The 115,343-nt window shown below is 38.9% G+C and carries 113 protein-coding genes, 2 tRNA genes and 2 pseudogenes (1 of these 117 cut by a window edge); 73 read left to right on the top strand and 44 right to left on the bottom strand.

Annotated elements, in window-relative coordinates; translation table 11 throughout:
• Nucleotides 1-347: 347 nt before the first annotated feature.
• From DBR40_RS05040 to DBR40_RS05025, 4 genes are all read right to left on the bottom strand, one after another.
• The gene (locus DBR40_RS05040; RefSeq protein ID WP_124558667.1) at nt 348-956 is read right to left on the bottom strand and encodes a hypothetical protein; all 609 of its coding nucleotides are present in this window, start codon (nt 954-956) and stop codon (nt 348-350) included.
• Between the two features lie 76 nt (nt 957-1,032).
• On the bottom strand, nt 1,033-1,977 hold the full coding sequence (locus DBR40_RS05035; RefSeq protein ID WP_124558666.1) for a sterol desaturase family protein: 945 nt from the start codon (nt 1,975-1,977) through the stop codon (nt 1,033-1,035).
• A gap of 1 nt (nt 1,978) precedes the next feature.
• Nucleotides 1,979-3,034 carry a 3-dehydroquinate synthase gene (gene aroB / locus DBR40_RS05030; RefSeq protein WP_124558665.1) on the bottom strand — a complete coding sequence of 352 codons (1,056 nt, stop codon included), beginning with the start codon at nt 3,032-3,034 and terminating at the stop codon, nt 1,979-1,981.
• Nucleotides 3,034-3,240 carry an RNA-binding S4 domain-containing protein gene (locus DBR40_RS05025; protein WP_124558664.1) on the bottom strand — a complete coding sequence of 69 codons (207 nt, stop codon included), beginning with the start codon at nt 3,238-3,240 and terminating at the stop codon, nt 3,034-3,036. The genes aroB and DBR40_RS05025 overlap by 1 nt, the downstream gene beginning before the upstream one ends.
• A 94-nt stretch (nt 3,241-3,334) precedes the next feature.
• Here DBR40_RS05025 and DBR40_RS05020 point away from each other — a divergent pair, with 94 nt between their 5' ends.
• Nucleotides 3,335-4,519 carry a proline dehydrogenase family protein gene (locus tag DBR40_RS05020; RefSeq protein WP_124558663.1) on the top strand — a complete coding sequence of 395 codons (1,185 nt, stop codon included), beginning with the start codon at nt 3,335-3,337 and terminating at the stop codon, nt 4,517-4,519.
• 199 nt (nt 4,520-4,718) lie between these two features.
• On the opposite strand, the gene DBR40_RS05015 is transcribed toward DBR40_RS05020, so the two are convergent.
• From DBR40_RS05015 to DBR40_RS05000, 4 genes are all read right to left on the bottom strand, one after another.
• A complete protein-coding gene (locus tag DBR40_RS05015) occupies nt 4,719-5,039 on the bottom strand; it encodes a DUF962 domain-containing protein (protein ID WP_124558662.1) in 321 nt (106 codons plus the stop codon).
• 8 nt (nt 5,040-5,047) lie between these two features.
• Nucleotides 5,048-5,683, bottom strand: a complete 636-nt coding sequence (locus DBR40_RS05010; protein WP_124558661.1) for an HAD family hydrolase — start codon at nt 5,681-5,683, stop codon at nt 5,048-5,050.
• Nucleotides 5,684-5,798: 115 nt separating this feature from the next.
• Entirely contained in the window at nt 5,799-8,501 is a 2,703-nt protein-coding gene (locus tag DBR40_RS05005; RefSeq protein WP_124558660.1) for a PQQ-dependent sugar dehydrogenase, read from the bottom strand.
• Between the two features lie 170 nt (nt 8,502-8,671).
• On the bottom strand, nt 8,672-8,866 hold the full coding sequence (locus DBR40_RS05000; protein WP_124558659.1) for a hypothetical protein: 195 nt from the start codon (nt 8,864-8,866) through the stop codon (nt 8,672-8,674).
• Between the two features lie 207 nt (nt 8,867-9,073).
• On the opposite strand from DBR40_RS05000, the gene DBR40_RS04995 reads away from it, so the two are divergent.
• From DBR40_RS04995 to DBR40_RS04980, 4 genes are all read left to right on the top strand, one after another.
• Nucleotides 9,074-9,325, top strand: a complete 252-nt coding sequence (locus tag DBR40_RS04995; RefSeq protein ID WP_124558658.1) for a cold shock domain-containing protein — start codon at nt 9,074-9,076, stop codon at nt 9,323-9,325.
• Between the two features lie 107 nt (nt 9,326-9,432).
• The gene (locus tag DBR40_RS04990; protein WP_124558657.1) at nt 9,433-9,618 is read left to right on the top strand and encodes a cold-shock protein; all 186 of its coding nucleotides are present in this window, start codon (nt 9,433-9,435) and stop codon (nt 9,616-9,618) included.
• A 215-nt stretch (nt 9,619-9,833) separates the two neighbouring features.
• The gene (locus DBR40_RS04985) at nt 9,834-10,049 is read left to right on the top strand and encodes a hypothetical protein (RefSeq protein WP_124558656.1); all 216 of its coding nucleotides are present in this window, start codon (nt 9,834-9,836) and stop codon (nt 10,047-10,049) included.
• A 118-nt stretch (nt 10,050-10,167) separates the two neighbouring features.
• On the top strand, nt 10,168-10,953 hold the full coding sequence (locus DBR40_RS04980; RefSeq protein WP_124558655.1) for a helix-turn-helix domain-containing protein: 786 nt from the start codon (nt 10,168-10,170) through the stop codon (nt 10,951-10,953).
• Between the two features lie 209 nt (nt 10,954-11,162).
• Here DBR40_RS04980 and DBR40_RS04975 read toward each other — a convergent pair whose 3' ends face one another.
• Together DBR40_RS04975 and DBR40_RS04970 are read right to left on the bottom strand one after the other, a co-directional pair.
• Nucleotides 11,163-12,431: an Hsp70 family protein gene (locus tag DBR40_RS04975; protein WP_124558654.1), complete on the bottom strand. Its 1,269-nt coding sequence runs from the start codon at nt 12,429-12,431 to the stop codon at nt 11,163-11,165.
• A gap of 75 nt (nt 12,432-12,506) precedes the next feature.
• Nucleotides 12,507-14,603, bottom strand: a complete 2,097-nt coding sequence (locus DBR40_RS04970) for an HRDC domain-containing protein (protein ID WP_124558653.1) — start codon at nt 14,601-14,603, stop codon at nt 12,507-12,509.
• Nucleotides 14,604-14,858: 255 nt separating this feature from the next.
• Here DBR40_RS04970 and DBR40_RS26630 point away from each other — a divergent pair.
• The 4 genes from DBR40_RS26630 (at nt 14,859) to DBR40_RS26625 (ending at nt 16,829) form a co-directional block, all read left to right on the top strand.
• A tRNA-Met gene (locus tag DBR40_RS26630) sits at nt 14,859-14,939 on the top strand.
• A 114-nt stretch (nt 14,940-15,053) separates the two neighbouring features.
• A tRNA-Ile gene (locus DBR40_RS04965) sits at nt 15,054-15,127 on the top strand.
• Between the two features lie 180 nt (nt 15,128-15,307).
• Nucleotides 15,308-16,609: a site-specific integrase gene (locus DBR40_RS04960; protein WP_124558652.1), complete on the top strand. Its 1,302-nt coding sequence runs from the start codon at nt 15,308-15,310 to the stop codon at nt 16,607-16,609.
• Between the two features lie 73 nt (nt 16,610-16,682).
• Nucleotides 16,683-16,829, top strand: a complete 147-nt coding sequence (locus DBR40_RS26625) for a hypothetical protein (RefSeq protein WP_158673986.1) — start codon at nt 16,683-16,685, stop codon at nt 16,827-16,829.
• Nucleotides 16,830-16,836: 7 nt separating this feature from the next.
• Here the strand turns inward: DBR40_RS26625 and DBR40_RS04955 are convergent, their stop codons facing one another.
• From DBR40_RS04955 to DBR40_RS04940, 4 genes are all read right to left on the bottom strand, one after another.
• The gene (locus tag DBR40_RS04955) at nt 16,837-17,190 is read right to left on the bottom strand and encodes a hypothetical protein (protein ID WP_124558651.1); all 354 of its coding nucleotides are present in this window, start codon (nt 17,188-17,190) and stop codon (nt 16,837-16,839) included.
• Between the two features lie 47 nt (nt 17,191-17,237).
• Nucleotides 17,238-17,495 carry a hypothetical protein gene (locus DBR40_RS04950; RefSeq protein WP_124558650.1) on the bottom strand — a complete coding sequence of 86 codons (258 nt, stop codon included), beginning with the start codon at nt 17,493-17,495 and terminating at the stop codon, nt 17,238-17,240.
• Between the two features lie 118 nt (nt 17,496-17,613).
• Nucleotides 17,614-17,838, bottom strand: a complete 225-nt coding sequence (locus tag DBR40_RS04945; RefSeq protein WP_124558649.1) for a hypothetical protein — start codon at nt 17,836-17,838, stop codon at nt 17,614-17,616.
• Between the two features lie 691 nt (nt 17,839-18,529).
• Nucleotides 18,530-18,880 carry a hypothetical protein gene (locus DBR40_RS04940; RefSeq protein WP_124558648.1) on the bottom strand — a complete coding sequence of 117 codons (351 nt, stop codon included), beginning with the start codon at nt 18,878-18,880 and terminating at the stop codon, nt 18,530-18,532.
• Nucleotides 18,881-19,325: 445 nt separating this feature from the next.
• Here DBR40_RS04940 and DBR40_RS04935 point away from each other — a divergent pair, with 445 nt between their 5' ends.
• The 5 genes from DBR40_RS04935 (at nt 19,326) to DBR40_RS04915 (ending at nt 27,514) form a co-directional block, all read left to right on the top strand.
• Complete coding sequence (locus DBR40_RS04935; protein ID WP_124558647.1) at nt 19,326-19,889, top strand: sigma-70 family RNA polymerase sigma factor; 564 nt, start codon at nt 19,326-19,328, stop codon at nt 19,887-19,889.
• Nucleotides 19,890-19,969: 80 nt separating this feature from the next.
• On the top strand, nt 19,970-21,073 hold the full coding sequence (locus DBR40_RS04930; protein ID WP_124558646.1) for a FecR family protein: 1,104 nt from the start codon (nt 19,970-19,972) through the stop codon (nt 21,071-21,073).
• 167 nt (nt 21,074-21,240) lie between these two features.
• Nucleotides 21,241-24,597, top strand: a complete 3,357-nt coding sequence (locus tag DBR40_RS04925; protein ID WP_124558645.1) for a SusC/RagA family TonB-linked outer membrane protein — start codon at nt 21,241-21,243, stop codon at nt 24,595-24,597.
• Between the two features lie 11 nt (nt 24,598-24,608).
• Nucleotides 24,609-25,979 carry a RagB/SusD family nutrient uptake outer membrane protein gene (locus DBR40_RS04920; RefSeq protein ID WP_124558644.1) on the top strand — a complete coding sequence of 457 codons (1,371 nt, stop codon included), beginning with the start codon at nt 24,609-24,611 and terminating at the stop codon, nt 25,977-25,979.
• 11 nt (nt 25,980-25,990) lie between these two features.
• On the top strand, nt 25,991-27,514 hold the full coding sequence (locus DBR40_RS04915; RefSeq protein ID WP_124558643.1) for a TlpA family protein disulfide reductase: 1,524 nt from the start codon (nt 25,991-25,993) through the stop codon (nt 27,512-27,514).
• Between the two features lie 50 nt (nt 27,515-27,564).
• Here the strand turns inward: DBR40_RS04915 and DBR40_RS04910 are convergent, their stop codons facing one another.
• The 7 genes from DBR40_RS04910 to DBR40_RS04880 form a co-directional block, all read right to left on the bottom strand.
• On the bottom strand, nt 27,565-28,632 hold the full coding sequence (locus tag DBR40_RS04910; protein WP_124558642.1) for a hypothetical protein: 1,068 nt from the start codon (nt 28,630-28,632) through the stop codon (nt 27,565-27,567).
• Between the two features lie 60 nt (nt 28,633-28,692).
• On the bottom strand, nt 28,693-28,923 hold the full coding sequence (locus tag DBR40_RS04905; protein ID WP_124558641.1) for a hypothetical protein: 231 nt from the start codon (nt 28,921-28,923) through the stop codon (nt 28,693-28,695).
• A gap of 93 nt (nt 28,924-29,016) precedes the next feature.
• A complete protein-coding gene (locus tag DBR40_RS04900) occupies nt 29,017-29,475 on the bottom strand; it encodes a MauE/DoxX family redox-associated membrane protein (RefSeq protein ID WP_124558640.1) in 459 nt (152 codons plus the stop codon).
• A gap of 121 nt (nt 29,476-29,596) precedes the next feature.
• Entirely contained in the window at nt 29,597-30,229 is a 633-nt protein-coding gene (locus DBR40_RS04895; RefSeq protein WP_124558639.1) for a hypothetical protein, read from the bottom strand.
• A gap of 5 nt (nt 30,230-30,234) precedes the next feature.
• Complete coding sequence (locus tag DBR40_RS04890) at nt 30,235-31,167, bottom strand: response regulator transcription factor (RefSeq protein ID WP_124558638.1); 933 nt, start codon at nt 31,165-31,167, stop codon at nt 30,235-30,237.
• A gap of 23 nt (nt 31,168-31,190) precedes the next feature.
• Nucleotides 31,191-31,772, bottom strand: a complete 582-nt coding sequence (locus DBR40_RS04885; RefSeq protein ID WP_124558637.1) for a GNAT family N-acetyltransferase — start codon at nt 31,770-31,772, stop codon at nt 31,191-31,193.
• Nucleotides 31,773-31,941: 169 nt separating this feature from the next.
• The gene (locus DBR40_RS04880; protein WP_124558636.1) at nt 31,942-32,835 is read right to left on the bottom strand and encodes a LytR/AlgR family response regulator transcription factor; all 894 of its coding nucleotides are present in this window, start codon (nt 32,833-32,835) and stop codon (nt 31,942-31,944) included.
• 226 nt (nt 32,836-33,061) lie between these two features.
• Between DBR40_RS04880 and DBR40_RS04875 the strand changes: the two genes are divergently transcribed.
• From DBR40_RS04875 to DBR40_RS04710, 33 genes are all read left to right on the top strand, one after another.
• Nucleotides 33,062-33,454 carry a hypothetical protein gene (locus tag DBR40_RS04875; RefSeq protein WP_124558635.1) on the top strand — a complete coding sequence of 131 codons (393 nt, stop codon included), beginning with the start codon at nt 33,062-33,064 and terminating at the stop codon, nt 33,452-33,454.
• A 338-nt stretch (nt 33,455-33,792) separates the two neighbouring features.
• On the top strand, nt 33,793-34,962 hold the full coding sequence (locus tag DBR40_RS04870; protein WP_124558634.1) for a hypothetical protein: 1,170 nt from the start codon (nt 33,793-33,795) through the stop codon (nt 34,960-34,962).
• A 137-nt stretch (nt 34,963-35,099) separates the two neighbouring features.
• Entirely contained in the window at nt 35,100-35,405 is a 306-nt protein-coding gene (locus DBR40_RS04865) for a hypothetical protein (RefSeq protein WP_124558633.1), read from the top strand.
• 310 nt (nt 35,406-35,715) lie between these two features.
• Nucleotides 35,716-35,991, top strand: coding sequence for a hypothetical protein (locus tag DBR40_RS04860; RefSeq protein ID WP_124558632.1), 276 nt, complete (start codon nt 35,716-35,718; stop codon nt 35,989-35,991).
• Nucleotides 35,992-36,278: 287 nt separating this feature from the next.
• Nucleotides 36,279-36,869, top strand: coding sequence for a hypothetical protein (locus DBR40_RS04855; RefSeq protein WP_124558631.1), 591 nt, complete (start codon nt 36,279-36,281; stop codon nt 36,867-36,869).
• Nucleotides 36,866-37,849, top strand: coding sequence for a toprim domain-containing protein (locus DBR40_RS04850; RefSeq protein WP_110829269.1), 984 nt, complete (start codon nt 36,866-36,868; stop codon nt 37,847-37,849). The genes DBR40_RS04855 and DBR40_RS04850 overlap by 4 nt, the downstream gene beginning before the upstream one ends.
• A gap of 732 nt (nt 37,850-38,581) precedes the next feature.
• A complete protein-coding gene (locus DBR40_RS04845) occupies nt 38,582-39,622 on the top strand; it encodes a DNA cytosine methyltransferase (protein ID WP_073233028.1) in 1,041 nt (346 codons plus the stop codon).
• A 9-nt stretch (nt 39,623-39,631) separates the two neighbouring features.
• Nucleotides 39,632-40,033 carry a plasmid mobilization relaxosome protein MobC gene (locus DBR40_RS04840; protein ID WP_073233027.1) on the top strand — a complete coding sequence of 134 codons (402 nt, stop codon included), beginning with the start codon at nt 39,632-39,634 and terminating at the stop codon, nt 40,031-40,033.
• A gap of 2 nt (nt 40,034-40,035) precedes the next feature.
• The gene (locus tag DBR40_RS04835) at nt 40,036-41,400 is read left to right on the top strand and encodes a relaxase/mobilization nuclease domain-containing protein (protein WP_124558630.1); all 1,365 of its coding nucleotides are present in this window, start codon (nt 40,036-40,038) and stop codon (nt 41,398-41,400) included.
• A 69-nt stretch (nt 41,401-41,469) separates the two neighbouring features.
• Nucleotides 41,470-42,105 (top strand): ParA family protein, encoded by a 636-nt coding sequence (locus DBR40_RS04830; protein WP_073233025.1) that lies wholly within the window; start codon nt 41,470-41,472, stop codon nt 42,103-42,105.
• A complete protein-coding gene (locus tag DBR40_RS04825; protein ID WP_073233024.1) occupies nt 42,102-42,467 on the top strand; it encodes a hypothetical protein in 366 nt (121 codons plus the stop codon). The genes DBR40_RS04830 and DBR40_RS04825 overlap by 4 nt, the downstream gene beginning before the upstream one ends.
• Nucleotides 42,464-42,769: a hypothetical protein gene (locus tag DBR40_RS04820; protein ID WP_073233023.1), complete on the top strand. Its 306-nt coding sequence runs from the start codon at nt 42,464-42,466 to the stop codon at nt 42,767-42,769. Before DBR40_RS04825 ends, DBR40_RS04820 begins: the two co-directional genes overlap by 4 nt.
• A 7-nt stretch (nt 42,770-42,776) precedes the next feature.
• Nucleotides 42,777-43,097 carry a DUF4134 family protein gene (locus DBR40_RS04815; protein ID WP_073233022.1) on the top strand — a complete coding sequence of 107 codons (321 nt, stop codon included), beginning with the start codon at nt 42,777-42,779 and terminating at the stop codon, nt 43,095-43,097.
• A gap of 43 nt (nt 43,098-43,140) precedes the next feature.
• Nucleotides 43,141-43,452, top strand: a complete 312-nt coding sequence (locus DBR40_RS04810) for a DUF4134 domain-containing protein (RefSeq protein WP_084529129.1) — start codon at nt 43,141-43,143, stop codon at nt 43,450-43,452.
• A 279-nt stretch (nt 43,453-43,731) separates the two neighbouring features.
• A complete protein-coding gene (locus DBR40_RS26985) occupies nt 43,732-46,473 on the top strand; it encodes a TraG family conjugative transposon ATPase (RefSeq protein WP_073233020.1) in 2,742 nt (913 codons plus the stop codon).
• Nucleotides 46,470-47,132, top strand: a complete 663-nt coding sequence (locus DBR40_RS04790; RefSeq protein WP_068402265.1) for a hypothetical protein — start codon at nt 46,470-46,472, stop codon at nt 47,130-47,132. Before DBR40_RS26985 ends, DBR40_RS04790 begins: the two co-directional genes overlap by 4 nt.
• 5 nt (nt 47,133-47,137) lie before the next feature.
• On the top strand, nt 47,138-47,788 hold the full coding sequence (locus tag DBR40_RS04785) for a hypothetical protein (protein ID WP_124558629.1): 651 nt from the start codon (nt 47,138-47,140) through the stop codon (nt 47,786-47,788).
• Complete coding sequence (locus tag DBR40_RS04780) at nt 47,785-48,456, top strand: hypothetical protein (protein WP_073233019.1); 672 nt, start codon at nt 47,785-47,787, stop codon at nt 48,454-48,456. The genes DBR40_RS04785 and DBR40_RS04780 overlap by 4 nt, the downstream gene beginning before the upstream one ends.
• Before the next feature lie 3 nt (nt 48,457-48,459).
• A complete protein-coding gene (locus DBR40_RS04775; protein WP_073233018.1) occupies nt 48,460-49,239 on the top strand; it encodes a hypothetical protein in 780 nt (259 codons plus the stop codon).
• Between the two features lies 1 nt (nt 49,240).
• On the top strand, nt 49,241-50,380 hold the full coding sequence (locus tag DBR40_RS04770) for a plasmid transfer protein (protein ID WP_233603806.1): 1,140 nt from the start codon (nt 49,241-49,243) through the stop codon (nt 50,378-50,380).
• Entirely contained in the window at nt 50,380-51,000 is a 621-nt protein-coding gene (traK, locus tag DBR40_RS04765) for a conjugative transposon protein TraK (protein WP_199748275.1), read from the top strand. Before DBR40_RS04770 ends, traK begins: the two co-directional genes overlap by 1 nt.
• Nucleotides 50,978-51,403 carry a hypothetical protein gene (locus DBR40_RS04760; RefSeq protein ID WP_124558628.1) on the top strand — a complete coding sequence of 142 codons (426 nt, stop codon included), beginning with the start codon at nt 50,978-50,980 and terminating at the stop codon, nt 51,401-51,403. The genes traK and DBR40_RS04760 overlap by 23 nt, the downstream gene beginning before the upstream one ends.
• A gap of 2 nt (nt 51,404-51,405) precedes the next feature.
• Nucleotides 51,406-52,626: a conjugative transposon protein TraM gene (gene traM / locus DBR40_RS04755; RefSeq protein ID WP_073233017.1), complete on the top strand. Its 1,221-nt coding sequence runs from the start codon at nt 51,406-51,408 to the stop codon at nt 52,624-52,626.
• Between the two features lie 12 nt (nt 52,627-52,638).
• Nucleotides 52,639-53,469, top strand: a complete 831-nt coding sequence (traN, locus tag DBR40_RS04750; RefSeq protein WP_073233016.1) for a conjugative transposon protein TraN — start codon at nt 52,639-52,641, stop codon at nt 53,467-53,469.
• 63 nt (nt 53,470-53,532) lie between these two features.
• Complete coding sequence (locus DBR40_RS04745) at nt 53,533-55,572, top strand: TraM recognition domain-containing protein (protein ID WP_073233015.1); 2,040 nt, start codon at nt 53,533-53,535, stop codon at nt 55,570-55,572.
• 28 nt (nt 55,573-55,600) lie between these two features.
• Nucleotides 55,601-56,026: a hypothetical protein gene (locus DBR40_RS04740; protein WP_073233014.1), complete on the top strand. Its 426-nt coding sequence runs from the start codon at nt 55,601-55,603 to the stop codon at nt 56,024-56,026.
• 11 nt (nt 56,027-56,037) lie between these two features.
• Entirely contained in the window at nt 56,038-56,457 is a 420-nt protein-coding gene (locus DBR40_RS04735; protein WP_073233013.1) for a hypothetical protein, read from the top strand.
• Nucleotides 56,454-56,960 carry a M23 family metallopeptidase gene (locus tag DBR40_RS04730; protein WP_073233012.1) on the top strand — a complete coding sequence of 169 codons (507 nt, stop codon included), beginning with the start codon at nt 56,454-56,456 and terminating at the stop codon, nt 56,958-56,960. Before DBR40_RS04735 ends, DBR40_RS04730 begins: the two co-directional genes overlap by 4 nt.
• Nucleotides 56,961-56,966: 6 nt before the next feature.
• Complete coding sequence (locus DBR40_RS26620) at nt 56,967-57,128, top strand: hypothetical protein (RefSeq protein ID WP_158673985.1); 162 nt, start codon at nt 56,967-56,969, stop codon at nt 57,126-57,128.
• Nucleotides 57,118-58,344, top strand: coding sequence for an ArdC family protein (locus DBR40_RS04725; protein ID WP_073233011.1), 1,227 nt, complete (start codon nt 57,118-57,120; stop codon nt 58,342-58,344). Before DBR40_RS26620 ends, DBR40_RS04725 begins: the two co-directional genes overlap by 11 nt.
• 28 nt (nt 58,345-58,372) lie before the next feature.
• On the top strand, nt 58,373-59,179 hold the full coding sequence (locus DBR40_RS04720) for a DUF4099 domain-containing protein (RefSeq protein WP_073233010.1): 807 nt from the start codon (nt 58,373-58,375) through the stop codon (nt 59,177-59,179).
• Nucleotides 59,179-59,814, top strand: coding sequence for a hypothetical protein (locus tag DBR40_RS04715; RefSeq protein WP_068402239.1), 636 nt, complete (start codon nt 59,179-59,181; stop codon nt 59,812-59,814). The genes DBR40_RS04720 and DBR40_RS04715 overlap by 1 nt, the downstream gene beginning before the upstream one ends.
• A gap of 147 nt (nt 59,815-59,961) precedes the next feature.
• The gene (locus DBR40_RS04710; protein WP_068402237.1) at nt 59,962-60,621 is read left to right on the top strand and encodes a hypothetical protein; all 660 of its coding nucleotides are present in this window, start codon (nt 59,962-59,964) and stop codon (nt 60,619-60,621) included.
• Nucleotides 60,622-61,598: 977 nt separating this feature from the next.
• Here DBR40_RS04710 and DBR40_RS04705 read toward each other — a convergent pair.
• From DBR40_RS04705 to DBR40_RS27240, 10 genes are all read right to left on the bottom strand, one after another.
• Complete coding sequence (locus DBR40_RS04705) at nt 61,599-62,393, bottom strand: phosphatase PAP2 family protein (RefSeq protein WP_068402233.1); 795 nt, start codon at nt 62,391-62,393, stop codon at nt 61,599-61,601.
• A gap of 242 nt (nt 62,394-62,635) precedes the next feature.
• Nucleotides 62,636-63,118, bottom strand: a complete 483-nt coding sequence (locus DBR40_RS04700) for an MgtC/SapB family protein (protein WP_198163530.1) — start codon at nt 63,116-63,118, stop codon at nt 62,636-62,638.
• 3 nt (nt 63,119-63,121) lie between these two features.
• A complete protein-coding gene (locus DBR40_RS26840; protein WP_170123288.1) occupies nt 63,122-63,298 on the bottom strand; it encodes a hypothetical protein in 177 nt (58 codons plus the stop codon).
• 31 nt (nt 63,299-63,329) lie between these two features.
• On the bottom strand, nt 63,330-64,028 hold the full coding sequence (locus DBR40_RS04695) for a DUF1345 domain-containing protein (protein WP_073233008.1): 699 nt from the start codon (nt 64,026-64,028) through the stop codon (nt 63,330-63,332).
• On the bottom strand, nt 64,022-64,681 hold the full coding sequence (locus DBR40_RS04690; RefSeq protein ID WP_124558626.1) for a hypothetical protein: 660 nt from the start codon (nt 64,679-64,681) through the stop codon (nt 64,022-64,024). The genes DBR40_RS04695 and DBR40_RS04690 overlap by 7 nt, the downstream gene beginning before the upstream one ends.
• A gap of 136 nt (nt 64,682-64,817) precedes the next feature.
• Nucleotides 64,818-66,920 carry a heavy metal translocating P-type ATPase gene (locus DBR40_RS04685; RefSeq protein WP_084359278.1) on the bottom strand — a complete coding sequence of 701 codons (2,103 nt, stop codon included), beginning with the start codon at nt 66,918-66,920 and terminating at the stop codon, nt 64,818-64,820.
• A 46-nt stretch (nt 66,921-66,966) separates the two neighbouring features.
• Entirely contained in the window at nt 66,967-68,640 is a 1,674-nt protein-coding gene (locus tag DBR40_RS04680; RefSeq protein WP_233603805.1) for an LTA synthase family protein, read from the bottom strand.
• 379 nt (nt 68,641-69,019) lie between these two features.
• Nucleotides 69,020-70,297 carry an efflux RND transporter periplasmic adaptor subunit gene (locus DBR40_RS04675; RefSeq protein ID WP_073233007.1) on the bottom strand — a complete coding sequence of 426 codons (1,278 nt, stop codon included), beginning with the start codon at nt 70,295-70,297 and terminating at the stop codon, nt 69,020-69,022.
• Nucleotides 70,298-70,307: 10 nt separating this feature from the next.
• The gene (locus DBR40_RS04670) at nt 70,308-74,681 is read right to left on the bottom strand and encodes a CusA/CzcA family heavy metal efflux RND transporter (RefSeq protein WP_068402223.1); all 4,374 of its coding nucleotides are present in this window, start codon (nt 74,679-74,681) and stop codon (nt 70,308-70,310) included.
• Nucleotides 74,682-74,774: 93 nt separating this feature from the next.
• Entirely contained in the window at nt 74,775-75,092 is a 318-nt protein-coding gene (locus tag DBR40_RS27240; protein ID WP_368388870.1) for a DUF6660 family protein, read from the bottom strand.
• 271 nt (nt 75,093-75,363) lie between these two features.
• Between DBR40_RS27240 and DBR40_RS27190 the strand changes: the two genes are divergently transcribed.
• On the top strand, nt 75,364-75,579 hold the full coding sequence (locus DBR40_RS27190; RefSeq protein WP_073233006.1) for a GDCCVxC domain-containing (seleno)protein: 216 nt from the start codon (nt 75,364-75,366) through the stop codon (nt 75,577-75,579).
• Nucleotides 75,580-75,803: 224 nt separating this feature from the next.
• Here DBR40_RS27190 and DBR40_RS04660 read toward each other — a convergent pair whose 3' ends face one another.
• The 3 genes from DBR40_RS04660 to DBR40_RS04650 are packed head-to-tail and all read right to left on the bottom strand — an operon-like array spanning nt 75,804 to nt 78,675.
• A complete protein-coding gene (locus DBR40_RS04660) occupies nt 75,804-77,033 on the bottom strand; it encodes a hypothetical protein (RefSeq protein ID WP_068402219.1) in 1,230 nt (409 codons plus the stop codon).
• Complete coding sequence (locus DBR40_RS04655; RefSeq protein ID WP_068402217.1) at nt 77,030-77,473, bottom strand: ubiquinol-cytochrome c reductase iron-sulfur subunit; 444 nt, start codon at nt 77,471-77,473, stop codon at nt 77,030-77,032. The genes DBR40_RS04660 and DBR40_RS04655 overlap by 4 nt, the downstream gene beginning before the upstream one ends.
• A 2-nt stretch (nt 77,474-77,475) precedes the next feature.
• Nucleotides 77,476-78,675, bottom strand: coding sequence for a di-heme oxidoredictase family protein (locus tag DBR40_RS04650; protein WP_068402215.1), 1,200 nt, complete (start codon nt 78,673-78,675; stop codon nt 77,476-77,478).
• A gap of 121 nt (nt 78,676-78,796) precedes the next feature.
• On the opposite strand from DBR40_RS04650, the gene DBR40_RS04645 reads away from it, so the two are divergent.
• The 16 genes and pseudogenes from DBR40_RS04645 to DBR40_RS27180 form a co-directional block, all read left to right on the top strand.
• Entirely contained in the window at nt 78,797-79,462 is a 666-nt protein-coding gene (locus DBR40_RS04645) for a metal-dependent transcriptional regulator (RefSeq protein WP_068402213.1), read from the top strand.
• A gap of 395 nt (nt 79,463-79,857) precedes the next feature.
• Nucleotides 79,858-80,220: a hypothetical protein gene (locus tag DBR40_RS04640; RefSeq protein WP_068402211.1), complete on the top strand. Its 363-nt coding sequence runs from the start codon at nt 79,858-79,860 to the stop codon at nt 80,218-80,220.
• A gap of 85 nt (nt 80,221-80,305) precedes the next feature.
• Complete coding sequence (locus tag DBR40_RS04635; protein WP_068402209.1) at nt 80,306-84,691, top strand: CusA/CzcA family heavy metal efflux RND transporter; 4,386 nt, start codon at nt 80,306-80,308, stop codon at nt 84,689-84,691.
• A 17-nt stretch (nt 84,692-84,708) separates the two neighbouring features.
• Nucleotides 84,709-85,872, top strand: a complete 1,164-nt coding sequence (locus DBR40_RS04630; protein ID WP_068402207.1) for an efflux RND transporter periplasmic adaptor subunit — start codon at nt 84,709-84,711, stop codon at nt 85,870-85,872.
• Nucleotides 85,873-87,105 carry an MFS transporter gene (locus tag DBR40_RS04625; protein ID WP_068402205.1) on the top strand — a complete coding sequence of 411 codons (1,233 nt, stop codon included), beginning with the start codon at nt 85,873-85,875 and terminating at the stop codon, nt 87,103-87,105.
• 33 nt (nt 87,106-87,138) lie between these two features.
• A complete protein-coding gene (locus tag DBR40_RS04620) occupies nt 87,139-87,348 on the top strand; it encodes a hypothetical protein (protein WP_068402203.1) in 210 nt (69 codons plus the stop codon).
• A 54-nt stretch (nt 87,349-87,402) separates the two neighbouring features.
• A complete protein-coding gene (locus DBR40_RS04615) occupies nt 87,403-88,101 on the top strand; it encodes a HupE/UreJ family protein (protein ID WP_255607461.1) in 699 nt (232 codons plus the stop codon).
• Nucleotides 88,102-88,113: 12 nt separating this feature from the next.
• Nucleotides 88,114-88,743 (top strand): hypothetical protein, encoded by a 630-nt coding sequence (locus tag DBR40_RS04610; RefSeq protein ID WP_124558625.1) that lies wholly within the window; start codon nt 88,114-88,116, stop codon nt 88,741-88,743.
• A 200-nt stretch (nt 88,744-88,943) separates the two neighbouring features.
• Entirely contained in the window at nt 88,944-89,381 is a 438-nt protein-coding gene (locus tag DBR40_RS04605; protein ID WP_068402200.1) for a hypothetical protein, read from the top strand.
• A 111-nt stretch (nt 89,382-89,492) separates the two neighbouring features.
• Nucleotides 89,493-89,981 (top strand): DUF3347 domain-containing protein, encoded by a 489-nt coding sequence (locus DBR40_RS04600; RefSeq protein WP_068402198.1) that lies wholly within the window; start codon nt 89,493-89,495, stop codon nt 89,979-89,981.
• 157 nt (nt 89,982-90,138) lie between these two features.
• On the top strand, nt 90,139-90,711 hold the full coding sequence (locus tag DBR40_RS04595) for a DUF3347 domain-containing protein (RefSeq protein WP_068402196.1): 573 nt from the start codon (nt 90,139-90,141) through the stop codon (nt 90,709-90,711).
• 5 nt (nt 90,712-90,716) lie between these two features.
• Complete coding sequence (locus DBR40_RS04590) at nt 90,717-91,184, top strand: heme-binding domain-containing protein (RefSeq protein ID WP_068402194.1); 468 nt, start codon at nt 90,717-90,719, stop codon at nt 91,182-91,184.
• Nucleotides 91,185-91,206: 22 nt separating this feature from the next.
• On the top strand, nt 91,207-94,002 hold the full coding sequence (locus DBR40_RS04585) for a multicopper oxidase domain-containing protein (RefSeq protein WP_084359276.1): 2,796 nt from the start codon (nt 91,207-91,209) through the stop codon (nt 94,000-94,002).
• 20 nt (nt 94,003-94,022) lie between these two features.
• Nucleotides 94,023-96,575 (top strand): heavy metal translocating P-type ATPase, encoded by a 2,553-nt coding sequence (locus tag DBR40_RS04580; RefSeq protein WP_073233005.1) that lies wholly within the window; start codon nt 94,023-94,025, stop codon nt 96,573-96,575.
• A gap of 85 nt (nt 96,576-96,660) precedes the next feature.
• Nucleotides 96,661-96,846 (top strand): annotated as a pseudogene (locus DBR40_RS27185) (DUF3945 domain-containing protein); the annotation flags it as partial.
• Nucleotides 96,847-97,198, top strand: a pseudogene (locus DBR40_RS27180) (conjugal transfer protein TraD); the annotation flags it as partial.
• Nucleotides 97,199-97,222: 24 nt separating this feature from the next.
• Here DBR40_RS27180 and merA read toward each other — a convergent pair.
• The 7 genes from merA to DBR40_RS04535 all read right to left on the bottom strand — a co-directional run bounded on the left by merA (nt 97,223) and on the right by DBR40_RS04535 (nt 102,785).
• The gene (gene merA, locus DBR40_RS04570; protein ID WP_068402187.1) at nt 97,223-98,878 is read right to left on the bottom strand and encodes a mercury(II) reductase; all 1,656 of its coding nucleotides are present in this window, start codon (nt 98,876-98,878) and stop codon (nt 97,223-97,225) included.
• A gap of 58 nt (nt 98,879-98,936) precedes the next feature.
• On the bottom strand, nt 98,937-99,233 hold the full coding sequence (locus DBR40_RS04565; RefSeq protein WP_232324601.1) for a cation transporter: 297 nt from the start codon (nt 99,231-99,233) through the stop codon (nt 98,937-98,939).
• Nucleotides 99,234-99,280: 47 nt separating this feature from the next.
• Nucleotides 99,281-99,886 (bottom strand): mercuric transport protein MerTP, encoded by a 606-nt coding sequence (merTP, locus tag DBR40_RS04560; RefSeq protein WP_068402185.1) that lies wholly within the window; start codon nt 99,884-99,886, stop codon nt 99,281-99,283.
• Nucleotides 99,883-100,260 (bottom strand): ArsR/SmtB family transcription factor, encoded by a 378-nt coding sequence (locus tag DBR40_RS04555; protein ID WP_068402182.1) that lies wholly within the window; start codon nt 100,258-100,260, stop codon nt 99,883-99,885. The genes merTP and DBR40_RS04555 overlap by 4 nt, the downstream gene beginning before the upstream one ends.
• Nucleotides 100,261-100,791: 531 nt before the next feature.
• Nucleotides 100,792-101,958, bottom strand: coding sequence for a DUF4185 domain-containing protein (locus DBR40_RS04545; RefSeq protein WP_124558624.1), 1,167 nt, complete (start codon nt 101,956-101,958; stop codon nt 100,792-100,794).
• Between the two features lie 78 nt (nt 101,959-102,036).
• Nucleotides 102,037-102,246: a helix-turn-helix domain-containing protein gene (locus tag DBR40_RS04540; protein WP_124558623.1), complete on the bottom strand. Its 210-nt coding sequence runs from the start codon at nt 102,244-102,246 to the stop codon at nt 102,037-102,039.
• Nucleotides 102,247-102,248: 2 nt separating this feature from the next.
• Entirely contained in the window at nt 102,249-102,785 is a 537-nt protein-coding gene (locus tag DBR40_RS04535) for a DUF2975 domain-containing protein (protein WP_124558622.1), read from the bottom strand.
• 221 nt (nt 102,786-103,006) lie between these two features.
• On the opposite strand from DBR40_RS04535, the gene DBR40_RS04530 reads away from it, so the two are divergent.
• Both DBR40_RS04530 and DBR40_RS04525 read left to right on the top strand, forming a co-directional pair.
• Nucleotides 103,007-103,720: a helix-turn-helix transcriptional regulator gene (locus DBR40_RS04530; RefSeq protein ID WP_124558621.1), complete on the top strand. Its 714-nt coding sequence runs from the start codon at nt 103,007-103,009 to the stop codon at nt 103,718-103,720.
• A gap of 51 nt (nt 103,721-103,771) precedes the next feature.
• Nucleotides 103,772-104,230 carry a GyrI-like domain-containing protein gene (locus DBR40_RS04525; RefSeq protein ID WP_124558620.1) on the top strand — a complete coding sequence of 153 codons (459 nt, stop codon included), beginning with the start codon at nt 103,772-103,774 and terminating at the stop codon, nt 104,228-104,230.
• A 198-nt stretch (nt 104,231-104,428) separates the two neighbouring features.
• On the opposite strand, the gene DBR40_RS04520 is transcribed toward DBR40_RS04525, so the two are convergent.
• Nucleotides 104,429-104,728 (bottom strand): hypothetical protein, encoded by a 300-nt coding sequence (locus tag DBR40_RS04520; protein ID WP_124558619.1) that lies wholly within the window; start codon nt 104,726-104,728, stop codon nt 104,429-104,431.
• Between the two features lie 396 nt (nt 104,729-105,124).
• Between DBR40_RS04520 and DBR40_RS04515 the strand changes: the two genes are divergently transcribed.
• The gene (locus tag DBR40_RS04515) at nt 105,125-105,559 is read left to right on the top strand and encodes a VOC family protein (RefSeq protein WP_124558618.1); all 435 of its coding nucleotides are present in this window, start codon (nt 105,125-105,127) and stop codon (nt 105,557-105,559) included.
• Nucleotides 105,560-105,799: 240 nt separating this feature from the next.
• Here DBR40_RS04515 and DBR40_RS04510 read toward each other — a convergent pair whose 3' ends face one another.
• A complete protein-coding gene (locus DBR40_RS04510) occupies nt 105,800-106,432 on the bottom strand; it encodes a TetR/AcrR family transcriptional regulator (RefSeq protein WP_124558617.1) in 633 nt (210 codons plus the stop codon).
• 183 nt (nt 106,433-106,615) lie between these two features.
• The gene (locus DBR40_RS04505; protein ID WP_124558616.1) at nt 106,616-107,509 is read right to left on the bottom strand and encodes a winged helix-turn-helix domain-containing protein; all 894 of its coding nucleotides are present in this window, start codon (nt 107,507-107,509) and stop codon (nt 106,616-106,618) included.
• A gap of 312 nt (nt 107,510-107,821) precedes the next feature.
• Here DBR40_RS04505 and DBR40_RS04500 point away from each other — a divergent pair, with 312 nt between their 5' ends.
• From DBR40_RS04500 to DBR40_RS04475, 6 genes are all read left to right on the top strand, one after another.
• Entirely contained in the window at nt 107,822-108,721 is a 900-nt protein-coding gene (locus tag DBR40_RS04500) for a pentapeptide repeat-containing protein (RefSeq protein ID WP_124558615.1), read from the top strand.
• Between the two features lie 135 nt (nt 108,722-108,856).
• On the top strand, nt 108,857-109,411 hold the full coding sequence (locus DBR40_RS04495) for a dihydrofolate reductase family protein (protein ID WP_124558614.1): 555 nt from the start codon (nt 108,857-108,859) through the stop codon (nt 109,409-109,411).
• 489 nt (nt 109,412-109,900) lie between these two features.
• On the top strand, nt 109,901-110,320 hold the full coding sequence (locus DBR40_RS04490; protein WP_124558613.1) for a hypothetical protein: 420 nt from the start codon (nt 109,901-109,903) through the stop codon (nt 110,318-110,320).
• Between the two features lie 540 nt (nt 110,321-110,860).
• Nucleotides 110,861-113,221, top strand: coding sequence for a glycosyl hydrolase family 95 catalytic domain-containing protein (locus DBR40_RS04485; protein WP_124558612.1), 2,361 nt, complete (start codon nt 110,861-110,863; stop codon nt 113,219-113,221).
• A 109-nt stretch (nt 113,222-113,330) separates the two neighbouring features.
• Nucleotides 113,331-114,614 (top strand): MFS transporter, encoded by a 1,284-nt coding sequence (locus DBR40_RS04480; protein WP_124558611.1) that lies wholly within the window; start codon nt 113,331-113,333, stop codon nt 114,612-114,614.
• Nucleotides 114,615-114,963: 349 nt separating this feature from the next.
• Nucleotides 114,964-115,343, top strand: the beginning of a protein-coding gene (locus DBR40_RS04475) for a GDSL-type esterase/lipase family protein (RefSeq protein WP_124558610.1). It continues 1,081 nt past the right edge of the window; only the first 380 of its 1,461 coding nucleotides appear in the window; its start codon is at nt 114,964-114,966; the stop codon falls past the right edge of the window.

The raw sequence follows: 115,343 nt of genomic DNA, 5'->3' as shown, positions 1-115,343 counted from the left end.
AAAAGTCCCGGCTGTTTGCCGGGACTTTTTTATACATTTTAATATTTTTTATATATCTTTTTGCATATTAGCCCCGGCTCTCACTAAAATAGTAAAAGTAACCAAAGTAATATGTGTTAAAATTCTTCATTTCTTTTTTTTCGTTGAGCCAAATGTAGTAACAAAATTTAATTTGTCAATAGGAAATTGAAAATATTTTTAATAAAATTTAATTTTTTTGATTTTAGACCGTTTTGGTACATGGTATAAATTCGTTAGATAAGCTGGTTTGGCTAATAAACAATAGAAGCTATAGAATGGCATGAGGAAAGGAGATACATTAAATCCGGCCTGCTATCCGGTAAAACTTATTCATTTAGTTTTTTTGCAACTTCAACGAGGTAACTATTCGCGTATTCTCCAAAGTAGCTGATGTAGTCTCCACTTTTTGATATAACCACAAAGCTGCCGCAAGGGTAGTGGTGCTTAAAAAAATGCTTTTCAACAATCTGTTCAGGGTCTTTAATCCAGTTTATCGCTTTTCCGAATTTATCTAAGCCTGTATCCGTTTTATATACATAGAGTGGCACTGTTTTAACTTGATTCTGTAAATCTTTTTTTAACGTATTATTTGCGGCAATTACGAACTGCGGGTTGCCTGTAGAATTGCAGGTGTCCTGACAAGGGTAGTAAATAATTACAATTGGTTTTGCAGGATCGATTTTTCTGTTCGAAGCAGTTTCTAAAAAGGATAACAGCTGAGTTCTATCATTTATTTTCCCCTTTTCCTCTCTGTTAATCAGTTTATGGTGGTTGATGGAATCGCCCGGGATATCAAGCACAGTATTGGTCGAACGTTTTTCATCAAAAGTAGCTTTACTAATTTCTTTATGGTTTACATCGAAATACTTTGGCTCCTGAGCAAATAGGCAAAGAGAAAAGAAAGTTGCTAAGAGTAAGAATGCATATTTTTTCATGAGCGTAGATTTATGCTAATATGCTAAAAAATAACAAACCCTGCAGATTAAAAAAAATGCAGGGTTTGAGTAGTAATTATATTGCAGAACTTAATTCGGGTTGTTCTGACTTTAATTTTTTAGATTTTTCAAATTCTTCTGTATCGCGCAGCTCCTGTTGCATAATTTTCGCAATTTTGGTGCTTCCATCATGACTCCATCCGGGCGGATTGAAAATGTATTTCACTTTATCCACAAAGGTTGGTGCCTTTTTAACATCAGCAGTTAAGGCGATAAACTCATGGAAAATGATGTTTACAGGTCCTGTATCAGTAGGTTGGGTAGTTAAGCCATATTTCACCTCATCTTCTGGTAATTCTGCCTGAAAGGTTCCAAACCATCTGTCCCAAAGGATTAAAACCATACCCATATTTTTATCGAGGTAACGCACATTGCTGGCGTGGTGTACCCGGTGATGCGATGGTGTTACGAAAATATACTCGTACCATTTTGGGAATTTGATATTGTATTGGGTATGAACCAGGTTGCCGTAAATTTGGGTAACCAGGTAGGCAAAAAGAATATCGACCGCTGTAAAGCCCATAAAGGCCAGTGGCAGATAAAAGAATACCCGGTACAAAGGTTCGAAAACTGTAGAACGGAAACCTGTGGTTAAGTTAAAATGCTCTGATGAATGGTGGGTAACGTGCATGGCCCAGAAAAAGCGCACATAATGGCCAACTGTATGCAGAAACCAATAAAGGAAATCCTGTGCCAGGATTAACACCAGCCAGTAAACCCAAACATTACTAATTTGGAACAAACGGAACTGATAGCAATATTGCAATAAGAAAAAGGTACCCGTTTTAGTAGCTAAATTAATTACAATAGCTGCTGTCATCAGGTAAATATTGGTCCAGGTATCGCGTTTGGTATATAATTTTCTGTCGTGCAGGTAACTGAAATACATTTCAACCAGGGTTAAAACGATTACGAAACCAAAAAGCCCGATGACAGAAATATCACTTCCGGTAAATTTCATGCTATAAACTGTTATAATAATCTAAACTGCTTAAAATATCGGCTTTGGTAGCACGGCAGTTAAACGCGCATTTGCCTGTTGTTTCCAGTAAAGAGAACAAAATATTGCCATCTTCGTTCTTTTTATCACTTTTCATTAGATCTAAAAGCGTATCGTAGCTTTCTTTTTTGATGTGGTATTTAGGGTATAACGATAAGATATATCTGCTAATATCTTCTAGCTCTTCTGTGGTAAGGGTACTGTTATTAATCGAAAGTGCAGCTTCGCACACAAAACCAATGGCAATAGCCTCACCGTGAGTTAACGGATTTTCGTCGTTAGCGAGTGAGTACCCCTCAATGGCATGACCAATGGTATGGCCAAAATTTAAAATCTTACGCAGATTTTTTTCATGAGGATCGATGGTTACCACCTCGTTCTTAATTTCTACCGAGCGGTAAATGTCTTCTGCAGCAGGTGTTAAATAATTGCTTCCTTTTAATTTTTCGTAATAAGGTTTATCGTAAATTAAACCATGTTTAATCATTTCTGCAAAACCCGATAAAAGTTCGCGTTGTGGCAGCGTTTTTAAAAAGCCGGTTTCGATAAAAACCATTTGTGGCAGGGTAAAGGTACCTACCATGTTTTTTACATTGTCGATATCGATGCCGGTTTTACCACCTACAGAGGCATCAACCTGCGAAAGTAGGGTAGTGGGAATATTAACAAAATCGATTCCGCGTTTGTATGTAGAGGCAATAAAACCACCCATATCGGTAATTACACCACCACCAAGGTTAATCATTAAACTTTTGCGGTCGGCTTCAAAATCCAATAGGGTTTTCCAGATACCGATACAGAAATCGATGTTTTTATTTTCTTCGCCTGCCGAAGTTTCAATCAGGTCAAATTCAGAAAAATCCAAAAGCGATTGAAAAAGCGGTAAGCATATTTCACTGGTATGTTCATCAGCAAGTACAAAAACTTTGCTGTATTTATTGCTTTCTAAAAGTACTTTTAAAGCAGCTAAATTACTTTCGAAATAAACGGAGTGGCCTGCGCTGGTTAGTGGTTCCATTAAATAACTTCTATTTTATTTTCTCCAAAAGTAATAATATCGCCAACTCTAACCTTATAACGTTTGCGGTAATCTACCTCTCCGTTACATTTTACTAAACCATCTGTAACAACGGCCTGGGCATCGCCGCCGCTTCCAACCAATCCGGTAGCCTTTAACAACTGAATTAATGGAATAAATTCGCCTTCTAATTTGAATTGTATCATTTTCTGCAAAAATACGATTATTTAAACCTTTTTAGTTTTAACAATCAATGCTTTTTATAATTTTGCACCAATCTGACTTAATTATAGATAAAAAATGGATTCATCCCCCAATAAGCAACCAAATTTCGATAATACGGAAGTTGCGTTCCGTCAAAAAAGCAATACAGAATTAAAAAAAGCATACTGGCTTTTTAAAATCATCGCCAATAATTTTCTAACCAAAGTTGGTCCGGCCATTACCAATTTCTTTTTGAATATCGGACTACCCATTCAAGGTGCGATTAAAGCAACCATTTTTCAGCAGTTTTGTGGTGGCGAAACCATTGCCGAGTGCGATAAAGCAATAGATCAGTTACATAAGGGTGGTGTTGGTACTATTTTAGATTACTCTGTTGAAGGTGAAGAAGAAGAGCTGGTATTTGATGAAACATGTGCCGAAATTATCCGTACCATTGTTCGTGCCGATGGTGATGTTAAAATTCCAATTACGGTATTTAAGATTACCGGGATTGGTCGTTTTGCCCTGTTACAAAAGTTAGATGCAAAAGAAACCCCTACAGCAACTGAAGAGGCTGAGTATGAAAAGGTAAAAGTACGCTGCGAAAAAATATGCAAAACCGCTTTCGAGAAAGGTGTGCCAATTATGATTGATGCAGAAGAAACCTGGATTCAGGATACCATTGATGCACTGGCATTGGACATGATGCGTAAATTTAATCGCGAACGCATTATTGTGTATAACACTTATCAGATGTACCGCCACGATAAACTGGCTGATATGAAAGCCGACCATTTAATTGCGAAAGCCGATGGTTTTATTTTAGGTGTTAAAATGGTGCGCGGTGCCTATATGGAAAAAGAACGCAAACGCGCTGCCGAGATGGGTTATGCTTCGCCGATACAGCCAGATAAAGCCGCGTCTGACCATGATTATAACGAATCGTTACGCTATTGTGTAGATCATATTGAGGAGATTGCCATTGTTGCAGGAACACATAACGAAGATAGCAGCCGTTTGTTAACCTATTTACTGGAAGAAAAAAATATCGCCCATAACCACCCGCACGTGTACTTTGCACAATTGCTTGGCATGAGCGATAATTTAAGTTTTAACCTTGCCGATTCGGATTACAATGTAGCTAAATATGTACCTTACGGGCCAATTAAAGCCGTAATGCCTTATTTGTTCAGAAGGGCTCAGGAAAACACATCTGTTGCCGGCCAAACCAGTAGAGAGCTTGGCTTGATTGAAAGAGAATTAAAAAGAAGAAGACTGTAGTTCAGTTTTCGGTTGACAATTTACAGCAAGCAGTTGGTAGTTTTCAGTTTTGGGTGGTTTTACACACTTCCAGATGAAAATTGCCAACTGTTTTTTTTGAACTGGAAATTGCCAACAATTAGCAGTTTTTAGGTAATAATTTACGGTTAGCAGTTGATGGTTTTCAGTTTTGTGCAGTTTTAGACATTGCCAACTGAAACTATTTCTTTACCACAAAAGATTGTTGTCCGGTTAACAGATCATAAAAAAGAATAAAATCACTGGCCAGGCTATACCCCGGATATTGAAAGGTAGCCGGTTTATTCTTCTCGAAAAAGAAATGACCAACCCAGGCAAAACTATAGCCCACTAAAGGCATTAACAGGAAGAAACGCCAGTTGTGAAAGAGAAAGCCTGCTAAGAAAGCCAATACCACTAAGCTGGTACCTATAAAATGCAGCACACGCGAAGTAGTGTTGGTATGCTCCGATAAGTAAAAAGGGTAGAACTCTTTAAGCGATGTAAACTTTTTTTCTGCCATAACCTAATTTACAAAATTCCGTTTGTTTTTAGAAACGAGGCTAATTGCGCTGGTTTTTCGGTCATTAACAAAGTATTTAAACCTACTTTTTTAGCGCCTTCAATATGTTGCGGACTATCATCTATAAACAAGGTTTCGGCTGGGTTTAAGTTGTTCTCTTTTAATACCTGTTCGAAAATATTGGTGTTTGGCTTGCGCAGTTTCATGTGCTGCGAAAAATATGCCTTTTCGAAATAATCGTCGTAATTGTTGATTTTAAAAGCAGCCTGCAGGTAGTTGATAATCCAATCGTAGTGGATTTCGTTATTGTTGCTTAGCAAAAACGTACGGTATTTTGATTTAACCTCTAACAGTAAATCGTGGTTTTGTTGTATGGTACCAATCAATAAGCTGTTCCACGCATCATCAATCTGCTGGTCGGTAAGTTGAGGTTGGTTGGCGGCCGCCCTGATACCTGCTCTGAATTCGGCCGGAGAAATGGCTCCGGTTTCAAAATCATCAAATAAACTGTTGTGGGCCTTATGTGCAAAAAAGGTTTCTACATCGGTAATGCCCAGTTTTTGGAAAGATGCCTGTGCGATTCTAAAATCTATATCGAATATTACGTTGCCGTAATCAAAAATGATGTTTTTAATATTTTGCATGTGCTACCAAATTTGCTGCAAAGATATTATTGCTGTGTTAAAGAAGTGTACACACGACTATCTTTTTACAATAAAAAAGCCCGAAACCTTTTTGATGTTGTTCCGGGCTTGCTGTTTATTTTGGCTCGACTATTACAGATTGAATAACGAGCTTATTATTTTTATCTTCAGATTTTACACCCTTAAATATAAAATAAAGGGAGTGAAGCTTTCCATCGGTGAGCAGATTTACAGGTACAGCTTTGGTAAATGTAGATTTCCCGACTACGGCCCCATCTTTACTATCAAGTCTGATTTCAATTTCACCTTCGGTGCCAGGTGCTAAGTTTGCAAATGAAAAACCAAAACTTGCAATACCGGTTAAATCGATGTCTTTTAAAGCTAACCAGCCATTATCGCGGGTTAAGACAAGTTTTTCGCCACCATAAATATCCTTCTTTTCAAAGCCTTTAACTTCTTTAATGTCCTCGGCATCAATTACACTGCTTCTCAGGTTAATTAAGTTGGTAGTGGTTAAAGGCTTTAATCCTTTTGCACCTGCATCAGTATAACTTGCTTTAAGTGTCATTACCGATTTCTTTTTATCAACGGTAGCAGGAGGAACAATCTTACCAGAAGTGGGTAGTGAAGCTGAAATCGTTTCCTTGTTGCCCAAAGTCATAATCCACTCGGTAATCTTTTTAACCTCAGCCTCTTTCATGGCACTGTGTGCCGGCATAGGCACCTCGCCCCAAACACCGTGACTGCCACCAATTACTTTCGAAGCCAGATAATCAACGGCCTTACTATCATTTTTATATTTTGCGGCAACTCTTTCAAAGGCAGGGCCAATTGAAACTGCCGATTCTTTATGGCAGGTGCTGCAATCTGACTTTAACATCAATGCTTTTCCAACTACTGTTTGTGCGGCTTGTTGGTGACCCAGTTGCGCACCAGCCATATCAGTTCCCTGGGTGTAGGTGTTTGAGATGTAAATACGGCTATTATTAACTTTTGCACCTTTATCGTTTACCAGCACTTTATAATCTATCACTTTGTTTGGGAAGTAAAAACTTTTGTTTCCGGCTAAAAGTATATCAACAGCCGGATGCTCGTTGCCTGCAAAAACCGGGATAACCTGGCTTTTGGCAGCAGCTTTACTTTTATCCATAACGGTTACGCTTACCGGGTATTCGCCAGCTTTGGTAAAAGTATATTGCAATGTTGGTGTAGTTGTAGTTTTAGTAATTCCTTTACCCAGGTTCCACACGTAGCTAAGCGCATCACCATCCGGATCTTTAGCCTTAACAGTAGCTGTTAATTTATAAGGTAATAAACCACTTGTTTTTGCTATATCTAAACTTTCTACACTTGGCGGACGGTTTCCTTTCATGTAATCTATACGGGTAATGGCTGCATCGGGGTTTTTAGAGAACCAGCCTTTTCCGTATTCCAGGATATACAGTTTCCCATCCGGACCCAGTTCCATATCAATTGGTGCAGCTAACGAAACTTTAGACAAGAAAGGCTCCATACTGATGTAATTGCCGGCAGCATCCATGGTTACTGCTTTTACCCAACCACGTACCCATTCGTAAATAATCAATTTTCCGTTGTAATAAGCAGGATAAGGCGAATTGGGCTTAGTATAATAAACCGGACCGGCCATAGCTGTACGCCCACCGGCACCAACCTGCGGAAATTCGCTAGATAAGCCATAAGGATACCAGATAAATGCTGGTTGGGTAGGTGGAAGCTGGGTTAAGCCTGTATTGTTTGGCGAATTGTTAATCGGCGTCGCAGGATTGAAAGCATCGCCGTTTGCACCATTGGTAAAATCGTAAGCTTTGTATGCATAGTTATTTCCAATAAATAAAGGCCAGCCAAAATTACCGGCTTTACGGGCCTGGTTAACTTCATCGTAGCCTCTCGGGCCTCTTAATGCATCGTCATCACTGGCATCCGGACCAACTTCACCCCAGTATAAAAAGTTGGTTTTCTGATCAACAGAAATGCGGTACGGATTCCGGTTGCCCATTACATAAATTTCGGGGCGACTTTTAGGATCGTTTTTAGGGAAAAGGTTGCCATCGGGAATGCTATAAGTAGCATCTTCATTAACTTTTATCCTTAAAATTTTGCCCCTTAAATCATTCGTATTTCCCGATGATCTTCTGGCATCATATTGTTCAAATCCTTTCCGGTTATCGAGTGGTGCATAGCCTTTATTTACAAATTTTTGGTTTGGTGCATCAAAAGGAGTGGAGTTATCTCCTGTAGAAACATACAATAATCCGTCTGATCCAAAGGCAATTGAACCACCAGTGTGGCAGCAAATGTCGCGTTGCGAATAAAACTCAAGAACAATTTTTTCCGATTCTTTAACAATCTGGTCGTTAACCAGTTTAAATCGAGATAATCTGTTTACCGATTTATCGAACGGGCTGTAAAAAAGGTAAACGTATTTGTTTACGGCAAATTTCGGATCGGCAGCCATACCCAGCAAGCCTTCTTCGGCGTTAACTCCGGGTGCATTGGTTTTAAAATAAACATCGAGTTTGCCAGCCTCTTTAAGCTTTTTGGTTTGGTTCTTATAAATCAGTATTTCGCCCCTTCGCTGAGTAACCAAAATATCCAGGTTGGGCAGAACAGCCATTTCTGTTGGTTCGGTAAATTCTCCCTGTGCAAGGGTAACTTTTACAAAGCGATCCTGATCAGGAGTATCGGTTTTATCAAAAGATAAAAAGGATGTTTTTTTGCTTTGATAGGTGTTTTTGTTAATTGTTGTTGCCGAAATGAGGGCAGCAGCAGATAGCAATAGTGTAAAAATAGTTTTCATTTATTTGGTTAATGGTGTGTTGCGTAAATATAGTATATTATTTTATGCAATCGATACATTGTATCAAAATTAATGCTTATTGCCTAATTTTGGACTAAAAAAGCCTATCGCTTGTGCACCACAAACCATAAATAAAAAACAAAATGTTGTATGTTAAGCCCGGAAATTACCTAAAACACACCCTGCTTAATAACCAGGATCGTGCCGTCGTTTTTGAGTTTATAATAATACTGTTTTTCGCGACGACGGTTTAAAATTTCGATATGGGCCACTTCTCCCTGCTTGCCAGTATCATCCTGAATATTGTCGCCTTCTTTTACGTTATCTAGTTCTTTTTCCGAACTGTTTTTTGTTAGCTTTTTCATGTTTTGATATATTGATGTATAGTACTAACAGGTTGCTCACTATATAGTTTAAATTTGGTTAACAACCGTAGGTTGTGCGTATATCAAATTTAACATTTTGATATTATTGGCAAGCTTTGCATATCAACTAGTCTGTTAGGGTTATCTATTTATTTTAACAGGATATCTACTGCGGTATCTGTACAGTATTGGTAACCTTATATTTATATGGCTAAACAATTAAAACTATTTTGTATGACCGGAGTTATTACTGCTTATAATAAACAAAGGAGATTTGGGCTAATTTCTCAGCTCCTGGTTGCGGAAAGTATTTATTTCGATATTGCAGATTGTAAAGCGAAAGGTTTGTATGTTGGTAGCTCGGTAGAATTTGATACCCAGATTACGAAAAGGGGCATAGTGGCCAAAAATATCATGGCTATAGCTAAATATAAGCCCAGAGTTAAAACATGTTTGTGAGAAGCTGCATATCAACCGCTGAAAAAGACTGGTTTTAATTAAAAAATGGTTCAACGGCTTATAGTTGAGATAGTTTTTGTATGTTTATGTTCAAAAATCTAAATTGAATGCAAGGAACAGTAAAATTTTTTAACGAATCTAAAGGTTTTGGATTTGTAATTACCGAAAGCGGAGAAGAGGTCTTTGTTCACGTTACAGGGCTGATTGATAAAGTAAAACAAAACGATAAAGTAACGTTTGAAATAGCACAGGGCAAAAAAGGCGCCAATGCCATTAATGTGAAACTGGCGTAATTTACTTCTTTAAAGCGTGGCGTTTTGTCGGGTTTGATATCCTGAATTCATCCTTAGTAGACGGGTAAGTGTTTAAAATGAGTCATTTTACCTGCTCAAAATAGTTGTCTTTCTTATTTATTTACCCAAATTACGATGCCGGCGCTAGTGTTGCAGTGCTGAAATTATTTTGGCATAGTTTTATAGGCTATGCTGTAAAATGAGCTCAGGCTAAGATGATAAAACAAATGGGGATAATAGGATGTTATAGTGAAGCAGAGGGTTTTGGTAAGATTAAAACTGAATTCGGAGTAGAAGTTTTGTTTTACCATACAGGGGTGTTAAATGGAGCTGACCCAAAGGCTGGGTTAGCTGTTTCTTTTGAAATGCACGAGGCATTATTAGTTGCCATAAACATACAGGTAATTGACCAGTTCGGTACTGCTTTATAAATCAGTAGATTGATTGTTTTTTGCATTATTTGTCATACATGCTGATAAATTTTATCTTTAGCGCGTAACCAGATGATGTAATTCTGGTCTTACTAATGTTTATCCCCTTTTAGTTTATATGATACAGCTGGAGCCAATTAGCGGAATTTTTAAGAGAGAGCGTGCGCTTTTGGCGGCATTTCCTATGCGAATGCTGATTGTTAAAGAGGGGACTGGCTTTTTATGTATGAATTCTGGCGATTACATGCTGGTAAACAGAAGAATATTCTTTATTCCTGAAGAAGGTTTGGTTAGGTTGGAAGGTGAAATTAAATCGGGTTATTGGCTTAGTTTTAGTAGTTTGCTGTATGCTGAGTTTTTGCTGCAGCATTTAGATCCGATGGCTAAAAATTTATTCCTTAACTTATCTTTTAGGGATTTGGAAGTTTCCGAATCTGCCAAAACCTATAGTTTGCTCGATCAGTTGAAGAGAGAGATTAATGCCCGAAAAGACCTGTCGTTTCTGGCACAATACTTATCATTATTTTTAGGTTATACAGCGGGCTTAGATGGTTATCTGGCAGCTTTAACGCTCGATGAATTGCAACAGGTACTGCGTTTTAGGGCAATTTTGGAACAGTACTATAAGCAGGAACGGTCAATTCAGTTTTATGCCGAAGGAATGGGAATGAGCGCAGGCAAGCTAAACCGCTTTTTAGACCATGTTTTGGGAAAAAGCCTGGCGGTTTTAATTAAAGACCGCATTATGCGCGAAGCCGAAGCCTTATTGACCCATAGCGACTATACTGTAGATGAAATAGCTACAATGCTTGGTTTTGAACAAACGGCTAATTTTAACAGCAGTTTTAAACGTTATAAAGGAATATCGGTATTTCAGTTTAGCAAGATGGCGCTGTTGAATTGAAAATTGGTGCGTCTGGCAAAGAAATGGACATCTTTCAATTTCATCTCTTCAAGAAAACAGATTTTCCCGACCTCAAACATTATTTGCTTTAGCGCCTAACGCGTAAGGGCTTGTACGCTGCATCTATATATCAGTCGCACCAATTTTGCAAGGCCTAAATTATACAATCTTGCCCTAAGAATGAAAAATATAAGCAAATTGTTGCAGTATTAATCCTCAAATAAATAACCGCTGTAGGCTAATCCCTTAGCTACACTTTTAAAATTGTCGCCCGAGTTTAGGGGGATGTGCGGGAATTTGTTTTTAAACAACTGTTGTACTGCTGCAACCATCGAGGTACCGCCAGTTAAAAACAAACAATCAATATCCTGCGGTTTAACCTTATAGGTCTCCATAAACTGATTGAGGTAATTTTCAATTTTATGTATGTCTTTTTCGATGATTCCGTTATACTGTTCAATAGAAATATCTTCGTCAATTTCGATTTCCATATTGGAATAAGCGAAGTTAGATAAAGACCGGTCAGATAACTCGATCTTCGTTCTTTCGATCGATCTGAACAGCGAATAACCCAGGTTATTTTCGATCAGGGTTATCAGATTTTTGAATTTAGGGTCGTTGCCGGAGTAGTAGTAATATTCTTCAATCTCTTTCTGGATTTTTAATCCATTAAAGAAATTCATCTTATCCCAGGTGCAAATGTTTGCAAAAAGTGATTTGGGTACGTTGAGCACCTTACCCGGCGTGGCTTCGTATGTGGTGTTTTTTCCAAAATACGGTGTGCCTTTTTCCCACATAAAGGCCGAATCAAGGCTATCTCCACCAATATAAATGCCACCAGAAGCAATCATATCGTTTTTACGGTCTTTGCTACCCACCTTGGCAGGGTCGAGCACCAGATAAGTGAAATCTGTTGTTCCTCCACCTAAATCGGCTACCAATACACGTTCTTTTTGAGTGATGGTTTTTTCGTAAGCAAAGGCTGCGCCAATGGGTTCGAACTGAAAGCGTACCTGGGTAAAACCTGCACTTTCGGCTGCCTTTTTTAGCCTTGTTTGTGCTAGTGTATCTTTCATGGTATTATCGTCGTCGAAGAATACCGGTCGGCCAATAATGGCCCTGTGGCAATCTTCGCCAATAATCTTATCGGCTTTATCTTTTAAATCTTTAAGGATTAAGGTAACCAGATCTGATGCTGTATAGCGTTTGTTGTGGATGCGGGTTTCGGTAAAAGTAGTGCGCGATAGGATTTGTTTAATCGATTTGATAAACCGCCCTTTCATGCCATCATTCAGGTAAGCATCAATAGCTTTCTCACCCACAATATGGCTTTCGCCATCTACCATGCTTTTGGTTTCGGTAAAATAAATTAACGAAGGGATTGAGATGGTATCTACAATTTCTCTTTTTTCTTCATCATAAATAGAAAGGGCCGAATTGGTTGTTCCGAAATCTATTCCGTATAAAAACTTACTCATGGGCTTGATATAAAGTATGGCGACTAAAATGGGGCTGCGAAAGTATTAAAAAAACACTTAGCAGGATAAATTTTTTTAAAATAATTCGCTGGTGCCCAAATGAGCGTTAACAATGCGGGTTATTTGTTGACCAAGTTCTTTGGCATTGCCAATACCAACACTCTTTAATGCAGCCAGCTGGTCGGTTGTGCGTGGCATCCGTTCGGCAATAGAAAGGAGCGCCAGATCAGAAAGTACAGCATGATCGGCAGTTCCCCTTTGTGTTGCAATGGTTTTTCTCCATTCAACCAGGTTTTTGTACACCTGCGGGTTGCTGATTTCTTTTGGTTTGATGCTCGTTTTTACCTGCTTCTTTTCACCTGGCTGTTTATTGCTGCTGGAGTGCAGGGTATCAACGTAGTTTTGAATCGAAAAGGGATTCCACGAAATATTAAATAAGGCCAGTTTAATATTTAAAGCTTCTTTGCAATCTTTTAGCAGGGTTAATAGTTTATCCGAATGGCTATCGTTGTAGAAATTGATGGCTACAATCCTATCCATTAGCGCAATAACCTGCTTCAGTTTTGGAATAAAATAATCAGATGCTTTTTGCAGCCGCTCCATAAAAGTGCTTTCGGCTGCTGGATGCCTCGAAGTAGAAACTTTGGCATATTCTTTTGCGATAAAGCTACGGGCAACTTTAAAAATTTCGTTTTGTAGCAGTTGGTTACCTTGTTCGTATAAAGCTAAAAAAGCGTTTTTCTCGTCTTTATCAATCAGTTTGGAGCGGCCGAGTTTTTCCCAGTCTTTGGCCACCAGCGAAAAATCCAATAGCTCGTGTATTAGTCCCCAGGCGTATTGCTGGCTACAGCGTTCCAATAATTCAGTAGAGGGTTTTTCCTGGTGACTTGTTTTTGTAAAACTGATTACTTTGGCATCGGTAATGATATTTTCTGCAGCCACCGGCGATTTCAAAATCAGGCCTTCCAGACTTCGGCAACGGCTTAGTGCAACATAGGCCTGTCCATGCGTAAATGCAGTGCTTACATCTAATATGGCCTTATCAAAAGTTAATCCCTGACTTTTATGCACGGTAATGGCCCATGCCAGTTTAAAAGGGTATTGAGCGAAAGATCCGGTACTGTTTTCGTTTATTTTGTTGTCTTCTTCGCTGAGGTTGTATTTAACATTCTGCCAGATTTCTTTTTCAACCTCAATTTCCCGGCCACCATCTGTAAAGGCTACTTTAATATTATCCTGGCTAATGGCTGTTACTTTGGCTGCTTTCCCGTTGTAATATTGCTTTTTGCCCGACGAATCATTTTTGATAAAAATAACCTGTGCACCAAGCTTCAGCTGCAATTTTTCATCAGTAGGGTAGGCATCCTTCGGGAAATCGCCACTTACTTCGGCATCAAAATCAAATATTTCACCATCCAGTTTTTCTAAACAGCCTTTGTTTATTTCGTTTACCAGCTGGTTGTGTGTGGTAAGGGTAATATAATCGTCTTTCCATTCCTGGTTTAACGATGGATCGTAACGTTCGTTGAGTTTGGCCAATAAAAGCGCACTGAGGTCGTTTTCGCGCATGCCGTTTAAAATATCAAGAAACACCGGGTCGCTTTGGCGGTATACCTTTTCCAGGGTAAACGTAATCATCGGAGTGGATTTGAAAATCAGGCTATCGAAGAAATAAGGACTTTGATAATAGCTGCCTAATATATGCCAGGCATCATGAAAGATGGGCGAAAGTTGGTACAAATCACCGATCATGAGTAGCTGTACGCCACCAAAAGCACGGTTCGACCCTTTTACTCTTTTTAAAGTACGATCAATAAAATCGATAATATCTACACGCACCATACTGATCTCATCGATAATTAAAAGATCGAGGCAGCGCAGCAGTCTGGTTTTCTCTTCAGAATATTTAAATGGAGCTTCTGTATTTTCGTCAACAACCGGAATCAAAGGCCCAAAAGGAATCTGAAAAAACGAGTGCAGTGTAACCCCACCCGCATTTATGGCCGCAACAGCGGTAGGAGCCACCACGGCATAATTTTTTTTGGTGTTTTCCCTGATTTTGCGCAACAGGGTGGTTTTTCCAGTACCGGCCTTGCCCGTTAAAAACATAGGCTGGTTGGTTGTGGCTAAAAAATCTAAAAGGAGTTGGTTGTCCGGATCGGGCGTATTCATATCTATTACAAAAATAACCTATTCGCTATGCATTTGGTAAGAGATAGAAGGCTGTTTATCCACAAAATGGAAAGTTTTTGTTTGTTGTGCGAACAAATATGCCCGGCAGAAAGCAGAAGGCCAGTTTGTTTTTTTAAATTAAGCAATTGAAAATGAGTTTGTACGCAAAATATTTTAATTTTAAATGAAAAACATTTTCGAAAATTGAATGCAAATTTGTAACATTGCACTCGCAAAAAAGCTAAGGCTTTTTTCCGGGCCTATAGCTCAGCTGGTTAGAGTAGAAGACTCATAATCTACGGGCTAAAGAATTGAAAATGAGCTTTTTAAGCTTGACATTTTGAAAAGGTTTTAGAGAATTTTCAAAAATTTTTTAAGAAAAAAAAAGATGTTTAGGTCTTAAAAATTTTGTTTAGATTTGCCTCACGCAGGTAGCGAAATAATGCGTACGGGCCTATAGCTCAGTTGGTTAGAGTAGGAGACTCATAATCTCTTGGTCGCTGGTTCGAGCCCAGCTGGGCCCACTATAAAACCGTTCTACAAAGAAATTTGAGGACGGTTTTTTATTTTTTCTAGTGCTGGTTACTGCCAGCAGCTATGCCTTCAGGAATCCCCCTGAAAGCAGGTTTTACATAATTTTTTGTTTAACTCCGCGTAAAAACGTTACGAAATAGTTACGGTTTACGTGCTAACCTAAAAGAATTATGGCAACCGTTAGCGCCAAGGTGTTTGAACACCACAAAAAAACAGATGGAACCTACAATGTGAAAATTTGCGTCCATCACAAAAGTCAAAGAAAGTATTTCGATACTGTTCACTATGTAGTCAAGAAACAGTTAACTGCAAAACTAAAAATCAAGGACAGTTTTGTAAATGATCTAGTCGATGAACAACTCAAAGGCTATCGAAGAATTATTAGTGAACTTGGCGAAAAGCTCAACTACTTCAATGTAGAATCCTTAAGCGAATATTTACGCGAAAAAGATGCTGATGTAGATTTTATCAAATTTTGCTCAGAACACATTGCCCAAAGCGACAAGGACGGAAAAAAGGGTACTGCTCATAACCATCGCGTAATACGTAACAGCTTAATTGACTATTTTAAAAGAGAAGCTGTTTCCATAACGGAAATCAATTCAAATATGCTTGTTTCCTATGAGCGTTATTTGCGAAGTGAGCGAACAATGATTCGTCAAAGTGGGCAGAAGAATATCACCAAAGAAACTACAAGTAAAGGTTTGTCAGATAGTGGCCTCTTTAACCACATGCGTGATTTGCGAACTCTGTTTAATGCTGCCCGAAATATGTATAATAATGAAGACCTTGGCATTTATCGGATCAAGCATTATCCTTTTAAAAAATATAAAATAGGTTCTGCACCTCTAACTAAAAAGAGAAATAACACTTTGGAACAAATTAGAACCATACGAGACTGCGTGACTAAAAAAGGTAGTCGGGCAGAAATGGCAAAGGAGCTGTATATGCTTTCTTTCTATTTATGTGGAATGAATGCGGTTGATTTTTATAATCTGACAAAAGGGAATATCAGGAATGGTAGAATAGATTATAACCGTTCAAAAACGGAAGGTCAAAGAAAAGATGATGCTTTTATTAGTATCAAAATTATCGATGAAGCTACACCATTATTAGAAAAGTACATAGAAAAACTTTCTATCCGTTACATCAATTCTAATGGATTGAACAAAGCTTTGGCTATGGGCATGAAAGATTTAAGGAAAATAACAGGGTTCAAAGAGTTTACCCTTTATTGGGCTAGACATAGTTTTGCTACCATTGCCCGAAACTCTTGTAGAATGAGCAAAGACGATGTAGCACAGGCATTAAATCACGTTGATAGCGAACATTCTACGACTGATATTTATATTGAAAAAGATTGGCGCATAGTTGACGAAGTACAAATTAAGGTTGTAAGCCTATTAAGACGGTTAGACACCAAGATGCTTAAAACGCAAAAGAGAAGTACATCGGTGAGAAACGCAGCCTAATATTCTGTACCTGCATAGTTCATCTAGTAAACTATGCAGGTTTTAATTGATAAAAATATTAAATTTGAATATCATGAAAAACTTAATTCTATTTTTCCTGACTTGTATTATAGGTACTGGTGCATTGTTGGCTGGTACAACTATGAAAAACCCGCTCCCTGCATTTATTGTAGGATTTGGAGTTTGGATACTTTTTATATATCGAATGGCTCGAAAATAATCTTTCCTTACAATTTTATCAGTTGGGCGATCAATGATAGATCGGAAGCATCTACCGATAATTTAACACCAGATGGGTATTCTAAGGTAATTTCTTTGCTCCTGATTTTCTCATTTATAGGTACACCTAGAGATATTAATACTTCCTTTTCTAAAGGTTCATTTGCTAATAGGGAATTTGAACCTGACTTTTGAGGAGTTTCGTTATTCAGAAACATATTCTGTTTATAACGATTTAGCTGCCTTTCATTGTTGGCTTCCAAAATTCCACTTTCTGTTATTGATAATTCAGAAAGAGAACCGGATTTTCCTTTGAATAAGCGCCAGAAGTTTGAAAAAGGGCGTGGATGAAAGTCAATCAACCAGGCAAGAAGTTCAATATTTTTATCACGGGTATTAATTCTTTTCTTTAGAAAAGTGCAAAGTGGCCTAAATTTGTCAGTATCCCACTTTCTAAATGGGACATCTGAAAGCTGTTTTTAAATGGTAAATCTAAAAACTCCTTTAACATTCTAATATCAGTGTTATCACAGCCTGCACTTAATAGCAAACAAGCCTCTTTACGAATATTTGCTGGTGTTAAATGAATTAAATTTGGTGAAAGCACACCTGCATCCCTTTTTTGCTCATAAGCTTGTAGGATTTCTGATTTGTATTTTTCTATCATTTTAAGTGAATTTTAAGTCCCAAATTAGATATCCTGCAAGATGTTGAGATATTGACCCTATCGAATTAATCCGTATCCTAAATTTTATATTCAATTTAAATTTTAGGATGCAATTTAATCAATCGAGGGTCATGTTCCGATTTAGCAGCTGGAATTCAAGCAAACGAAAATCTTCTTCCATTTCTTTTATCTGTTCTTTTAACCATTGATTTAAAACAAAGGTTAAGGAGGACACCAAAAATACTCCTAAGAAAAAAACTATTGCAACATCGACAATCGTAAGATGCGTGTTTTGTGGTATACCCTGCGATAGATAAAGCCCAGGGTAATAAAATTCGTCCATAATCATATAATTATTAAAGGGAGGCATACAGAATATGACAGCCCCCCCCCTTAACTTCCCCTCATTTATACAATTACTAAGGATACTTCTTTCCCAAACTTAACTACCTGTTTTTCATTTAACCGGGAGATTATTAGATTAATATGGCTTGGATAGCTATCAATTTCTATAACCTCACCTAGATTTATCAGAACTTGGCCTTTAATAACATTGGATATAGGAATTATTTTTAATTTAGATAGATCGATTGAGTTTGACATAAGCAGATATTTGATCCACTAGGTGGAGAGTTAAATAAAATTAGATATACCAATAAGTGTTTAGTTTAAATAGCCGCATTTTTATTACGATAAGGTGCACTAGAGCACTTTAAAAAGGCGGAGGTTTACCAAGGCTGGTTTCACCCCCGCACATTAACGCTCTCTTTCCAAAGGTAATAAATTTTGGGTGCCGAACTAAATTGTTTAGGGTGTAAAATACACCTGGCCTTTGAGGGAGAATATTGTCAGGATAATATGGAATAATACAAACTTAGGGGTAAAAATATTGCCAGCCCCAAAACCCCAATGCTAAAATACGTTGGGGTCTTTATTTAAATAAATACCTAAAATGATCACTAAATAAAAATATACGAAAATAATGAAGTGAAATTTAAGGTGTCAATTTAGCATTTCCTATAAGTTCAATAATCTTAAAGTTTCTTTACGCTTTTTTGCTTTGAAGCCTTAATTTTAGCATTGTATGCTTCAAGCTTTTTATTCAACTCTGCACCAACTTCTTTTTGTATTACATTATTGATTACTTCTGGATCGATTTTTAATACATTTGCTAGTAGCATGATATGTAAAACTGAAAATCTCCAAGGTTCCCTTAACTTTTCGTGAAAGGTTTTATAACTCATGCTAAAAAGTTGGGCAACTTTTGTAGGGTTATGATTTATCAATTTATACATTTTGTCAATTGTCCCATCTAGGAAAAGAGACCTGATAGCTGCAAATGCAGGATCTAATTTTTCAGTACTGGTATCTTTCCAATCAGCCATTTTTACAAAATTTTTATTTTTAAAAATGAGCTTTATAGTACTATACAAATTAAAATAAGAACAAAATGAGTGTTAATAAGTACAAAAAGAAAATATTTATTAGTATTTTTATACTTTATTACTTATATTAGTGGTACTTTAAAGTGTTTTTTAGATACTTTAAAGTACAAAGAAAGTAAGAAAAAGTAAGAGTTATTAACAAAATCTCTTGTAACGAAACCGCCAGTTTTGACCACAAGACGATGAAGTGAATAGCCCATTTCTAAATATTTGTATCTTTGCGATCCTTATAAATAGAGTGGGCTTCACTTAAGTCTTTTGCGGTCAACTTGTGTCTTCTTCGGAAGATCAAGCGGCTCCTGGCGGTGCCTGTTGCAAAAGCTGTGGGGTCCACTCTATTTTTTGCTCCGTCGATTAATAACTCATTATAGTATAATAATGGGCGATGTCTGGTTATCAAACCTTTACCGATAGTCAATTAGTAACTCTTTTAAGAGATGGGGATCATTTGGCCTATACCCAGATTTACGAACGGTATTATTATTTGATGTTTTCCTTTTCATTTAAAAAGTTAAGGGATAAAGATTTGGCAAAGGATTTTGTGCAAGATTTGTTTACCAAACTCTGGTTTAAGAGGGAAACTATTTTAGAGAACGGCAATCTATCTCAATTTTTATATATATCACTTAAAACGAGTATGCTTAATTTTTTTGCCCATGAAAAGGTTGAAGCAAAATATATAGAAGTCCTTAAAGGGTTAGCATCCGAGCCCAAAACTGATTATGCCGATAACAAGATAAGGGAAAGACAGCTAGCTGAATACATTGAAATGCAAATCCAAAATCTTCCAAAAAAAATGAAGGAGATTTTTATGCTAAGTCGAAAGGAACATTTTACAAACAAAGAAATTGCGAGTAAACTTGATACAACTGAAAGCAATGTTTCCCATCAGATAAGTAATGCTGTAAAAATACTAAAGGCTAAGCTGAATATTCTGCTACTATTTTAGCAATGCTGAATAAAAAATAATTAAATCTTCAAGATTTCATACCCTTTGCTGTACTAGCTTCCAATCAACCCATCAGTATAATGAATACGGAAGAAGCTAAACAACTGCTCATTAGGTATAATGCAGGTGAGTGCACCGAGGCGGAAAAGTCTCTTGTAGAAAGTTCATTTTTAGATTTTAATGAACATGAAATTGATATTTCTGATGGAATGATTGCAGAGATAGGTAAACAAATCTATAAGGAATTACCTATATCCAGAAAGCAAGCAATTAAAATAAATCTTTGGAAAGGAATTGGTGCAGTTGCTGCCGTTACCCTGCTTACCGTATGTACTTGGGGAATTTTTGACAAGATCAATATAGAAGCCAAACAACAAATTATTTCGGATATTTCACCAGGTCGCAACCAAGCAAGTATCACGCTGGACAATGGTAAAACGATCAATTTAAACGGTTCCAAAACAGCCGTAATAGTTAGTTCTAAGGGATTAACCTATTCAGACGGCACAGCTATTAGTAATTTAGAACAGCGATCGGGCATTCAAACCTTTTCTACTCCCAAGGGTGGTCAGTATCAGATTATATTGCAGGACAGTACAAAAGTTTGGTTGAATGCCTCATCCTCATTAAAATACCCCATTTCTTTCGAGAATGCAAAACAACGAGGCGTAGAACTCAATGGGGAGGCATATTTCGAGGTTTCTCCTAATAAGTCTAAGCCTTTTGTTGTTAAAAGTTCTTTACAAACCACCGAGGTGTTAGGAACACATTTCAACATAAATGATTATAAGGATGACGGCAGTACTGTTACTACCTTATTGGAAGGGTCTGTAAGAATAACTAATCTATCGTCAAAGAAAATAATTCTAAAACCAAATCAACAATCCATAACCAATGATAAGGCGATCAAAGTACAAGAAGCTGATATAGAAACTGCTTTGGCTTGGAAAAATGGAAGATTGGAATTTAAAAATGCGGATATAAAATCCATATTAAAACAGGCTTCCCGATGGTACAATATAGAAGTTGAATACAGGGGTGTTATATCAAATAAAACATTTAACGGAGGAATATCAAGAAGCTCCAACCTATCTGTTCTCTTAAAGATTTTAGCATATAGTGGTATCCACTTCACCATCGAAAGACAAGAAAATTCGACCTACAAACTGATTGTTACACCTTAAAATGAAGTGCCAATGAGATAAACAAAAATTTAGTATTAGTTAATAATCCCCATAAAAAAGCCGGATGCGCTTCGAACACATCCGGTATAATTTGGGGAATTAACCAAACTGCAAAAAGCAGTATCCGTGAAGATAATTTGTTCAACTAACCCAAACCTTACAAAAGTATGATTTTTTTTAAACATCACTCTCCCCTTTTTAGGTGGAAGTGGCTCATAATGGCTGGATGTAAGCCAATTGTAAAGCTCAAACTCCCCAAGACCTTCAATATTGCAATGATGCTGTTGTTGATAACCTGTTTCAAGGTTACTGCAACGGCCAATGCGCAAATGGTAAATCTTTCATTAAAAGATGTTTCGCTACAAACTGCTTTTAGTGAAATCAAGAAACAAACTGGATTTAGCTTTTGGTACGATAAAGAGGAACTCGACAAAGCCAGTAAAATTTCAGTGTCAATTAAAAATGCGAGCATTCAGCAGGTTTTAGAGGAGTGCTTAAAAGGTTCGCCTTTTACCTACGAAATCTTTGACAAAACAATTGTTATAAAGCGCAAGGCTAAACCTAGTAATATTCAAGAAAACAACAAAGCTTTGGACTTTACAGTCAAAGGAAAAGTAATTGACGAGCAAGGATCACCAATGTCTGGTGTTACAGTAAGATTAAAAAACACCAATAAAACAACACAAACAAACAGTTATGGCGAGTTTTCCATAGAGGTATCAAATGGTACTGTCATATTACAGTTTAATTATCTAGGATATACAGCAGTTGAAAGAGCTGTTGATAGTGAAAAATTCTTAGATGTTACTTTACTACAAGAAACCAATACGCTTAAAGGCGTAGAAGTAAATGCAGGTTATTATAAAGTAAATGACCGTGAAAGAACTGGCTCAATTTCCAAGATTACTTCTGAAACTATTGAAAAACAGTCTATTAATAATCCATTAATGGCCTTGCAAGGACGTGTTACAGGAATGGAAATAACACAATTAACAGGAGTGCCAGGTGGAGGGTTTAAGGTCCAAATACGTGGTCGTAGCAGTATTAACAATTTGCAGGTTGGAAATGAGCCTTTATATGTAATCGATGGGGTTGTATATCCATCTACAAGTATATCTTCAGGAACTTCATCTTTACTTACCGTTGGGGCAAGTCCGTTAAGTTCAATAAACCCTTATGATATAGAAAGTATTGAAGTGTTAAAGGATGCCGATGCCACATCAATTTATGGCACTAGGGGAGCTAACGGAGTGGTATTAATAACAACCAAAAAAGGAGCTTCCGGAGCTATGAAAATTAGTGTGAATGCTTCGCAAGGGATTAGTAAAGTACCTCACAGATTAGATTTATTGGACACAGAGCAATATCTTCAAATGCGCACCGAAGCGTTCAAAAATGATGGCTTAACTCCTGCAGCAAACCAATATGATATAAATGGTGCATGGGGTTCAGATAGATATACAGATTGGCAAGAAGAATTAATTGGAGGTACAGCAAACAACACAAATGTCTCATTAAATATTAGCGGAGGTGGTGAACAAAGCAGATATATTCTTGGTGCTAATTATTATAAAGAAGGAACCGTATTCCCTGGAGATTTTGGATTTAAAAGAATTAGTCTACACTCAAATCTTAATATAGGTTCAAAAGAAGATAGATTTCAGGCAAATTTTAATGTAAATTATAGCAATACAGATAGTCAGTTAATAAGAACGGACCCAACAAGTCTTATATTTTTATCACCAAATACACCTAATCCATTTGATGAATATGGTAATCTGACTTGGCTAAATAGAACCAATTATATAAATCCAATGTCTTATTTCTATCAACCTAATGATGCTAAGACAAACAATTTAATCGGAAATGTAAGCTTAAATTACAAAATAATAAAGAACCTAGTTTTGAAAACATCACTAGGGTATAATACAATTAGAAGAGAGGAATTTGCAAGCACGCCTTTATCAACTTTCTCACCTGCACTTAATCTAACTTCTACTAGTAGGGCTTCTTATTTTACCAATAATTATAACAATACATGGTTGGTAGAACCCCAACTTGACTATAATTTGCAAATCGGAAAAGGGAAATTGCAAGCCTTAATTGGAATGAGTTTTCAGGAGAATGTTCTCCAATTACAAACGATTAAAGCTTCGGGTTATAATAGTGATGAACTTTTGGGAAACCTTGCTTCTGCCTCATTACTCGAAAAAAGTCAAATTAGCAATATTCTCTATCGGTATAACTCTTTGTATACAAGAGTTAATTACAGTTTAAATGATAAGTATTTTATCAACCTAACGGCTCGTAGGGATGGCTCCAGTAGATTTGGAAATGGAAAGCAATTTGCAAATTTTGGCGCTTTGGGAACCGCATGGATTTTTTCAAATGAAAATTTCTTCAAAGAGCATCTTCCCTTTTTAAATTTTGGTAAACTTAGAGCTAGTTATGGTATCACTGGTAATGACCAAATACCAGATTATGGCTATTTAGAATTGTGGTCAAATAACTATGCTGGTACATATCAAGGGCAGGCAACAATTTATCCTACAAGGATTTCAAATCCTTATTATGCTTGGGAGGTAAATAAAAAATCTGAACTAGGTCTGCAACTAGCTCTCTTTCAGAATAGGCTTAATCTAGAAATATCGTTTTATAGAAATACTTCATCAAACCAGTTAGTGGGTTTGCCACTACCTCTTAGTACAGGTTTTCAAACAATACAAGCTAACTTGCCAGCAAAGGTTAGGAATAGTGGGCTAGAATTTTTATTGGGATACAAATTGTTAAATAAACATGGGTTTAAGTGGGAAACTACGGTTAATTTGACAATACCCAAAAACAAACTTATCGCCTATCCAGATTTAAGTACTTCCGTATATGCAGATAGCTATATTGTTGGTCAGCCATTATCAATCCTAAAAACTTATAATGTTTCTGTCGATAGCCAAACAGGTCTTTATAGTAGGGAAGATTATGATGGCAACGGCGTTTTAAATACCTATGACCGCTATTTGCATAAATTTACTGGACAATATTTTTATGGAGGTTTACAAAATTCTTTAAACCTTGATCAATTTTCTTTAGACTTCTTAATATCATTTAATAAACAAAATGGTAGAAACTATTTGGCTTATACTGGAAGCCCAGGATTTTGGAGCTCATCTACAGCTGCTCCAAATCAACCTATTGAGGTACTCAATAGATGGCAAAATATAGGGGATCAGTCATCAAGACAAAAATTTAGCACTTCCACAAATGCAAGAACTCAATATCTAAATGCTATGGGTGATGGTGGATTGTCAATTGTGGATGCGTCTTATATAAGGTTAAAAAACGTATCACTTTCTTATAGATTACCCGTGAAACTGGTGAAAGGACTAAAAATAAATGATGCACAGATATATCTACAAGCACAAAATCTTTTTACACTAACAAATTATGTTGGTTTAGATCCAGAAAGTCAAGGATTGGTGTTACCGCCTTTAAGAACCATTATGATGGGGTTAAATCTCAAATTTTAATTAGAATAGCTATGAAACAGAAAATATTAATTCTTTTATTTTGTCTAAACTGCATCAATATATCGTGTAAAAAGTTCCTTGATATTGGCGTGCCAAAAGATAGTTTGGTACAGGCCACGGTATTTGATAGCAATGAAATTGCCACTTCCGCTTTAACAGGAATATATAGTAGTATGGCAAACAATAGTTATGCCTCTGGAAACTCTTCAAGTATAACCGCTCTTTGTGGGCGTTCTGCCGATGAGCTAATAAATTTTAACAGCGCATATTCTCAATTCTATGAAAATAACCTTACATCATCCAATAGTGCAATAACAGCTTTATATGGAACGCCTTATAACATGATCTACGCCGCAAATGCAGTTATTGAAGGATTATCAAAATCAGTAAATGTAACACCCTCAGTAAAAGGACAATTAGAAGGTGAGGCACTTTTTATTAGGGCTTTCAACTATTTCTATTTAGTCAATCTATTTGGAAGAGTTCCGTTAAATCTTAGTACTGATTATAAAGTTAATCAAAATGCTATTCGTTCGCCAATCGAAATTATTTACCAACAAATAATTAATGATTTGATTGCTTCCGAGAAGCTTTTAGGTGATGCTTATATAACTACAGAAAGGATTAGGCCAAATAAATCTGTTGTACAGTCCTTACTATCAAGAGTGTACCTTTATTTAAATGATTGGGAAAATGCCGAAAAATATGCTTCCCTAGTTATATCAAAAACAAATTCATACAACTTAGCCACTTTAGACGCTGTATTTCTCAAAAATAGTTCTGAAACTATTTGGCAATTAATGCCGCCAGCCAACAACTATAATACTTTTGAGGGAGGAATGTTCATATTAACATCCACCCCACAAAATGTATCATTAAATAAAGACTTTGTAGAAAATGCCTTTGAAACTAACGATAAAAGAAAAAATTCTTGGATAAAAACGTTTACAGATAATACAGGTATATATTATTATCCCTTTAAATATAAAGTTAAACAATCCACTACCGTTACCGAGTATTCAATGGTAGTTAGGTTAGCAGAGCTATATTTAATACGATCTGAAGCTAGGGCACATTTAAATAAATTAAGTGCCGCCATAAGCGATTTAGATGAAATCAGAAATAGGGCTGGTCTGCCACTAATAAAAGACATCAGTCCGAATATCTCCCAAGCTGATTTAATTTTAAAAATACAAAGTGAAAGGCGAATTGAACTTTTCGCGGAATGGGGCCACCGTTGGTTTGATCTCAAAAGAACAAAAACCGCAGATGTAGTTTTATCAACGATAAAACCAGCATGGGAATCTACATCAGTTCTTTATCCAATCCCTGACGAGGAAATTAATCGAAATAGAAATATTACTCAAAATGAAGGGTATTAATAAATGTTAGTATGAAAAATTTAATAGCTATTTTTTTAACTATAACATTGTATTGCGGAAAAGTTAATGGTCAATTCAATGAACCAAAAAGTCCAACTTTTTCAGGCACTTTTCAATGTATAAAAGAAACTGTTCCGGATAGTATTTTAATAGTTTCTTACCCACAGACGGTTATGAAAAATAAAACCAGTCGAACTATTAAACTAGATAATGATGGAAACTTTAATTTCAAATTGTCTGAAATAAAAAAAACTTCATACATAAGGATGATTGCTTATAACGCAGGTCGTCAAACCATAATAGGGTCATATTTTGTGGAACCTGATGATAATGTCACTATAAAAATAGTCGATCATCCTAAGAGAGAATGGCTAGGAGGATTACCTATAGCAATAAATTTTATTGGCAATGGTTCTGAAAAATATAATATGATTGAGAAACTGCAAGATCAATATCAAGAGTATAGAAAGCAATTAAAAACTATAAAATTTGATTTGGTCAGTGATACACCAAGTTTATCTTATATCCTTAAAAATGTAACAGACCTTTCAATCAGCTTTGCCCAAAAAAAAGAAAGATTGATAAATGAAAACAAAACAATTAATCCAGACATACGAATTTTATTAAATAATGAATATGGTATGTATTATAATAGCTGGCTAACTATAATGGAAGGATATATTAATGAATTTAAGCATTCTCCTAATCTACTTACGATTGTAAGAGCATATTTTAACAAGTATCAAAAAACGTTATTTGTTAAACCTAGTGAAGTTAGTGTAATATCGCCTATTTATATCCAAACCCTTGTATTGGGTTTAAAGTCAAGCATTAAAATAAATGATACAAATGGAAAAATTGATCTAAAGAAGTATTACTATTTAGTGAAAAACAGCTATTCAGGATTGATACAGGAAAGGTTACTTACAGAGTTTTTTACAACCCCACAGTCGCTAATTGATATTTCAAATTTTGACCAAAATACTTATGATACTTTGGTAGTGGATGCAAGCAAGTTTATTACTAACCCACTGTACAGTAATTTAATATCAGAAAAAATTAAGTTAAAAAAAGGGGGCAAATTATTTGATGCCGAATTTATAGATCTAAATGGAAATCCTTTCAATACGGCAAGTCTAAAAGGAAAAATTATTTTGATTGATATTTGGGGCGAAGGTTGTACCGCATGTGCAATATTTCATCAAAAGTTCGAAAAAGAAATTTATCCCGAATTTAAGGATAATAAGGATTTTGTTGTCCTAAGTATTAGTGTAGATACAAAAAAGGATAAATGGCTCAACGGAATAAAAAGTGGAAAAATGAGCTCAAATCACTATATTAATATTAGTACTGGTGATTTAAGCATAAGACATCCTTTTTTAAAATATTACGGCATCTATGCTATACCTTTTATTTTATTGGTTGATAAAGAGCATAGAAATATTGCTAATCTTAGTAGCGTTGGCTTAACTCTAAAGTCCAATGAAATAATAGATATGATAAATAATGCCCTTGGTAATTCCAAAGCTAAATAGGTCATTCACTTACATAATTACCTTTATTTGAATTTCTTAAATAAAGGTAATTATGAATTTTGAATAGTGTCCGTTAAAATAAAGGTTATAAGGTAATTTTCATAGATAGCGACAAGAGTATTTCCAATCACCTCAATTTGTTTGGGCTTTAATCCTTTAAATTTAGGGATATAAAAGCTATGGACATACTGTTTTGAGCTTATAGAATATACATCAATTGGTTGATTTTGGTAAAAATCTTTAGCAGTTTCATTATCAGCTTTTATGTTTGATAGTATATAAATAAGACCATCATTTACACAAAATCCTCTGTTCACAATATTAGGAGGTTTTATTTGTTTTGTTTGTATTGCCTGCCGTCCATTTTCCAACTTTAAATCTTCAACACCTAAATTTATTTTAGCTGTACGAATTGTATCTATTGTTTTTATAATTTTGATTTTATGTAAATTAGTATCAAGAATTAAAAATTCTCCCCGGTACGCATACAAATAATAAAGATTTGCTCTTTTAAAATCATATTGAAGCCATCCATCCGTACAAAATATTCCATCAACCTGTTTTGGTAAGACATATTTATTGATAGTAGTGCTTCCTTGATCGGAAAGTGCTACCTTTTCGAGCACTCTGTTGTTTTGACCATTAATACTTTCCCTTGTTCTTATTACTAAAGACTTTTTTGAAATAACATGGGCTTGGTCGAAGTCTAGTCCTGTGGAATAAAATTTAGTTTGATTATCAAATATTAAGATAATATCTCCTCTTGGATTTTTTATATACGTATTTGTTGGTTGCGTTCTTACTTGTGTGTGCTTTATGTTAGTATCAAATGCTTTTGGAACTTCGATTTTAATTTTATTTAACTTTTTCAGGTCAAAATCTGCGCTGAATACAAAAAAAGGATTGTTAAAGTTTCTAAGCTTTATATCATTATTTGGTATACCAGTTAAAGAATAGAGATTATTATCTAATTCAAGTGAACTTTTAAGGTCAACTCTAACATCTGCAAAGTGCCTTTTGAACCCATTTTCATTTGAATATCTACTTATCAATGGAGGTGTAATAATAATAGCTGACGTTATTAGTATTACTGCAAAGATGATAGCCAATTTTTTCATTGTGTCGATTTTAAATGAGCTATTCTTTAAAAGAATAGCTCATTGATTTGCAATGCCGATCTAAGGATTGTATTGCGTAACCAGTTGAGTTTTATCAACCCTAGTTGCTGGTGTTTGATTTGTTGGAGAAGTATAAATGTCACCAGAAATTGATGAACATTCTAATTGAGCTTCTTCAATACAATTAAAAACTGGCGTTCCACCTGTTCCATAATATGTATCAGCTTTTACTGTATATGCACCACCAACGGCAACTACAGCTAATACGGCAACGAAAAATAACTTTTTCATGTTTTTATAGTTTTATTTAAGTACCTACTCTATTTCAGGTTTTCGGTTTCTCCTGATTCAAATTGGCCAATAGGAATATTTTTATAACGGAATTTACTCCGTCTTTTTCTCATGGATTTTTGTTTGGATTAAAATTGCAGTAACACTAAGAATCATAAAAAATATATTAAATATCAGGTGTTGATCCCAACTCATTTTCTCTAAAACTCCACCGCAACTGCATGGAATGCTATCGGTAAAATATAAAATCGCTATAATGTATGCTGTAAACATTGACATCAGACCTAAAGTAGCATACAAGCCAAGCATTGTTGTTCTTGGGATCACTAGCATGATGGCAATAATGATTTCTGTTGATGGAACTAGCCAAACTAAAATAAAAGCGAAGTCTGTTATAATGGGTGATTTAGACATTTGTAACTCCGATTTTTCATAATCTAATAGTTTACTGGAGGCCGCATATAAGAAAAGTAAAAAAAAAGCATAACATATAATATCTACTATAACCTTTTTATTGAATAGCCGTTTGGTTAAAGCCAGTTGATTTTCCATTGATATCGTTACCTAGTTCTTTAATTTGTTTCTTATTTATGATCATGCTAAAGCAATCATTAACAACATCAAATCTCAGTTGAATATTTCTTTAAAAAATATCCCGTGGGACTTTTTTAAATCAATTATTTTTTGTATCAAAATTAGAAACATCAATATTCCTATGGTTGCGATTGTAAAGAGATTTTTCCGCACAATATCTGGATGGGGTCATCTGTAAAAATGAAGCGCAGATGTGATTGGGCAACATGTTCATTGGGTAGTGTAATGCAAACTGCTCTATCTTTTGTCCATCTTTGAGAGTCATTATCCAAACGCGCCACGTTTCTAATTCCTGTTCGTTCAACATTACATATTGCACGAGATCAACGGTTTCAGGAAACATTTTTATAGAACTAAAATCTTCCTTTTTAATGTAGAGCAGTTCCTCGCCCTGAATAACGACAAATTTTAATTTAGCAGGTTTATTCTGAAAAAAGCTAGCTAGGTCTGTAAATATATTATCTGGCATATAAATTCTTACGACGTTTAAATTGCCACTTTCATTATAGGAATAGCCCGCGATAAAACAGTTTATACTAAACCAGGCCCGAATTGCGTAGTCAGGTGGATCTAAAAAGACTGCTTTTGGATTTTCTTGTTGAATGAATAATAATTCTTTTAGAGCAACTCTAAAGGATACGGAAAAAGGTACCCATTTATAAAGTACATCAAGCAGTCTATTTATATATCTCGTTCGTCTATCATCTTCCATAAGCGTTAAATCAAATAAATAAACCCTAACCTCTGTTGAAGTGCTGTTTTTCTATTTACTTCTGTTTTTACAAAAATGTGTTGGATATGGTTGTTTACAGTACTTTCCGAAATGAATAGTGCATCGGCAATTTCTCTGTAGCTAAATCCCCTGCACAGTAAAAGGGCAATTTCCCTTTCTCTTCGGCTAAGGTTAAATAGTGCACAATAATGCTCGAATAGTTCGGCCCTGCCATTTTGCTTTGCCTTTTTTGTTGCAACTTCCAAACGGGTAGCCTTGATGTTTCTGGCAATAAATAAAATACTGATTATAACAAAGCCCAGATTTGTCACCAAAACTTCCACCCACTGGGTTATATTGAAATATGAAAAAGCCGTCATGCAAATCCAGGGGCTTATCGCTGCATATACAGAAGTCATTTCCAGCCAATTATAAGGATGTGGTGAGCATTGCCTTTCCTTTATTTTAAGCCTGATGGCATTAAGCAGATCATAAAAAACTAATAATGAATAGATCGCAGGAACTACAAGGCCATAGCTTGTTGCATATCTCAAATCTCCTTTTAATGGATAAAGAATGACAAAATAAACAACAAAGGGTGCGAGTAAAAACAAGATCACTCCATATATCGCGTGAAATTTCAGGGTATTTAAATTGAAAGCCTTATAAAAGTAGAAAGGGAAATAAGATGCCATTAAAAAACCGCTTCCGTAGGCAATAATATTTTGTAACTGGATAGGGAGGTTAATTTTAGGATCTGGAAAAAGTCCACCGGTTATATTATAATTGAGAAGTAACAATAATAAAACTAAATACCAGAACCTGCGTCTATCCTGCGGATGTGACAGCCAATAAATGAGTTGATAAAAACACATTCCAAATTCTAGAATGCAGAAAACAAAAGTAAGAATGTGTAATTCTGAATTGAACAGTACCATATCTTCGTTTTTTTAAACACTGTTTATTCATTTTTAAGCATATTGTTTTTTAATAGGAAAAACTTATAGCCAAAATCCATTTTTCCATAAATAGTAAAGCCAAACCGTTTGTACCAGGGCAGATTTTCTAGGGTAGATGTCTCCAGATAAACGGGCCTGCCCATTTGTTTTGCGTCAGCAAGCACTATTTGAAGCATGGAGCTACCTTTACCGATACCTTGTTGGTAAGGATGCACGCCGATAAACCACAAATAATAAAATGGTGTGGAAGGATGATATTTTTTTATGTCCTTTTCCCGCTTTAATATTTTGTTAATATTTTTCAGGCCAATTACCTGAAAGGCAAGCTTAATATCCCAAATCAAAGATTTAATAGACGACTTCCTTTTGTCAGGCAAAAGAACCAGAGCGCAGGCACTTTCATCCTCTGACAGAAAAATCTTACCATATTTACTACATACCTTATATGCGTATTCCATTAACAAGCGAATACGAGTATAGTGCAGAGCATTATCACAGCATATATAATTTACACTTTTGTTGCTTTCAAATGCCAATAAGAGAATTTCGACAATCTTTCTTTTATGTTCAGTTTTAGATACCATAGGAACCGAGCTAGGGACTACAAGGAAACCATTGACTTTGCATTGCACGACATGATATGTACAATTATTAAAGGGAAGTTGGTCATTTTATTGCAGAACTAAACCTAAAACATTCGTTATGAATGCTGATTGGTAGTTTTAAGATGGTGAACTGTAGATTGATCTATAATCAGGAAAGTTTAAACATTTCAAAACGTTGTTTAAATCCATCAAACCTGTCTCTGCTTACCAATAATGAAACATCAATATCCAAATGGTCTTTTAGGATTATGTTGGCCTGTTTATTTTTAACCTTTTCATACCCTTCTATAGCAGCAAAAGAAATCATTACCGAACGGTTGATCTGGTAAAATGAGGAACTGTCTAATAATCTTGCCAATTCACTTAACTTTAAATCCATATTGAATTTACGCCCATCCAAAAGATATAAATATCCAATATTCTCTTCCCGTTCGAAACATACCACTTCATTAAGCTCTACCTGGATAATTCTCTTTCCTAACTTGGCTTCTATCTTTTGAGCATAAAAACGTTCCTGCTCTTTCTGATCATTTAGAAAAGTAATGTAGTTTTTCAATCCATCGTTCATTTTTATACTATTCCGATAATTTACAGCAAAAAACCACGCTATATATAATGAGTTCATAAAAAGAACCATCCATCTAACAATTGGAAATTCTATTTCCATGTAGCCACTTTTACCAAAGTCGTTGTTAAATGCATCAAAATAGGATTTAACAACAGCGACATCAAGCAAAAGCACCATAACTACACCAAAAACAAACTGCATCACTACCCGCAGCCACCATTTGGTTGTCCACGGGACGTATATGTCTAATTTCTTTGTAGCATAATGTATCCATAACATTAGCAAAAATGTAAAAGGCCAGCTAAAGGCCATCGCCACCTGATAATTAAACTGATGGACAAGGATCAGAACAGGCTTCTTTTGGCTTTCGGTTACAATAAGATGGGCGATAATCAGCGAAATGAGTAGGATAATCGACCAATGGAGATATTTTACTTTACTGTTGTTGTTAATAGCGAGAAATTTAGTATACATATTTAGGTCAATAGGGAAATAAATCACAAAATTAAGCACTTTTTTTATATCGCTTTTTCACACACAAAATTGTGACATCTACCATTCGCTAATCAAAAACTACCATTCACCCTTTAGGCTAACAACCCACAGTTCTATTGCTGCTGTTTATAATAGTTTTGAGCCATCAATCAGGCCCTGCCTATTTCCCTACGCGCATTTATACAACTACTAAATATATAATAACATGAGTAAATTCCCTTTAACCACCGCTGGGGTGCAAGACCTAATGAATGAACTGTATGCTCTGCCCCAATCTGAATTGCAACTAGAAGCTGATGCCGTTGGTGCTGATTTTCGATTATGGGTCAAGAGCCATTTTGAGCTAAGCGAAACCCAAATAGTATATCTGGATGGGATTGATGAAAGATGGGTTAATGACGCTGCCGAAGCAACAAAACATTTTCTTGAAAATCGACTACCCATCGGGTTTTTCAAAGAACAGGCTAAAAAAGCAGATGATGGAGACCGGGGTAAGCTTTTAGACCTTGATAAAAGGAGTATAAGTAGTTTTTCCGAAGAAGAAGGTTATTTGTTGAGTGAAAAATTGACATATACCATAAGTTATCCAATCCTATAGCTATGAATTGATCCTAAATCACATAAAATATATTAGCTCCTAAGAGCATTTAATTTAGCGGAGGTATTCGAAGGAATATGCTCCGCTTTTCTTTTTAGATGGTCTAAAATTCTTCAACCTGATGTGCATAATTAAAGCTTATCCAATACAATGATATTTTCAAAACACACAATCGGCGGAGCCAATATCCTTAACTATTGAAGTAGGGAGAAACCACTATTTACAAATTTTGGTTGTTTTGCCCTATTTTATTCAGGTTGGAGAGTTTACAATTTTGACTTGCAAGACAAGGCCATGTCATTTTGCTACTGAAATTATACATCTTAAAAATCCCTATCATGAACGTATCTTTTAAAATCTTTCATTGGGCTGATGAAATTATTCATCCCAAAGCATTAATAAACGACCAGATCACTAATGATGAACTTTTAAAATTAGAGAATGGCTTTTTAAACCAGTTAAAAAAGGATTCAGAGCTTATTTTCACTGAAGCCAACTTTTCGAAAAAGCGTATTTTATTCCAGGTTAGACAATTGATCAACCTTAGCAATACAATTTATGGCTATTTGTTTCGGTTGTCGCCCGCTTGGAAGAGAAAAATTCATTCCTCTCAATTAAGACAAATCTATTTACGTCTTTTGGATGCTCTGGAAAAAGTAATTCTAAATGTTCAACAAATCATGCCTGAAACATACTTTGAAATTCCTGTCACGTATTATGGAATGTCGCTGTTAAAAATGCAAATTAAGAAGGCCGTAGGTAATTTTTCAATCGTTCTGCAGCAGTTGCAAATTGACAAAAAATTGTATGATCTACTAATGCGGGACTTTTATATATTTCTAAACAAAAAAGAAATTACAAGGTACGAGATTGATTATATCATAAACCTTATAAAGGAAGTCGAGTACACAAATGTTTTCGATACTCTAGAACTGATAAAGATTTTGTTTTTGCATGGCTTTAATCCCAGGGACTTTTTTTATTACTATACAAGCGACCTAAATAACAGGCTTAAGTCTGTTCCAGATCTTCACGACCAGCTACAAGTAATAATATCCGAGCAAGATCGATTTTATGGGCTGCCTGAAAGTAAATTAAAGATGTTCTCGTCCTTATCTTCGATCGAGGGCCAATTCAAAGCATTTCTTTCCCAAAAGAAACGTAGCTTAAAAGAAGTCATTAATTTACGAAGGGTTATTATTGAAGATGAACAAGGTGCAAAAACAAAAGGCAGACTAAAGGTATTTTTATCGGTACCGCAGCTTAGCTTGTTTATTCGTGTTCTTATTGAAAAAGGTCTATTGCCGAAAGAAAACATTGGAGAATTATTCAATTTCTTTGCAACGCATTTTTCAACCCCGCAAACATCTTTTATATCGGCAGAAAGTTTACGTAAAAAATCTACAGACGTAGAATTTTCAACCGCACAAAAGCTAAAAGGCCACCTTATTGGAATGCTTAATTGGCTGAACGAAAATTACAACCTTTCAAATTACAAAAACTCGTAATTTTTTTACTTTTTAAATAGAACATTTAGGCAGGGGGTGACCATTATTTGGTCATCCCCTGTCACTGTTTTAGCCCCTCTCTAATTTTTTGCTTTGTTCCGGAAATGATAGTTAAACCAACATTTTAAGGAACTCTTATGAAGCTGAAAGACCTGTTTTATCTGTTGAAAAATGCTGCCGAACAAGGAGTTAACAATGCCCTGTTAGAGAGTGGACAGCTACAGGAACAGCTTAGCAAGGCAGAAGCCTATAGGCTTTTTGGTCGTGGCAATGTAGACCGTTGGATCAGTGAAGGTCTGATAAGTCCAATCCTAAGCAAAGAAAGAGGTTCCAGAAAATCCCTTGACCGGAATAAGTTAGAAGCAATTGCAGCTGCTAGCAACCGGATTACCTATTTGCCTGTGGCAGATAGGCAAGCTACTTCATTTCCCAAAGGTCTTTGACGTATAGGGATGAAGCATTAACCCGCCTAAGAGCCGGGAAATTTTGCGAAAGTGAGGTTAGGTATCTATTCTATTTTTCAGGCTAATACTGCCTGTTGCTGGAATGGATCAAGCACCAATAGCTGAAAGCGCATTGGCAGGCCGAGGAAACTATCGTGTATAGTTCCCAAGTGGCCCGTATCGTAGGATACGACGCTAGTAGTCCCGAATTAATAAACCGGCAAAGCGGATTATAGCGGGTTCGATACCCGTTGCCGGTTCTCCAGGGAAAATTCTATTCCCTATCCCATTTCTATTAAGCTAAATCTTTATGAATATTTTATTAACCGATCACCAGCTTGGAATATTATTGCGCGATGCTGCCGAAATGGGTGCCAAACTAGCGCTGTCCAGAACCGGAAAGATAAAGCCCTATCTGAACAAGTCAGAGGCATTTAGACGCTACGGCCGAAAGAACATTGAAAGATGGATCGATCAGGGTTTAATTACCCCACGTAAAGATGGCAACCAATCTGCTGCCTGGCGCATTGATCGTATCGAAGTAGAAGCAATCCGAAAATCGCTTGATGCAATGCTATATATCTGAACAATTTTCCATTAAACTTAAATAAGACCATGAAAACTACATTTTTAAATGCGGGTTCCATTAGGGAACAGGTACCCCTATGTGCATTGTTAAATCACTTGGGGCACAAACCAGCCAAAATCAACGGCGATGAACATCTTTATTTTAACGTATTAAAAAGCGCAGAAAGCAAATCAATCTTTCTTGTAAATGACCAGTTAAATATCTGGTATGATCGTTTGACAAAGAAAAGTGGCAATGTAATAGATTTCGGCATTGCCTATTGGCCTGACCTTAATCCGGACCAGGTGACAGAAAAAATCAGCAAAATTCTTCAAATATCAAAACAACCCGCTGAAATTCAGACAGCAAATAACGGTAAGAGAAAAAGGCTTCCCGTGAAAATTCCTTTCTATCATATTGAGGAAATAAAACCTGTAGGGTGTAATATCGAAATTACGACTTACCTGCAATCGCAAGGATTATGGGAAATTTCAATAGGCCATTTAAAGGAAGTCTACTATTATGTGGTAGATGAAAAACGCAGGCGTAAAGAATTTTTCGCAGCCGGGTGGCAGAATGAAAACGGCGGTTGGGAAGTTAGGGGCAAAAATTTTTCGGGATGTCTAGGGCATAAAGGGATGACTTTTATTCCTGGTAGCGAAAACATCCTGATCTTGTTTGAAGATTACCTTGGCTATCTAAGCTGGAAGTATGCCAATAAACTGCCTGGCCCCAGCATATTGATTTTAAATTACCCTGAATTTTTAGAAGCCGCAAAAAAGAGGATTGCCAAATTTCATGAAGTCGCTGTTTTCTTTGGAAAACAACATCTGAATGCAGAGCTCTTATCTGCAATTGAGGGGGTAAATCCACGTAAAATTATTGTTTTGCAATGACAGGGTTTTTAGATATGTCAACATTGGAAAATATTTCCATTGTCGATTTTTTATCCCGTTTGGGCCATCAGCCTGTAAGGAAGATTGGCAGGGAACACTTTTATCATAGTATGCTCCGGGAAACCAAAAAAGATACCCCATCTTTTACTGTTTGGGATGCTGGCGGTAAGTGGATTGATCGCGGCGGTCCTGGGCAAACAAATATTAAAGGTGGTGGTATTGTGCAGTTAGGCTTGGCTTATTGGCCCCAATTAACCTTTGTTGAAGTCCTGCACAAGATTAAAGAAGTCAGTAACTTGGATACCTCATTGATCCCTGAATATATACCACCTATAAAGTACGCCCATGAAAAGGAAGAAGAAGGCTATAAATTTGAATTGGTAAATACCAGGCCAATAGGCTCAAACTATGTACTGACACAATATCTTAAATCAAGGGGTATCCTCGACGTAGCAAAAGGTTATCTAAGCGAGGTTTATTACCGACATAAAAGCGGAGCGGGAGATCGGCGGACATTTTACGCCATTGGCTGGCAAAATGAACATGGCAATTGGGAATTTTCCAATGCAAAGGGTTTCAAAAGCAGTGTTGGTGCCAAAGGGATTTCTGTAATTAATGGAAACCCGGATCACATGGTACTGTTTGAGGGAAGGTTTGATTTTTTGAGTTGGCTAAAAGAAAAACAGCCTCATATTATGCCTACAGTCATCATTTTAAACACGATAGTTTTTTTGGATAAAATCATTGATCGTATTAGTAATATTCCAGTGGTTGACGTTTATTTTGACCATGATGGACCGGGAAGAAGGTGTACTGCTCAATTATTGAAGGAGATACCCCATGCGGTTGACCGCTCTTATGAATATCAAGGCTATAAAGATTATAACGAAAAAATAAAAAAGGAAATGGAGCCGCCCGATTATGCCCAGAAGTCCGCAGATCAGGAAACAAGGAATTTTGGAACAAGCCCAAAACGTTAGCATTACTCTATCTATCAGACTATTTGCATAGGCAGATATTTAAATATTCAGCCTAATGTATCGTCATCTAACTATTTATTTAATAATCTAAATATATAACTATATGGATATTTACACATCCTTTAAAGCATTGCTTTGCATGCCTATCTATCCATATATATGGATAGATGGGAATACAGCCAAACAACTATACTCATATCTGCCAATATGGATTTATTGCTATCCCTTTATTCCCATACCTGTTTATCCGTTAATATGGATAACTGTTTATATTATTAATAGCTATCTAATAATATAAACAGTTATCTAAACAGATGTTGGGTCTTAGTTTAAAACCTATTCTCATATATGGCTAACGAAATATTAGTCTCAGATACACCAAAAAGTGCCTTTCGGGTATAAACGGTATAATGGCATCTTTTTGTTTTGTTTTGGGCAAGTTGTGTTTTTGTCCGTACAGCCCGCCTTCGGCTGGTCTGTGGACAAAAACGAACTTGCCTTAAGCTGCCTAACCCCGTTGGGGAAAGGCAGTTAAGGAAGAAAAAAGGTCGCAACTCCCTTTTTTTCCGGCAAAGCGTTCATATCACCGTTCTAAGGCAATCGCCCAAATCCAATTTCTAACCCTTAAAATTTAGCCTATGCTAATACGCAATTCTATCATGACGAAGGTCGTAATGCCTTCGCCGTGCCCGTGTCTTACAATGCTTAGCCACGAATTTAAGAAAGCCGCCTATGTTTAGACACGGCAGCCTATTCAGCGGTATCGGCGGGTTTGACATCGCAGCTACCTGGCTAGGATGGCAGAATGTTTTTTCCTGCGAAAGGAATCCTTTTTGCCAAACCATTCTTAAACATTATTGGCCAAACACCCTTCATTATGACGACATCTTTCAATTCAGCGCAGCTCAGTTTAGAGGACACGTTGACATCATCTCCGGGGGATTTCCCTGCCAGCCATTCAGTCAGGCCGGAAAGCGAAAGGGCAAAGCGGATGACCGCTATCTCTTCCCAGAGGCTTGCCGAATTATTAAAGAATCACGACCTCAGTGGATTGTTCTTGAAAACGTTGCTGGCCTCTTCAGCATTCTCGAACCAGACAGTCTTTCTGAAATGGAAATTAAAGCGGTTGAGCTTTTTTGTCAGGACAGTAACCAACAAGCGGACAGTACCATTATCAGACTCCAGCGAAGAGTTATCGGAAGCATTATTTCAGAAATCAGTGCAGCAGGATATGTATTACCGCAGCTTAAAGATGGCACACCAGTCGTTTGTTGTATTCCGGCTGCTGCCCTTAACGCCCCGCACCAGAGAGACAGGGTCTGGTTTGTTGCCCACACCAACAGCGACAGAGATCAGCAATATGGGAGTTACACTAGCGCAAATAAAAGAAGGCAGACAATTGGCGAACCGCAAAAACGCGAAGGGAAACGGAGGTCAAGTATCTTTGACAGATTTTCTGGTCTACTACACACTTCAAACCCAAACGAAACGGTACAAACAGAAACCGGGGAATTTGCCAGCCTCCATATTGGAACGTCTGATCCGAATTTTACCCACCACAGCACAGATTGGCAATACCAAATTCCCAGCTGGGAGACATGGCCAGTTGAACCCCCGTTTTGTGGCGGCGATGATGGGCTTCCCAGCGAATTGGACGGAATTACCTTTTCAGCATGGAGAGCCGAAAGTGTAAAAGCTTACGGTAATGCAATTGTACCACAAGTCGCACTAGAAATATTCCGCGTTATCCAGTCCATTGAGCAAAAGCCTTAATTATTAACTATGGGGAACAGCAAGAAGCTTACTGACAAGGGGTTTGTACTTAAAACCCGCCGTTTTGAGTTAAGATTAAGCGAGCAGGAATTGCAGCAACTCATAGAGTTAGAAAAATCACTAGGTATCAGTCGTGCCGATATAGTTCGCATCCGGGTACTACAAAAAGCAACCAAAATGCTTGTGAACAGTAAAGAACTGATGAAACAACTAAATGACATCGGAACAGAACTTGGCCGATCAGGTAATAATATAAACCAATTAGCCAGGCACGCCAATATACTTCACAAACAGGGCATGCTAAGTCAAAGTATTTCTACTGAATTTAATAGTCTTTTAGGCAAATACATCGCCGTACTGCAGGAGCTCGAAAAAAGTATTCGCCAAGTCATCCGCTTAATGAAAGGTTAATCATGATCGTAAAAATCCTTCGCCCGTCCGCCACGTTTAAAGGTGTAAGTTACAACACAACCAAAATAGAAAACGATAAAGGCGAACTGATGAAGGTGGAAAATTTCGGTGCCTTGCAAGCCCTGGAACATCTTAGACCAAAGGATTATATCAATTACCTCGAAGCCCGTTCGAAAACAAGCGCAAGGATTAAATATCCGCAGTTCCACGCGGTCATTTCCTGTAAAGGAAAATCACATAGCAAGGAACAACTCACTGAAATCGCTACTGCCTGGTTAAAAGGGATGGGTTATGAAAACCAGCCTTACTTATTGGTCTTCCATAAAGACACGGACAATAATCATATTCACATTGTCTCTACCCGCATAGATGAAAATGGCAAAAAGATAAATGACAGCTACGAAAAAATCCGCGCTTACCAGGTTTTAAATCAAGTAATGGGACTCGATGAAAAAGAGACTGTAAACAAAGACCTGGAAAAGGCAATGAGTTACAATTTTTCAACTCGTCCCCAGTTTATGATGCTATTGGAATGCCAAGGTTATTCCCTGAAATTGACAGGAGGGCAATATCAGCTTTTTAAGTATGGCAAGCTACAGGGAAGCATTGATGTTTCCGAAGTTGATGCTAAGATTAGTCTTTACAATCAAAACATCGACCGCTTAGCACAGCTAAGAGCGATAACGGAAAAATACCGATTAAATCATAGTCCAGTTGCTGTTCCATTAATAACGCCACTGCCCGGAGGTAGTGTAGCCAAACCTACAGGATATACTTCAGAGCTCGCAGAAGTACTTTCTTCAAAGTTTGGTTTACAGATCCTTTATCACGGAAAGCCGGGATTGCCTCCTTACGGTTACACTGTAATAGACCATGCAAGAACGACCGTTTACAAAGGCGGCGAACTGATGCCAATTGCCGAATTTATTAAGCCATCAAGCGATCTTCAACAAGACAATGAGTCACCTGTCGAAAATGAAACTGTCAAACAGGATAATTCTGATTCCAATGTCATCACAGATCAGTCAGCAGAGGATTCAAATTATACCGATATAACTTTAACTTTTGAAAGTGAAACGGTCAAACTGGGAGATTCCGATTTTTATGTTGCACCAGATCAGTCAGCCGGGGATTTTATTAATAATGATATAATCCCAACCCTACAAAGCGAAAGGGTAAAACAAGATGATACCGATTCTTCAATTCCCCCAGACAAGTCTTCAGAGGTTTCAGGATTTACAGAAGAACCAACTCCTACAACCTCGTTCCCAGAAATCAATTTGGATATTGCCGATGACATCGACGATGAAGCTATACTTGGTCGTAACAGGCAGCGTAAGCGCAAAGCCAGAACCAATACCCGATAACTTAAAGCGACCTGGTTCTTTAACCTTTCTCAAATAACACCTCCTAAAAGAACTTAAAAAACTATTATTATGCTAATACTATTAGGCAATCAAAAAGGTGGTGCCGGCAAAAGTACGCTTACGCTACTTTTGGCCAATTACCTTACTCAAATCAAAAAGCGTAACGTCACTGTCTTGGATATGGATTATCAACAGTCGTTGGCCACAAAAGCTCAAAAGGCAAGAATTTTGGAAAATGAGCCACTTTATGAAATTGTTCCAGCTGATCTTAAACATTTTCCATCCCTACACAATGCACTGAGCAACCGATCTGGCGAAATCATATTGATCGACCTCCCCGGAAAAATGGATGATGACGGACTGCTGCCTTTGTTTGCTGCATGTGACCTTATCCTTTGTCCTTTCGCCTATGATGAATTTTCTGTGGATTCGACCTTACTGTTTGCAATGGTGCTACGGAAGATCAATGATAAGGCCCCATTCATATTTATTCCTAACCGTGTTAAAAATACAGTGAAATATGAAACAAAGACTGAAATTGAAAATGTACTGCGGCGTTTTGGGGTGGTTGCTCCAAGCCTTGCTGACCGCGTGGATTTTCAGCGGATCAGCACTTTCCAAACACCACTAATTTTATACCCAGTCGTATTGCCGTTGCTTGATCTGATCTATAACCAGTACCTAGATTGGGAGGACCATACATGAGCCAGATTAAATCATTGGCCGATGAGCTAAGAGAAACCATTAAAAAAGATGGACATCCCGATAAGGAAATAGAGGACGGCAAGTCTGCGGTTAAGCAAACACCTATAAACAAATTAACTAAAAAGCCCCCAGACGCAAAGCTCGATACCCTGTTTGAAAGTATCCTGGCTTTTGAACTAACAGGAAGGGAAAAACTGCTGATCCGCCTGGATGACCGCACTGTATTCCTGTTGAAGCAATTGAAAATTGCCAAAGCAATTGATATGAACAAACTAATCGCATTCAGCTTGCAACATTTTCTTCTTACCCACCCTGAACTTATAGAATACGTCAAAGAAAACATTAAAACCATCAAATTATGAATTGGACACAATTTCTACTCAGCATTGCCGCTGTCTATTCCCTTTATTACCTGTTTAACATCCTCTTTGACATGATAAGGTCACGAGGCCAACCGATCACAGACACGAGCCAGGACGAACTCGTATTCTCCGAAGAAACCCAGCCCAAACAGGTCGGCTCTGATGAACCATCACCCGAACCCAAAAGCAGGCAGGTTATATCTTCTGGTCCGCTTATTAGCACTGGCGGAGTAAGACTTCAACAACTTTTCGCCCTGGCCCAGTCCGAGGTCATCGAGTACACCAAAGCCATACCTTATTAAGGCAACGATGAAATTCAAGTATCCACTTTTAAAGACAACTCCGGTTGTCTTTTTTTTTGCCCTGCCTTTTTTGGCTACGGCACAATCACCGCCAGGTATCAGTGAATTCTACGAGGTCAGTGGAGAAATGCATCGTTGGTATTTCAGCCTTTCTGACTTAGTACTTGTCCTCGGTGCCATCAGTGGCATACTGGGCGGTCTTCGGGTATATGCCAATTGGCAATCCGGCAAACATCATATAGACGCCCAAGTGATGGGTTGGTTCTTTTCCTGCCTCTTCTTTTCTATCATCGGGGCAGCCCTCAAAGCCCTGTTCGGGGTGCATTAAACAGCCTTTTCAATTTTTCATTCACCATTTAATTTCTCAATTCATGACAGTAAACAACAAAAAACTGTTTGCAATCACTGCATTTTCAATGCTTGCGGCTCAATCTTCGTTTGCCCAAGGCGGAGGTTCCATCGGTATAAACGCCGCCACTTCTTCCCTGACAAGTTACGTAGATCCAGTATCTACGCTGATTTTGGCTATCGGTGCGGTAGTCGGATTGATCGGTGGGGTTCGCGTGTACATCAAATGGAACGCGGGGGACCAGGACATAAACAAGGAACTTATGTCCTGGGGCGGTTCCTGTTTATTCCTGGTACTCGTATCGGTGGTAATCAAAGCATTTTTCGGCGTATAATGATCGCTAAGTATGCAATCTATAAGGGGCTTCAAAAGCCCCTTATTTACCGGGGGTTCAAAGGAAAATTCATTTATTGGGGATTAGGTTCCTTAGTTGGAGGTCTGATAATCGGAGGCCTTACTGGAGCCCTCACCAGTATGTACTTAGGTGGTTTTTTGACCATTGCCCTGATCTCAGCTGGGCTCACCTATACCTTTTTTCGACAGAAAGACGGCCTCCACTCCAAAACCCGAAACACAGGGATTTTTATCCATCCAGTCCACTTAAAACTAAACTATGCAGCGAGAAAGAAAAACAGGATTTAAAATTCCTTTTGCTGGGATCGATACCTATAATGGCTTACAGCTATTGTACGGCGAGAATGGTGATTTCTCCATGATCCTGCACATTAGTAACCCGGTGCCGCAATACGGCGCCGACCCTGATGCTTACAATGCTTATCAAAGTGTATTGCTAAACATCATTAAGATTCTAGGCGAAGGACACATAATACAAAAGCAGGATGTTTTCATCCGCAGGAAATATAAGGGTGTAAATCAGAGCGAATTTTTACAACAGAAGTATCACGCACATTTTGAAGGACGAGAATATACAGACATTAAATCCTACCTGATTATTACCAAGCAGGTTAAACGCGGTGCTTTCTATACTTATGATAAAAAAGTATTGTCAGATTTCTTTCAGAACGTGATTAAAATTTCAGATTTGCTAGCCAATGCCGGATTCAACCCAAGCTTTTTGAATGAGGTTGAAATCAACCGATACATAAGTAAGGTGCTTAGCATGGAGTTTGCCTCGCCCCATACCACTCTTAATAATATGCGTTGTGGGGATGAACAATTGAATTTGGGTAATCTGGCCATCCGTTGTATCAGCATGGTCAATACCGATTCGGTGGATCTACCGGAAAAGTTAGGCCCCTACACCGAAAAGCAGGATAACAAAGGAATGCGGGATTTTCCGGTAGATAACCTTTCTTTTTTACATCAGGTTCCTGGATATCGTGTTATCATTTATAACCAATTGTTAGAGATACCACCACAACAGCTAACACTCAATAAACTAGAGCTGAAACGTAAACGCCATTCAGGCGTTCCCGATCCGGCCAACCTCATCTGCGTTGAGGATATAGATATGTTGCTGGTTGATGTAGCAAGAGAAAATCAAATGCTCGTCAATGCCCATTATTCCATGATCGTATGTGCAGAGGAAGAACAAATCAGGAAGGCTGTTAATTATATTGATGCAGCACTTTTTCAGCAGGGAATTATCCCATCACGAAACGCCTATAATCAGTTAGAACTTTTCCGCTGCGCATTGCCTGGCAATGGTGTAGAACTAAAAAAATACGACTGGTTTTTGACAACCGCCGATGCTGCCCTCTGCTTCTTTTTTAAGGAATCTCTGTTAAAAGATGAACCCTCGGACTTCCTGGTTCGCTTTACCGACCGCCAAGGTATTCCCGTGGGGATAGACCCCGCAGACCTGCCCATGCGCACCAACCGGATCAATAACCGAAATAAATTTGTGCTCGGCCCATCAGGCAGCGGGAAGAGTTTTTTTATGAACGCCTTGATTGAGCAGTATATGCTCTATAACATGGATGTGGTGATCGTGGATACCGGGCATTCCTATTCCGGGATGTGCGATTATTTCCGGGGCAAGTACATTACCTGGTCGGACAGCAAGCCGATTACGATGAACCCCTTTGCCATTGCTGAAAGTGAATACAATATAGAAAAAAAGGATTTTCTGATTACCCTGGTCAGCCTGTTGTGGAAGGGTGCCGAAGGGACCATAAGCTCGGTTGAGCGTGATGTCATTTCCAATGTAATCTCCGCCTACTATAGCCGATATTTCAATCCGGGGTATCCCGGCCTATCCCATAAACAGCTTTTCAGCATACGCAAACGTGTCTTTGAAAGCATGAAGGAGAACCCTCTTTTTGATATGGACTTCGATGTGATCGATGATAATCTGCTTAACCTGGAAATCAGTGATTTAGATGAAGTCCTGCTGGCAGAAGATCCTGATACGACTCCGTTTAAGGCTGCTTTCAATCAAAAATATTTTTCCGCAGTAAACGAGGAAAAGAAACTGGGCAGTATCAGGCATGAACGGACGGGAATTACCGCTCTTGATTTTAATAGTTTTTATGAGTTCGCACTCGGGAAAATACCGGAGATCAAAATCGAGGAAAGGATTGCGTTCGACCTGGACGAGTTCAGGTACGTGTTAAAGAAATTTTACCGTGGCGGAGAGTTTGAAAGTATCCTCAACGAGCCTGCCGACGCATCCCTTTTTTCCGAGCGGTTCATTGTCTTTGAAATTGATGCCATTAAGGAGAACCGTATTCTGTTTCCCATAGTGACACTGATCATTATGGATGTGTTCATCCAGAAGATGAGACATCGTAAGGATCAGCGAAAGGCCCTCATAATTGAAGAGGCGTGGAAGGCAATCGCCTCACCTTTAATGGCAGGGTACATTTTGTACCTCTATAAGACTGTCCGTAAATTTTGGGGCGAGGCCATCGTGGTCACCCAGGAATTGGGGGATATTATCGGCAATGCAGTGGTCAAGGATAGTATACTGAACAATTCGGATACCATTTGCCTGCTAGACCAGAGCAAGTTCAAAGAGAATTACAAGGAGATCGGCAAACTCCTGGCCATTACTGAAATCGAGCAAAAGAAGATATTTACCATTAATAAACTGGGCAACACCGATAACAGGGGGCGCTTTAAAGAGGTATATATCCGAAGGGGTGCTTCGGGGGAAGTGTACGGCGTGGAGGTCTCTATTTTTCAGTATTTGGCCTATACTACCGAAAAACCGGAAAAAAGTGCGGTGGAAATCTATACCCGCACCTACGGGACCTATCAAAGCGGATTGGAAGCTTTTGTCTCCGATATGGAAAAAAGCGGATTGCCTTTGGATGCCTTTATCCGCCAGATTAATAAGGATGGTATACCCATCCCAAGTTCAACTGAATATTTTAAACCCGATTTTGTATGAAACGATCACTTCTAATTGCAGGACTTTTTATTACAGCCTGTCCTGTTTTTGCCCAGATTTATGTGGACCCAACCACGGCGGGTGCTATGGCTGCACACTCAGGAATTATCAACGGGCAGCTCAATAGAACGAATGATAACCTTACATTGATCCAACGTGGTCAATTGGCAGTAACTGGCCAGCTGGTCATCGTAAATGATTTGCAGCAACAAATCTACCGAGGGTTAAGTGAGGTATCTGCCGCCGTACGATCCTTGTTGGCCATTCAGGATATTGCCGACATCAGCATGGATATTGTTTCCGATGTAAACAAGGCTATTTCAATTGCTCAAAGTAACCCGGTTCTGCTGCTCTTTGCTGAAGGTGGTGCTCGCGAGTTCAAACGAAGGGGAACGGCATTGGCTGCGGAAGTCAGCTCCTTTGTATTGCAGGGTGGCATAAACAACCTGATGGATTCTGGCGAAAGAGCAAAATTATTAAACCGCATCAGGACCGAACTGATGATCTTACGGGGTGTTGCTTATGGAATGCATCGCACGATGTTTTGGGCGAAACAGCGCGGTATTCTTAATTCTCTTAATCCTTATTCCGGTTATATAAATATTGATGTAAGGATTGCTAATGATATCATCAGAAACGCTAAATACCTAAAAAAATGAAAGGAATGATTATCCTAATCTTCCTGCTTTTCGGGATACTACAACATGCTTTTTGCCAGCTCAATGTAGAACTAATTCACCAGTTGGTAGCCGAAAGTAAAAGCGAAAATAGCAGACAGGAAGAAGCTAAAAATAAACAGGCAGTTACTTCTGCAAACGAAGAGGTAAATAAAACACAAATGAGCAAACTTAAGACGAAGTACAGGGAATTACAAAGCCGTTTTCATACTGTGGGACTGGCTATTGATGCCGCACAGATCGGACTGGAAGCCAGCCCAGTTGTTTCAGAGATCATCCGACAGCAAAATATAATCTACCAGCTGGCTAGTGATAATCCTATTCTGATTTCACTAGCGTTCCAGACTGAAAAAGACCTTGCAGACAGAGCGAGAATGTTGGTGAATTATATTATTGGTCTGGCCCTAAGTATCGGCGACATCAACCAGATGAAAGCAAGCGACCGCAAAATTCTTTTTTCACATGCATTAACTGAACTCCGCTTGATAGAAGGGGCTAGTAAAGGTTTGGCCACGGCCATGTTCCATGCTAACCGAAAACGCTCGTTGAACCCCTTTGCCAATTTTATTGAGCAAGATAAACAGCTTGTTGATAATATATTACGTAATGCCTCTATTCTTAAAGCAACAACGCCATGAGGTGCCAACTATTTATCGCAGGTTTTTTGCTGCTCGTTTGTACAGAAAGTTCAAATGCGCAAAAATTAGTTTTCGACCGCGGTCATTTTGCGATTGTTAATGAGAACGGCAGCGTGCGTTTGGCAGCAGAAAATACCCATAACAATTATCTAAGCACCATTAACAATCGTTTGGATGACATAAATCTGAATATCTCTTCAGTGGTGATGGTGCAGAACTTGATTTATAATTCACTTACCCAGGTCAATCAAGCATTGAGAAGCGGTATAGCCGCCACACAGATTGCTCGAATCAGTACAGAGATTATTAAGGAAAGCAATACCATGATCTCTATTGCAGGCAGCGAGCCCTATTTATTGCTGTTTGCCGAGGATGTTGCAAGGCAACTGAAATCCCGTGGAATTACCCTGGTTAGCGAAGTATCTGATTTTATTTTAAAAGAAGGCGGCAATGTGTTGATGGACTACGACAAACGAGATGCTTTACTACGTAAGGTCATCCTGGAATTAAAAGTCATGAGGGCACTATGTTATAGTATGGGTAGATCTATGTATTGGGCAAAAATGAACGGGGTGTTAAAAACGGCTAATCCTTATAGAGATTTTATAAATCAAGATACTCGGATGGCCAATGATATCATCCGTAATTATCAAATTTTAAAACAATAAACGATGAAACATTATATTCTAGCCATACTTATTTTGGGGATGGCCGCTTCTGCAGGAGCCCAGCGTATCATTCGAGACCAGTCTATTGTTAACCAGCAAGAACGTATGGTTTTCAAACAATGGGACAGGAAGAAATTTACCCCAACTAGCGGCTTTTTAGGACTTAATCCAAACTACTGGCTTACCTGGGCGTGGCACCCGAACTACCCTAAAAAAGACCTCCGTCCATTGGGACCTGTCGGACCACAAACTCAGCGTCTGGCTTTTGCCGCGGCCATGCAAAATACCGAAAACGCCTATAAACTGCATGCTGATACTTTAAGAAATACTGCAATAACCGAAGCGGTAAACTATTCAGCTGTTTTTTCTACTGCCGATCCATTGTGGATGCTATACTACCGTCATGAATTTGAACCTCTTTTAAACGAACAAGATGCAAATTTGATGTCTGGAATTCCCGCAAAAGAAATTGACTACCTGGTTCGCAACGGCGTTTACGAGTGGTATCGCGAAGAGTCCTCAGGAATTAAGGAACGCCTGGACGGTGCAATGACTACAACACTTGACCGTGGTTCAAGGCTACTGACCTACCACAGGCTGCTTTTGGAATATCGTCGGTTAAATACTTCCTGGGAGGCAAAAAAACAGTACGCCAGAAAATTCCTAGCTCTTAGTGAATCTACAAACAAAATGAAGTCCAGGGACCAGCCCATTGTAGAAAGGCAAGGTTTCAGAACCGATCAGCAAATCGCTGACGAAATTTTAAGGAAATCCAAACTCTAACATGATGAACATAACCAATTTACTGACCGGCACTGCCGGTTTTTTTATGCAATCAGGTTCCGGAAATGTGCCAGACTCATTTAAAAAAACTTTCAATTTTTTGCAAGGCAACGGGGTCTACGAAGAAGGTATGATGCATTTTTTAAAGGAAATGAAAAATACACTGTGGACGCACTATGATGCATTTATTGCAGATGCACAGGCACTATCGGCCATTTTCATGCTCATTTTTTTTGCCGTTAAGTCATATGAAATGATGTCGGGTGATAAAAAAATGGAAATTATGCCACTGCTTCGTCCGTTTGGTCTGGTCATGGTAATTCTTTGGTGGTCTCCTTTTACCAGAGTGGTCTCCTTTCCCACAGATATAATTGCAAATAAGACTGAGATTATGTTTAATAGCAGCCAAACAGAAGTCAATAACTTACGACTGGAAAGAGCCCAGCTGATGGTACAGGTAGCAGATAATCTGCTCACTGTGCAGGCCCAAACAGAAACAGCTAAACAGGAGGCAGATACCTGGTACCAAAATGCCTGGGAATCGGTGAAGTCTACTGTTAAGGAAGGTTTTGCTGAGGTTTGGAACCCAATTGTGGAGTTACGTAACCGTATGCAAGTCGGTCTGCAACTCCTTGCCACTTCCATTCTGGAAACATTGGCTTTATGGGTACTTCGGATCTGTGTATATCTCATCTTCATTATCCAGATTATCTTTTCTACGATACTGATTATACTGGGGCCATTCTCAGTCGCAATCAGCATCCTTCCTGCATTCAGGGACAGTTTTACTACATGGGTTGCAAGGTTCATTTCGGTTAATCTTTATACAGGTATCGGTTTTCTGGTTCTGTACGTCGCTTCTTTATTCCAGCATTATGCTATGGAAGCGGAGATAAGCCGCTACAAAGAGCTTGTCGGCACCTCTGCCGACCGCTTGGAAAAACTTGGGTGGCTTGCCGGAAATGGCCTGCTCTCTTTCGGGATGGTAATCGTAACCTTTTTGATTGGAGGTCTTACCATGTTAGCAGTTCCCAGCATTAGTACATGGATCGTGTCTACATCCGGTATAAGCTCTGCTGCTTCCACGATGGGTCGAGGTGCTTCAAATATGTCCAGAATCTTAAGCAAAATGATGAAATAATGATTGTAAAAAATATCGAAGCCAAAGTACGCCTTGCCACATTTTTGTCCGCAGGAAGTTTTATCCTGGCCGTTGTCATCGTCCTGATCGTTTCCCTGTTTGCTTACAAACAGGTTGCAGACGCTCGAAAAAGCGTCTACGTGCTAGATGCAAACAGCGTACCGCTGCTAGCCAGGCAAACTGATCTTCAAATGAACCGCGCTGCGGAATATCGTTCGCACGTCAACCTTTTCCACAGTCTTTTCTTTTCGCTTACGCCTGATGATAAGTATATCGAATATCAGATGAAAAGAGCGATGTACCTGGTCGATGAAAGTGGTGCACTTCAGTATAACAACCTTAAAGAAAAAGGATTTTTCAATTCAATTCTCTCCTCCAGTGCTGTGTTGACACTTCAGACCGATTCAATTTTTATTGATGAGGGTCTTAAGTATTTCCGTTACTACGGTCGCCAGAAAATAGACCGTCGCAGCTCCACGATTATTCGTTCGCTCGTCACTGAAGGTTATCTAAAAGACCTGAAAATCCGCTCTGATAACAATCCCCATGCGGTACTTATTACCCGTTGGAAAACATTGGAAAATAAAGACATTGAAAATGTACAGAAAAACTCATTTTAAACCCCGCCCAAATCTTTTATACGAGCTCAGAAAAGAGTTCGGAGGGTACTTTCTCCGCTTGTCGGCTCTTTGGAAACTCGTCAGCTCCAGATACCCAACGCAAATATTTGCCCTCATGCTGGCGTCTATACTGTTTTCAGGCGTATTCGCCTTTACGGTTATGAGGGTAAAAGAACCCAAGTCATTGCCATCGCTTTCCAGCTCAGGCACCAATGTAGCCCAGGGGTTCGGACAGATCATAGGTGCCGGGCAGGCATTTCAGAAAGTGCTTGATCTGCAAAATCAGATCAACACAGTACTGCACAAAGAAAAGCTGACTGCTGCCGATAGCCTTTTTGTCAAAGATGCAATTCAGCAGTTGGAAATCATCCATAATGAGCTAAATATTAAACCAACACCCTAATTATGAAGATCAATTTCAAGCAACCGCGATATGTGCTACCACTGATCCTACTTCCTTTCCTATGCTTATTTTTTTACGCATGGAAAAGCAGCTTTGGAAAAGATGCACCCGTACAACAAAATGGAAATACGCTACAGGAAACATTGGTGGATGTTTCCGAAGAGGTTAAAAACAAAGGTATTGAAGATAAGTTGGACGCTTACCGTAAGCAATACAAGGATGCCGATGGTTACACAGCAGTCGGTGGGATCGCAGACGAACAAACCAACAGGCAAAAAGTTCCAGACCTGTACAATCAAATGGAAAAAAGGATGTTGGATTCCATCGACCGGGAAATGAAAAGGAAATATGGTAACACAGCCGCCGAACCACGCACATCACATTCAACCTTTCCCAACGCAGTCCCTAAAACACAGCCACCAAAAACTTACGATACAGACCGAGACTTGGCAACTGCACTTTCCAAATTAAAGCAGCAACAATCGGCACCTACCACATCAGAGGTGCCTGGTAATAAGGGACAAACGGACCCCATGAAAATTTTTCGGGAACAAATGTCACTGATCGACAGCATGGGCAAAGCAAACGACCCCGATTACAAATCAGAACAAGCCAGAGAAAAAGAGATGGCCCTTGCTGAACGGGAGCTTAAAAATCAAAAAAAACTCAGCGTTTCTAAAACTTCGGCGTCCACGGCACTTTTCAATACCATTTCAGCTAATGGAGAAGATAGTTTTATCCGTGCCATAGTAGATCAGGACATCACTGGCTATGCAGGTTCTCGTCTACGTATCCGTCTGTTAGATGACATGACCGCAGGTCGGTTTTTAGTTAAAAAAGGTACATACCTATATGCCCAGATAACAGGCTTTAGCGGTCAACGGGTAAACCTATCAATTAGCTCCATTTTTCAAAATAACAATATACTACCTGTCCGACTTGACATCTACGATAATGACGGCCTGCCTGGGCTTTATGTCCCCGCATCTGCATTCCGTGAATTTTCAAAAGTACTTGGTAGCGATGCCAGCCAGGGTATGACGATTCAACAGCAAGCTGAAAACAATAACCAGCTAGTCATGAGCATGCTGCAAAAAATGTTTCAATCTACTACAACGGCGGTTAGCAAACTGATCCGTAGCAATAAAGCCAAACTGAAATATAACACCCAGGTCTATCTTATTGACCCGCAAGAACTCAAAAACACTCAGAACAAGTATTAACCCATATTTTTTATGAAAAAATTAATCTTTTTTTTAGTGGCCATCTTATGGGTGGCCCAGGGGCTTTATGCACAAATCCCAGCAGGAGTATACCGCAAAGATCTACCAGATATTCTGATCAGTCGGGATATTTCATTGCACTTTATTTCTCCCGAACCCATTCAATATGTTGACATATCCACCCACGCAGTTGCGGGCGATCTGCCTTTAAAGAATGTATTGCGCTTAAAGATAATTCCAGATGTCAAGATGCCCTTAGATGAGCCTGGTGTAGTAACCATTGTTGGCGAAAGTTTTATTGCTCAATATAACCTGCGCTATGTGGATGACCAATCACTTATCGTCCCCACACAAGTGAATATATTACCGGAACATACCCAGCCGCTGGACGTCCCTGGAATTTCACTAACAACCAGGCAGATGCAGGATTTTGCCATTCAGATTCTACAGAAACCATCTGGTAAGTCTGTGCGAAAGGCAAAGGCTTTCGGTTTAAAGGCCAAACTGAACCATGTGTATGCCGCAGGTGATCACATATTTCTTGATATCACATATTTTAACAATAGCAACTTGCCTTACGATGTGGACGAACAGCGCTTCAAAATCGAAGATAAAAAGATTACAAAAGCAACAAACGTACAATCTGTAGAAATTAAGCCCGTATGGCAACTGTATCCAAACAGCATATTTAAGAAGCAATACCGAAATATCTATGTCCTGAAAAAGGTAACCTTTCCGGGTAATAAGTTGCTAAATATTGAACTGACTGAAAAACAGATTTCCGGGAGGGTGCTTACCCTAGAAATGAAATACAGTGATATTCTGAAAGCAGACAGTTTATAAAATGTCCAAATAATGGGAGTCTCCATTGAGCTCCCTTTATCCATTAAAAGCAAAACTTGATATATGGAAGAAACCAAGGAACAGCAGAGCCTTTACAAGTTCCTGCAATTTGGTATCTATTTGTCCGTCTTGATCGAAGTTTTCCTGTTTTTTTACGCCAGTAAATTTTTAACACAGGATTATACGGACAAATTTAACCTACGCTTTTTTGTAATCAGGCTTGCCAGATTACCATTTTACCACCAGCTCATTTACAGCAAACTATTTACTCTACTGTTGATTTGCCTGGTTTCAGTAGGTACGCTCAGCAGAAAAAACAAAGACCTCAATCCCAAAAATCATATTGTTTATCCACTTGTAGCTGGTCTTATCGTTTTCTTTTCGGGAATCTTGTTTCAGGGAAAACATACACCGGCCATTTGGATGGGTGCTGGCTGGTCTGATCTGCTGTACATCGTCACCGCAATTTTCGGAACCTTACTGATCCATATCGCTATGGATAATGTATCGAAGATCATCAGTTCAAAACTTGGTAAAGATAAATGGAACATTGAGGGGGAATCCTTTATGCAACCCGTCAAACCGATTGAGACACCGTATTCGGTGAATATACCTATGTTATTCTATTATAAAAAGAAGGTACATAAAGGATTCATTCCGCTGGCAAATTTATTCAGAAGCCTGCTTTTAATATCAGTTCCCGGTGGGGGTAAAACTTTTTCAGTTATTATTCCAATAATAAAGCAATTCATCGCCAAATCTTTCACTTTATGCATTTATGATATAAAATATCCTGACTTGGCCAAGGTTGCCTATCACCATTATTTATTGGCAAAACAAAAAGGGAAATGCCTTGATTATAAATTCCACGTTATCAATCTAAATGAAGTTGAAAAAAGCGAACGAGTAAACCCCTGGAAAAGGCAATACCTCAATACTCTTGCCGATGCCTCTGAAACAGCAGAAGCCTTAGTTGAGGCCATGAAAAAAGGTGACCGTTCGGGGGGCAGTGACCAGTTCTTTACACAATCCGCTATCAATTTTCTGGCCGCATGCATTTATTTTTTCAGCAGCTACGAAGATGGTCGGTATTCAAGCCCTCCGCATGTGCTTTCTTTTTTAAACCTTTCCTATGATGACATTTTCAGCGCACTTTTTTCTGAACCGGAACTGGTACCACTACTTTCCCCATTTAAAAGTGCTTATCAGGCCAAAGCTTTCGATCAGTTAGAAGGACAAGTAGGTACCCTTAAAATCTTTATCAGCAGATTGGCTACAAAAGAAACTTTTTGGGTATTCAGCGGGGATGATTTCGAGCTAAAAATAAGTGATCCTAAAAACCCGTCAATTTTGGTGCTCGCCAACGATCCTTTGACACAAAGTACTAATTCAGCCTGCTATTCCCTTGTGCTAAATAGGGTAACTAAACTGGTAAACACTAAAGGCAATTTACCCGTTGGACTTGTCATAGATGAGGCCCCAAGTCTCTATATTTTTCGAATTGAGCAGGTTTTAAGTCAAGCAAGAAGCAATTTGGTTGCGTCTGTACTCGGAATCCAAAGCCTTCAACAATTTCAGCAGCAATATGGTAAAGAAACTGCTGCTACTATCACTTCTGTGGTCGGTAATGTGCTATCTGGATCTGTACAGAACAAGGATACGTTAGATTGGTTGGAACGACTATTTGGCAAGGTAAAACAGGAAGGTGAAAGTCTGAGTATCGACCGGACGAAAGTCTCTGTTTCCCTGAGTGAAAAACTTGAACCGCTGATTCCTGCTGGCAAGATTGCGAACCTCCGAGCTGGCGAAATGGTGGGTTTGATCGCGTCAGATGCCGTTGAAACCTATACAGGGAAATACCAGCCCTCGGCAGTAAACTGTCGGGTAAATCTGGATGTAGAGTCTATCAAAAAAGAAGAACAAAGCTATCGGTCCTTGCCAATCTATTACGATTTCAAAGGCAGAAAAGAGGAAATACTCCGGCAGAACTTTCAAAAGATTAATGAGGAAGTGCAGCAGGTTGTAAAACAGTTCAGAATTGCTCAGACATCAGTTGGTGTACCTCAGCCTAAAGGAATAATGAAGCAAACCTTTAACAAATAACAAATTAATCACCTAACAACTATATTTTATGGAACAACTTCTTGGCACTTATGCGCAGGTGCATCCATTACTAAACGACCCGGCAGGCAAGCAGGGTCAGATTGGTATGATAACAGATATAGATATTGAGGGAGACAATGTTTACATAAGCTTTGAAAAAGGACAACAGGCACTATATAGCAGTAATGCCTTATTTGTCTTGAAAAAATCTGATGAAATAAGCACAAATGCAATTTCAAATTTTCAAAAACTGTCAAAGGAAGATTTTAAAACGCTTTTAGAAATCAGTTTGAAGGCACAGTCAATCTTTCCAATAAACCACAAAACTGCTCTTGAAATGTCAACTACAAATAATGCAGTTAGAGCCCATAGCCAGAATTTACTTCAAGATAAATTGGGCTTAGTCAACAATAATCAGGTTGAAGTTGAACAACGTCCAATTCACAGGCGCTAAATAATTTAGAAATGGAAGAACTTTTGAACAAATCAGTAATGGTACATCCATTAACTGATGATCCAATGCGTATGCAAGGTCAGGTCGGGTTAATTGCTCAAATCAACCTCAAAAATGATGAAGTGCATGTACAATTTCCTTACAATAATATTGGGGTTTATAGTACTAACGCCCTACTTTCCTTACAACCAAAAGAAATGGTTTTGGCAACTATACAGACAAAATTGCTCGAACTAGACCCCAAAGATGTAAGGATACTACTGGATATTTACAGACTGCAAAATATTGGACAAACAGGAGCAATTGAAGAAGCACTTCGGTGGGCCATCGGCTTTGAGGAAGTTGGCAAAAATTCCCTTGTTACCTTGGAGGATTTCATCAAATGTGGGCTAGCAGATGAAATCGAAATTCAATCTTCTCGTAGCCGATGAACCCTCGAATATTCGTGTTGCATGTCGTTGTCCATTTTTTACTGACTCATTCAGCTGTAGCTATAGCACAAATTAATGACCAATATCGTAGTAGCTTACCGTTAATAAATTTACGTGTGACCTCTGGTTTTGGATACCGCGTACATCCGGTGACTAATAAGTATGACCTGCATAGAGGCGTTGACTTTGCTGCCCGTTGTGATCCGGTACTAAATATTTTGGACGGAACTGTAACGGATACAGGTTTTAATCCAATCCTGGGCAAATATGTGAGAATTTCTCATGGAGACTTTCAAAGTATTTACGGACACCTTTCCCAGATCTTGGTCATACCAGGTGAGCCTGCAACAGCAGGTCAGGTCATAGGTGTCACCGGAACAACAGGCCGGGTGACCGGAGAACACCTGCATTTCAGCATCAGGTTTAAGGATAAATACATCAACCCATTACATTTTTTAAGGTCACTGTTACTGCCCGAACAGCTAGGCCAAACCATCAATTAATTACTTATGGAACAACATTTAAGAACCCTGCAAGATAAATTAAATACACTTGCAGCTGGCCAGGCTATTGGCCTTACAGCCGCAGAAGCGGCCATTTATGGCGTAGACTATGCAGACGAACTGCCAGAAGAAGATGCCCCTCAGGAGGTAGGAGAAGATGGCGAATGATAAGATTAAGGCCATGCACATACAGGTGGCCGAAAAACTCATTGAACAGCTGAAAGCCGGAACTGCTCCCTGGCAAAAACCTTGGAACAGCGATGATCTTCCATCTTTTGAGCTCCCTTACAATGCCGTCACTGGAAACCGCTATAAAGGTATTAATACCTTTTCCTTGTTGCTTAACGGTTACGAAGATCCTCGATGGATAACCTTTAACCAGGCATCCGCCAACCAGTGGAGTGTCAAGAAAGGTGAAAAGGCTTCTCTAATCCAGTTTGTTAAAACAACTGATTTAGTGGCCAAAAGGGATGAAAGTGGTAAACCTATGTTGAACGATGATGGTAAACCCATCAAGATTTCTATAAAACTGGATCGCCCAATCATTACCACCGCCTGGGTATTCAATGCTGCGCAGGTAAATGGGATTCCCATCCTACAAAAACCAGACATCCAAGAGTTAGGTTGGAAGCCATTAGAACGAGCAGAAAAACTGATTGCGAGTTCTGGCGCCGATATTATCCATCGGGCCGGAGACGATGCATTTTACAGCCCGTTCAAGGATCAGATTACTATGCCGCTGAAAGAGCAGTTTGATGCTCCAGACAAGTATTATGCAACGGCTCTTCATGAACTGGGCCATTGGACTGGACATAAGGACAGATTGGACCGTAGTATAATGAATCAGTTTGGCTCCGAAGCATATGCCCGTGAGGAATTACGTGCAGAAATCGCTTCTCTGCTGATCGGTCAGGAATTGCGGATCGGACATGACCCCAGACAGCACACCGCTTATGTGGATAGTTGGATTAAGGTCTTGCAGGACACACCCTTTGAAATACATGCCGCTGCTACTGACGCTGAGAAAATTCTCAATTACCTCACAGGTTTAGAACAAAAAAGGGAAGTTAAAACTGAGTTGCAAAATATACCGGAGTCGAAGGGATCAAGAAATCAGACAAACTCTAAATATCTGTCATCAGGTGACGAAATTGCTTATAACAATACAATTTACAAAGTAAATGGTCATCTGAAACAGGGTCGTCTACGCATGGAGGACTTGAACTCAGGACACAACTTTGTGCTTTCTAAAAATGATATGCTGTATGGTTCTTTGCTTCAGGTAAAACAGCAATCTCAGGACAAAACCCGCACAATTGATGGGACTGATACTTCCATTTCTCAGGAAGCTGACACAGCAATTGCTATTGTGGCAAGACGCTAAATCATCACAAAATTTCAATCTGTTAATTATGGAAACATTTATCAAGGAAAATGAGTTGCCTATTAAAGAACTCGAAAAGCTAGGACTTTACCAGGAAGGTAAGTTGAATCTAAGCAATGAAGATGTCGACGCATTGCTAGCGGGACGAAGAACAGACATGCGCAGCATGTTTCATTTGAAGATGGATGGTTTTGAAATCCGACAACTGGATGCCAAACTATCCCTTAATCGCAACCCTGATGGCACCGTCACGCTGAACCTGCACCCCATCTATAAGGAGGTCAAACCACATCCATTGCTCAGCGAGGAAGAAGCCAGGGTACTTCTGGACGGTAAACTACAATCGATACAGAAAGTTTATGAGCAGGCCGATAAAAAACTGGCGATGCTGATTATCGAATACGACAAGCAAACCAGAGAATTTGTCTCCTACCATCCTGAGCAGGTTGAAGCTCCTATAAAAATCAACGGGCAAGTGATGTCAGAGGAACAGCAGAAAGCATTTCAACGCGGAGATGTAATAGAATTGGACGAAGGCACTCGCATCCAGCACAGCGCGACCGACAGCAAGGGGATCAGGTCAGACAGAAAGGCATTGATACTTTCGGTATTAATGGACGGCGGTATTTCTTATTTACTGCTCCGTGGTATTCGCAACCTTGCCGGGAATAAGGACGGCCAAAAAGAAGAATACACCAAAGGTTATAATCAGGCCCTAGCTGATAGTATGGTAGGAAAACCTAAAAGAGAAAAGGAAATGACCGTGGGCGAGCATAAAGACTATGAAACAGGTTCACAATATAGTCGAGGATACGGGCGCACCTCATCTCGCTAATGGGTTTGTTAGCCGATCCGTGCCCACTTTCTATTAACCCGGAGACATTGGCTTTTTTTGTGAGCCGCATAACTGTTCAGGATGGCACTATCCTTTTTACCTATCAGGATAATCAACGGGATACAGCGATAGAATTTTGGTCGGACGAGAGGCACCTTGTACCTGTTTCTACTGGAATGTGGTTGGTGTATGAGGGATTACCCGCACAGGTCAGGCATTTGTTTTTAAGCCATTCAGCAACTGATATTCTTTGTTTCTGCCAAAAACGACCAGATTGGCTAAAGATTCCAGGCAGTGTTGCATTTGCTTCTTTAGGGTTGTTGGCCAGTGCGGATCAAATATCTTTTCTGAAACAACACTTTGTCAACGCAAAGGTGCATACGCTATTTGATGCCGAACTTACAGGCAGGGTCACAGATTGTAAAGTCGCATTGTGGAAGTCGGGGAAAGACGCTTTTTTCAAGGTCACCGACGATCTAATACAGATTACTTATCGCAAACGCAAATTCAATATCCCTGCCACTTCTTTTTCACTAAACCGTTTTGAAAAAGTTGTTGGCATACGCTCAGGTATACGCACCCACAAACCTAAAAACGGCTACTGTTCTTTTCGCGAACAGTTTAATCTGATTTAACCACTAAGTACTACGTGTAAGAATCTTAAAAGCAGATAACTAACAGCAATAGAGCCTGGTTCCTACGGACCAGGCTCTATTGCCGTGCTTAAAATTTAACCTAATAAAATCGATACCAAATAAAGAGAATCTTAAAACAACAGCACTATGAACATTGAACTAAAAAATATCAAGTACTACGAATCCTTTAGCGAAGAAACACTTGCTTTCCAGGCGAGTCTATACATCGAAGGCAAACGTGTAGGAACCGCAAAAAACGATGGTCGTGGAGGCCCGACCTATTACGATGGAGATAATAAAGAGGGACGAGAACTTATACATCAGGCAGAGCAATATGCGAAAGCACTTCCTGATAAACATTATCCTAAAGATGATTATATGGAGGCATTTTCTATACCTATGACACTTGAACACCACATTGATGACCTACTTAATGATTACTTAGGTAAAAAAGAGTTGGAAAAAATCCAGAAGAAGGTGGCAAAGGATATGGAAAAAGGTATTGTATTTGGCAAACCCAATGATAATTCATGGAGCGTCCAAACCTACAGTGTGCCACTTAAACAAGTGTTGTCTCATCCCAAAGGCCCCGAGAGCGTAACCAACACCATCGCAAAAAACATATTCAAAGAGCTAAAGGATGGGGTTAAGATCTTAAATACGAACATCCCTGAAAGCATTTTAAAAAACGCTGGACTTTTCGCAGACCAATATGTAAAACCATTGGTTCAGGATATTGGGCAACATGGTATAAATTCAGCGGAAAATACAAACGAACACAACAAGTCACAAGGCAGGTCGCTTTAGGACAAACTGGAATTCAATTATACCGACGTTCACCATCGCATAAAGATAAAGTTTTAAGGAGGCTATCTAGCCTTCTTTTTTGTGTAAAAAGATTATTATAACCAAAAGTAGCTAATAAAGAGTAGTTTACAAGAGTGGGAAACTTTATCGGTAGCGATTTAGTAATGGTGCTTACTGCACTTGATTACCTTGTAAATCAATACTGCAAATATAAAAAAGAAAGAGGGGTCATACCATTGAAAGTGATAAACGGCCTTATTTTATTTTTAATGCATTTTCTGCTTTTTCTACTTTTAGTGATCCTGAAAGTTTTAAATACCTTCTTTAGAGATAAAAAGTGATAAAAGCAGCCTTTTTAAGCTGCTTTCTTTCTTATGTTTTGTGCTATCGCTTAGGGGTTGGATATAGATCAGGTACATATTCATACAGATCTAGGAGATTGCAAAGTTATCTCGATGGCTTTTTCTTCTAACTTCATACATGGACAAAATAAAAAATTAGGAAATTATATAGAAGCCGTTTTTTTTCAAGCACACATTGAGCTTTCTAAGCTACTCTTCAACATGGAATTGATGTAACAGGATTAAATAATTACGGAAAAAAAGTTTGCTTTGAAGCAAGGGAGGGACGAGTTCCAAAGTTGGCTCAAGACGATACGGATTTCCTTTCAACGATAACCTGTGAGTTCGGAATGGCTTTTCCTTTAAACCACGAAATATTAATTTGCAGACTGCTAATTTTATATATCACTGATCATCTATTTCAAGTAATAAATTGAAATATGCGCATAGGCACCAAAGACAACGACCGACATGATCAGTATAAAGAAAAAATAAAATATAATATCCATTAAAGTGATCGCATATTTTTTTCTTTTCTTTTGTTCACGTTTTTTAGGTGCTTTACCTCCTTTCAATTTTGGAGGAACTTGTCTAATGACACCGAGTTTAGATTGACATGGCATATCACCTAATTGATTAAAATGTTTTCACCATCCCGAGTCCGAAAGTACCTGATCTGTAAGTCGGCATAATTAGTGCATTATTTTTAGGTTTGTTGGAGAATATTCTTTTGATTTTGGGGTATAACCAGTACGAGGCCTGGGTTGACAGTACACCAAGTCCAGCTCCCGCCACCACATCACTAAACCAGTGCCTATTGTTGTACATTCTCAAAATCCCTACTGTTGCAGCTGCGGTATAGCCTGAGATCGTGTACCAGACCGATTGGTCACCATATTCTCTGCGAAGAAATTCAGCCGAGGCAAATGCCTCCGCTGCGTGGCCGGAGGGAAATGCTCTCGGAGTTCCATCTGGCCTAGTGACAGCGGTGATCCCCTTAAGGCTTTGGGTAGTTGCATTTAAGATGATATTGGACAATAAATAAACCCCGCTTTGATCTAAGAGGCTATTTTTACCTTTAAGGCCTAATCCATTAAGTGCAAACACTGCTGCCCCAGGTGCAAATTGAAGGTAGTTGTCGACTATAAATTGCTTGTGGGGATGTTCGCTGTAAAATTCATGTTTTGCCTCAACGTCCAAATTTGTCAGCGCATTGTTTCCCAGCTTTACAAATCCATAAGCTAGCGCAACTGAAGGAATGATGATTGACGATACACGAACAGGGTTTTTAAAATTTTGTTGTTGATCTGCTTTCTTTTTACCTGATGTATCAGATATCGATTTGAAAACTACCGGAGGAGATTGACTGAATAAACTTGTAGTCCAAAACATCAAAAGGATTGAAATAGTATATGTAATGTGGTTTTTCATTTTTTAAATTATTTGATCTGATTTTACGACTACCAATGGGTGTTAAAAAAATGGATCATTTTCATGATAATAGCAGCTCCGAGTAAAACTGCCAGTATCCAGAAAAAAATCATCGAATAAAGCCCTGGCCTAATAGTCTTTTTTTTCTTTTTTGTTTTAGGTTTAAGTGAAGGTCTAGGCATATTTATTGTGTTTTTCACCGATTTATCCAGTTTATTTTTATGTGCATTCGACTTCATCCCTCAATCGTCTAAGTCTTCATTCTTATGATATTCCTGCATTTTCTTCTTCCACTTTAAATACCATTGCTGATGGTGAAGGATTAATAAAAAGAAAATCGCCGCCGATGAGGCAAATGCGATAATGAGCATATTCAACCCAACTGCAACACCGATCGCGGCTGTACACCAAATTGTAGCAGCGGTGGTCAACCCCTGAGACTGGTTCCTTTTATCATTTTTATAAATAATTCCTGCACCCAAAAAGCCAATGCCAACAATTACATTAGCTATTATCCTGGAGACAGCAGCCGTATCATTTAAATGCTGTCCAATGGCTGTAAATAAGGTTGCACCCAAACAAACAGCAGCATAGGTCCTTATGCCGGCACTACCTCCGTGTTTTTCCCGGTCGAATCCAATCCATGCACCAAGAAGAAGGGCGATCAAAAGTCGTAAAGCAATGCTTAATTCATTTTCCAAGTCCATTTTTCCAATTAAATCCATAGGTTATCCCTCAAGATTTAAAAACCATTCCTCAGCTTGTTTTATAGCTTCCTCAACAATGGCCAGTTCATTAACCGTTCTTTCCTGTTTTAGCTTGTTAGCGATCTCAATCGCTTTTTCCCTTATAATTGGTTTCAGATCCTGCATTTCGAGCGGAAAGTTTTCTAATGTCCACGTCATAAATATTTCTTTTTAGTATTAAAATTTTGATTTATTTCTGTGTAATGCCTGCGATAATATTAATTGTTAATGCGACAATAAACGTGTTAAAGGCAAAAGCTAAAATGCCGTGCATCCAGGCCAGCCGTCTTATTTTTCTAGAAGTAATCTGCACATCTGAAACCTGAAAGGTCATTCCAATAACAAAAGAGAAGTAAGTGAAATCCATATAGTCGGGTTCTTCTTCATCTGGAAATATTAAGCCTTCCGGTTTTATGTTTTTTCCTCCCTTATGATGGTCCAAATCGCAATAATAAAGATGGGCGTAGCGCAATGTAAATACGGTGTGTAGGAGCCACCAAGAGCCTGCAACGCAAGCAAGAGGGATTATAGCGGTTCCGGAAAATTCCTTTTCGGTTTGGGATGAGGCATTTTCCAAGAGTAAAAGCACAGCCAATAGACTGGCGAATGCCGCTGCGATTACAAAGAAAAAAATCACTGTCCGGCTGGAATCCTGAGCATGAGCCTCATGCTTTACATCGGCAGGATGGGAGCTTAGAATGGTGATCCATGCCAATATTAATGTACTCATAACATACGCTAGCCAAGTCAGCATGTAATGAATCGGATCTTTAAATTTACCTGTAGTAGCTACAAAAAACAGAACTGAAACTCCTATTGAAGTATACAACTTGTGATGTGCATCCACTTGGTTGATGTAATTGGCTATTTTTCTTAGACGGTCTACCATGTTAATTTTCCCCTTCTTAAATAATAGAGGTATAATTTAAAAGTAAAATGGGCAATAACGAGACTGATTACTACCCCAATGAGGATTTCGTGTGGGTAGTTCCAACCACTATGTAAATTAGTATACAAGTTGATAATTGCCCAGGCGACAACCATTGCTTTGAGCGGCCAGTAATGTTTCTTGAAATAAAGACAGCTGAAATAGGCAATTCCCGCTAAGCTTGAAGACATAGGAAGACAACCAAACTGTTTGCCAATCCCGACGGCTTTTACTTGCATGGAACCAGCCATAGTTTCCATATATAATGGACGCAGGTGTGCAAACAATAAGTTGACCGTGAAGATCATTCCATTGCAAACCACAACATACAACCCGATAAAAACTAGTACCTGCATAAATTTCATCTTATCATAAAAAAGTGTCATTAATACCAGGAAACCATAAAAGAGAATTAATAAATAGAAGTTTCCTGATTGTAGCATGAGCTTAGCAATAAATTGGTTATGGTTGTCGTTTGCCCAAAAAAGAATGGTTTCGTCAACTTCTACGATGTCGCTTAAAATGTGATGGTCTGCAAGGATAAATCCAATAAGCAGGGCAGAAAAAACCGTAACCGTCACCATAACGGGAAAATAGGTATCTAGTATTCTCATTGGATAATCAGGTTAAACTTTTGGATTCTTCATCTTTGTAGCGTTTGCTAGAATAGATCCGTTATTCCCAATTGGCCACCGTCGTATGCACGGAAAACGATGGCCAGCCATAAGGCTTTAGGGAATGATATTGTCTTTAAGCTTTCTTCTTTCTTCCAGACTTAATGGTTTGTTTTTGGTTGTTTTTATAGGCAAGGAGGCGAAGTGCATTCCCAACGACGACTAAGGTGGAACCTTCATGTGCCATCACTGCGGGCCCGATAGAGGTCACCCCCAGAATCGTAAGCGGTATCAAAACTGCCACTACACCCAGACTAATCCAAAGGTTTTGCTTAATGATACCCTTTGCCTTGCGGCTTAAGCCTATTGCAAAAGGCAGACTTTCCAGCTTGTCTCCCATTAGGGCAATATCTGCGGTTTCTAAAGCGACATCAGATCCGGCAGCTCCCATAGCAATACCTACCGTACTCTTGGCCATTGCCGGAGCATCATTAACACCATCACCAACCATAGCCACCATTTTTTCCGATTTATCCAGTTTTTGGACAGCTTTAACTTTATCCTCTGGCATGAGGTTACCCATCGCATCAGTGATGCCGATCTGTTTAGCAACAGCTTCAGCCACCTGCTGGTTATCCCCTGTCAGCATGATCATTTTTTTAATACCTAACGCAGAAAGTTCTTTCAGCACATTTTTAGCCTCTTTACGGGGTACATCCATCAGAGATAGAATACCTATGAAATCCTTATCCTGTTTGACCAGCATAGAGGTGTGACCACCCTTTTCCAGGTCTTCCACTTGTTTGATGATCTCCGCTGGTACATTGTCTTTTTCAAACAATGCCTTATTTCCAATGAGTATCTTTTTACCGCCAACTTCCGCTTGTACGCCCCGTCCTGTGATGCCTTTCACTTTACTGGCCTCTGGAATAGATTGCTTTTTAAGTTTTTCAAGACCTCCTTTGACGATAGCCTCTGCAAGGGGATGGTCACTTAGTTTCTCTACTGCAATGGCTACGACCAGTAAATCCTCCTCAGAAATCCCGTTTAACGGGATCACGTTGGTTAACTGAGGTTTTCCTTCAGTCAGCGTGCCGGTTTTATCAAAAGCAATAGCATTCAGAGATCCCAGGTCTTCTAGTGGTCTTCCGCCTTTAATCAAAACCCCACCTCTGGCAGCACGGGCGACACCGCTTAATACCGCACTTGGAGTGGAAATGGCAAGCGCACAAGGACTAGCGGCCACCAATACAGCCATCGCCCGGTAAAAGCTTTTGCTAAATGGTTCGTCGATCACCAGGAAAGCAAAACATAGCGCTGCCACCAGTACCAGTACAACTGGCACGAAGTACTTTTCGAATTTATCTGTAAACAACTGAGTTGGAGATTTTTGTTTCTCCGCCTCATTGACCATTTTTACCAGACGGGAAATGGTTGAATCTTTGGCTTCTTTGATCACCTTAACTTCCAGAACAGCTGCCCCGTTTATGGTACCTGCAAACACACGGTATTGGGGTTTAATGCTTTTTTCATTGGTGTAATCTTTATTTGGATCAGGAACAGGCGATTTGTCGACCGGTACACTTTCCCCGGTTATCGGTGCCTGATTTACGCTTCCTTCGCCTTTGATAACCACACCATCCGCCGGTATTTTACTGTTGGGTTTGATGACAATGAGATCCCCTAAAACCAATTCTTCAATACGAATTTCCTGTTGGCTGCCATCCCTAACCACCAATGCAGTTGGGGGAGCTAGGCTGGTCAGCGCCTCAATGGATTTACGTGCTTTACTCATTGCGTAATGTTCCAGTGCATGTCCCAAACTGAAAAGGAATAGCAACAGGGCACCTTCCATCCATGAACCCAATATGGCAGCCCCGATTGCAGCAACCAGCATCAGGAAATCAATCTCAAACCCGCCTTTCATTATGGTTTGAATTGCTTCCTTGGCCGTAAAGAAGCCCCCAAAGAAATAGGCAATTATATAAAGGATAAGACTGACCAGTTCAGGCATACCTGCCACATAAGATAATCCGAAGCCCGCTCCCAGAGCAGTTCCGCAAATCAATGAAAATATCAGCTCTGTATTTTTTCCGAAAACTCCGCTGTGTTCATGCCCTTTTTCTTCGACATGACTATCCGATTTACCAACGGCCCCGACTTTGGTGCTCGCTGATTTAGCCCCGTTTTTCACAGGTAGGGTTTTTGGTTGATTTCCATTTTTTTTGTCTGTTTTCATAACTATGGGATTGATGTTAGTGTTGAAACTTTGAGCGGCCGAGAGGTTACTCTTTTAGCCCTCCTTTACTATATAAATAATAGGCTGTCTGGTAATAGGCAATCGCCTCATTGATCAGTTGCTGAGAAACTTTTTCCTTCCTTTGTTCGTTTGTTGATCTGTTGTAAAAAGCGGATTCAACTTTCCTGCGAGGACTTAAAATGACCAAACTGTCATTCTTCATAAAACCCAACTTCTGATAAGTGGCAATCATTGTCCTGGGAACATAAGTACTGTCCAGTACATTTTTGCCATAATTATTATTGATGTATGACCAGTTCAGTAAGGAAAATAAAGTGGGATAAAGGTCTATCTGCGAACAGATCTTATCTATACGAGTTGGCCTACTATTCGGTATATTATAGACTAATGCGGGGATATGATATTTCGCTACATCGATCTCGTTCTTACCGGCACTACTTGCACAATGGTCCGCTATAAAAATAAATATGGTATTGGAGAACCATGGCTTTGATTTGGCCTGTTTTAGAAATTGACCAATTGCAAAATCAGTGTATTTTACCGCGCCGTCTCTGCCAGAACCAGAGGGAATGTCAATTTTTCTTTCAGGATAAGTGAACGGCCTATGGTTGGAGGTGGTCATTACAAAATTGTAAAATGACTGCTTAGCCGTAAATTTTGCATCGGCATCCTTAAGTACTGCACCAAATAAATCTTGATCGCAGATTCCCCAGGCATTTTCAAAATTGACCTCGTTGTCGGGTATCATCGTTCTTCTTGTTTTGTAATCATCACCAATGGCGAGTTTCCTGCCCCTGTCCACAATGTCAAACCCATTACTGCCAAAATATTGGTTCATGTTATCGAAATAACCGTCGCCTCCATAAAAGAACGTTGTTTGATAGCCTTTGGTTCTGAAAATGCTGCCAATAGTGCTCAATTGTTTATTCTTTTCCCTCCGGACTATACTGTTTCCGGGGGTTGGGGGTACAGCCAGTGTTAATGCCTCCATTCCCCGTACTGTCCTTGTGCCGGTGGCATACATATTCGTAAAGAATAAGCTATGATCTGCCAGAGAATCCAATACTGGGGTAATTTTCCGTTCATTCCCAAATTTCCCCATAAAATCTGCGCTAAAGCTTTCCAGTACAACCATGATTACATTAGGTAATTGTTGTTCACCGCCTAACGGTTTGATGTTTTTTCTAATCGACTGTAAGTTACCTGTATATCTGGAGCCTGACTCCTTAAGTAAACTCCGGGTAATGGCAAAAGCCTGCTCATTACTCAATAGTGAATAAAACTGTTCATAATTGAGTTCATTGTTTTTGAAAGCCGAAAAGAAGGAATAAATTCCCGCCTTAGATAGTTCATTCTGATATCGGTTTTCACTTTTTTCCGCCCAGCTATTGTTTATGTACAATGCGTAAACAGCAATCAATAAACCCATGATCAGCGAATGGATAAGTCGCCATTTGAACCTTGTGTTGGATTTGAAACTGTCACTAAAATTGTTGGTCCTGATCAGTAGAACCATAACTGCAATAGTAATGGCAACTACACCAGAAATTAGGTAGGGCAAAGGGTAAGATTCATTGATATTATTAACAACCTCATGCGTATAGATCAGATAGTCAACAGCAATAAAATTAAACCTACTTTCAAACTCTCCCCAAAAGGTGAACTCCGCAAAAAAGGAGAACACAGAGATTAAGATCATTAAAAAGACAATTATATAACTGACAACCTTATTAAAAGATGAGCGGTTTAACTTCTGAGGCAGTAATAATAGATAAATTGCATACAAGAGGCCAAAATATAAAACTACTCCAAAGTCAAAAATCAAACCTTTCGTAAATATACTTAAGGCGCTTTTTAAAGTCAATTCGGTATCTTTAAGCGAGACATAAATAAAAGCAATACGTAGCGATATCGATGCGGTTATGAAAAACACCGCAAACGCATAAAGTACCGCATACCGGCTTTTCAACGGGTTAAAAGTCATAAGCCATTTTTTAAATTAGGGTACATAGAAATTATGTGCGCAGATTTGCTGCACATAATTTCATTCTATTTACTTAGTTCTTTTTGAGTATTTTCTAATGCCCCTCATGTTCTTCGCTATTTTTCAATTTCGATAGCAGATCGTAAGCTCCCGTTAAAACAACCTTTCCTTTAAGATCCATACCTTTTGGCAATTCCAACTGTATATATCCGCCATCACTGGTTCCAGTAGTAACTTCCAGAATCTCAAAGTGAAAGGATTCTCCTTCAGCTTCTTTTTCATGCTCTGATTCCTTTGGATCATGCTTATGTCCCGTTTCATTTTTTTCTTTTGCATGGCCGGCCTCTTTTCCTGCCGCTTTTGCAATGAAAATGTATTTTTTATTCTGGAAATCAACTACAGCACTGAGTGGTAAGGCCATAGCTTGGGTGGTACCGGCCTCGATATAAGCTTTTAAATAAGTACCCGGAATAAAATTTTTGCTTCCTTTGGCAATTGCGTGTACAGTAACGGTTTTGTCTGTTGCAATTTCCTTTCCTACCAGCTGAACTACGGCCCGCTGTTGAATGGTATCGGGATCATTCGCTAAGATAAATCTTACGCCTTGTCCCGGTTTCACTTTGTCCACATCTTTTTCAAAGACCTTTAACTCAACGTGCAGGTTTGAATTGTCTACAATTTCAAACATGACATCATTAGGGTTTATGAATTTCCCGCTATTCACATTTACCTTGGTCACATAACCGCTGATTGGTGCGTAGATATTTATCTCACTTCTGATATTCGTAGGAGACAAGCTGCCGGGATTGATGTTGATCAGGCGTAGGCGTTGCTTTAATGCATTTTCTCTGGCCTGGATGATCTGATACTGGGATTTTGCCTGTTGCAGGGTTTTTTGTGAATTTACATTCTGACTTGCAAGCGTCTGCTGACGTTTGTACTCCGAATCGGCTAATTCCAGCTGGCTTTTGCTTTCCAGATAATCTTGCTGAAGCTGTACATATTCCTGGTTTTGAAGCACAGCTATCACTTGTCCTTTGCTAACGCTACTGCCTTGCAAAAGTGGTGTTGACCTTACTATGCCGCCCATTTGGGTGGTGATACTTACTAAATTCTGCGGTGGAACATCGATGTAACCATTAACTTTTAAAAGTCCGCTTAATGACTTCAATTCAGGTGAGCCTAAGGTCACACCAATTGCTTTATATTGTGATTGGGTAATCTCCACTGAATTCTCATTTTCCTCATGGGCTTCTTCTGCCGGGGCTGCTGTTGCCTCAGTTTCCTTCTTATTTCCACCACAAGAGGCGATTAAAATAGCCAAGAGCAGTACTGAAGTGATACGTGTGATATTATGAATTGTCTTTTTCATTTCTTATTGATTATATACCCATAAGGTATTGAAGTGTGTAAACTGATTGATTGTATTGATTGATGGCCTGCAGGTAATTAAACCGGATCTCTGAATAAGTACGTAAGGCCTGCAAGTATTCTACATAACCAATTTCACCATTTTGAAAAGCGATTTGTGATTGCTTTAGAATTAGATTCACATTGGGTAAAGCACTCTTTTTGTAATAGTCAATACTTCTTGCGTTTTTCTGTAAATCCTGATATGCCTGTTTATACTGCCCTTGAAGATTAGTTTCAAATAAGTTAAATTGGCTTTCCGCAACTTGCTTTTCTATTCTTGCTGCTTTGATACGTGATGAAAAAGGTTTAAAGAAAATTGGAAGGGAAATGCCGGCCTGAACGCCTTGAAACCTTTTACTGCCACTAAAATACTGGTCATTTCCGTTGACATTCTGCGTTCCGATAATTGACTGGTTAAAATAACCGACGGTAAAATCAGGGCCTGAACGTGCTTTTTCTAATGCAAGAGCCTTATCTGCGACAACAATCTGCTGTTTTTGCAACGCAAGCAGAGGATTAGCTGAAATTGCACTGTCTAATGCCAAGTTATTGTATTCGTCTTGCTTAAACTGGTCTTTCGCAATTTCAATAATATCCTGTGAATTGAGCAGTCTTTGCAGCTCAGCTGTGTAGGCGAGAATATCAGATCGGTTCTTACTCATCTGGTTTAACACTTCATTATATTGGGTTTCGGCAGTGGTACTTTCCAATAAATTGGTTTCACCTGCTTTGTAGCGCAATGATGCTGCCTTTGCAAAATTACTGTATACAGAATCCTGGCTTTTATATAAGTCCTGTAATGCAACAAAGTATGCCAGTTGCGTATATGCACTTTTCACTTGATAACTCAGTTCTTTTTGGGTAACAGCCAGATTAATTTCGGCACTTTTGATTCGGGCATCGTATAGACCTCTCTGGTTTTTGAATACCCCAGGGTTTGGGATACTTTGGGATACACTGAAATTATTGTCTTTTCGTATGCTGTTAAACTGGCCATATTGGATATCGAAACTTGTTTTGCCCAGGTCAGTTGAACTTCCTCTTAAGGCCTGTTGCTGGTTAATCTGCAATCCTGAAGATTTTACTGCCTGGTTGTTTTTAATGGCCGTTTCAATCGCCTGGGTCATGGTTAAAGTTTGTCCAGGTATCTGCGCTTTTGCAGTTGGGCTAAAGAACAACAGGCAACTGATGATGATTGCAATTGCAGTCGCAGGAATAGACTTTGTTTTGCCCTTCCAGCTTTCAAAATAAGTATATAACACGGGTAATACAATAAGGGTTAAAATTGTTGAGGTAAGCAGACCGCCAATCACAACTGTGGCAAGAGGCTTTTGTACTTCCGCACCTGCGGCTGTTGAAATGGCCATTGGCAGGAATCCAAGGGAAGCCACAGTGGCAGTCATTAGTACTGGCCTTAACCTCAGCTCTGTTCCTTTCAGTACAATTTCGTTCAAGGTATATTTTCCTATTTTTTTGAGCCTGTTAAATTCAGTGATCAGCACGATCCCGTTAAGTACAGCAACCCCAAAAAGTGCAATAAAACCAACACCCGCCGAAATACTGAACGGCATGCCTCTTAGCAGTAGAGCGAAGATGCCACCGATAGCGGCCATTGGGATGGCAGAAAAGATCAGCAAGGACTGTTTAATAGAACCAAAAGAAAAATACAATAACAACAGGATGAGTAACAAAGCTACGGGTACTGCTACTGATAATCTTTTGGTTGCTTCTCTAAGATTTTCAAACTGACCGCCATAGGTAATATAATAACCGGCCGGCAACTTAACCTGCTGCTCTATTTTAGTCTGTATTTCCTCAACCACACTGGCAATATCGCGACCGCGTACATTTAAACCGACAATAATACGTCGCTTGGTGTCCTCACGCTGGATCTGGTTCGGGCCAATTTTAAACTCTACATCAGCAAGTTGCTCCAATGGTACCTGATTGCCATTTGGTGCAGTAACAAATACATTCTTAACGTCATCAATACCCTGACGGTTTTCCTGAGACAGGCGAACTACCATGTCGTAACGCTGTTCTCCCTCGTAAACCAGCCCCGCTGATTGTCCGGCAAATGCTGCATTTAAAGCCTGGTTCACAGTCTCTACACTTAATCCGTATTGTGCAATTCGATCTCTGTTTATTTTAACTACTATCTGGGGAAGACCTTCGGCTTGCTCCAGGTATAAGTCTTTGGCACCTTCGACCGAAGAAACAATGCTCCCGATTTTTTTAGAAAAATCCGTTAATGCAGTCAAGTCATCACCAAATATTTTAATACCAATGTCCTGTCTGACACCAGATATAAGTTCATTGGAGCGTAACTGAATGGGCTGGGAGAAGCCAAAACTCACACCCGCCACCTCTTTGAGGGCGTCACTCATCATTTCAGTTAGTTCTTCGCGGGTCTTAGCACTTGTCCATTCCTTTTTGTCTTTTAGGATGATGGTCAAGTCACAAGCCTCCATCGGCATCGGATCCGTAGGAATCTCAGCAGCGCCAATCTTGCCAACCACTTCTTTTACTTCCGGAAACTTTTTCACTAGAATGGCTGATGCCTGGTTCACTTTATCAATCGTCTGGGATAGGGAACTTCCTGTTAGTAATCTGGTCTCAACTGCAAAATCACCTTCCTCCAGATTTGGGATAAATTCTCCACCCATTCGGCTAAAGACGAATAGACTGACAACCAATAATGCGATAGAGGTAATCGTCACAGCCATTCTGCGTTTTAATGCACCTTTGATCATTGGGTGATAGTATTTGTGGAAGAAATCCATCATACGATCAGAAAAGTTTCTTTTGTGGGTTGGGTTTTTGCTCAAAAATAATGCAGATACCATAGGGACATACGTCATAGAGAGTAAAAATGCACCCAGGATTGCAAAGGAAACCGTTTGGGCCATCGGGCCAAACATTTTACCTTCAATACCTACCAATGCAAGGATAGGGAGGTAAACGATCAAAATGATGATCTCCCCAAAAGCAGCAGCAGACCTGATTTTTACAGCAGATTCATATACTTCTTTGTCCATTTCCTCCTGAGTCATTCTGCCTGCTTTACGCATGCCTAGGTGGTGCATCGTGGCCTCTACAATAATTACGGCTCCATCAACGATCAGACCAAAGTCAATTGCACCCAGGCTCATTAGGTTTCCTGATACCCCGAACAGGTTCATCATGGAAATGGCAAACAGCATCGCCAGCGGAATCACTGAGGCAACGACCAGTCCGGCCCGGAAGTTTCCAAGGAACAGTACCAATACAAAGATTACAATTAACGCACCTTCAATCAGGTTCTTAGCGACTGTGCCCATTGCTCTATCTACCAAAGCGCTCCGGTCAAGGAATGGTTCTACGACCACCCCTTCAGGAAGTGTTTTGCTGATCCTCTCTATTTTGAGCTTAACTTGTTTTACTACGTTATTTGCATTGGCGCCTTTAAGCATCATTACGATACCACCAACCGCTTCTCCTTGTGCCTCAGGTGTAGCACGGGTAAGTGCCCCATAACGAATAGAATTGCCAATCTGGACGTTTGCAATATCCCTGATTAGTACTGGTATACCACTTGGACTATTTTTAACTACGATCTTGTTAATATCAGAGATACTGCCTACGAATCCTTCACTTCGGATGAAGTATGCATTAGGTTTTTTATCAATATAAGCGCCACCCGTGTTTTGATTATTCTGTTCTAATGAAGTGAAGACGTCATTAATACTTAAGTTAAAGCTTCTTAACTTATCAGGATCCAGCGCAATTTCATATTGTTTTAATAAGCCGCCGAAGCTGTTCACCTCTGCAATGCCGGGTGTGCCTAAAAGTTGCTTTCTTACAATCCAGTCCTGAATGCTTCTAAGTTCAAGTGCAGTATATTTTTTCTCAAATCCCGGCTTGGCATGGATCACGTATTGATATATCTCACCAAGACCAGTCGATATAGGTGAGATCTCAGGGTTTCCCAAACCGCCGGGAATATTATTTTTAGCCTCAGCTAACTTTTCATTAACCTGTTGACGTGCCCAGTAAATATCTACGTCATCGTGGAACACAATGGTCACTACGGATAATCCGAACCTTGATATGGAACGAACCTGCTGTATTTCAGGAATAGTAGACATGGACTGTTCTACCGGATAGGATATTAAGCGTTCTATTTCCTGGCTGGCCAGTGAAGGGCTTAAAGTAATAACTTGCACCTGATTGTTTGTAATATCAGGTACTGCATCTATAGGAAGCTGTTTAAGGGAATAAATACCCCAGGCAATTAATGCAAGGGTAAACAGTCCAATAACAAGCTTGTTCTGTATAGAAAACTGAATGATTTTTTTCAGCATCGAATTAAAATTATGTTAGATAAAAAACTAATTAATGCATAGTCGACAACACTTCATGAGAAATGAACCGCAAGCAATAACATGATGATTTAACTAACTTAATTGAGGCGGTTGCCAAATGGAAAGAGAAACGGAAGCTGCATTGGCCGAATATAAATCAACATATTCCTTTTTCAATATTAAGGATATGGTTTTTATATGCACAACTTGATTGATTGGTATAGGTGTATTGCAGCAGGAGCAAGAACAAAATGGAGAACAGGAATCAAGATCAGATTTTGAATGGCCGTCGTCTGCTATAGTTTTAGAAATTCTATTTGTTACAGTAGCTCTGGAATTGTTCATATCCTTACAAGGCACGAAATTCATGACAAGGATGATAATAACAATAAGCCAGTTAACTATTTTCACAAAAAAATATTTTTTCCAAATGTATAAAAATATAATTCAGTATTACAAGAGAAAAATAAAATTTTTGCATCTATTGTTGAAGGTAGGATAAATCGTGTAATTTGAAGACGTATTGAAGAGATCCGGATATTATTTGCTAGGAACTCCAAAAGCATTGCTTATGGGGAAGGACAAGCTGTTGTAAAATTTGATTCTACGCAGATTTCTTTAGCACAATTGGAAGAGGCAGTAGAGAAAGAAACAGGTTATAAAATCATAAATAAATCAACCAATGACAACTAAAGCAATAATACTAGAATCTACCATAACTTGCCCTGTTTGCCAACATCAAAAAATGGAGATAATGCCGACAGATTCTTGCCAGTACTTCTATGAATGCGAAAAATGCAAGACAAGATTAAAACCTCAAGATGGAGACTGCTGTGTGTTCTGTAGCTATGGGACAGTTCCATGTCCCCCAATACAAGAAAACAAATCGTGTTGCTGAAATTCTGTAGAGGTGTAACAAACTCGTAGGAAAAAACAACATGGCGGCGAAGTCAAATCGTGGGGACAAAAAGAAGAATTTAAAAATGTCAATTACTTTCTTAGACATTATTTTTTTATTCTTCTATACCATTTCGATTCAAGTATGGTTTTTGGCGCGTATGCGTACTTCGCCCTGTTAAATAATGTAAATTGATTTTGGCTATTTCATTTTCAAAGTTCCAATTAAAAATAAGTTGATACTCCAAATTGTATTGCGGCAGTTTTGGTTGGTGGGTTGCCTAACAAATCCTTTTGACTTTGAATTCTGTAATTAGCCCTTAGAACGGTTTGTGGTCTTGGTCTAAAGCTAATCCCAGGCATTATGCTCCATAATTCATCACCAATATTTTCGTCTGTTTCTTTGAATTTTCCAACATTCCAATCAACATATTCAAAGCGGCAGGCAAGATTGATGGTGGCATTTTGCCAACCCAGAATTTCTCTTTTTAATATTGGCTGTACAATGTCGGCATATCCTCCTTGTTGTTTATTACCAAATTGTTGCGAATATGTTGTGGGAACATCTATATTGATCCATGCCCATTCTGCGGTAATAAAAGTGTTAAGGTTAGGCAAAGTGGTGTTAAAATCAATAGCAAATATATTTAACCTTCTTTTGTCGTCTATTACAATCCCGTCATCTAGCCATTTGTTATATATCCCGCCCATATAGGATAATCCGATTTCTCCTATTTTATTATGTCGGACTGCAATTTTTCCTGTCAATAGCGGTTGACCGCTGGCCATTTCTTCAAACCTTTCAGTATTCTCTTTTGCAGCTGGTAAAAAGGTCTTATTCTCTTTGTTGGCAATAATCGAATTATCAAACCCACTGGATGCATAAATTTCATAACCAAACATCCAATTTGTATTATAGTGTTTTCCATAAATGCCAAATCCGGCGTTACTCCATGTTGCAGGTAACATTTGTGTCATCGCAATCGGACGATCCGTAAATTCCCATTTTGGCCCATCATGGTTTTGATTGAAGGCACCTATTGGGTTCATAATCATTCCACCTCTTAAATTCAATAGGGGATGAAGCTCAAGATCGAGGGCGGCAAATTCTATTGCAATTTCCTTTTCGGCTGGTTCAAATTCAATTTCAGATAAAAATTTAATGCGTTTGCTAATAGTGGAAGCAACAAATAGCGTCATTCTTCTAAACTGAAATTGATGTCCCTCGGAAACACCATCTGTACCTGAATGTTGCCAGTTTGCTTCCATATACCCCCCTAAAGAAACTGGTAATTTCCCCACAGTGATGAATGGTCGTTCGTAAACGGCATCCATATTTAAGGATTGTTTAGCTGTGTCTAATGTTGATCTTTTAAGAAGTTTCGGGTCAATTTGAGCTTCTGCTATGTAGTATCCAATTAATATAATTGTGAGTGTAGTAATTACTTTTTTCATATCGCTTTAAGGGAGATTTTTAGTTGATTCGTTTCGATAACGATTGCAAATGTTCGCAGGTTGGTATCAGCCGGGCCATTTTGCATTATTCCTTTGTTGTTAAATTCACTACCGTGGGCGGGACATTGCAGTTTGTCTCCAAATACTTGTAATTCTGCTCCTAAGTGAGTGCATTCCATCCATAAAGCGGAATACGTGTTTTCATTAAAGCGGTATATGCATATAGGAAATTTTAGCAGATCATTGGTCACAATGATATATTTCTTAAATTGTTTTTTATTAGACTTGATTATAAAATCTGATATAGGGACAACCAAATTATCATCAGCAATTTCTCCTGATAAAATCTGTAAAGAACTACAACTTTCTAGCAGGGTTGGAATTCCCAGCCCTGCTAAACAAGCATAACCACAGTTTTTTATAAAATCTTTTCTTTTCATGGCTACAGTGACTTTAAAAATTTGATGAGTGCATTTTTATCAGCCGCTGAAAGCTGGATATATTCATTTCTTGCATTAGCAGCCTCGCCACCATGTAAGGTTATAGCCTCTTCAATACTTTTTGCTCTCCCGTCATGTAATAGGTGATATTGTCCGCCTTGAGAGTTTGGTGAAAGACCTAAGCCCCAAAGTGGTGGTGTTCTCCACTCAAAAGTTTTTGCAGTCCCTTCTGTATAAGCATCATCAAGTCCTGCTCCCATGTCATGCAATAATAGATCAGTATAAGGATGGAAAGTTTTGTTAGACAGTGCCTTTGTAGTGGATATGCCTGTTTTTAAAGTGGGTTTATGACAACCTGAACAATTTATCCTGTCAAATATTACCCGACCATTTTTAACTTCAGAGTCATTTTGCTGACGTTGAATGGGGGCTTTAAGCGTTTGCAAATAAAACACAACATCATTTACGGTTTGGGTCGAAATCTCTGGATCAATGGTAAGATGAGTATAAACATCTACCGGATCGTAACTTGAAGTAATTCCTATATCTTGGTTATATGCATTTACAGTTTGATGTAACAGACTATAAGCAGCAGCCTTTTTACCAAATCGATGGATATATTTTCCATCTTTTTGAATTGCATTAGCAAAGGGAATTATATACTGCGGCAGGTTACCATAGTTTGGAACTCCGGAAATCCCATCGTTGTCATTGTCGTCTGGATCTGCCATTGCCAGAATGTCTGCATCAGAAACAAGTTCTAAAAGACCTAATCCAGTATTAGCAGGAGGTGTGAATTTAGAAAAGGTAGCTCCTAAGGGTATTTGTTCTGGCATATATCCAGGTATAGCTCTATTCTGTAATTGAGGGCCACCCTGATTTAGAAACTTGTTACCTGTTTCGTCAATTTGTCCGAAACGGGTAAGTGTGGTAAATGGATGTCCCTTGCCATCCCCTGCATGGCAACTTCCACAACTTGTAGCTACAAAAACTGGCCCTAAGCCTTTTTCAGGAGTAAAGATTTCGTCATTAAATGCTACATCTCCTGATAGAAACCTTCGGCTTTCCTCATAACTTAACCCTTCAACCGGCCCATCTAATAAGTTCTCGTCTTTAGGCGAAGCTGGTTCCAGCTTAGAACAGGATTGTATAATTGTGACAAGTCCAACTAAAATACATGTAACAAGTAAAGATTTTTTCATTGGTCTAATTTTAATATTTCAATATGCAAATATATAAAGTTAGATATCACTAACAAAATTAATTCGACTATTCGATTTTTTATTAGATGATTCGGAAAGGTTTTATGTTTAACTTTGTTCTATGATTTCCCAAACAGAAGAAAACTATCTAAAAGCGCTTTTCATTTTGGCTAATGAAAACGGAGAGACTGGTGTGAATGAATTGAGTAAGTTTTTAGGAATAAAGATGCCAACTGTGACTAGCATGATGAAGAGTCTAGCAGATAAAAATTTAGTTCGGTATATAACCTATAAGCCAGTAATCCTTACGGTGACAGGAAAGAAAGAAGCTGCATCAATTATCCGAAAACACCGTCTTACTGAAATGTATCTAGTGGAAAAAATGGGGTTTGGCTGGGATGAAGTGCATGAGATAGCAGAACAGGTTGAGCATGTAAAGTCAAATGCCTTATTTGATAAAATGGATGAAGCCCTCGATTTCCCAAAATTTGATCCTCATGGTGCGCCTATACCTGATAAAAATGGAAAAATAGATTTTCCTGATCAAAGAAAATTAAGTGAGTGCAAAGTTGGAGAAACTATTCAATTATCTGGTGTTATTCACTCTTCTGATGTTTTTTTGAAGTTTTTAAACAGTAAAAATTTAAAACTAGGAACCATACTTACTGTTCAATTAATAGAAGCATTTGATGGAACAAGGGAGCTTAGCTACGACGAAAGAACAGCAGAAATTCTAAGTGAAATTGCTTGTGAAAAACTATTGGTGCAGAACTTAAAGCATATATGATTAAAGACCTCAGTTGGGCAATTCGTTTGAAGCAAAAAAACATACAATGGAATTAAAATTTTGATATATTTGAAACCATGAAATGGTTCGTTTGCCTTTTTTCATTTTATGTACTCTTTTTAACTGGTGTTCCCTGCAACCTAGAGGATAATTGTTGTACTGATGAGATCTGCTTTGAACGAAATAATAATAAAGAACTAGAAGGTCAAAAGAATCAAGAAAATTGCCCATGACCTTTTTTTGCTTGTGGTGTTTGTTTTGGAGTGCTTCCAGTGACGGCTTTTATAGCATTTTTTTCAGGCCTCACCTGCAATGTCTGAGTTAAATTATTTCTATTTCGATAGCAATTTATACAATTGCACAGGATTTCTAACAGTTAAGTATATATTTGCAACATGAGATTATGGATTGCCCGTGTTTTTATTGGCTTTGCGTTCAGCCTTTTATTGGCTCATAACCTCATTTCGCACCATCATGATGAAGAAGCAATTGAGTATGCCGGAGATCACCACGATCATCATGAAGACCGCTCAGCGACCCCTTTTGATAATGTAAAACTTGATGGTGACTTTGTTCAGAAATTAGATTTCCAGCACTTAGATGTCAGTGTACCTGTGAATTTGGTTTTGGTGTTGTATAATTTTACACAGGAACCCATTGTAATTGTTCAACAGTATTGTACACCACCACCTGAGCATCCCCCTGCGCTATTTCATATAGATGCAGCTTCACTAAGAGGCCCCCCTGTTTATTGTTAATTACCGGAATTATTTGCTGTTGAAGTAAATGAACAAGATTGCCTATGCAATCTCTTTTTCTGATTTTTTACAATAAACTTTCAAAATGCTCAATAAGATCATAGAGTTTTCTATTAAGAATAAGCTTGTTATTGGTTTATTTACCCTTGCATTGATTGCATGGGGTGCTTATTCCATTACCCGATTACCTATTGATGCCGTACCTGATATTACAGACAATCAGGTTATGGTCATCACTGTCACCCCAAGTCTGGCCGCCCAGGAAGCCGAAAGGTTAATTACTTTTCCGGTAGAGCAAACAATGGCCAGCATTCCTGGCATTAGTCAAATCCGTTCCTTTTCCCGTTTTGGCCTGTCCATAGTTACTGTAGTTTTCAAAGAAGATGTAGACATCTATTGGGCACGTCAGCAGATTGGAGAACGTTTAAATGATGCCGCCAAACAAATTCCTGAAGGTGTGGGTAAGCCTGAAATGGCTCCTCTTACCACAGGTCTGGGTGAAATATACCAGTATGTGATCCACCCTAAAAAAGGTTATGAAAAGAAATACGATGCCACTGAATTACGTACCATTCAGGATTGGATCGTTAAACGCCAGTTATTGGGTACTCCGGGAGTTGCCGAGGTCAGCGGCTTTGGTGGTTATGTCAAACAGTATGAAATTGCTGTAAATCCTGATCGCCTGCGTAGTGTAAATGTCAGTATTGCCGACATATTTAAAGCACTGGAAACCAATAATCAAAATACTGGAGGTGCTTACATTAATAAGTCACCAAATGCCTACTTTATCAGGAGTGAAGGCTTAGTGGGTGGTTTGGACGATATTGGAAAGATCGTGATCAAAATCAATAACAGAATCCCCGTACTAATCCGGGATGTGGCTACTGTTCAGTTTGGAAACAGTGTGCGTTATGGTGCTGCAACACGAAATGGAGAAGGTGAAACAGTTACAGGTATTGTGATGATGCTGAAAGGTGCCAACTCTTCTGAGGTGATCAATAACGTGAAGGAAAGAATTGAGCAGATCAAAAAGACCTTACCTGAAGGTGTAACTATTGAGCCTTTTTTAGATCGTAAAAAGTTGGTTGATAATGCGATTGGTACGGTATCCAAAAACCTGATTGAAGGAGCATTGATTGTGATCTTCATTTTAATCCTGTTTTTGGGGAACCTACGTGCGGGGTTGGTAGTGGCTTCTGTAATTCCATTATCTATGCTGTTTGCCATCTGTATGATGAACCTGTTTGGGGTTTCGGGCAATTTGATGAGCCTGGGGGCGATAGATTTTGGACTTATTGTGGATGGGGCAGTAATTATAGTGGAAAGTATCGTTCACCGTATTGCCATAGGAAGCTTTGCCGCAAAAGGAATTGCCCGGCTCAATCAGCAGCAAATGGATGAAGAGGTTTATCAGGCTTCCTCTAAGATCAGAACAAGTGCCGCATTTGGGGAAATCATAATCCTGATTGTATACCTGCCTTTATTGGTATTGGTGGGTATTGAGGGTAAGATGTTCAGGCCTATGGCAGAAACGGTGATGTTTGCAATTCTAGGTGCATTTATTCTGTCACTTACCTATGTGCCTATGATGGCCGCTTTAGGTTTAAGCAAGAACACTACTCACAAGCGTAATTTTTCAGATAAAATGATGGATTACTTCCAGAGATTATACAGTCCGCTAATTAAAAAGGCTATTCAGCACAAGGCAGTTGTGGTCATCACGGCAATTGTTCTTTTTGTGATCAGCGTAATAACCTTTAATCGTTTGGGCGGGGAATTTATCCCTCAATTGGATGAAGGAGATTTTGCAGTGGAAACAAGGGTGCTGACCGGAAGTTCTATTGACCAGATGATCGAGGTATCCAGAAAGGCGCAAAAGATCATTCTTGGCTTTCCTGAAGTCAAACAGGTGGTGAATAAAATCGGATCAGGAGAGATCCCAACCGACCCTATGCCCATTGAAGCGGGTGATATGATGGTGATCCTGAAGGATAAAAGCGAGTGGACAAGTGCCAAGACCAGAGAGGAACTGGCCGATACGATGCAGAAGGCGCTTGCGGTAATACCAGGGGCTACCTTTGGCTTTCAGCAGCCTATCCAGATGCGTTTTAATGAGCTGATCACTGGTGCAAAACAGGATGTGGTGCTGAAGGTTTACGGAGAAGACCTGGATGTACTGACCGCTGAGGCAGGAAAGATCGGTAAACTGATCAAGCCTATTCAGGGGGTGTATGATACTTATGTAGAAGAAGTGACGGGTTTGCCTCAGATACAGGTGAAGTTTAACCGGGATAAAATTGCCCAATATGGATTAAATATCGAAGAGATCAACCGAACCATTAAAACCGCATTTGCAGGTGAAACCGCAGGTTTGGTTTACGAGGGGGAAAAACGGTTTGATATGGTTGTACGCTTAGACAAACAAGATAGACAGGATATTGGTAATGTTAGAGGACTATATATTTCTACACCAACAGGTCAGCAAATTCCTTTGGAGGAAGTCGCTTCAGTGGAATTTAAAAATGGCCCAAATCAAATTCAACGGGACGATACCAAGAGAAGGATCACCATTGGTTTTAATGTCCGTGACCGTGATGTGGCCAGCATTGTAGAAGAAATTCAAGCTAAGATTGATCAGAAAATAAAGTTTCCTGCTGGTTACTATGTTACCTATGGCGGCCAATTTGAAAACCTTCAGGCAGCCAACAAACGATTGGCGTTTGCGCTTCCGGTGGCGTTGTTGCTCATCCTTTGCTTACTCTATTTTACGTTCAATTCTATCAAACAGACATTGCTTATTTTTACCGCCATCCCGCTTTCTGCTATTGGTGGTGTCTTTGCCTTATTGATCCGGGATATGCCTTTCAGTATTTCAGCAGGTGTTGGTTTTATTGCACTCTTTGGTGTTGCAGTATTAAATGGAATTGTTTTGATCTCTGAGTTTAACCGCTTAAAAGAAGAAGGAATGACCGATATTAACGAACGTGTACTCATAGGAACCAAAATAAGGTTACGCCCCGTACTCATGACTGCGGCTGTTGCTTCATTGGGCTTTCTTCCTATGGCTATCTCTAATTCATCAGGAGCAGAAATTCAGCGTCCTTTGGCCACAGTGGTGATCGGTGGTCTGCTTACCGCTACATTGCTTACGCTGTTGGTACTCCCGGTGTTATATATCTTTTTTGAGAAAAAATTTAACAAACCAAAAGCAGGTACTGCCTTGAACACACTTATTATTCTGGCATTGTCATCTATTTTGTTCATGCCTTCTGGTGCTTTTGCCCAAGATGGCCCGGTAGAAAAGTTGAGCCTTCAACAAGCGATTGATCTAGCCTTGAAAAATAATAATGGTGTTAAGGCTGCGGCATTTGGAGTTGATTATCAAAAGGAACTAAAAAAAGGCAGCCTTACGCTTGAACGCACCAATGTGATCTATCAGCAGGGACAGATCAATAGTAATACAAGGGACAACCACATTAGTGTCAGCCAAAAAATAGAATTTCCAACCGTTTATTCAGGACAGTCCAAGTTAGCATCAGAGAATGTAACCAAGGCACAGGGGCAATTTGATGTTCAGGCATTGATATTGATTAATAAGGTTAAAAGTGTTTACTATAAGCTGGTATATCTGGACGAAAAAAAGACCCTGATACATTATCAGGATAGCCTATATACCAATTTGCTAAAGGCGAGTGACCTGCGTTACCGTACAGGAGAAAGTAACCGATTGGAAAAGGTAACCTCGGAAACCCAATTAATGGAACTTAAAAATGCGGGTAGACAAGTTGAAGCAGACATTCATATTGCTCAAAAAGAACTGCAAACATTGCTCAATACCGACCAGCAGATTATTGTTCTTGAAAATAAACTTCAGAGAAAGCCTGTTAAGGTTAATCAGGATAGCGCCATACTAGCGGGTAATCCTTACCTGAATTATTTGAAACAGGAATTGAGGGTTAAGCAACAGGAAACACAGGTTCAAAAAGCAAAAGGATTGCCTGATTTTTCGGTTGGATATTTCAACCAGTCTTTTAATGGGCTGCAAAACTTTAACGGGATGACACAGAACTATACGGGCTCGGATCGGTTTAGTGGTTTTCAGGTAGGTGTCGGTATTCCATTGTTGCCTGGGGGAAACAGGGCTAAGGTAAATGCGGCTAAAGTAAGTCAGCAGATTGCATCAGCAAATCTACAGGATCAGCAAAGTATTTTGCAGGGCAATTTTAGTCAGCTCTTACAACAGAGTCAGAAACATGCCAGCACACTGGCCTATTATGAACAAGGCGCGTTAAAACAAGCTGATCTGATCATTAAGAATGCAGAAGCAGGGTTTAAAGGGGGTGAAATTGCTTACCTGCAATACTTACAAAGTTTAGCCTTAGCCATTAAAATTAAATCTGATTACCTGGATGAGCTTTTTGCTTATAACCAGAATCTATTGGATATAGAAAATATCACAGGTAAAAAGTAAAAATAGGAAATAGCAAAATGAAGACACTTAATTATATCGCAGCTTTCACGCTGTCACTTTTAACCATTACAGCCTGTAATCAGGCTTCCACAGAAGAAAAGAAAGAGGAGGCGGCGACCGCTAAACCTAGTGATGAAGTAACCTTGTCTAAAGATCAGTACGAAGTTGCCGCACTACAAACAGGTAAATTAGAAATGCGTTCATTGAGTGATGTCATTAAAGCAAATGGTGCTATTGATGTACCCCCAGAGAATATGGTTTCCATATCTGCTCCTTTAGGAGGGTATATCAAAAGCGCTGGTTTATTATTAGGTCAACAAATCAGCAAAGGACAAGTGATTGCCATCATTGAAAATCCTGAATTTATTGATATTCAGCAGGAATATTTGGAAAGCAAAAGCCGTTTTGAGTTTTTAGCCCTGGAATACAAGAGGCAGGAACAACTTAGGCAAGAAGATGTAAACTCGGCAAAAACTTTTCAGCAGGTAAATTCTGAATATAAAATGATCCAGGCGCGAATGAATGGGTTGGAGCAGAAACTGTCGCTGATAGGGATTAATGCGAAAAGCCTTCAATCTGGAAAGATTTCTAAAACCAGTAATTTGTATTCACCTATTAACGGATATGTAACGCTCAACAACGCAACTACCGGAAAATATGTCAATCCAACGGACGTAATATTTGAATTGGCCAATAAAAGTCAAATGCACCTCGCATTGAATGTTTACGAAAGAGATGCTTCTAAAATTAAAGTAGGTCAATCAATTAAATTCGCATTGGCGAATGAAACCGGATACAATCGCAATGCGAGAGTTTTTCTGATTGGAAAATCGACTGGTAATGAGGGGACTGTACCTGTTCATTGCCGTTTGCTTAATACCGAAAACGCAGCTTTGTTCCCGGGTATGTATGCCAAAGCAATGATTGAAACTACAAATCAGTCTGTACCAGCCTTACCTCACGAAGCTATTGTGCAATCCGATGGTCTGGATTACATATTTATTCAGATTACCTCTTCAGATGCAAAAGGATCTACATTCAAAATGATCCCGGTGAAAAAAGGTATTGAACAGGAAGGATATACAGAGGTTATCCTGCCAGAGGATTTTGACCATAATTCTGCTGTTGTACTTAAAGGAGCTTACACCCTTCTTTCAGCAATGAAAAATGTAGAGGAATAAATGGCACAGGCAAAACTCATAACGGTGTTAAAGGAGCCTTTTCAGGCACTAAGACATAAAGCATTTGCTATCTTGTATTTCGCACAAACTATCAGTTTGTTAGGTGATGCATTTACCTGGGTAGGGCTTGCATTGTTATCCTATCAGTTTGGTAAGGAAAATTCAGCGGTAATTCTAGCCTCTGCATTAACTCTTAGAGTGGTTGCCTTCATCATTTTTTCCCCCTTTGCCGGAGTACTAGCGGATCGGGTTGACCGAAAAAATATATTGTATATCACACATTTTATCAGAATGGCAATTATCTGTTGTTTGCCTTTTGTAAATGCCGAATGGCAGATTTATGTGCTGGTTTTTCTTTTAAATGTGTTCAATGCTTTTTTTACGCCAACTTATAAATCCATAATTCCACAGGTTGTTGACCAACGGAATTACAGGCAGGCGATTGGTCTATCTACCGCAACATTTCAATTGTTAGGAGTACTTGGGCCAGGATTAGCCGGAATTATAGCCGTATGGTTTGGACCAAGGGATATATTCTTTGTTGATGCCGCATCGTTTATTCTTGCAGGTATATTGATCCTGATGCTTCCAGCTCAACTGATCAGTAGACCTGCTCATCCAATATCAGAGAAGCCTTTATCTGCATGGGCAGATGTAGTCAAAGGAGCAAAACTACTCTTTGGAAATAAGTTGATCCGATTTGCCCTGGCCATTGAATTTATTTCTGCAATTGCAGGGGCACAAATCTTAGTAAACACAGTTGGCCATATCAAAAGCGGGCTTTTACTCGGTGATAAACAATACGGTTGGGCTATGGCTGCCTTTGGTATCGGCGCAGCGGTAGCGGCTTTTGTTGCGGGCAATCTGGATAAGTCTAAAAGCAGACGTGTATCGCTGATCGTCGGTGTATTGCTACTTGGACTAGCTATAGCAGGAGCAAATTATGTCAGCTATACTGTTTTGTTAGTCCTTTGGCTGTTTGCCGGATTAGGTCAAAGTTTAGCAGAGATGCCTTCCGAAACGTTGATAGGAGAAAATATAGCCTCAGTGGAACAAGGGAAAGTATTCGGCTCTCATTTTGCCTTTTCCCACTTATGGTGGGCGATTGCCTACCCCATTGCTGGATTCACCGGAAGCTATTTCCCAGGAAATGACTTCCTTTATGGGGGCATCATTTCATTGGGGATATTGGCGATTGCGCTTCTTCTTATATCAAAAACAAATAAACAATAAATTCTATAATCCATTAATCATTAAAAAAATCAAATGAAAAAAACACTAATTATTGCAGCCATGTCTTCGATGTTATTTGCGGCTTGTTCAAATGAAACTAAGAAAGAAGCAACTACAGATTCTTCAGCTACAGAAACGGCACCAGCAGTAGATACTACAGCTATTAAGACTGATAGTGCAACTGTAGCTAAAGATACGGTAGCAATGGATAGCGCAGAGGCCGCTCATGGTCACAAACACTAATTAATCACAAAATTGGTCTATCCTGATCTCAGATTAGGGTAGACCTGTTTTTAAATGGAAAATATGAATTTTAAAAAAATAATTACGCTTGCTGTACTATTCATTTTATGTGGTGTCAGCAACCAGCTTTTTGCGCATGGTGTAGACGGTGATACCCAAACCTTTTTAACAGGTAATAACGGCGTAGCCTTTGGCCCTTTTCTTTACATCGGAGCCAAACACATGCTTACCGGATATGATCACCTGCTTTTCCTGGTTGGGGTTATTTTCTTTCTATATAAACCAAAAGAAGTCCTGCTTTATGTCAGCTTCTTTACCATAGGTCACAGTATCACTTTGTTACTTGGAGTGATGTGTAATATTGCTATCAATGCTTATCTTATAGATGCAATTATCGCACTTTCTATTGTTTACAAGGGATTTGACAATCTTGGAGGTTTTCAACGTTTCTTTGGTAAACAGCCAAACACTAAAGCAGCAGTTCTGATCTTTGGTTTATTTCACGGTTTTGGTCTGGCGAGTAAGTTGCAGGACTTTAATTTCGGTAAGGAGGGTTTATTTACCAATTTACTAGGTTTCAATATTGGTGTGGAAATAGGTCAGTTTATTGCCCTCGCTCTGGTTCTTACGTTGATTACCGTGTGGCGTAAATACCCAAGCTTTATGAAATTTTCCACTTTTACAAATACCATGCTCATGGCAGCAGGGTTCCTATTATTAGGGTTTCAGTTAACAGGTTATTTTACATCTTAAATAAAACATACAATGGCAGAAATGAGTCATCAAATCATAGAAAAAAGTAAAATTATAAAGGCGGTATTGATAGCATTAGTAGTCGCCGCTATCTTATCGGTTACAGCAATCTTACCTGCTGAATACGGTCTTGACCCATTAGGAACAGGGAAGGCTTTTGGTTTTGGAAAACTATATGTTCCAGATAATGGTATGGGTGAAGAGTCTCAAATGACGGTAAAAAAAAACAACCCTGTTATCAAATTGGAAAAGGCCGGTTCAGGGCCAGATGTAAAAAGGCCAGCGGAGGCCGACCTACCTGCTCCGGTACAACAATATACACATAGGGAAGATACTGTTAGGGTAACCATTCCTGCCGGAAAGGGTATTGAATATAAGATACGGATGTTGAAATATGGGCAATTGAAATACGAGTGGTTAACTAGTAAAGGAGACCTTTATTTTGATTTTCATGGTGAACCAAAGGAGCTTAAACCAAGTAAGAATACTTATTTTGATAGCTATACCATTGCTTATTCAAATAACATGGTAGGTACTTTTCTATCCCCATTTGAAGGGAAACATGGATGGTATTTCAGAAATGAAGAAGGTAAAGATATCTTAGTTACCTTGAGATTAAAGGGAGAGTACGAGTTGCTATAAGATCATTTAACTAGTGAATATTTTTTATTCACTAGTTTCAAGCTTGATAGAAGTTATTTTTTACCTCAAAATAGATTATTATAAACCGTATATCACGATTTTTTTGCTTAGACGAACTTTAATGTGAAACCAATAGATGTAAAAAAAGCTCGGAATTATGTAAATTTATTTTTGCATCTTTATACTAGATTTGCCTAGTCATGAAAAGTAAAGCTATCTTTCTGTTAGTTATATTTTTGCTCAATACTGTTGTAGGTTTTGGCTGTGCTTTAGGAATGGAGGAGGATCATCATGAAGATCATTTTCATTCTGAATCTCCTCATCATGTTCATATGGCGAATAATCACCATCATTCAGATGGGCATGAACACAAAACTAGCCCAATATCTGGTCAGAATTTCTCAAAGGAAGATCCTTGTTGTAAAACTTTAGTAAATGATTTGGTTACTCAAAGCAAATTAGTTCCTGAAAATGGCAAGGTGCAAGTAGTTTTACCTATAATTTGGCTTCCTGATTATTCTTATGCCTTATTAGTTCCCGTAACGGATGTTGAACTTGATCAAAGCGTCTATGTAGACCATAGAGAAAGGCCGCCTAACGAGGACATTCGCATTGTCATTCAAAGTTTTCAGATATAAGATTTAATGTGAGTTGCTAAACAGCAAGCTTACTGCTGTTAGCGTCTACAAATACATTCACATAGCTATTGCTATGACTAAGAATAAGTATAAACATTAAATTATTACATCATGAAAAAGATATTTTTGGTAGTTGCTTTAATTGCAACTGCATGGATCAAACCTGGTTTTGCTCAAAGCAGCCAGACACAATCATTATTAACTTCTTACTACGACATCAAAAATGCGTTAGTAAACTCCGATGCAACAGCGGCTGCATCAAAAGCAAGTGAGTTTTCTAAAGCTTTAGCAAGTATAGATATGAAATCAATGCCAAAGGCAGAAATGACTGCTTTCATGGGATTTCAGGATAAACTTGCATTTGATGCCAAGCATATCTCGGAAACAAAAGAGATTTCCCATCAAAGAGAGCATTTCGCTAATTTTTCTACTAATCTTTTCAAGCTGGCCAAAGCTGTAAAGCTTACTAAAGACCCAGTCTATTATGACTATTGCCCAATGAAAAAGAGTTATTGGCTTTCTGATAACGCAGCGATTAAAAATCCTTATTTCGGTAAACAAATGTTAACCTGCGGGGAAGTAAAGGAAACTTTAAAGTAATTCTGTTTGTTGATTGTACAGCCTCACCTTTACTGGGGTCGTGACTGTACAATTGACTCTCAGATTTTATCAAATAATTCTACTAAAGGATAACGGAAATACGCTTTTGTCCTTAAGTAGGTAATCAACCATTTAAAAATATTTTAATTAAAATAAGATGAAAACATTAATTTATAGCATGGCTTTTTCTTTACTATTTCTAGCTGCTTGTTCTAATGGTAGTAATAAAACTGAAACTGCTGCTACTTCAGAGGCTACATCAACTAAGTCCGCTGTAACAGAATCTTCAGAAAAAGGCACTTCTACTGCCGCATTGTTAAGTTCATATCTAAAATTAAAAAATGCCTTTACAAATGATAATGATAAAGACGCAGCAGCAGCAGGAAATGAAATGGTTGCTGGCTTCGCTTCTTTTGATAAGAAATCTTTAACACCAGAACAAAGTAAAGCCTATACTGATATACAAGATGATGCTAAAGAGCATGCTGAACATATTGGTGCCAATACAGGAAACATAGCGCATCAGCGAGAACATTTTGATATGTTGAGTAAGGATATGTACGACCTTGTTAAACTACTTGGAACCAATCAACCTTTATATGTTGACCACTGTCCGATGTACAATAACAATAAGGGGGCAATCTGGTTGAGCGAAGTGAAGGATATTAAAAACCCTTATCTTGGAAAGGCTATGCCAACTTGCGGTACTGTTAAAGAAGAATTAAAATAATAGCCATGAACGGCATAAAGAAATTACCTCTTGGGTTATTGGTAATCCTTATAATTATCCAGTTTGTACACCCTGCCCGCAATAAAAGTGGGCAGGCTATGCCAAATGACATTTCCAAAATGGTTACCATGCCACCTGATGTACAGGGAATCTTGAAGAAAGCCTGCTATGATTGCCATAGTAATAATACCGACTATCCATGGTATACTTATGTGCAGCCCTTCCACTGGTTTATGGATTACCATATACAATCTGGTAAAGAAGAATTAAATTTTAATGAATTTGGCACCTATACTCCAAGAAGACAGCAGAGTAAATTACGCTCCATAGAGAACAGTTTAAAAGATGGCACTATGCCCTTGTCGTCATATACCTTGATCCATAGAAATGCCATTTTGAGCGAAGCGGAGAAATCGTTAATTATCAGCTGGGTTCAAAATTCAAAGGATAGTTTAAACAAAAAGAATCTTTAACTAACCCTTAATCACCAAAGAAATGAAAAACATATTAACGGCCTTTTTATTGATTCTATACTCTACGGTTTCTGCCCAGGAGATGAAAGGAATGAAAATGCCAAAAAAAGAAAGTAATAAGCAGGCAGAGACTATTTATACTTGTCCCATGCATCCGGAAATACAATCTAGTAAACCTGGAAATTGCCCAAAATGCGGTATGAAGCTAGTTGTTAAAAAAACAACAGCTCCTAAACAGAAGGTTTCTGTCCCAGATCAAAAGTCCCAACCTGTAAAGGCATCAGATATGGGTGATATGAATATGCCGATGAAAAAACAAGGAGACAATGAACCAACGCAAACGGTAACCTATACCTGTCCGATGCATCCTGAAATCCATGCGACAAAGCCCGGCAATTGCCCTAAGTGTGGAATGAAACTGGTGCCGGAAAAAGCTAAGGCGACTAAACCTAAGCATGACCAAATGGAAATGCCTGTAAAAGATCATTCCAAAAAGAATGACGGAATGGATGACATGGGGGGGATGGACATGGGAGATAATACTGCCACAATGGAAAACATCAAAAGGGCAAAGTTAAATTTAGGGCCAATTAAAACCATTTCAAATAGTGCGCCGCCTCGTACTGTTCGCTATGATCTTTACATTGCAGATACAACAGTAACTTATGGAAAGAAAACAAAGCGGGCAATTGCTGTAAATGGACAGATACCAATGCCAACTCTAACATTTACGCAAGGTGATACGGCATTGATATATGTGCATAATAATCTGAATGAGGAGACATCCCTGCACTGGCATGGTCTATTTTTACCAAACAAAATGGATGGGGTTCCTTTCCTTACGCAAATGCCTATTAAACCTCATTCAACCTATATCTATAAATTCCCCATCGTTCAGAATGGTACACACTGGTATCATAGTCATTTCGAACTCCAGGAGCAAATTGGAATGTACGGTGCTTTCATTATGAACAAAAGAAAAGAATGGGAGATTCCAACTCTTCCAGTGGTCATCAGTGAATGGACTGATATGAAACCAGAGGAAGTACACCGAAGTCTGAAGAATGCAAACGATTGGTTTGCAATTAAAAAAGGAACTACCCAAAGTTATGCGGAGGCGATCAGAACAGGACATTTCAAAACCAAAGTGACTAATGAGTGGAAGCGTATGAATGCGATGGATGTGAGTGATGTCTATTATGATACATTTTTGATCAACGGCAAGAATCAGAATGTCCAGCCACAGTTTAAAGGAGGTGATAAGGTAAGGCTACGAATTGCCAATGGTGGGGCATCTGATTATTTCTGGTTGACTTATTCTGGTGGTAAAATAACTGTTGTAGCTACGGATGGAAATGATGTAGAGCCTGTAGAAGTGGACAGATTAATTATAGCTGTGTCCGAAACGTATGATGTGGTAGTAACCATTCCAGAAAATAAGAGTTACGAATTTCTGGTGACACCTGAAGACCGTACAAAATCGGCATCACTCTGGTTGGGTAAAGGAGAAAAAGTCCCGGCTCAGAAACTACCAAAACTGAAATATTTTGCCGGAATGAAAATGATGAATGACATGATGGATATGAACGGTAACATGGTAGAAATGGAAGGCATGAAAATGCAGAATCAGGTCATGGACATGAATACTGTGATGTATCCGGAAGTAACAGGTGAAGAGAATTCTAAGGTAGAAAATAAAAAAGCAGCGATGTCAGGTATGCAAATGCCAAACGATAAAAGCATGGCAGGAATGAACATGGCCGCTGATAACCCCGACATCGTTACTTTAAATTATGGAATGCTCCGTGATCCAAAGAAAACAACTTTACCTAATGGCCCATGGAAAGAGTTAAAGTTTGATCTCACAGGGAATATGAATCGTTATGTATGGACTTTGGATAACAAAACGGTTTCAGAAAGTGATAAAATCCTGATTAAGAAAGGCGAAAATGTGAGGATCATCTTATTCAACAATAGTATGATGCGTCATCCTATGCACTTACATGGTCATGATTTCAGAGTAGTGAATGGACAAGGTGAAAATGCACCTATGAAAAACATCATAGACATTATGCCAATGGAGAGGGATACCATCGAATTTGCGGCTACAGAACCTGGAGGTGATTGGTTTTTTCATTGCCATATCCTTTACCACATGATGAGTGGAATGGGAAGGGTATTCAGTTATGAAAACTCGCCACCTAATCCCGAAATCCCTAACCCTAAATTAGCGCAACGCAAATTGTTCAGTGATGATAGGGAATTTCATCCAATGGCAAGAATTGGAATAGAAACAAATGGTAGTGATGGTGAGATTATGTTGGCTAACACACGCTACCGCTTTACAACCGAATGGAGAATTGGCTTTGATAAAGAAATGGGCTATGAAAGCGAAAGTCATTTTGGAAGGTACATCGGGCGAAATCAATGGCTCTTCCCTTATGTGGGATGGGATTTTCGTAAAAGAACGATTGATCTAATGGACAAAAATATTTTTGGACAATCATTATCACCCGGAGACAACCTTTTTGGACAAAAAAATACCAAAAACTTTAGACAGGTGTTTCATTTAGGGGTGCAATACACTTTGCCGATGTTAGTTGTAGCTGATGCTTCTGTTGATCATAAAGGTAATGTTAGATTTCAGTTGATGAGAGAAGATGTTCCTATCTCCAAAAGATTACGCTTTCAATTTATGGTTAACACAGATAAGGAATACATGGCAGGTTTTAGATATATAGTTACAAAATATTTTGGTCTATCTACCCACTATGATAGTGACATGGGCTATGGTGCCGGACTAACCTTAAACTATTAACTTATTAAAATCATCACCTTATGAAACATACTTATAAAATAACCGGAATGACCTGCCAAGGTTGTCAAACTAAAGTTGAGAATGCCTTGAATGCAATTGATGGGATTTCTGCTAAGGTTACTTTGGAGCCTGCTGAAGCAATAATCACAATGGATAAGCACATTCCAACCGAAAAGTTGCAGGAAGTTCTTTCGGTTGCTGGAAATTACAAGATTCACATGTCTGGATTCCATAAGACTGCGGAGGATAAACAAATACATAATCACGACCATCAGGAACATTCTGCTTCTGCTCATTCCCATCATGATAATGCCCCATTAAAGGCTCATAAAAATGAAACTGGTGGTGTATATTATTGCCCTATGCATTGTGAAGGGGATAAAACCTATGACAAACCAGGAAATTGTCCTGTTTGTGGGATGGATTTACTAAAACAGCCTGAATTAAAACAAACAACACAATTTACCTGCCCTATGCATCCCGAAATTATTAGAGATCAACCAGGTTCATGCCCAATATGTGGGATGGACTTGGTACCTACGGGCGTGAACTTGGAAGCGGAAGATAAAACTTATGACACCTTGTTGCGTAAATTTAAGATTGCTACAATTTTTACTATTCCCATTTTTACCATAGCAATGACGGAAATGATTCCAAATAATCCGTTGTTTAACTTGATGGAACTGAAATATTGGAACTGGGTTCAGTTTGCTTTTTCCATTCCGGTAGTTTTTTATGCAACATGGATGTTCTTTCAGCGTGCATGGCAATCGCTAATAACCTGGAAACTAAATATGTTTACGTTGATAGGAATTGGTGCGGGGGTGGCTTGGCTTTTTAGCCTTGTCGCCCTGCTTTTTCCTGATGTTTTTCCAGATCAGTTTAAAACCCACCATGGTACAGTCTACGTTTATTTTGAAGCTGCAACAGTTATTCTTACCCTGGTATTGCTTGGGCAGCTCTTAGAAGCACGAGCGCATGGTAAGACTAATAGTGCCATTAAAGAACTATTGAAATTAGCGCCTAATACGGCGACAAAGGTTGTGGGAGATAAAGAAATATCAGTTTCCATTGACGATATCCAAAAGGGAGATTTATTAAGGGTGAAACCTGGGGAAAAAATACCTGTTGATGGCAGTATTAAAACAGGAGAAGCCATAATTGATGAATCCATGATCTCTGGTGAACCTGTCCCGGTTGAAAAAAAGACGGGAGATAACGTAAGTTCAGGTACAATTAACGGTAATAAAACTTTTGTAATGCTTGCCGAAAAAGTGGGTTCGGAAACTTTGCTGTCCCAGATCATCGAAATGGTAAACTCGGCAAGCCGATCGAAAGCCCCCATTCAAAAGATGGCTGATAAGATTTCAGGATATTTTGTTCCTGTAGTGGTGTTGATTGCAATAGCTACATTTGTGGTATGGGCAATCTATGGGCCTGAACCATCTTATGTTTATGCATTCGTTAATTCTATTGCAGTATTGATCATTGCTTGCCCATGTGCGCTTGGTCTTGCTACGCCTATGTCGGTAATGGTAGGTGTAGGAAAAGGCGCACAATCTGGTGTGCTTATCAAAAATGCAGAATCCTTAGAGAAAATGAATGTCATTGATGTTGTCATCATTGATAAGACTGGAACGGTTACAGAGGGAAAGCCATCGGTTGAAAAGGTCGTTAGTGCAAATCCGGATTTTGATGAAAAGAAAGTCCTTGAAAGAATAGTAGCGTTAAATAGTAGCAGTGAACATCCTTTAGCACAGGCGACATTACGTTATGGGGAAGAAAACAAAGTAAAAGTTCAACCAATTTCAAATTTTGAAGCTGTAACAGGTAAAGGTGTAACGGGTACTTTAAAAGACGAAAAACTTGCTTTAGGTAACCAGAAACTAATGGAACACGTTAAAGCCAAGATTAATCCCGAATTGGAAGAACTAGTTAAGTCTGCGCAAAAACAAGGAAAGACAGTTTCTTATTTGGCCGTCGGGGATGAAGCTGTTGGTTTTGTGGTTATTTCAGATAAAATCAAGCCCTCTAGTGCAACCGCTATCAAAAAGCTTCAGGAAGAAGGTTTAAAAGTAATCATGTTCACTGGCGATAATGAAGATACAGCAAGAGCCGTTAGCCGAACCTTGAATTTAGATGGTTTTAAAGCAGGAATGCTTCCAGAGGACAAGCTAAATGAAATCAAAAAACTGCAGGCTGAAGGTAAAAAGGTTGCTATGGCAGGTGATGGTATAAATGATGCCCCTGCCTTGTCACAGGCAGATATTGGCATTGCTATGGGTACAGGAACAGATGTCGCCATTGAAAGTGCAGCAGTAACATTAGTGAAAGGAGACCTCAATGGAATTGCAAAAGCGAGGTTTTTGAGCCATAAAGTAATGGGCAATATAAAGGGTAATCTATTTTTCGCTCTTGGTTATAATGTTTTAGGTATACCAGTTGCAGCAGGTCTTTTATATCCATTTTTTGGGATTTTATTATCACCAATGATAGCTGCGCTTGCCATGAGTTTCAGTTCAGTATCCGTTATTCTAAACTCTTTAAGACTTAGAAGTGCCAAGATCGACTAGTTTTTAATTAAAGACAATAAAATCACAGTATTATGGAACATAAAGATCATAAACAAATGGAAATGCGACAAAATCATGGTAATCATTACAATCTATTATCAGTGTGGACATGCTTACCAATGAACTTGTTGCATTACGGACAGATTTCATAAAAATTCCCGATGAAATTAAGGGCGTGAAATTAGAGGATGCCCAGAAACAAATCTTAATGGAAGGTAAACCGTTAAAGTTAGAGGGTATGATTTCCACGAAAGGAACTGAATTTTTGGCAATGGACGATGTTTTCAGAAATATGCCTGATTTAAAGGAAGAGGAAGAAGAATGGAACAGGTACGGAATATCCGGTGGCGATGATAGTCTTGCTCAAGGGGTTACCTATGACGAACCAAGCTCCGTAGGGGCGTTATTCCAAAAAGGAAAATTTGGAGCAAGCCCAAAAGGAAATGGCGATTACGATAGTTCAAAGATTGCAGGGTGCCGAATTATTCAGCCTGCTGGAAAATTCCATCAAAGGTGCTTCCCGAAAAATTGCCGAGCTTTTGGATAGCACACTTTCATCTGAAACAGAAGCCAGTTCTTCCACTTTGAGGAATAATGATTTGAGTGATTTTGATATTGTATAGGCAAACTTCCGTTATTGTTAAATATTAACTTGCACAGCAACTCAATTTCGATACGTCTTTACCAAAAGTTATTGCTGCTAATTTGATGCCTTCTCCCAAAGTCAGATAAGGGTAGAAACTGTCTGCCAAGTCTTTTACAGTTATTCCGTGTTTGATTGACATACTTAATAGTTGGATAAGTTCTCCGCCTTCAGGTGCAACTACTCTTGCACCTATCAATTTGTCAGTTTCGGTGTTGCGAATGAGTTTGATAAAACCCCTTGTGTCGTTTGCTGCTATGGCTCTCGGTACGTCTTTAAGTTCCAATTTTGAAATTTCAAACGGAATGCCTTTGGCTTCTGCCTGTACTTCGTCTAAACCTGCACCTGCAATTTGTGGGTCAGTAAAAACCACCCAAGGCAAGGAAGTATAATCTGCTTTATTTTCAGCTCCTGAAAAAGAATTTTCTACAGCAATTTTTCCTTCAAAGGCGGCTGTGTAAACAAATGCAGGTGTATTGGCAACATCGCCTACTGCATAGATGTTAGGTAAATTAGTTTCCATTTTTTCGTTCACCAAAACATGACCCGTTTTGTTCAATTCTATGCCTATGTTTTGCAATCCCAGCCTTTGTGTATTGGGTTTTGTTCCTGACGCAACTACTATTCTCCCTTTTTCTGTGATTTGCGTAAAAGAACCGTCCGGACATTTGCAATGAATGATTGTCTCACTTCCTTTTTTCTCGAATTTAACAGCACGGAAATTAGGGAGGAGCTCAATACCTTCTTTTCGCATTTGAGTTTCCAATACTTCACTAATGTCAGGGGTTTGTTTCCGCAATACTCGGTCTGTAAATTCTATAATACGTACCTTTACACCTAAACGATTATATGCCATAGCTATTTCCAAACCAATGTAACCTGCTCCCATAATAGTGATGCTTTCGAGTTTTTCTTCTAAATCAAAAAGCGAAACATTGGTCAGATAGCCAATTTCATTCAATCCTTCAATGCTTGGAATATTTGTAGTGGCACCAGTGGCAATGATAAATTTCAAAGCTGTATACTCTGTTTTATTATCAACAACAATTGTTTTGTTGTCTTTAAACTCCGCCCAACCTGTAATCATTTTTAAATTTATAAAATCGCTCACCACATCCATATATTTCTTTTCTTGAAGTACGGCAACCAATTTTTTCTTGTCTTTGATAACTTGTGGAAAATCAATATCAACACCTTTTGGTTTTATACCTGCAAAGTTGGAATGTGTAGCGTGATAAGCATTTTCTCCTGCACGGATTAAATTCTTAGATGGCACACAACCTACATTTACGCAAGTTCCGCCAAAATCCAATCCACCGTTTACCATTAAGGTTGATAATCCTAAACTTTCGGCTTTTATGGCTGCTGAAAATGCTGCCGAACCACCACCGATGATAATCAGGTCAAAATGGTTGTTGTTACAACTTCCTGTTTCTGAAATTTCACCTTTTACACGATAGTTTTTCATGCCGTTGATGGTGTTGATGATTTCTTCTTTGCTGGTTTTTGAAGGGTCATAAGAACATTCGCAACTGGCCTTCGGATAGTTTACCTTAGCTTCTGTTACTCCTTCATTTTTTGAAAGAAGTTTTTCAATGCCTGTGGCACAATGGTCGCAGGTCATACCTGTGATGTCAAGTTTTATGGTTTCTTTGTTCATTACGCTTTCTTTTTTTGAGTTTCTTTGATGATTTCAGCTTTATAGCCTGTTTTTTCAATTATCCTAATGATAGGATCAGGATTTGTTTTCTTCGGGTCGTATTGAATAGTTGCCAAATCGCCGGATATTCCACTTTGTGTTCATTAATGCCGTCCACTTTTTTAAGGGCATTTGAAATGTGGTTGGAACAACCTGCACAAGTCATCCCCGTAATTTTCAGTTTCACGGTCTTACCTACTTGTTGTGTTACATTTTCTGTTTGTGCTTTACTGTCATTCGGTTTGCAACATTGGGCTTTGACCTGAGTAATTCCAATTAGGAACAAAGCACTCAATAAAATCAAATTCTTTTTCATTGTGTAATTATTTAATAAGATTCTTAAATAAAAAAAACAAAAAAATACTATTTCTTGCCAACCACTTTGTAACCTGTACCGTTGATGGCTTCTTCAATTTGAGCCAAGCTCACTTTGGTTTGGTCAAATTCCACTTTGGTAGTTGCTTCTTCGTAACTCGCATCTATCTTAACAATACCCGGCAACTTATTTACGGCATTTTGTACGTGTGAAGCACATCCATTGCAAGTCATTCCTTTTAAATCAAAAGTTACGGTTTGGATGTCCGAGGCATTGACGATTACAACTTCTTTGTTGTCGTTTGAAGGATAGAAAATGTGTGAATAGTTTGGAAAAGCGAGCATCAAGCCTGCAAACACGGTTACAACTCCCAAAAATGTTTTGGTCTGCATAAAAGGTTTCTTTTCGTCTTCTTCGCAATCACACTGAATTTCTTCGGCTGTTCGTGGTTTGAGTTTCTGATACCAAGCAAAGCCCAATACCAAAACAGTAATACCTATAAGATAAGGTCTTGCTGGTTCCATCCACGAAAATGTAGATGCCACTCCTGATGCTCCTGAAATAAGAGCCAATACAGGTGTTATGCAGCAAAGTGATGCTGCTACTGCCGAAAGAACTCCCGCTCCAACAAGTCTGTTGTTTTTCTTGTTCATACTGTCTCCTTTTTTGAATTGTTTATGATGTGTTTAAAAAATGGACGAAGCAAGGTCAGTTGCTCTTGTTTCAAAGAGTAGAAAATGGTTTGTCCTTCTCTTCTCCCTTCAATAACGTTTCCGTCCTTTAGTTTTCTGAGATGTTGTGAAACGGCTGGGATACTCATTCCGAGAATGTCTGAAAGGTCGCAAGGACAGAGTTCGTTTTCTTCTTCTAAGAGAAATAAGATTTTCAGCCTTACTTCGTTTCCTGCCAATGCTAAAAGTCCGCTCAACTCGTTGAATGCTTTGTTGTTGTCTTGAAGTATTTCGCGACAATTGTCTATTTGAACCTTGTCGGCAAACACTCTGATACACGATTGATTGTTTTCCATAATTTCCTTTTTTAGGATTAAATAAAGTGATAAAGATACAAGTAGTTTTCTTATTTAAGCAAACACTTAAATATGTTTTTCAATAACTCTTGATTTTTGAATATTTGAATTAACTATAGAAATCAAGAAGTGCTGTATATTTCAACAGGAGTATTTAACCACAAAAAGCAATTTAGTGTGTATCATAATTATTCATCTTTTCTGAATAAACCGTTACAAATACGTTACGGAGCAAAATTTTGAAGTTTTAAAAAAAGTGATTATATTGCTTCTGTAAGCTAGAAATGATGATTTTTGTCCTTTAATGGACGGTCAAAGTAGAAGACTCATAATCTTTTGGTCCCTGGTTCGAGCCCAGGTGGGCCCACTGCCTTAAACCCCTTTAAGTATAACTTGAAGGGGTTTTTTGTTGGGTCAAAAACTATGCTATAGATCATTTAAAGGCTGTTTTGATGACGGTGCGTATTTCAAAAAAAAGCTATCAACCCCGTTTTAGGCTCAGAGATAACGTGACCACGCTCTGCATCATATTTACATCCTTTCAAATTTCACCCTGATAAACCTCGGTCTGTAAAGATTAGGATGCGCTTGCAGGTCCTTAAAAAAATCGAATGAGTTTACATTGTAACTAATCAGCAATTCGCCCTTTTTGGATAAACCCGGATGTGCTTTTGCATTATAAGTAAAAAATGATTTCAATTCAATGGCTTCCGAAGTACCCCACAGTTTAATTACTTTACCAAAAGGGCCATAAGGTGTTTTTCCCAGCTGCATACAGATATGCCTGCCGATACCGCTTTGCTGAAATACCAGTGCGTAACGTCCATTGGGCAGTTGCGAAAGACTGAGCTCGTTTGACACCTGATCCGTTACCGCTGCCGATTTTTTAATGTCGGCCTGCCAGTTGGCTCCGTCCCAGTAACTCCATTTGTTATAGTTTTCAAAATCTTTTGGTAGAACCCTGGCAACCAAAAGTTTCTTGGTTTTACCGAAAGTACCATACACATAAATGTAGCCATCAGCATTTACTTCGCCGGCCTGCTTCGTATTTATATAAATGCCGGCCCCAAAAGAACCAGTTTCACCATCTTGCTCGAGATAAAAAGGCGTATCCTTTTGTTCGTAATTTTGAAAAGGCAAAGCCTCGCCGGCTTTAATTTTAATCAAAGTATTGCCCACTTCGGCAAAACCAAAAGCACCGCCACCTGTACTTTTAATGCGGTAACCAAAAATGAAAGTGGCATTATCTAGATCCTGGTTTACAAAACCATCACCAAGCCAGTAATAGTCGCCAGCTTGCGTTAATGGTGTTTTGGGTACGAAGATAGATTCGGGTTTTTGATTGACCTTTTTCCAACTAAAACTGATTTTATTGGGATCGGGCTCATTACCATCCAGCACCGCCACCGCATTGTGAATCATTACGGCGTTAGGTTCCATTTTGCCACCGCTTACCTTCCCGATCATACTATCGCTAAAAATAAACAATGTCTTTTTCGCTTTAGGCGGCGATGACTCTTTCCCGTTTAATGCAATGCTGTAAATCCCGTCGCCCCCGAACCAGCCATCCGTTCTGTTAAACAGATTGGTCCATTCCGGTGCAGCAGATACTTTAAACCTGATGCTATCCAGCCCCTGTGCCCATAGTGATATAGAAGCAGTAAAACTTAGCAATAATAGGGATACAAAAGCTTTCATAGGTTGGATTTAATTGTGTTTTTCTTTATCCTGTTATTATAATATTTGCGGATCGGCTTATTAACAAAAATCATAGCATTAGGTTTCATCTATATATTCAAGAATATCGGCAGGCTGACAATTGAGTGCCTTACAGATAGCTTCTAAAGTGCTAAAACGTATGGCTTTCGCTTTTCCGGTTTTTAAAATGGATAAGTTAGAGAGGGTCAGCTCAACTTTTTCTGATAGCTCGTTAAGCGAAATCTTTCGCTTGGCCATCATTACATCTAAGTTTACAATAATTGGCATAGTTATACAGTTAAGTCGTTTTCGTTTTGGAGTTCTACACCTCTATTAAAAATTTGTGATATAACATACACAACAGCCGCCATCAAAATAAAAGCCTGACCGTCTTCCCAAAACCGGTCTAATTTGTCGGTTTCGTATCCTTGTTGCTGTAAGTCTTTTGCAACCTGCGTGGCAATAAGGCTAATGATGCCGATGGAAAATGTGTAATAAGCTATGCTTTTGATTTTGTTGGCAACATGGCTGTTAAATGGATTGGATAAATCCAGTTTGTAAAGCAGCATGATCAAAATATAGAAAAGCATTGCCTTTAAAATTGATACGACCAATAAAAAACCATACATACCAAAAAAAGCCAGTTGGCTTTGCTGGTACATTTTACTTAGATCTAATTTTTGGTACAGATTGCCCACAAACTCGGGTTTGAACACACTAAAAATAAAATTAACCAACAGTCCGCCTGCTTCTATACACAAGCCGACAAAAATTACCCAGGCAATAACGTGCAGGGCTTTAAATACGAAGTTGTTTCTTTTTGACATTGTCCTAAATGTTTAATTTATTTGACAAAAATAATAAATATTTATTGATAAACAATAAAATTATTTTGATAAAAGAATAATTTTGAACGAAAATCATTTCTTTTATATTTTGCCGACTTTCAGCAAAACCTATCTTGAGCTACAGACCAATCTATTTTTAACAGATCAGGAAAATACACGTTATTTTTTAACGTAAGTTAGCTGGTGTAAAATTGACTTGTATGACTAACAACGATATCAAGCGCATTTCCAGGTTAACGGCAATTACAACACAATTGCAGTCCAAACGTCTTTTAACAGCAAAATCACTATCAGAAAAATTCGGGGTAAGTATCCGAACCATTTACCGCGATGTTAAAGCCCTGGAGCAGGCCGGGATACCAGTGCTTACCTTAGATGGGAAAGGGTATTCCCTGATGGAAGATTACAGGCTTCCCCCAGTCATGCTAACTGAAGGAGAAGCGAATGCTTTAATTACTGCTGAGCAACTGGTATTGAAAAACAAAGATGCCTCCTTTATCAGGGAGTATGAGCAGGCCATTATTAAAATAAAATCTGTACTCAGGAACCAGACAAAAAATAAGGCCAACCTGCTTTCCGAACGCATTCATTTTAGGATTAACCAGGAAAAAGAACAAACCAGCAATTATTTGTCTGATCTTCAGCTTGCATTGACCAACCTGCGATTAGCTCAAATCAATTATACTGATGAATACGAGAACAATACCTTTAGAACCATTGAGCCTTTTGCTTTGTACAGTACCCAGGAAAACTGGCTTATGATAGCGTTTTGTCGCCTAAGGAGTGAGTACCGTGCTTTTAGGCTTGACAGGATTAAAACTTTGAATATACTTTCCGAAACATTCGATACCCATAATATTACACTTGAGCAATATTTTGAAATCTGCCGGCAAAAATATTCTGCTAACCCCTGACATACCCTTGTCAACATGATGAGTGAAATTTGTGGTATAAAATTCTAATACATGGAAAAAATAGAAATTAAACCGTTCAAAGTTATCGGAATTGCGGTAAGAACAACAAATGAAAACAATCAGGCAATAAAGGATATTGGAGCGCTGTGGGATAGGTTTTTGAAGGATGGCATTCATCAGGCAATACCAAACAAAACAGATGATACTATCTATTCTATATACACAGATTATGAAAGCGACCATACCAGGCCTTATACCACAATTTTAGGATGTCAGGTAGGAACTTTAGATAATATTCCGCAAGGAATGACCGGAAAGTTAATTGATGGTGGTAAATATGTGAAATTATCGGCTGTTGGAAACCTTTCTAATGGTGTGGTAGGAGATAAATGGGCCGAAATCTGGAGTATGGACCTAAAAAGGGTTTTTACCAGCGACTTTGAGGTTTATGGAGAAAAGGCAAAAAATCCAAACCAGGCCGAGATTGATTTTTTTATTGCTGTGAAATAATCTGTTTACTAGCGAGATCAAAAACCAAATTCAAGGCTGTATCTATCTCATGACTATAACGGCAGGCCGCAATTTTTTAGAGCGAATGCCTGGTAAAAAAGGGGAACTTTTGTTTCCCTTTCGAACCTTAGGTAAACATCATCCAGACTGTCGGCTTAAATTGATTGGCAATTAAATAGATCATTAATAGTAATATCTTTAATTGTTTACCTTCTCGTATTTATAAACTTGCGTTCTTCCACTGGCATTAAAAATACTATCCTGTTGTTCATTCCTGCGGTGTTCAGTTAAAACAATATAGCTCGAGCTTAAAAATATCGCATCTGGATTTCTGGCAACATTTGGATCCTTGGAGTTGAATACAGCAGGTCCTTCACTTTGGACCCGCGCCCTGTAAAGGTCTCTTTTCCATTTATAAGGTGCAGTATCGTCATCACCCTTTTTTTTACAGCCCAATACCATAATTAATAGCATTGCAACCCAAAAGTTTTTTGCCATATTGTTTTTTTCTTTAAAAGAATAAAAAAAAATGATTTTGCAAAATTCCGCTTTGGTATTTAACAAAAATTAACGAAGAATGATGCGATAGGCCAGCTGCGGGATTGAGCCGGATAGAGCGGCAGTTTGCTGATGTATAAATGCCGATTATATTATCATTTGGAATGTTAGCTGATATTTCTATAAAATAGAACTTTCAATGATTAATTTAGGTGTGAAAATTTCGCACTACAAATGGGTTTAGATATAATATTAATTTGTGGCTTATGAATAAGATCTCCTATTCTCAGGTGCTTTATCTGAGGAGCTTATGTATCTACTTTAGAAAGAAAGAGCGTTGCAAGATATATAGCTAGGCAAATTGTTTTACAAACAAAATAAACTAAAAATAAAACCATGAGAGCAATTAATCCCTGGATCAACTTCAATGGCAATGCCGAAGAAGCATTCACATTTTACAAATCAGTTTTTGGCGGAGAGTTTACAAAAATCACGCGCTTTAAAGACTTATCAGGCCCCGGGTTTGAGGTAGCCGAAGAGGAGGCAAATAAAATAATGTACATCGGCTTGCCACTCGGTAAAAACAATGTATTAATAGCCAACGATATTCCCGGATTTTTAGGGCGGGTAAGCGAAAATGAAAACCGTTCTAAAATATATGTGAATACCGAAAGCCGCGAAGAAGCCGATAAAATATTTAACGGATTATCAGGCGGAGGAGAAGTGGAAGGACCTATTGACGATAGCCCCTGGGGTACTTATGCCGGAATGTTCAGGGATAAATATGGCATTGAGTGGATTATAGAGTTCGACCCGGGCTATGAGGGTTAAGGTCAGTATATGCTTTCGTTTGCGCAGGCGTGTTGTATGTGTAAAACTGTAACTCTCAATCAAAGAAATCGCTCTTTTTGAGGTGTGCTCCAAAAGTTTTTGTTCAATTTTTGGAGTACATCAACTTAATACTACCTATTCTTGTAAATCAAGTATGAGCTTTTTATTACATTGTCTTAAAAAGGGTTTGTGAGCAGTTTGCTGAAAGCTCAATGCAAAGCGAAGAGATCAAATATTCCCTTAAGCGTATGCCCAGTCAATGATCTGTTTAAATGTCTTTTTTACCGCATCCCTGTCTTCCTCCTTTTGAATGTCGATTCCGCAGATAGTACTGCCGTTCATTTGGCTGATCAGGGTCATGTAATAGTTCGCACTGATCAAAATAGCAACCACTGCCCTGAAATTTTTATCCTTATCTTTAAAGTAAGCGTCGGCCAGATTGCTAAAAAAAGATTCAGCTAGTGCCTCCCGATCTTCATTGAGTTCTCTTAAGGGTTTCAGGTTCTCGCAAAGTGCCCAGGTAATGATGCTGCGCATTTCTGCATTTTCCATCAGCGAATCAAGCTGTTTTTCCAGTACATCGTAGGTTGCTGCTTTACCCAGATCTTCGATATTTTCTGGTATAGCCTGTTCGATTTGCTCGGTGTTAGATGCCCAGAAATCCCTGGTGTTTAGGTATTCCTTAACCAATCCTTCCATGCCGCCAAAATAATCGTAGATTAATTTGCGGTCGATTTTAGCTTTTGCTGCAACTTTACTAACATTCAGGCCTTTAAATCCGTCCTTAACCAGGATTTTACCCACTGCTGAGACCATTGCTTTTTTTGTTCTCTCTTTGTTTCTTAAAGGGCCATCAGTAGTTTTCCTGGTCATCGGATTGGTTTATTTCTTGCAATTTGCAATTTTTAAATGATAATTAAATACCCCTGAGCAGTTGTTGATAAAATTGGTAAATTGTAAAGGAACATTAGAAAAGAATATCCGATACAGAATAGTTTGGCATATATTTTCAGGAAGATAATAGTATCTCCCATGGGGGTAATTTATTAATCTTTTTTAAGCACTGGTTTCCAGCCTGTATCCTTTGCTACGTATAACAACAATTTTAATATTCGGATCGAATTCCAGTTTTTTTCTGAGCTTTGATATGAACATATCCAAACTACGCCCTACAATAACACCTTCATCTTCCCATATTTCTTTTTGCAGGCGGCTTCGCGCTATAGTCTCGTTAGGAGACAATGCAAAAATAAGCAGCAAACGTGTTTCAGTTCCAGTCAGGTTTATCGTCTTTTCATTTATTGTCAGTTTATGGTTCTTTGCATCAAACAAAAATGATCCTAAAGCTAAGATGTCAGTATTTTGATCGTTACCAGGTAAAGTCCTTCGTGGTTTAACCGATTTCAAAAAAATAAAGCCAATAAATGCTAAAAATGGCAGGCTACCCAAAAGGTATCCATTCTTTCCGGTATTTATGCCAATCGGTTTAAATTTTACGTTAACCATGTAGCGTCCTTTAGGCTGCAGCCTTCCCTTACATGCTACAATATCATCATTTTTATTTTTGGAGATAGCATATCCATAAACTATGCTTGAGCTGCCACTATTCTGAATATTGACAATATAATCACTCGCGAATGGGGCTTTGGCCAACAAACGCCGTGTGGTATTCACCAGGGAGTCAGTTCTAAAAGTAAGCTCGTTTTCAAACCTGATCTGGTACTCATTTTTGGCGATCTTTTTTACCGGGAGTACCCTCGATGTGCTATCGCCCGACTGTAAGAGTAGTTCATGCCCGAGCTTGCGGAGCAAAACCTCTCTTCTGGCCATATCAAAGTCGTTACTGCCAGTCATACCAGAAGCTGCACCGATTATGGTAATAAACACGAGTAATACCAATCCGCAGAGGTACTTTCTTTTCCCCGAGAGGATATTTTGGTTAAGCTGCATATTGTCAGGTTTTTATTTACAAAGTTTACATTTTTATTTGAAAATTTGTTGATTTACTGAATTTGTAATTTGATAACTTTAATCCGACTGCCTGTGTAATTGTAAAGAGATCATTTTAATTTGCGCTATTCAGCTTATTTTATAGTCGAGAGATTTGATATAAAAGACGAACGCAAGTTATATAACCTGTAGTTGTAAAAAAAAACAACTACAGGTAGCGTATTAAACAACCAGAAGTTGCTGTACTTCTAGCGATTTGGCTATTGAGGCAGATTATCTTTGAGTCGTTAAAAGATTATTAAAAGCAGTATTATGGAAATGAAGATGATCGGTAATAAAATATCCGAAGCAAGAAAAAAACTCAATAAGTCGCAGGCAGAATTAGCACAGCAATTATTTATCAGCCCACAGGCTGTTGGTAAGTGGGAGCGTGGCGAGTCGATTCCCGACCTGATTACATTTAACAGGCTTGCAAAGGTGTTTGGTGTAGACCTGAATTATTTTTCTGAGGATTTTGCGTCTGCCGGAGAGACGAAACAGACCGAAAGCCCCGGTTCTCCCGGCTTGACTGATGCCCACGACCTGGTTAGTTTTAGTGGGAGCAACCTGCCTGATAGTGACTTTTCGGAGATTATTGCACATAAAAGAAAGTTTAAAGGAAGTGCCTTGCGAGGTTCTAATTTTTCGAAGGCAGACTTGACTGGTAGTTCCTTTATTGCCAGTGATTTGCGCGAGGCCAATTTTGATGGTGCAAATTTGAAGGATTGTGTATTTGCTGCCGTAGATCTGGCAGATGCAAGTTTCAATGGCACCAGTTTAACAGGTACCGAATTTAGCAGGTCGGGTTTGATGGGGACAAGATTTATCGGCGCTAATTTAACTGGTACCAAGCTAGGTAAGACCGATCTCAGAACAACACTATTTGAAAATTGCGTTTTTGAAGGGGTGGATTTCAAATATTCAGATCTGAGCGGTGTATGTTTTGATGATCAGGTTTTTACCGGAGTAAAATTTAACAATACTGCTTTACATGAAACCTCGTTCAAAGGAGCTACATTACGGAATGTATCTTTTCGTGCCCAGTATGCGTTGACGAATAAATATTACCGTGTGCTCAAAACCATCTGCTTTAATGGCGCAGCAATGGATAAATTAACTTATGCTGCTTTAAAAGGTGTAGGAGTGGATTTGTCAGGAGTGAGGATAATCTAAAACAAACAAGATGACAAAATTACATTCCGGATTATTGTTTAGGCCAGATCTTAGCGTTAATCGAATTTTGAAAGATTTGAGGACAGAAAAAAATGCCGAAACTTTCCTAATTTTAAGCAGAACAAAATTATCGGAATGAGAAAGCTGATTTATGGCATTAACATCACTTTAGATGGCTGTTGTGATCATACCAAATTTACAGGTGGCGACGAAATTCAAGACTATTTTAGGGAACTACTGGAAAGTGTTGATCTGGTAATTTACGGCCGGAAAACCTACGAACTTATGGTACCTTTTTGGCCTGGGATTGCACAAAATCAATCGATGGGCCGAGCTGCCAATGCATTTGCCAAAGTGTTTTCAGTTTTAGATCGGGTAATGGTTTCGCGTACTTTAAAAGAGGTAGACGACAGGCAAACCACAATTATTGGCGATAACCTGAAAGAAGAAATACTCAAACTAAAGCAGCAACCTGGCAAAGCAATTTCTACCGGAGGGGTTGAGTTACCTGCACGGTTAATTGAGCTGGGCTTGGTAGATGAGTTTCATCTGGTTGTGCACCCGCTAATGGTTGGGCAAGGGAGACGTTTGTTTGCTGAAATGCAATTGCCTGTGCATCTGGGGTTAAATCTTGCAGGCACGCAAACTTTGAGTAATGGTTGCGTGGTGTTGCGGTACGAAAGGATTTGAATGATGATATGAGTAAGGCAGCTGCTGCGGGCGTTGGCGCTTGTACCAGTTTGGACAAAGCTGTAACAATAATATGAATTAATTATATTTGAGGGTACAATGAACTGCTAACTGTAATGTTGTGGCCGAATGTTCGGGCAAAATATACACGCAGCAAATAAAATTTAAAATCGTTGTTATTCAAATCACTCAAACAAGCAGATTTTTGTAATTATGGAAGTTAACGCCATCTCATGGTCCATGGTCTTATGGACATTGTTTAATACGGTATTTTTAATTTATATATTGTTCTTAATTATCAGGTTTTTAAGAAGAAAAAGGTAAAATGCTAAGCATCTTCAGGAAAACTAAAACCTGAAGGCTTAATACATTTTTGATTCGTGGTTTAATGATTAATCAGAAACTGAAAAGTTTAATAAAGTATAAGCCCTAATAACAATCCGGATCACTAAGGACATTAGGAGTTGATTAAGATTTACATAGTAATTTATGTTTTCAAAAAAGGTATTTAAACCTGAAGAACTAATATTTGGAGGAATAGCTATCTCATCACTTATAGTAGAAACAAAATCTGTTGTTCCGGCACTTGTATCTTGTTATTTATTAGCTTTTTATTATTTTGTTTTTTGCTGGTATCTTTTTGCTGTTAAAAATGAAAAAAGGATATTTCGATCAATATCTTTTGGCATTTTGCATGCTTTAATCTGGTTCATTATTGGTTCGTGTTCAATTAAAATGTTTGGCGAACTGGATTGGTTTTTCTATTTGATAGAAGCTATTTTGCTTTTAACAATGGGACTATATCTGTTTTTAAGTAGAAAAAAGAATAGCAATGTTTTTACTTCAGCCAATTGTTGCAGAATTTCTATTATTATTTGCATTAATATTTTTATTCTCATTTTTAAATAAAAAAAGCTTATCCTAACATAAGCCAGGCTACTGCTAAAACCTTAGTCGAAGCACATATTCTGTATTGCGAACGGAAGAAGATGCTTCGCTGCTCCATTAATGACAGACCCATCAGAAGAATCGTCATTTCGACTGAAGCCAACCGGTTTTTCACCAGTAGTGGAACGGAGAAATCTATAAAGACAGATTTCTCGAATACGCTGCACTTCGCTCGAAATGACGACCTTGAATGGGCTGTTATTCATATTGATTTTTATGAAATAAATTGACCCTCAGCATTGACAATTCCCTTAGATGTCTTAGGTGGTAAAAAATAAACCCTGCTATTTAACCATGTAAGTCATATTAACATATTGAAGCTTAAATGTCGTATCTGGTTAAAAATTAACAGCACTCTGCTTATTTGGTGCATGTCTGTACATAATGCCAATATCATTTAAAAACTTGGCAAAATCGTTAAACAAACTGCGCAAATAAATGTGTTCCTTGAAGTCCCGAATCTACACCAGATTTAGGACAACACACACAAATTAACCAAATATGCTAATCAAGAAGAAACACAGCGTTTTAATGCTGGGTACCATAGCCCTTTTATACAATTGGGGCTTGCTGGTACATGCCCAGCAGACCAATGCAAATAAACTTTCCGGCCAGGTAAACCAAAAGATAATAGCCGCTAAACAAGCCAAAGCCGATGCAGAATTCTTTACCAAAAAGAAGCAGCTGCTTACCGCTACCTGGAATGCGCCTTTCAGTTATAACAGCATTAAAACCAATAATGCACCCATAGGACCATACATGGGCAATGGCGATGTCGGTGTGGTTTCCCACACAGCAGAGAACAGCCAGACCTTTCACCTCTCGAAGGTAGATTTTGTAACCGATGGCTGGAGCGACTGGGCAGGTAACGGGCCCGCAGCATTGCCAGTAGGTGGTGTACAAATTACTGTGAATTCGCCTGCTATTGCTACAGGTTTTAATTACCAGATGGACCAGCAAGGAAACGAATTGCGCATGGCTACAGCCACAGTCCAACCTGTAAACATGAAAAGCTGGATGGCCGTAAACGAAAATATTATAGTTACCGAGCTTACTACCACTTCAAAAATACCTGTGAGTATATCGGTAGAAACATTTGCCGATACTGCTACAGCAACCTATGCAACCCATGCCGCAATTAACAATCAGGTAGGGCAGGTTACACGTCAAACCAAAACAACCGATGTAAGGTGGATTTCGAAAGCAGGTGTATCTACCCGCATTGTTGGCGCAACTACTGTATTAAGTTTGGGTTCTAAATCAAAGGTTAATACCTTCTTTGTACTTACCAATACCAAACCCGTATTTGTAATTACCTACCTTTCTGGAGGCGGAAAAAACAATGATGCTAAGCTAGCTGGGGCTTACGCACGGTTAAAATCGATCAATAATACAGGCATTAATACCCTAAAAGCAGCCAAAACTGCCTGGTGGAAAGATATGTGGAGCAGATCTTATGTAGAAACGAACGACGATTTGCTCAACAGGCATTACCTCTCGTCTATTTATTTTCTGGCATCGGCTTACAATGAGCACTCGCCGGCCTGTGGCGGCATGTATGGGGTTTGGAACATGGACGATAAAATGATGTACCATGGCGATATCCACTTAAACTACAACAGCCAGGCAGGTTTTTACAGTGTGTTTTCGGCCAACAGACCCGAAATTGCCAAACCTTTTTACAATTTCATCGAATCTATTGTGCCCGATGGAAAAAGGCGTGCCCAAACCGATCTGGGCAGTGTTCATCAATCGCTGGCAGGTAAATCGGCACGGGGTGTGCTCTTTCTGGTAGGCGGATTAGGTATAGGCGTACCCTATAATTATTATTGGCAGCAAACCATGAATGCACCTTTCAATGTGCCGCTTTTCAGCTGGTATTACGAATATACCGGCGATCTCGATTTCCTGAAAAAACGGGCCTATCCCTTTATCCGCGAATGTGGCGACTTTTATGAAGACTACCTCACTAAAGAAGCTTACGGCGATTCTTACCGTTACTCCATCACCACCGGTGCACACGAAAGCAGCTGGGATTTAAATCCACCGTCCGATTTAGGCTTTGTAGCACAGACCTTTAGTTTACTCCTTAAATACAGTAAGCAATTGAATGTAGATGCCAATCGCAGGGCATTATGGACCGATATTCTTACGCACCTGCCCAAATATAAAGTAATACAACCCACTAAAACACCTAATAAAGGCTTGCCTGTTTTTGCCAAGAACGAAGCCGGCTGGGATTTACCCAATCACATGATCCAAATGCATCCGGTATATCCCTGCGAAGTACTCAATTTGCTTTCGAACCCCGATACCTTGCAGATTGCCAAAAATACGGTTGAGTATTATGAGGTTTCGCAAAATGGTTTCCTGGGCTCTATGAATGCCTTGGGCTTAAGCGGGTTTATTATGGCCGCCCGGGTGGGCTTTAATCCCGATATCATTGTCGAAAACCTGAAAGCACAGGTTGGCAGGGCTAAGGCCAATTTTTTAATTAACGATGGGCATCACGGTGCAGAGAAAACTACCTTGATCGAAACCATTAATTCCATGATGCTGCAAAACCTCGATAGTACTTTATATTTATTTCCGAACTGGATTAAGCAGGAGGCATCATTTACCCGTTTGCGTACAAAAGGGGCTTTCCTGGTTTCGGCCAGTTATGATGGTACGCAGGTTTCGAAGCTCGAAATAAGCAGCGAAAGAGGTACCCGGTGCTACATTGATAACCCCTGGAAAGGAGACGACATCCGCGTTACCGAAAATGGGAAGCCAATAGCTGTAAGCCATGTTGGCAACCGGTATAGCTTTGCAACAAAACCCGGAGGTATTTACATGCTTCAGCAGTTAAAATTAAATTAAAAGCATTGATGTTCAGGTGTCAACAGTTATTCCGAAAAATTGATTAAAATTGTGTTACGAGTGTTAGCACTTGTAAATAATAAAAACTAAACCAAATAAAACCAAACTTATGAGTAAAATTCAAACGACCAAATTATTTTGGTCAAGCTGCCTTGCGCTATTGGTCACCTCGCTATCGTTCGGTATCCGTGCCGGAATGATGAACCAACTGGGAATTGATTTTCAGTTAAGTGCAACACAACTGGGCACCATTACCGCAACCGCTTTCTGGGGATTCCCGCTGGCCATTGTAATCGGTGGATTTATTGTTGATATTATCGGGATGAAACGGTTGCTCGTATTGGCCTTTCTGTTTCACCTTTCGGGCATTATACTAACTGTTTATGCACAGGGCTACTGGACATTGTTTTTTTCTACCCTGCTTATTGGTATTGCCAATGGTTTGGTAGAAGCAGCATGTAACCCGCTGGTGGCAACACTATATCCTGAGAACAAAACCACGCGCTTAAATCACTTTCATTTATGGTTTCCGGGTGGTATTGTAATCGGTACCTTATTGGTTACTTTCTTTACGCAAATTGGCCTGGGCTGGAAAATACAGGTGGCCATGATGCTTATTCCAACCTTAATTTATGGTTACCTGTTTTCGAAACTCGATTTCCCTGTAACCGAGCGGGTATCATCAGGCTACTCGAGCAAGGATATGTATAAAGCAGTAGTATCGCCATTGTTTATTTTCATGTTTATCTGCATGTTTGGCACCGCCATTACCGAATTATTTACCGGTCAATGGATTGGATTGCTACTTAAAAACGTAACCAGCAATGCCATTTTATTGCTTACACTTACTACAGGTATTATGGTAATTGGCAGGGGCTTTGCCGAGCCGGTAGTTAAGAAACTTGCACCACAAGGCGTGCTGTTGCTTTCGGCAATATTTGCCGCCACAGGGCTTTATTTGCTAAGCACGCTAACCGGAAATGCCATTTTTTTCGCAGCCATTATTTTTGGTATTGGTGTTTGTTATTTCTGGCCTACCATGATTGGTTTTGTGGCCGAAAATATCCCGCAATCGGGTGCGTTAGGCTTAAACCTAATGGGTGGCGCAGGAATGTTCGCCGTATCAGTATATACCATTTTTATGGGCAGTTTTTACGACGGGCTGATTGTTAAACACCTGCCACAGGGAGCTGATTTAGGAACTTATTTTAAAGCTGCCGGCGACACTGAGCAAGGGCTGGCACTGAGCGAAGCCAAAAAACTGGCCGGACCTGAAGTTTTACAGGCTACGCTTACCATTCCAATTATACTTATTGTAGCCTTTGGCTTATTGGTAATTTATATGCGCGCCCGAAAAAGCAAACAAGTAGCCAATTTAAATACGACTGTATAAGGTTGTGTAATCCCTTGCGGAGTCGTCATTTCGAGCGAAGTGCAGCGTAGTCGAGAAATCTGTCTCTATAGATTTCTCCCCGTCTGTAAGGGCAGGCGTTCCACCATCGGTGAAAAACCTGCTGGCTTCAGTCGAAATGACGACTCTTCTATTGGATCTATCAATAATAGCCTGTCGAAGGACCTGCCTTAATACCTTACGAAGCATTTCAACGCTTTGACAGGCTCAGTGTGATAGATTTCCAGTGTATGCAACCTTTATCTATACACTAGCTAATTAAAAGCTCACTCCGGCAAGTCAAATCACATTAGAAAAAGGCAATAAAACCACAAATACCAATAACCCTGCTATGCGCATAAAGCACATTTTTTTTACCCTGATACTATGGGGAATCTTTTTCTCCCTTAACGCTCAACAAAAAATTAAAGTAGCCTGTATTGGGAACAGTATTACCTATGGTATGGGGCTCGCTAACCGCGAAAAAGGCAGTTACCCTGCACAACTGCAAAGCATGTTGGGCAATAATTATCAGGTCATGAATTTTGGTCATAGTGGCGCTACCTTGTTAAAAAACACCGCTAACAGTTACTGGAAAACAAAGGCCTACGCCGATGCCTTAAAAAGCGAACCCAATATTGTGCTCATCAAATTAGGAACCAACGACAGTAAGGGTCAGTATAGAAACAGATATGGGGAGTTTGATAGTACGTATAAAGCGATGATTAACAG

Source organism: Pedobacter sp. KBW01 (assembly GCF_003852395.1).
Lineage (GTDB): Bacteria > Bacteroidota > Bacteroidia > Sphingobacteriales > Sphingobacteriaceae > Pedobacter.
This window is presented reverse-complemented; position numbering and strand designations above follow the sequence as displayed.

Coding starts and splice junctions, on each gene's coding strand:
- DBR40_RS05040 (WP_124558667.1), bottom strand. CDS start 956: ATGAAAAAATATGCATTCTTACTCTTAGCAACTTTCTTTTCTCTTTGC.
- DBR40_RS05035 (WP_124558666.1), bottom strand. CDS start 1,977: ATGAAATTTACCGGAAGTGATATTTCTGTCATCGGGCTTTTTGGTTTC.
- aroB (WP_124558665.1), bottom strand. CDS start 3,034: ATGGAACCACTAACCAGCGCAGGCCACTCCGTTTATTTCGAAAGTAAT.
- DBR40_RS05025 (WP_124558664.1), bottom strand. CDS start 3,240: ATGATACAATTCAAATTAGAAGGCGAATTTATTCCATTAATTCAGTTG.
- DBR40_RS05020 (WP_124558663.1), top strand. CDS start 3,335: ATGGATTCATCCCCCAATAAGCAACCAAATTTCGATAATACGGAAGTT.
- DBR40_RS05015 (WP_124558662.1), bottom strand. CDS start 5,039: ATGGCAGAAAAAAAGTTTACATCGCTTAAAGAGTTCTACCCTTTTTAC.
- DBR40_RS05010 (WP_124558661.1), bottom strand. CDS start 5,683: ATGCAAAATATTAAAAACATCATTTTTGATTACGGCAACGTAATATTC.
- DBR40_RS05005 (WP_124558660.1), bottom strand. CDS start 8,501: ATGAAAACTATTTTTACACTATTGCTATCTGCTGCTGCCCTCATTTCG.
- DBR40_RS05000 (WP_124558659.1), bottom strand. CDS start 8,866: ATGAAAAAGCTAACAAAAAACAGTTCGGAAAAAGAACTAGATAACGTA.
- DBR40_RS04995 (WP_124558658.1), top strand. CDS start 9,074: ATGGCTAAACAATTAAAACTATTTTGTATGACCGGAGTTATTACTGCT.
- DBR40_RS04990 (WP_124558657.1), top strand. CDS start 9,433: ATGCAAGGAACAGTAAAATTTTTTAACGAATCTAAAGGTTTTGGATTT.
- DBR40_RS04985 (WP_124558656.1), top strand. CDS start 9,834: ATGATAAAACAAATGGGGATAATAGGATGTTATAGTGAAGCAGAGGGT.
- DBR40_RS04980 (WP_124558655.1), top strand. CDS start 10,168: ATGATACAGCTGGAGCCAATTAGCGGAATTTTTAAGAGAGAGCGTGCG.
- DBR40_RS04975 (WP_124558654.1), bottom strand. CDS start 12,431: ATGAGTAAGTTTTTATACGGAATAGATTTCGGAACAACCAATTCGGCC.
- DBR40_RS04970 (WP_124558653.1), bottom strand. CDS start 14,603: ATGAATACGCCCGATCCGGACAACCAACTCCTTTTAGATTTTTTAGCC.
- DBR40_RS04960 (WP_124558652.1), top strand. CDS start 15,308: ATGGCAACCGTTAGCGCCAAGGTGTTTGAACACCACAAAAAAACAGAT.
- DBR40_RS26625 (WP_158673986.1), top strand. CDS start 16,683: ATGAAAAACTTAATTCTATTTTTCCTGACTTGTATTATAGGTACTGGT.
- DBR40_RS04950 (WP_124558650.1), bottom strand. CDS start 17,495: ATGATAGAAAAATACAAATCAGAAATCCTACAAGCTTATGAGCAAAAA.
- DBR40_RS04945 (WP_124558649.1), bottom strand. CDS start 17,838: ATGGACGAATTTTATTACCCTGGGCTTTATCTATCGCAGGGTATACCA.
- DBR40_RS04940 (WP_124558648.1), bottom strand. CDS start 18,880: ATGGCTGATTGGAAAGATACCAGTACTGAAAAATTAGATCCTGCATTT.
- DBR40_RS04935 (WP_124558647.1), top strand. CDS start 19,326: ATGTCTGGTTATCAAACCTTTACCGATAGTCAATTAGTAACTCTTTTA.
- DBR40_RS04930 (WP_124558646.1), top strand. CDS start 19,970: ATGAATACGGAAGAAGCTAAACAACTGCTCATTAGGTATAATGCAGGT.
- DBR40_RS04925 (WP_124558645.1), top strand. CDS start 21,241: ATGATTTTTTTTAAACATCACTCTCCCCTTTTTAGGTGGAAGTGGCTC.
- DBR40_RS04920 (WP_124558644.1), top strand. CDS start 24,609: ATGAAACAGAAAATATTAATTCTTTTATTTTGTCTAAACTGCATCAAT.
- DBR40_RS04915 (WP_124558643.1), top strand. CDS start 25,991: ATGAAAAATTTAATAGCTATTTTTTTAACTATAACATTGTATTGCGGA.
- DBR40_RS04910 (WP_124558642.1), bottom strand. CDS start 28,632: ATGAAAAAATTGGCTATCATCTTTGCAGTAATACTAATAACGTCAGCT.
- DBR40_RS04905 (WP_124558641.1), bottom strand. CDS start 28,923: ATGAAAAAGTTATTTTTCGTTGCCGTATTAGCTGTAGTTGCCGTTGGT.
- DBR40_RS04900 (WP_124558640.1), bottom strand. CDS start 29,475: ATGGAAAATCAACTGGCTTTAACCAAACGGCTATTCAATAAAAAGGTT.
- DBR40_RS04895 (WP_124558639.1), bottom strand. CDS start 30,229: ATGGAAGATGATAGACGAACGAGATATATAAATAGACTGCTTGATGTA.
- DBR40_RS04890 (WP_124558638.1), bottom strand. CDS start 31,167: ATGGTACTGTTCAATTCAGAATTACACATTCTTACTTTTGTTTTCTGC.
- DBR40_RS04885 (WP_124558637.1), bottom strand. CDS start 31,772: ATGGTATCTAAAACTGAACATAAAAGAAAGATTGTCGAAATTCTCTTA.
- DBR40_RS04880 (WP_124558636.1), bottom strand. CDS start 32,835: ATGTATACTAAATTTCTCGCTATTAACAACAACAGTAAAGTAAAATAT.
- DBR40_RS04875 (WP_124558635.1), top strand. CDS start 33,062: ATGAGTAAATTCCCTTTAACCACCGCTGGGGTGCAAGACCTAATGAAT.
- DBR40_RS04870 (WP_124558634.1), top strand. CDS start 33,793: ATGAACGTATCTTTTAAAATCTTTCATTGGGCTGATGAAATTATTCAT.
- DBR40_RS04865 (WP_124558633.1), top strand. CDS start 35,100: ATGAAGCTGAAAGACCTGTTTTATCTGTTGAAAAATGCTGCCGAACAA.
- DBR40_RS04860 (WP_124558632.1), top strand. CDS start 35,716: ATGAATATTTTATTAACCGATCACCAGCTTGGAATATTATTGCGCGAT.
- DBR40_RS04850 (WP_110829269.1), top strand. CDS start 36,866: ATGACAGGGTTTTTAGATATGTCAACATTGGAAAATATTTCCATTGTC.
- DBR40_RS04845 (WP_073233028.1), top strand. CDS start 38,582: ATGTTTAGACACGGCAGCCTATTCAGCGGTATCGGCGGGTTTGACATC.
- DBR40_RS04840 (WP_073233027.1), top strand. CDS start 39,632: ATGGGGAACAGCAAGAAGCTTACTGACAAGGGGTTTGTACTTAAAACC.
- DBR40_RS04835 (WP_124558630.1), top strand. CDS start 40,036: ATGATCGTAAAAATCCTTCGCCCGTCCGCCACGTTTAAAGGTGTAAGT.
- DBR40_RS04830 (WP_073233025.1), top strand. CDS start 41,470: ATGCTAATACTATTAGGCAATCAAAAAGGTGGTGCCGGCAAAAGTACG.
- DBR40_RS04825 (WP_073233024.1), top strand. CDS start 42,102: ATGAGCCAGATTAAATCATTGGCCGATGAGCTAAGAGAAACCATTAAA.
- DBR40_RS04820 (WP_073233023.1), top strand. CDS start 42,464: ATGAATTGGACACAATTTCTACTCAGCATTGCCGCTGTCTATTCCCTT.
- DBR40_RS04815 (WP_073233022.1), top strand. CDS start 42,777: ATGAAATTCAAGTATCCACTTTTAAAGACAACTCCGGTTGTCTTTTTT.
- DBR40_RS04810 (WP_084529129.1), top strand. CDS start 43,141: ATGACAGTAAACAACAAAAAACTGTTTGCAATCACTGCATTTTCAATG.
- DBR40_RS26985 (WP_073233020.1), top strand. CDS start 43,732: ATGCAGCGAGAAAGAAAAACAGGATTTAAAATTCCTTTTGCTGGGATC.
- DBR40_RS04790 (WP_068402265.1), top strand. CDS start 46,470: ATGAAACGATCACTTCTAATTGCAGGACTTTTTATTACAGCCTGTCCT.
- DBR40_RS04785 (WP_124558629.1), top strand. CDS start 47,138: ATGATTATCCTAATCTTCCTGCTTTTCGGGATACTACAACATGCTTTT.
- DBR40_RS04780 (WP_073233019.1), top strand. CDS start 47,785: ATGAGGTGCCAACTATTTATCGCAGGTTTTTTGCTGCTCGTTTGTACA.
- DBR40_RS04775 (WP_073233018.1), top strand. CDS start 48,460: ATGAAACATTATATTCTAGCCATACTTATTTTGGGGATGGCCGCTTCT.
- DBR40_RS04770 (WP_233603806.1), top strand. CDS start 49,241: ATGATGAACATAACCAATTTACTGACCGGCACTGCCGGTTTTTTTATG.
- traK (WP_199748275.1), top strand. CDS start 50,380: ATGATTGTAAAAAATATCGAAGCCAAAGTACGCCTTGCCACATTTTTG.
- DBR40_RS04760 (WP_124558628.1), top strand. CDS start 50,978: ATGTACAGAAAAACTCATTTTAAACCCCGCCCAAATCTTTTATACGAG.
- traM (WP_073233017.1), top strand. CDS start 51,406: ATGAAGATCAATTTCAAGCAACCGCGATATGTGCTACCACTGATCCTA.
- traN (WP_073233016.1), top strand. CDS start 52,639: ATGAAAAAATTAATCTTTTTTTTAGTGGCCATCTTATGGGTGGCCCAG.
- DBR40_RS04745 (WP_073233015.1), top strand. CDS start 53,533: ATGGAAGAAACCAAGGAACAGCAGAGCCTTTACAAGTTCCTGCAATTT.
- DBR40_RS04740 (WP_073233014.1), top strand. CDS start 55,601: ATGGAACAACTTCTTGGCACTTATGCGCAGGTGCATCCATTACTAAAC.
- DBR40_RS04735 (WP_073233013.1), top strand. CDS start 56,038: ATGGAAGAACTTTTGAACAAATCAGTAATGGTACATCCATTAACTGAT.
- DBR40_RS04730 (WP_073233012.1), top strand. CDS start 56,454: ATGAACCCTCGAATATTCGTGTTGCATGTCGTTGTCCATTTTTTACTG.
- DBR40_RS26620 (WP_158673985.1), top strand. CDS start 56,967: ATGGAACAACATTTAAGAACCCTGCAAGATAAATTAAATACACTTGCA.
- DBR40_RS04725 (WP_073233011.1), top strand. CDS start 57,118: ATGGCGAATGATAAGATTAAGGCCATGCACATACAGGTGGCCGAAAAA.
- DBR40_RS04720 (WP_073233010.1), top strand. CDS start 58,373: ATGGAAACATTTATCAAGGAAAATGAGTTGCCTATTAAAGAACTCGAA.
- DBR40_RS04715 (WP_068402239.1), top strand. CDS start 59,179: ATGGGTTTGTTAGCCGATCCGTGCCCACTTTCTATTAACCCGGAGACA.
- DBR40_RS04710 (WP_068402237.1), top strand. CDS start 59,962: ATGAACATTGAACTAAAAAATATCAAGTACTACGAATCCTTTAGCGAA.
- DBR40_RS04705 (WP_068402233.1), bottom strand. CDS start 62,393: ATGAAAAACCACATTACATATACTATTTCAATCCTTTTGATGTTTTGG.
- DBR40_RS04700 (WP_198163530.1), bottom strand. CDS start 63,118: ATGGATTTAATTGGAAAAATGGACTTGGAAAATGAATTAAGCATTGCT.
- DBR40_RS26840 (WP_170123288.1), bottom strand. CDS start 63,298: ATGACGTGGACATTAGAAAACTTTCCGCTCGAAATGCAGGATCTGAAA.
- DBR40_RS04695 (WP_073233008.1), bottom strand. CDS start 64,028: ATGGTAGACCGTCTAAGAAAAATAGCCAATTACATCAACCAAGTGGAT.
- DBR40_RS04690 (WP_124558626.1), bottom strand. CDS start 64,681: ATGAGAATACTAGATACCTATTTTCCCGTTATGGTGACGGTTACGGTT.
- DBR40_RS04685 (WP_084359278.1), bottom strand. CDS start 66,920: ATGAAAACAGACAAAAAAAATGGAAATCAACCAAAAACCCTACCTGTG.
- DBR40_RS04680 (WP_233603805.1), bottom strand. CDS start 68,640: ATGATCTTAATCTCTGTGTTCTCCTTTTTTGCGGAGTTCACCTTTTGG.
- DBR40_RS04675 (WP_073233007.1), bottom strand. CDS start 70,297: ATGAAAAAGACAATTCATAATATCACACGTATCACTTCAGTACTGCTC.
- DBR40_RS04670 (WP_068402223.1), bottom strand. CDS start 74,681: ATGCTGAAAAAAATCATTCAGTTTTCTATACAGAACAAGCTTGTTATT.
- DBR40_RS27190 (WP_073233006.1), top strand. CDS start 75,364: ATGACAACTAAAGCAATAATACTAGAATCTACCATAACTTGCCCTGTT.
- DBR40_RS04660 (WP_068402219.1), bottom strand. CDS start 77,033: ATGAAAAAAGTAATTACTACACTCACAATTATATTAATTGGATACTAC.
- DBR40_RS04655 (WP_068402217.1), bottom strand. CDS start 77,473: ATGAAAAGAAAAGATTTTATAAAAAACTGTGGTTATGCTTGTTTAGCA.
- DBR40_RS04650 (WP_068402215.1), bottom strand. CDS start 78,675: ATGAAAAAATCTTTACTTGTTACATGTATTTTAGTTGGACTTGTCACA.
- DBR40_RS04645 (WP_068402213.1), top strand. CDS start 78,797: ATGATTTCCCAAACAGAAGAAAACTATCTAAAAGCGCTTTTCATTTTG.
- DBR40_RS04640 (WP_068402211.1), top strand. CDS start 79,858: ATGAGATTATGGATTGCCCGTGTTTTTATTGGCTTTGCGTTCAGCCTT.
- DBR40_RS04635 (WP_068402209.1), top strand. CDS start 80,306: ATGCTCAATAAGATCATAGAGTTTTCTATTAAGAATAAGCTTGTTATT.
- DBR40_RS04630 (WP_068402207.1), top strand. CDS start 84,709: ATGAAGACACTTAATTATATCGCAGCTTTCACGCTGTCACTTTTAACC.
- DBR40_RS04625 (WP_068402205.1), top strand. CDS start 85,873: ATGGCACAGGCAAAACTCATAACGGTGTTAAAGGAGCCTTTTCAGGCA.
- DBR40_RS04620 (WP_068402203.1), top strand. CDS start 87,139: ATGAAAAAAACACTAATTATTGCAGCCATGTCTTCGATGTTATTTGCG.
- DBR40_RS04615 (WP_255607461.1), top strand. CDS start 87,403: ATGGAAAATATGAATTTTAAAAAAATAATTACGCTTGCTGTACTATTC.
- DBR40_RS04610 (WP_124558625.1), top strand. CDS start 88,114: ATGGCAGAAATGAGTCATCAAATCATAGAAAAAAGTAAAATTATAAAG.
- DBR40_RS04605 (WP_068402200.1), top strand. CDS start 88,944: ATGAAAAGTAAAGCTATCTTTCTGTTAGTTATATTTTTGCTCAATACT.
- DBR40_RS04600 (WP_068402198.1), top strand. CDS start 89,493: ATGAAAAAGATATTTTTGGTAGTTGCTTTAATTGCAACTGCATGGATC.
- DBR40_RS04595 (WP_068402196.1), top strand. CDS start 90,139: ATGAAAACATTAATTTATAGCATGGCTTTTTCTTTACTATTTCTAGCT.
- DBR40_RS04590 (WP_068402194.1), top strand. CDS start 90,717: ATGAACGGCATAAAGAAATTACCTCTTGGGTTATTGGTAATCCTTATA.
- DBR40_RS04585 (WP_084359276.1), top strand. CDS start 91,207: ATGAAAAACATATTAACGGCCTTTTTATTGATTCTATACTCTACGGTT.
- DBR40_RS04580 (WP_073233005.1), top strand. CDS start 94,023: ATGAAACATACTTATAAAATAACCGGAATGACCTGCCAAGGTTGTCAA.
- merA (WP_068402187.1), bottom strand. CDS start 98,878: ATGAACAAAGAAACCATAAAACTTGACATCACAGGTATGACCTGCGAC.
- DBR40_RS04565 (WP_232324601.1), bottom strand. CDS start 99,233: ATGAAAAAGAATTTGATTTTATTGAGTGCTTTGTTCCTAATTGGAATT.
- merTP (WP_068402185.1), bottom strand. CDS start 99,886: ATGAACAAGAAAAACAACAGACTTGTTGGAGCGGGAGTTCTTTCGGCA.
- DBR40_RS04555 (WP_068402182.1), bottom strand. CDS start 100,260: ATGGAAAACAATCAATCGTGTATCAGAGTGTTTGCCGACAAGGTTCAA.
- DBR40_RS04545 (WP_124558624.1), bottom strand. CDS start 101,958: ATGAAAGCTTTTGTATCCCTATTATTGCTAAGTTTTACTGCTTCTATA.
- DBR40_RS04540 (WP_124558623.1), bottom strand. CDS start 102,246: ATGCCAATTATTGTAAACTTAGATGTAATGATGGCCAAGCGAAAGATT.
- DBR40_RS04535 (WP_124558622.1), bottom strand. CDS start 102,785: ATGTCAAAAAGAAACAACTTCGTATTTAAAGCCCTGCACGTTATTGCC.
- DBR40_RS04530 (WP_124558621.1), top strand. CDS start 103,007: ATGACTAACAACGATATCAAGCGCATTTCCAGGTTAACGGCAATTACA.
- DBR40_RS04525 (WP_124558620.1), top strand. CDS start 103,772: ATGGAAAAAATAGAAATTAAACCGTTCAAAGTTATCGGAATTGCGGTA.
- DBR40_RS04520 (WP_124558619.1), bottom strand. CDS start 104,728: ATGGCAAAAAACTTTTGGGTTGCAATGCTATTAATTATGGTATTGGGC.
- DBR40_RS04515 (WP_124558618.1), top strand. CDS start 105,125: ATGAGAGCAATTAATCCCTGGATCAACTTCAATGGCAATGCCGAAGAA.
- DBR40_RS04510 (WP_124558617.1), bottom strand. CDS start 106,432: ATGACCAGGAAAACTACTGATGGCCCTTTAAGAAACAAAGAGAGAACA.
- DBR40_RS04505 (WP_124558616.1), bottom strand. CDS start 107,509: ATGCAGCTTAACCAAAATATCCTCTCGGGGAAAAGAAAGTACCTCTGC.
- DBR40_RS04500 (WP_124558615.1), top strand. CDS start 107,822: ATGGAAATGAAGATGATCGGTAATAAAATATCCGAAGCAAGAAAAAAA.
- DBR40_RS04495 (WP_124558614.1), top strand. CDS start 108,857: ATGAGAAAGCTGATTTATGGCATTAACATCACTTTAGATGGCTGTTGT.
- DBR40_RS04490 (WP_124558613.1), top strand. CDS start 109,901: ATGTTTTCAAAAAAGGTATTTAAACCTGAAGAACTAATATTTGGAGGA.
- DBR40_RS04485 (WP_124558612.1), top strand. CDS start 110,861: ATGCTAATCAAGAAGAAACACAGCGTTTTAATGCTGGGTACCATAGCC.
- DBR40_RS04480 (WP_124558611.1), top strand. CDS start 113,331: ATGAGTAAAATTCAAACGACCAAATTATTTTGGTCAAGCTGCCTTGCG.